Source organism: Bradyrhizobium sp. LHD-71, assembly GCF_031157255.1.
GTDB lineage: Bacteria > Pseudomonadota > Alphaproteobacteria > Rhizobiales > Xanthobacteraceae > P52-10.
This window is the reverse complement of sequence record NZ_JAVIFX010000002.1, coordinates 111,625-225,686: the sequence shown is the minus strand read 5'-3', so window position 1 is coordinate 225,686 and position 114,062 is coordinate 111,625. Positions and strand designations below refer to the sequence as shown.

The window sequence follows — 114,062 nt, the reverse complement described above, 5'->3', positions numbered from 1 at the left end:
CGCGAACCGCCTTGTTGCTCCATCATCCAGCGAACCAAAACGACGCTGCGTTGTTTCTTGTTCTTGCGAGAACATCGACCGCGCGTTCGGGGTAGGGGGACGCGGTCGCCTTGACGTCTTAAGGAGGCGACAATGACCGTTCGTGCGATACTCGATGCCAAGGGCCGTCAGGTCGAGAGCATCGGAGCGGATGCAAAGGTCTCATCCGCGGTGAATATCTTGTCCCAGCGCGGCATTGGCGCGCTGCTGGTGCTGGCCGGCGGAAAGATCGAAGGCATCATCTCCGAGCGCGATATCGTTCGCGAACTGGGCAAACGGGGACCGAGCATTCTCGACGAACCGGTCAGCGCCGTGATGACGCCGAAGGTGATGACCTGTCGGCGCGCCGACACCGTCAGCTGGCTTATGGAAAGGATGACGGAGGGAAAATTCCGGCACCTTCCTGTGGTCGAGGAGGGTGAGTTGATCGGCATCGTGTCGATCGGCGACGTCGTCAAGCATCGCGTCATGGAATACGAGACAGAGCAGGAGGCGATGCGCGACTACATCAAGACCGCGTAGGCTCGGCAGCGTGGCGCGCGCGGCTTGCCGAGCCGCTGTGGACGCTATTGGATGTTCACGCAAGAGCGGTCGCTTGTTTGGCGCAGCCGAGAACGGGGTGACAGAGCTACTCTGCGGCCTTCTCGATCCTGCCGGTCGTCGGATCGCTGCCTTCTTTGTTTTCGAGGGCCGCGTGGCCCGGTGCGAGAATTGCGATCGCTTCCTCGATGGACTCGAGTGCGCGTTCGGCGGCACGCCGGCCATGAGCGATTGTCTCTTCGGCCCGATGAAAGTCGAACCAGCCGATCTTCGTGACACGGGGCGAGATCAGGACATCCGGTGGATCGCCGGCAAGACGTGCGCGCGTAATGCGGTCCTGCATGATGTTGAACGCTTCGACCATGACCGTCGATATGCCAGGCCGGTTGACGCTGCCGAAGAACTCGCGCTTCATCGTTCGTTCCGCGGAAAAGAACTTGCCGATGCCGCTTTTCGGCGGGGGCGCGGGTGAGGCTTGTTCTTCTGGTGCGTCAGGTGGTGTGCCGAACGCCGAAATCGTTCCGCCGTGCCCGAAGTTGTCGGCATTGAGATTGACGGCGATCACAATCTCCGCGCCAAGCGCGCGTGCCGCGGAAACTGGCACGGGATTGACCAGCGCGCCATCCACCAGCCAGCGATCGCCGATTCTGACCGGCGAAAAGATTCCGGGTAGCGCATACGATGCGCGCAGCGCCTCGACCAGACGGCCGTGCGTCAGCCAAATCTCGTGGCCGGTCGACACTTCCGTCGCGATGGCGGCGAATTTGGCCGGCAGTTCCTCGATCAGTCGCCGCCCGATGGATTGGTCGAGTTGGGCTGCGAGCTTGGCGCCGCCGATCAATCCGGACCCGTTCAGCTGGATGTCGAGATAGCCGAGCACGTTGCGCGGCTGCAGGCCGCGCGCCCATTCCTCGAACGTATCCAGGTGTCCGGTCACATAGGCGCCACCGACGGCGGCACCGATCGACGTGCCGACCACTACATCGGGCACGATATTGCGCTCCAGCAAGGCGCGCAGAATGCCGATATGGGCAAAGCCGCGTGCGGCACCGCCGCCCAGCGCAAGCCCGATGAGCGGACGTCGTGACGGACCAAGGCCGACCTTGTCCTTGTCCTTGTCTGATTCGTGTTTCTGGCCTTGGCCTAACCAGTTTTGCAGCACGCGTTCGTTCCGTTGTTTCTCGCGGTCAGTCCTGACGCCAGAACACACAGAAAATAGCGATTGCCACCGCCACTTCCAGTCATTCGAGCAGCCTGGCTTGAATTTGCCGTGTTTTCAGTAAAAAAAGCAGGCAGCATGACGGCGTTAGTGACACGATTTGGCGGGCGTCCTGGGGGAGCCGACCGACCAGCGGGGCCGACCGCTTGGCTGTACGCGCTTGCCATTCTCTCCCTCCTGTCATTCCCCGCGCCGGTATCGGCGCAGATCTTCGGCGACCGGCCCGCACCGGTTCCTCCAAGCGCGGTGCCGATGCCCCAAGGCGTCGGCAATGGCGCCATCAATCTTGCGCCGTCGTCCGGACCGGCGTCAGCACCGTCTCTGCCACCCTCAATTCTCTCACCCTCGACGAGCGCGCAGTCGGCACCGACCGCAGCTACGCCGCCCGCGGCCGTCCCGCCATCGACGAACCAGGCGGTGCTCGCGTTGAGCGCGAAGTTCGGCAAAGACCTTCCGAATGTGACAGGCGGCGTCGTCTGGCGGGTCTATACCGACAGGCCGGACGCCGGCGGAACATTCCGGATGCTGCGCGAAGAGCGATCGCCGACGCCCAACATCGTGCTTCCGCCGGGCAGCTATGTCGTCCATGCGAGCCTCGGCCTTGCGAGCGCAGTTCGGCCGGTGACGTTGCGTCAGGAAACGACGCGAGAGCAATTCGAGATTCCCGCCGGAGGATTACGCATCGAGGGGCGTGTTGGCACCACGCGCATCCCTTCAGGGCAGGTGACGTTCAACATCTACAAAGGCAGCCAGTTCGACGCAATCGAGCGGGCGCCGATCGCGCAGAACGTCCCTTCCGGCGACGTGGCGCTTATCCCTGAAGGTACCTACTACATCATCTCCAATTACGGCGACGGCAATTCGGTCGTGCGGTCCGATATTCGCGTGCAGGCCGGCAAGCTCACCGATGTTACTGTGACACATCGTGCGGCGCTGATCGTTCTGAAGCTCGTCAGCGAGCATGGCGGCGAGGCGCTGGCGAATACATCATGGTCGGTGCTGACGCCCGGCGGCGACATCGTCAAGGAATCAATCGGCGCTTTTCCGCGCGTGGTGCTGGCCGAAGGGCAGTACCGCGCGATCGCCCGATATGAGGGCCGCGTTTACGAGCGCTCGTTCGACGTCGTCAATGGCGTCGACGGCGAGATCGAGGTGTTGTCGCGTTAGCAGCGTAATACCTACCGCGCGCTAACCATGACGTGTCTTAAAATCTTCATAATCGCGCAACCGCGCGCACCTTACCTTGATTTTAAGCGGTTCCAGCCGATTTGGCGTGTCCGACCGAACGTTGAACCGACTTTTGGGAACCGTCGTGACCGAGTTCAGTGCAGCCCGGGCCAGAACGGCCCGTCATGCGATCATTCTCGATGATATCGCGGTGTTGCGACGCATGTGGCATGCGGCGCTGTCGCCGGAAGCGCTATTGCCTCCGTTCGAGGAGATCATGCTGGGCAGCCTTGGCCGGCTCGCCGACAACATCGGCCTGATGCAGACCGAGGTTGGGGTTCCGACGCTGCTGCGCGCGGGGCGCTATGTCCAGAAGTGGCTTGGACAGGAAATCCACGACACGCCGCTCAGCCAGCTTTCGACCGAATGCGCGATGGCGCTGAGGGAAGCGGCGACCGGCGCACTTCGTCTGGGTAAGCCGTACCTCGCCAGCGCCTTCTGTGTGCGCAACAGCATTGTCGAATCCTATGACGTGCTGGCATTGCCGATGTCGTCCCGATGGAGCCGGTCGATCATCGCCGTCTATGTTTGCGAGAAGGGTGAAAGATACAATCTCATCGACACGATTTTCCAGACGACGGATCAAGGGATCGTCTCGCTTGCAACGGTGCGCGACGAGCAGAGCCGGCCGACCGACTTTCGGATCGTCGATCTCAATAACGGCGCAGCGCGGCTGCTCGGCATGCCGCTCGACGAACTGCGCTGGCGGTGCTTGAGCGAAGGCAGTCACGCACTGGCGTCACCTGCCGTTGCCGCACGGCTGCAGGCCATCATCGGGACCGGACGCAGCGAGGAATTCGAAATCGAACTCGACGGCGGGCTTGCGCATATCAAGGTCGGTGTCATCGCTGTCGGCGATCTATTGTCGGCGACGCTGACCGATATCACAAACCTGAAGCGGCGCGAGCAATCGTTCCGGCTGCTGTTCGATAACAATCCGATGCCGATGTGGGTGTTCGACGCGACCACTCGCCGGTTTCTGAGCGTCAACGATGCCGCCGTCGCGCACTACGGCTACAGCCGCGAGATGTTCCTGCAGATGACGATCAGCGACATCTGGCCGCGCGACGAGGTCGACGCGCACAACGAAGCGCTGGACCGGATCAGTGACGTCTATGAGTCACGGTGCTGGCGTCATTTGAGGGCCGACGGTAGCGAGATCGAAGTGCTTTCGTTTGGCCGCAGGGTGGCATTTGGCGAGCAGGATGCGTTTCTCGTGGCCTTGCTGGACGTGACCGAACGACGCCGTGTCGAGCAACGGATCGCGCATATGGCGCATCACGACGCACTGACCAACCTGCCGAACCGCGCGCTGTTCCACGATCGCCTGACCAACACCCTGGCTCGGCGACGCGATCCCAGACAGTCGATCGCCGTGATGTGCGTCGATCTCGATTTGTTCAAGAACGTCAACGATTCGTTCGGCCATCCGGTCGGCGACAAGCTGCTGCAACTCGTCTCCCATCGTTTCATGCAATGCGTTCGCGGCAACGATCTCGTCGCGCGCGTCGGTGGCGATGAGTTCGCCGTGATCCTCGATCAGGTGGCCAGCCCGGCGGAAGCAGGGCACATCGCGTCTCAGGTCATCAAGGCGTTGAGCACCCCCTATGAGATCGACGGCATCGAAGCCGTGATCGGGGCAAGCATCGGTATCGCGCTTTCACCAGGTGACGGCACGTCCGCCGACGAGCTGATCCGCAACGCCGACATGGCGCTCTATCGCGCCAAGGGCGAGCAGCGCGGAACGCACCGGTTCTTCGAGCAGGACATGGATCGCCAGGCGCAACACCGGCGCGCCCTGGAGACCGACCTGCGGCGTGCCTTCGCAAGCGGCGAGTTCGAGCTGCATTTTCAGCCGCTGATCGACATCGCCAGGGATCGCATCACCGGCTTCGAGGCGCTCCTGCGCTGGCGGCATCCGACTAAGGGGATGATACCGCCGGCCGAGTTCATCCCGGTTGCGGAAGACATCGGCCTGATTGTTGCGCTTGGCGAGTGGACCCTGCGCAGGGCCTGCGCCGAGGCGGCGAAATGGCCGGACGATATCAGGATCGCGGTCAATCTCTCGCCGATGCAGTTCCGCAGTCGCGGGCTGGTGCAGGCGGTAATCACGGCGCTGGCCCATTCCGGACTTACACCGCAGCGGCTCGAGCTGGAGATCACCGAGTCGGTCCTGCTGGCGGAGACCGATTCAAATCTCGCGACCCTGCATCAACTGCGCGGCCTCGGCGTGCGCATCTCGATGGACGACTTCGGCACCGGTTATTCGAGCCTCAGCTATCTTCGCGCATTCCCGTTCGACAAGATCAAGATCGACCGTTCGTTCGTGCGTGAACTCGCCGAGCGGCCGGACTGCGTTGCGATCGTCCGGGCGATCTCCGGCCTCGGCCGCAGCCTCGGCATCACCACCACGGCCGAGGGGGTCGAGACCTCCGAGCAACTCGAACGTCTGCGGATGGAGGGCTGCAATGAAGTGCAGGGCTTCCTGTTCAGCCCCGCACGGCCAGCCGAGGAGCTCAGCGCGCTGCTGGTCCGCTTTCGAGAGCAGGCGTCGCGGGCGGCGTAGAGGTCAGAACCGTGTAACGATGCTCGCAAGTTGCGGCCGGTCACGGTCCTCCGGCGGTCGTTTCGCGCGGCCGATATGGATGAAACCAGCCATCTTCTCGTCGGCCGTGAGGCCAAGCGCGTCGAGCACCGCGCGGTCGAACGCAATCCAGCCGGTCAGCCAGTTCGCGACATAGCCGAGGCCGTTCGCCGCGGTGACGATGTTCATCACGCTGGCGCCGGCCGACAGCTCCTGCTCCCAGAGCGGAATCTTCACATGCGGCTTGGCACAGCTGACCACACCGATCACCAGTGGCGCATGCATGAACTTGTTGCGCTCGACCTCGATTTGATCTTCCGTCGCCGCCAGGTGCGTTTCCTTGAATATCGCCGCAAAGATGTCGCCGGCCTTTGCGCGCGCGTCGCCTTCGAACACAATGAAGCGCCAGGGCACAAGCTTGCCATGATCCGGTACGCGCGCACCCAGCGTCAGGATGGTTTCCAGCTCGGCGGGCGAGGGGCCAGGACCGGTCATCTCGATCGGCTTGACCGAACGACGGGTTTTGAGGAGTTCGATGATATCGGGCACGCGTATCCTTTCGCTGATCACCAATGCGAGGTGTCTGCCACCGGCGGCCTTCAACCGATTTCGGCCGTTATGGCGTTCGAGAGTTTGGCTGCCATCTCGCCAACTCAAATCCCTCTAAGATTTAACACGCGCAGACGGCCGCAACGAGGCTGTTGCGGCCGGTTTAGACCGATTGTGAAGAAGGCTCAGGCCGAAACCATCGCCCGCTTTACGTCCGGCGGCGTGGCCTCGTCGACCAGGGCGGCGATCGCCTCCGCCAGCGGCACTACTTGCTGCTTGTCGCTGCCCAGGCGGCGGATCGACACTGTGTTCTGCTCGGCTTCTTTCTTGCCGACGACGAGCAACGCGGGGATCTTCGCCAGCGAATGCTCGCGGACCTTGTAGTTGATCTTCTCATTGCGCAGGTCGATGTCGGCCCGAAGTCCGGCGCGGCGCACGGCGGCAAGCACCTGTTTGGCGTACTCGTCGCCGTCCGAGGTGATCGTGGTGACGACCGCCTGCACCGGCGCAAGCCAGAGCGGAAAGTGGCCGGCGAAATGCTCGATCAAAATACCGGTGAAACGCTCCATCGAGCCGCAGATCGCCCGATGCACCATGACGGGTGTTTTCTTGCTGCCGTCGGCGTCGATGTAGAAGGCGCCGAACCGCTCCGGCAGGTTGAAGTCCACCTGCGTGGTACCGCACTGCCAGTCGCGGCCGATCGCGTCACGCAGCACATATTCGAACTTCGGCCCATAGAATGCACCTTCGCCCGGGTTGATCTCGGTCCGGATGCGGTTGCTGCCCGCCGCGATCTGCTTCAGCACCTCGCCCATGATGTGCTCGGCATGGTCCCACGCCGCATCGGAGCCGACGCGCTTCTCCGGCCGCGTCGAAAGCTTGACCGTGAGTTCGCCCTGGAAGCCGAAATCGGCATAGGTGGACAGAATCAGCTCGTTGATGCGCAAGCACTCGTCGGCCAGCTGATCCTCGGTGCAGAACACGTGCGCGTCGTCCTGCGTGAAACCGCGCACGCGCAAGAGGCCATGCATCGCACCTGATGGTTCATAACGATGAACGACACCGAATTCGGCCAACCGGATCGGGAGATCGCGGTAGCTTTTCAATCCATGCTTGAAAATCTGCACGTGGCCGGGGCAATTCATCGGTTTAATCGCGAACCAGCGCTTGTCCTCGGCTTCGTCGCCAGCTGATTGCGCCGCGAACATGTTCTCGCGATACCAGTCCCAGTGGCCGGACGTCTCCCACAGCGACTTGTCGAGCATCTGCGGCGCGTTGACCTCGTCGTAGGTGCCGGCGAGGCGGCGGCGCATATAGGAGACGATGGCCTGGAACAAGGTCCAGCCTTTCGCGTGCCAGAATACGACGCCCGGGCCTTCCTCTTGGAAGTGGAACAGGTCGAGTTCGCGCCCCAAGCGTCGATGGTCGCGCCTTTCGGCTTCCTCGATCTGCTTCAAATACGCGTCGAGATCCTCCTGCTTGGCGAACGCGGTGCCGTAGATGCGCGTCAGCATCGGGTTGTTCGAATCTCCGCGCCAATATGCGCCGGCAACCTTCATGAGCTTGAAGGCATTGCCGATCTTGCCCGTCGAGGTCATGTGTGGACCGCGGCAGAGATCGAACCAGTCGCCCTGAAAATAAATCTTGATCGGCTCATCGCCCGGAATGGCGTCGACCAGCTCGACCTTGAAGGCTTCGCCCTTGTCGCGGAACACCTGCTTGGTCTTCTCGCGATCCCAGACATCCCTGGTGAACGGCTTGTCGCGCGCGATGATCTCGCGCATCTTCTTCTCGATCGCGGCGAAATCTTCGGGAGTGAACGGTTCGTTGCGGAAGAAGTCGTAATAGAAGCCGTTCTCGATGACAGGACCGATCGTCACCTGCGTGCCGGGCCACAATGATTGAACCGCTTCGGCGAGCACGTGCGCACAGTCGTGACGGATCAGCTCGAGCGCGCGCGGGTCTTCGCGACTGATGAACTCGATCTTCGCATCTCGGGTGATCGGATCGGCAAGATCGGCGAGCTCGCCGTCAAGTGCCATCGCCACCGTGCGCTTTGCGAGCGAAGGCGAAATGCCCTTCGCGATGTCGAGACCCGTGGTGTTCTTGGCGAATTCGCGGCGGGCGCCGTCAGGGAAGGTAACGGTGACCTTGGTGCTCTCGACCGGCTTCAAATTGGTAATGCCGTAGACGAATCCCGATTCCGAACGATGCTCAGCCATTTCGATCTCCTTGCACTCACTCCTGCGAACGGACGCAGGTAAGCGGCAGCGCTGTATAGCAGCGGATTCGGACCGCGCAATCGCTTATCATAGCAAGCGCAAGCACATAGGGGGCGAATGACGCCGACCAAGCCGGCGCCCGGGCGAAGGGAGGGTGCTGGTCGCAAGGTCGCCGCAAGGGGCACCGGGGGGCGCGGCTGCTACGGTTGCGCATTGCGATCGCTTTGCTTGCGCTTCCCGCATCTTCCAGTGCTTCGCGACATGGTTTTGCTATAAATTTCCGGGATTCGTACAGAAATTTCGTAAACTGTACGCTACTGTTGCGCGAACACTTTTTTTCAACGCGGCTAAGTGGCAATCGCGTGCGGCCCGTTGTATAGGCAGTTCCGCTGCCCGCATCGGGGCGGAATTTTCAAGAGATCGGCCAACGGTCCTGAGCTGTTCGACGGGCAACGCTGCGCCGTCGCGCTGCTGGCTGCCCGCATCCCAAAAACCTATTCGAGGAAACGCATTGTCTTACCGATCCGTCCCGACCGCTCTCTTGATCGGCAATTTCGTCATCGGCACCAGCGTGGTCGCACCTGCCGGAATCCTCAACGAGCTGTCGCGCGATCTTCACGTGTCCATACGCGAGGCAAGCTATTTGATCGCTTTCGGCTCAGCAGTGTTGTGCATCGGTTCACCGCTGATGTCCTGGCTGACGAGCAACCTCGATCGCAGGCTTGCGCTGGCAGGGGCCATGCTGGTCATCGCCTTGACGCATATCGCTTCCGCCTTCGTCACGACGTTCACGTCGCTGCTTGCGATCCGGATGGTGATGCTGCTGGCCGCCGCATTCTTCACGCCGCAGGCCGCGAGCCTCGCCGGTGTGATCGCAGCACCCGACAAACGCGCGAGCACCGTCGCCTATGTCTTCATTGGCTGGTCGTTCGCGCTCGCGCTCGGCGTTCCGCTGATCACCGCGATCGCGAGCCGCTATGGCTGGCCTGCCTCCTATTTCGCGATCGGTGCGATCGCTCTCGTCTGCTTCGTCTTCCTGTGCCTCGCGCTGCCGGCGCGTTTCACAACGCCGCCGGTCGATCTCAGGACCTGGGCCGATCTGTTTCGTTCACCCCCGATTCTGACGCTGCTCGCGATCAGTGCGATCTTCGCCTGCGCACAGTTCATGGTGTTGACCTTCATCGCGCCGCTGCTCGTCCTGCTTGGAAAGACCAACGCCGACGGCATCAGCCTGACCATCGCGCTGTATGGCCTTGCCGGTATCATCGGCAGCATCGTCGCCGCGCGCATTGTGGGCCCGATCGGTCCGTTCGCCACGTCGCTGATCTTTGCGGGCTCGGTCGCAATAGGCATGGCGGTCTGGACTGCGGGTTCAGGCGCCTTTCTTGCGATGCTGCCCGGCGTGTTGATCTGGGGTTTTGGTTTCTCGGCCATCAACTCGCTGCAGCAGGCGAGGTTGGTGCTGGCGGCGCCCGAACTGAGCGCGGGCGCCGTGGCGCTGAACACCTCGGTGCTTTATATCGGCCAGGCGGTCGGCTCCGCTATTGGCGGCGTTCTGTTCGAGCGCGGCCAATACCTGCCGATCGGCTATCTCGCCACCGCGATTATGATCGGAGGCCTCGGCGTGCTATTGACGACCAGGCCGCGCAAGGAGGCGCGCGCGGAAACGTGAGATCTCATGCGGTCGGTCGCACAGCGTTTGTTGGCCTTGCTCGTCGCGGTCACGGCGCCCGTGCTCTCCGCATGTACAATGCTGCCGCAAGTGTGCGTGCCGCCGGCCGAAAACATGGTGACGGCCGAACTCACCTTTGGCCGCAAGGTCGGCGACCGCGTCGGCGTCAGTGAGGCGGAGTTCTCCACATTCGTTGCGCGCGAAATCAGCCCGCGGTTTCCGGATGGCCTGACCATCGTCGATGCACGCGGACAATGGCGTGACGCCGAACGCGGTGTCGTTGTGCACGAACCCAGCAAGCTCGTGTTGCTGACATTCCGCGACGACATCGAACGGCGTGCAAGCATCACGGCGATCACGGAAACCTACAAGCGGCAGTTCAAGCAGCAATCAGTGCTGATGTCCCTGCGCACGTCATGCGTGGCCTTTTGACGCCCGATCGTTGACGCCATAGCCGAACTGTCAATTCTCGGAGGATTTCCAGGACCATTTTCCATAGCGCCACGGCAGATACCAGCGTGCGCGCGACGGAAGCTCTACCGGAACGTTGTCGATGCCAGACGTCCCGAAAGGGTGACAGCGCATCAGCCGTGCCAGCGTCATCCACCCGCCGGCCCAAAGCCCGTATCGCGCCAGCGCCTCATCGCCATAGTGCGAGCATGTCGGCAGATGCCGGCAATGATGCCCCACAAGTGCCGACAATGTCAGCTGATAGGCGCGAATAAGCGCCCGCCCAACAATGCGCGGCATTTGGCCGATGAACAACGTGAGGCGGTGACGAACGGTCATGCGGCTCTATCGAGTTCCGTCCCTTTTTGGCAAAAGCGAGTTCCGATGCAGGAACTGAGCTAGGCCCTGCATTAACGCAACAACTGTCAGAAATTTGCAGGGTCTCGACGCATTGCAACAAAGTTTAACTAGACGCTACTCCAGCGGGAGGTTACGGTTTTCCTAACGTGGCTATGACAATTTTTGGTCACGTCTCAGTGCGAAGCACTGGGTGTGCCGTTCGCTGCGTCTGGGCAGGGAAGGAATCCACTTGTTCGGCAAGAGGTCGCTTGGCTTGAGCGGCTGGGCGCTGGCTTGCGCCGCAGTCATCTGTGTCGCTGCACTTGATGCGTCGGTGCACGCGGTGTCTTCGCTTGAAGAGCGCAAGCTGCCGATGAAATTCGCCTGGAATCAGGACGGCCAATCGGGCTGGATTTCCGCAACCGGCATCGTCGCGGCGGATACCTACCGGCAGTTCGAAGAATTCGCGAGGAGCCGCGATGTGCGCGGCGCTACCGTCGTGCTCGACTCCGGCGGCGGCTCGGTACTCGACGCGATCAAGCTTGGACGACGCTGGCGTGAGTTGCGGATGTCGACCACGGTCGGCACCGCGGTTCAGAAGTCCGGCGCGACCAACACGATGAGGCCGTCGATCAAGCCTGACGCTTATTGCGAGTCGATGTGCGTGTTCCTTCTGCTCGCGGGCGTCAACCGCTACGTGCCGCCGACCGCTCACATCCGCGTGCACCAGATCTGGATGGGCGACCGTGCGGACGACGCAAAGTCGGCCACTTATTCGGCAGAGGATGTCTCGATCATCGAGCGCGACGTTGGCCGGCTTGCCAAGTACACGTTCGACATGGGTGGTACCGGTGATCTGCTGGAGATCGCGCTGAGCATTCCGCCGTGGAAGGCGTTGCGCGAGCTGACCATGGACGAGATCCGCAAGAGCAACCTGATCAGCGTCGAGACGCTAGCGGACATTCTCCCGAGCGTCGGCAGCACGCCGATGGTCTCGGTCGGAAAGGCGATTCAGGAGCGGTTCGAGAACGAGCAGCAGAAGACGGCCGAGATCAAGTCGAAGGCGCAGACCGTCAATACCGAGAATAAATAATCGCTTATCGCGCCGCTGTTGCCGACGCGGTCGAAGCGTCGCTGCCATCGCGAGCCTCGATTTTCCCGATCGCATCGACCACGGCGTCGAACGTCAAGAGCGTCGAGGCGTGGCGCGCCTTGTAGTCGCGGACCGGTTCCAGCACGGCGATATCGGCCCATTTGCCCTGCGGCGGTGCGCCGTTTTCCTTCAACATCTTGCGCACGGTTTCGCGCAGCTCGCGCAATTCCGATGCGTTCGAGCCGACGACGTTGCGTGCCATGATGGAGGAGGAGGCCTGGCCCAGCGCGCATGCCTTTACGTCATGAGCGAAGTCGGTCACCACCGACCCGTCCATCTTCAGGTCGACCGTAACCGTCGACCCGCACAGCTTGGAGTGGGCCGTCGCACTCGCATCCGGCGCCTCAAGGCGTCCGAGGCGCGGAATGCTGCCCGCCAACTCGATGATCCGCTTGTTGTAAATGTCGTTTATCATGGCTAACGCATATGACCCGTGCCGGCCCCGCATTGCGGGAAGCTCTCACCGCGTTATATAGTGGTCTTCCCGGAAAGCATCGGTTTCGTCCGCTGTGGGGAATATAATGGCACCTCGGGCGTCTTTGCGGTTGAGAGCCAAGGTGCCGAGAACAATTTTTTTGCGGCGTCCGGCGAACGTAAGGGTCGCTGCGATTGACCGGTGACACTCCGGCCCGTCAGGGCCGGTCGAACGGAGAGTCGTATGGATGCCGTGATCAAGCCGCTTCGCGCGGCTGGTGCTGATGCTGAAGCGTCTTCAAAGAGTGGGTCTTCAAAGGGCGGTTCCGGGACCGCTCGTCCAACGCGGTCCGAAGCGGAAGCCGCGGTGCAGACCCTGTTGCAGTACATAGGCGAGGACAGCTCCCGCGAGGGTCTCGTCGACACGCCTCGACGGGTTGTCGAGGCCTATGACGAGCTTTTCCGCGGCTATCATCAGTCCCCCGACGAGCTGCTCGAGCGCACGTTCGGCGAGACGGCAGGCTACGACGATTTCGTCCTGGTCCGCGACATCGGTTTCACCTCGCATTGCGAGCATCACATGATGCCGTTTTACGGCAAGGCGCACATCGCCTACGCGCCGGTTGACCGGGTGGTCGGACTGTCCAAGCTGGCGCGACTGGTGGACGTGTTTGCAAGCCGTTTGCAGACGCAGGAACATCTCACCGCCCAGATCGTCACTGCGATCGAGAAGACCCTCAAGCCGCGCGGCGTTGCGGTGGTAATCGAGGCGGAGCATACATGCATGTCGGTGCGCGGTGTCGGCAAGGAGGGCGCCTCGACGCTGACAACGAGGTTTACCGGCCTGTTCCGCACTGATCCACAGCTGCAGGGACGTTTTCTGTCCATGGTGCGCGGGCCGGAACGGTAGCCCTCGCGAACCGCGAGAGGTCTTTCGTGTCGAGCGTTTCATCTGCGAAGAATTCCGAGGACCTGGAGGAGGGACTCGCGCTGCGCCCGCGTTTCGACGCGGCCGGACTGATCACCTGCGTCACCAGCGATGCTGTGACCGGCGAGGTGTTGATGGTCGCGCACATGAATGCGGATGCGCTTCAGAAAACGGTTGAGAGTGGCGAGGCCTGGTATTTCAGCCGCTCGCGCAACGCCTTGTGGCGCAAAGGTGAGACCTCAGGTCACGTTCAGCGCGTTGTCGAGATCAGGATCGATTGCGACCAGGATGCGGTCTGGCTGCGTGTCGAGCAGACGGGCGGAGCGGCCTGCCATACGGGGCGGCGCTCGTGCTTCTATCGTGCGGTGATCCCGGACGAGGCCGGCGGCGCTGCCCTGAAATTCGTGGCCGCCGAGCGGGTATTCGATCCGAACACGGTCTACACCAAGCACGATCATACGACTGATTAACCCGCTGTTAACCATAGCTGGTCAGGTTGGAGAAGGTCGAAGAGGTCGGGCGGCAACGTGCGCCTGCCAACAGTCGGCCGTGATCAAGCCGGTCTCAAATGGCGGTCGAAGCGGCCACGACATATCCTGCGATTCAGCCGGCGCGTGCAGCAGCACTGGCCGGCACGATCCGGCAGGCGTCGTCGGCCACCGGCGTGAGCTTCGGTTATCTGGTCGCGGCTGCAAAAATCGAATCCAATCTCAATCCGCAGGCGGCGGCGCCGAACTCGTCGGCACGTGGCCTCTATCAGTTCATCGAACAGACCTGGCTCGGTACGGTAAAAGAGGCGGGCGCACCCTTCGGCTATGGCCGGTACGCGGACGCCATCACGCGATTGCCCTCCGGTCGCTACGAGGTCAGCGATGCAGCGATGCAGCGTGAAATTCTCGAGCTGCGCAAGGATCCGGCTGCCAACGCGGCGATGGCAGGCGTGCTGACGCGCTCCAACTCGTTCAAGCTGACCGGAGCGCTTGGCCGGCGGCCTAGCGACGGCGAGCTTTACATCGCCCACTTCCTTGGTGCCGGCGGGGCAACGCGGCTTATCTCGAGTGTTCAGAACAACCCGCAAGCCGATGCGGCTCAAATGTTTCCGCGCGCAGCGGCCGCCAATCCGGCGATCTTCTACGGTCGTTCGGGTCATGCGCGCACCGTGTCACAGGTGCACGCCGAACTGACCGGTCGCTATTCCATCGCCGCAAACTCATCGGCTGCACGGAGCCTGCTGGCGGCGGGCGGGGCGCCGACGAATTTCGACGCACAGTCTATCGCGCAAGCCGGTCAGACGCAGCGGTTGGCTATGTCGACGGACATCTCCGAAGCCGAGAGCCGGCAACTCGGCATCGCCGAACGCAATTCGCGCTTTCACTCGATGTTCCAGGCGGGCGAGCGCGGCGAGCCGGTCGCCTCCGTTGTGCGTGAGCTCTGGGCGAACGGGAGTTCGTCGTCCACGAACGGAATTGCGTCCGACGTCCGGTCAGTACCCACCACGCCCAACGGGCAGCCGGCTGCCGCGCGCGAGGGCCTCGACCTCTTCAGCGACCGCTACGGCGTATTCGGCAGCTAGAGGTGATCTGCAGACCTCCGGTGCGAGCGCCGCCGCGCGGTCGTTAATGAAACAGCAATAATCCCAAACGTTTATGGTGAACGCTTTATTAAGCCTCGGTCCCTAATGTGCCGGGCGGGGGCGTCGGGGGCGATGCCGTAAATCAATTGCGTAAGGCTGAATGCCTATGATTGTGCGGCATTTTCTCGGTTGGGTGCGGACAGCGCCAGCGGGCGAACGCGCGGAAGCGACGCGCGCCCTGGCCAGGGCCTGGCTCTTCTCGAACATGTCGGCGGACGACGTGGCAGCGACCGAGGGGGCGCTGCTGTTGCTGCTCGACGATCCATCGCCGCTGGTCCGCGAGGCGATGGCCTGCGTTTTCGCGCACACGCCCGACGCGCCGCCGGCGATCGTCCGGGCGCTCGCTACGGACCAGGCTTCGGTCGCCTTGCCGGTGCTGCAACATTCGCCACTTCTGATCGATGCCGATCTGGTCGATATCGTCGCCACAGGCAGCACCGAGATTCAAGGTGCGGTCGCGCGGCGCGTCGGCTTGCCGACGCCGGTCTGCGCGGCAATTGCCGAGGTGGGGTCTGCGGAAGCTTGCCTTGCGCTGATCGACAATCCGGGCGCGCAGCTCGCGCAGATGTCGCTCGACCGCATCGTCGAGCGCTTTGGGCACGTTGCGATTGTTCGCGAGCAGCTGCTGGCGAGGCACGACCTTCCTGCCACCACACGGTTGGCGCTGGTCGGCAAACTGTCCGGTGCGCTGATTGCTTTCGTCACTGCGCGTAACTGGCTCGACACGGAACGTGCGCAGATCGCGGCCGTCGAAGCCTGCGAACGCTCGACGGTGAACATCGCCGCGACCTCCCGGGCGGACGATCTGCGTGCGCTGGTCCGTCATTTGCGAGAAATCGGGCAACTCACGACCGGGCTGATCTTGAGGGCGCTGCTCTCCGGCAACACCGACATGTTCGAGTACGCGCTCGCCGAACTGACCGGCCTGACTGTGGCAAGGGTCGGCGCCATTGTGTACGAGCAGCCCGGCTCGGGACTGACTGCGCTGCTGGTTCGGGCCGGCTTTCCGGCCTCGACTTTCGGTGCGTTCCGCGCGGCGCTTTCGGCGGCCGACGAGATCGGTTTCGTCGGCACGATCGACGGGGCAGCGCGCCTGCGTCGGCGGATGGTCGAGCGCGTGCTGACGAGTTGCGCGCAGGATGAGCAGGCGACCGAGGCGCTGCTGATGCTGTTGCGGCGCTTCGAGACCGAATCGGCGCGCGAGGAAGCGCGTGTGTTCTGCGACGAGCTGATCGCTGCGCAAGCAGTGCAGGCGGCCGAAGGCAACGATCACCTGGTCGCGGCGTAAGCTTTAAATGACCAACAGAGCTATTCGGCCGGAATGATGCTCGGGCCGAGGATCAGCTCCAGATGCTCGGGCCGGTCCTGATTGACAGCCGTGAGGTACTCGTCGGCGACACCGCGCAGCTTTCTCGAAAGTTCGTCGGCGACACTTGCGACCCCGAAACGCCTGTGCTCGCGCACGATCGCCTGAATGGCGTTGACGTGGTGCGCGATCAGCTCGTTCGGCACTGTCGCGAAATCGGGCGCATGCTCCATGATCCGGCACAGGCTGTCGGCGGCAGCCGCCGCCATGGGATAGCCGAAGGTTGCGGCAGCTCCCTTGATGTCATGCGCAGCGCGGAACAGCTCGTCTTGAGCGGTCCGGTTGAGGCCCTTCTTCAAAATGGCCGCGTGCGCCGCAGCTAGCCGCTCGCACTCCTGCCGCATCCAGCCTTCGAACTCGTCCGACAGACCGTCCAGCGCCTTCTCGGCACGCGCGACGGGATCGTCGGCCGGATTTTCGGCGACACGCTTCACCGCACGTCGCAAGGGGTTCGGCTGGCGGATGATCTGGTGGTCAGGGAAGGTCTCAACCTCGATCTTGGCGGCGGTCGTGTCGCGCTCTCGGGCGGTCATGAGAATCCTTCGCGAACTCAGCTTGCCGGTCTGGCTTTGTCCAGCAGCGCCTGCTGCTGGATGATTTCGGCCTTGCCGTTGTTGCGACGTTCAGGACCGATGTAGGCGGTCGTGGTGTTGCGGCGGCGATCGGGGCCGAAGTAGCTCTTGGTCTTGATGAAGGGACGGGGACTGACGACGACGTTGACGATGCGCTGGTAGAGCGCCTTCGCCGAGATCGGCTTGGCGAGAAATTCGGTGACGCCGGCATCGCGCGCCATCATCACGCGTCGCTTGTCCGAGTAGCCGGTCAGCATGATGATCGGCGTGTAGGGATTGCCGTTGCCCTGCGGCTGGCGGATCATCTGCGTGAGCTCGAGCCCGTCGAAGATCGGCATCGACCAGTCGAGGATCATAATGTCAGGTACGTAGTGGATGTACATTTCGAGCGCGGTCGCGCCGTCTTCCGCCTCGTAGGCCTCACGAGCGCCGAACGAATGCAGCAGCGTCCGCAGGATGCGACGCATGTGCGCATTGTCGTCGCAGATCAAGAAACGAAGCTTGTTAAAGTCGATCCCGAACATGACGAGGCCCGCGCGGTCCGGAAATCCGGTACACCTCCTGTTAACCCTATTGAGGTTTGGTTAACGAACAGTTGCCGCCTTCAAGGCGGCAGATCAGGCTCGGAACTGCTCGCGCAGAATGCGTTCCTCGAGGCTGTGGCCGGGATCGAACAGCATCTTGATGGTGATGCTGCGGTCCGTGACGACCTCGACGCGTTTTGCGTCGCGCGCCTCGTCATGATCGGCCACCGCTGCAACCGGCCGCTTATGGCTTTCGAGCACTTCGAACACCACCACCGCCGAGTTCGGCAGCAGCGCGCCGCGCCAGGGACGAGGGCGGAAAGGGCTGATCGGCGTCAGCGCCAGCAGCGGCGCATGGATCGGCAGGATCGGTCCCTGGGCAGACAGGTTGTAGGCCGTGGAGCCGGCCGGCGTCGCGACCATCACGCCGTCGGCGACGAGCTCGGCCATCCGCTCGCTTCCGTCGATCAGGATCCGCAGGCGGGCGGCCTGATGCGTCTGCCGGAACAGGTATACTTCGTTAATAGCGTGGTGCTGATGTTCCTTGCCGTGAATGTCGGTCGCGCGCATCAGCAGCGGATTGATCGGAGTGGTCCGCGCGGCCGCAAGGCGCTGGTGCAGGTCGCGCACGCTGTATTCGTTCATCAGGAAGCCGACGGTGCCGCGATGCATGCCGTAGATCGGCTTGTTCGACCGCATGTGCCGGTGCAGCGTCTGCAGCATCAGGCCGTCACCGCCGAGCGCGACGATGACGTCGGCGGTCTCGGTATCGTGATTGCCGTAGAAGCCCGAGAGCGCCGCAAGCGCTTCTTGCGCCTCGGGGCTCGGGCTCGCAACGAACGCGATCCGGTCGTATCTTTGCTGTGTCATGGCCGGTCGGTTCTGGTCCCGCTGGCAAGGGAAGCAGTCAAATGGATCGCGCAGTGCTCGTCTATACGACGTTTCCGTCGCTTGTCGAGGCGGAAGCCGCCACCAAGGTTATCGTCGAGCAAAGGCTCGCGGCCTGTGCCAACATTCTACCGGGCATGATTTCGCATTACCGGTGGGAGGGCAAGGTCGAGCGGGCCGACGAGGTGGTGGTGATCTTCAAGACCCGGGCCTCGCTTGCCGACGAGGTGCGCAAGGCGGTGCGCGACAACCATTCCTATGAAGTGCCGGCCGTCACCGTCATTGCGCTGGAAAGCGTCGACAGGGACTACTTCGGCTGGATTCTGGATTCGACCAAGTCGGACCAATCCTGAAATTGGCCGCCGAGGTGTCCGCGCTGTCGATCAACAGATGAGGCGGCCGCCCGTCGCTTTGAATCTTGCGAGGATGTTTCCCACCGGACCTATTCTGAACTTTCATCAAATTTCGTGTCCATGCTATGCAGCACCCATGGTTCTGGACCGTTCTCGCCTAGGCCGCTTCGCCGCGATCGTTCTTCTGCTTCTGCCGCTCGGCGCTTGCGCGGGAGGATCCGATGAAGAGCTTTATTTTGCGCGCCCGCGCCATGCGGATGCGGCGCAGCCATTTCCGGCGAACTATCGCGGCGAGCTGCTGGCGTTTCTGCGCACCTATCTGAACGATCCGACCAACATTCGCGAAGCGTCGATTTCCGAACCGACCCAGCGCCACGTTGGCGGGGCTCGCCGCTATTTTCTTTGCGTTCGTTACAGCGCGCGGGATTCCTCCGGCCGCTACACCAGCGTCTCCGATCGTGTCGCATTCTACCTCGACGGCCGTTTCGACCGGCTGATCGAGCGCGCACAGGATTTCTGCCCGGCGCCGGCCTACGCTCCGTTTCCCGAGTTGGAGCGGCTGACACGCTAACGCCTCCGGCTTGACCGCCTCCGCTTTCTCGCGAACATTGGAGCGCTGCCTGCTCACCGAGCGAGGCGGCTGATGGCCCGACAGAAGGCCACGGAACAAGGGAGAGGGTCGATGCGAGCGGTGTTGTGCTGGCTGGTGGCGTTGTCATTGCTGCTGCTGCAGGGCGGACTGAACAATAGCGGTGCGCAAGGATATCCCGACAAGCCGGTACGCGTGATCGTGCCGTTCACGCCGGGAGGCTCAACCGACCATACCGGGCGCATTATTGCCGAGGCCATGTCGGCATCACTCAAGCAGCCGTTCGTGGTGGAGAACCGGCCGGGTGCCGCTGCCACCATTGGCATCGACCTGGTCGCCAAGTCGAAACCGGACGGATACACCGTCGGCGTCAGCGGCGTCGGCGCAACGGCGATCGTGCCGCTGCTCGATCCGAAGCTGCCGTACAACCCTGCGCGTGATCTTGAGATCATTGCTGGTCTCAGCGGCGTCGATTCGGTCTTCATCGCCCGGCCTGAACTCAAGCAGAACAGCATCGCCGAAGTGCTCGCCTTCGCGAAGGACAATCCGGAAAAGATCAGCTACGCGACCGCCGGCGTGACCGGGCCCTCGCATCTTGCCATGGAAGACCTGTCGCAACTGGCGAAGGTGAAGATGCTGCATGTGCCGTTTGCCGGGGATGTTCCGGCGATTACCGGCGTGCTGACTGGCGACGTGAGCATCGGCCTTGTCGCAATCGCGTCGGCGACGCCGTTTCTGACCGATAGAAAGCTGAAGGCGCTCGCCGCCGGCGGGCCGAAGCGCCTCAAGCTGCTGCCAAACCTGCCGACCGTCGCTGAGCAGACCGGCTTCAAGGACTATGCCGCCTATGCCTGGAACGTGCTGGTGTCGGCGAAGGGGACGCCGCCGGATGCGATCGACAAGCTGAACGAGGCGGTCAACGAGGCAGTGGCTCGCGATGATGTCAGGGAGAAGTTGGAGAACCTCGGCCTGAAGGTCATGCCCGGCGACGCGAAATGGGCGCAGAACTTCGTCGCAGCCGAAATCGCCAAGAACAAACGCATCATCGACGCCACCGGCGTCAAGCGCGAATAGGGTGCTATTTCGGAGCTCTTGAGTCGAACAGCTTGCCGCGTTCGGTGATCGCAGCGATGGCGATGACCACGAGGCCGCAGACGGCCATGCCGGCCGTGAGCGGCAGTAGCGTGCCGTCGTAAGCCTGCCCGATCATGTGCGCGATGGAAGCCTGCATCATCGTCGTGACCGACCCGAACAGCGACGATGCCGTGCCGGCGATACGGCCCTGCGGTTCCATCGCCAGCGCGTTGAAGTTCGACGACGCCGCCATGAACAACGGATTGACGGCGCACATGAAGACCGTAAAGGCGATGGGACCGATGGCCTCCGCGCGTGCGAGCAGAAACAAGGCGACGCACAACAGTGTCCCAAGGACGATCTGGCCGTGCGACAAGAGTCTCATGCCGAGATGGCCGACCAGTCGCGAATTCACGAACTGGCCAAGCGACATTGCCGCGGCGGCGATGCCGAAGGCCACGGTGAAATAGTGGCCCATGCCGAGCAACTCACCCATCACCTGCGGTGCGGCATAGAGGGTGGCGAGAAGCAGACCCTGCGTAACGCCGGTCGCCAGCATGTAGCCGAGCGTCCGCCGCGTCGTCAGCGCCTGCCACACTGCGTCCATGATCGCCATCGGCTGCAGCGTCCGCTTGTTTTCCGGAGCGAGTGTTTCGGGCAGGCGCAGGTACATCCAGGCGATCGCGACGATGCCGTAGAGGGTCAGAAACACGAAGATCCAGCGCCAAGGGGCGGCGAGCACGACAATCTGGCCGAGCGTTGGCGCAATCACTGGAATCACCATCAGGATGGTCATCGCCAGGGACATCACGCTCGCCATGCGGCGGCCGCTGTAGCAGTCGCGCACAATCGAGATGGTGATCACGCGCGGTGCCGCCGCGCCGAGCCCTTGCACGAAGCGCGCAACAAGCAGGGTTTCGAGGCTCGGGGCGATCACGCACAGCACCGACGCGGCGAGATAGAGTGCCAGTCCGCCGAGCAGGACCGGGCGGCGGCCGAATCGGTCCGAGACCGGACCGACGACGAATTGCCCGACACTGAAGCCGACAAAGAATGCGGTCAGCACGGATTGGGTGATCGTCACATCGACGCTGAAGGTCTTGCCGATCTCGGCCAGTACGGCGAGCATCATCGACGTCGCGAGGGCCGTCAGCGCCATCAAGCCGGCAATGAGGATGACGAATTCGGCAAACGACATCGGCTGATGCCGCGGTGAGACGTAATCCGCGGCTTCGGTCGGCGGCAGGGAGTTCATTGGCAGGGCTTTCCAGGGAACCCTGTTGTGGATGGCTGACAGCCGGTGCGCAACCCTGCGTTTTGGCTACCCGTCAAACGCCGAGGCATTACTTCACGCGCGCGTGATCAGCGATGTCTGGATTCCGCCCAAATTGGTCCCGGAACCCGGGTGAGGGGCCAGTTTGCCGGGTTCCAGTCGCGCCTTTGAGGCGGTACTGTGACCGGCAGGGCACAGGCGGTAGGCAAAGACCGTCACGGCTTGACCGCCAAGCAACCAAATCGTCGCCATTTTGTTTGCCGATCATCTAAGATGCGGTTGCGTTCCGCATTCTTGGAAGATTCCTGAGGGTGGTTAGTAAATGAAACGTCTCCTTCTCGCGACTGCGGGCGTGCTCGCACTTGCCGGGTCGGCGTTCGCCGCCGACATGCGCCAGCCGGTCTACAAGGCCCCGCCGGCGCCGCCGCCGATTGCCCAGGTCTACAATTGGACGGGCTTTTATATCGGTGGTCACGTGGGCGGCGCGTTCTCAGGCAGCGACGCGTTCTCAGGCAGCGATGGTCGTTTCTTCGGCGGTGCCCAGGTCGGTGCCGATTATCAATTCGCGCCGAATTGGGTCGCAGGTATCGAGGCGCAGTACAGCTGGCTCGGCGGCAACAGCGACGGCGGTCTCGCCTTCTCCCCGGCCGGCGTGGCGACCGTCGACAATAATGCCATCGGTTCGGTCACCGGCCGCCTTGGCTACACCTGGGGACCGGTGCTGGTCTACGCGAAGGGTGGTTATGCATTCGTCGATCGCGATGTGAACGTGACACAATTCGGTGTGCCCGTGCCGTTTGCAACTTCGGGCCGTGGCAAGGATGGCTACACGGTTGGCGCCGGCCTCGAATACATGTTCGCACCGAACTGGTCGGCCAAGGCCGAGTACCAGTACTATGATTTCGGCAAGACCACGTTCAACGCAGGTCCGCCTGCGATTGTAGGAACGAGCTTCAAGAATGACGAGCACTCGGTCAAAGCCGGCTTGAACTACCGCTTCACCTGGGGCGGTCCGCAGGTCCCGCACTATTGAAAAAAGTTTTCAGCGACGACGTTGAGATCGAAAGGCCGGCAGACCGCCGGCCTTTTTGTTTCTGACGCTCGCCGATGAGCGGTCACGAGAATCGCGACTCGATTCCATTGGGACTCGAAGCTCCGCCGAGTCGCAAGCCCCGCACGCAAAAACAAACTGCGTGACCTGTGGAGGGAGAGCCGACCAGAATTGGACATGGAACAGTCGATTCGGAAATTGCGGCCTGGCAGGGGCGTGTCGATGAACTTGATGCTGGCCGTCGCATTGGTCGCGGCATGTTCGGTAAATGCCGTTCTTCTTTTCTCTCATCTTTGAGAGAATCTAGACTCACATCGATTTGCACGCGCGCGAACCGTCACTCGCCAAGCTGTGAAGCTACTGACTCACAACGGTCATGTTGTGCCGCTACCGCTTGCGCCCAACACGGAGCGTGCCATGTCCAAAATTCCACCGACCGAGTTCGGAGCTGAGCTTGTTTCCATGATGCGCGAAGTACTCGATGAAGCCGTCGAGCGCATCCAATGGGAGCACCGGACGCCCGCGACCAAGGCGAAGATGGCGGAACGGATTGTCACAACCGCGTCCAGCGGTGTGACGGCTCCTGATCAATTGCTCTCAGCGGCTGTCGCAGCGGGCAGGGAGCCTGCAGCCTGAGTCATTCGTCGCTGACCTCGCGCGCGCCGACAACATCCAGATTCAACCCAGCAAGAATTTATACGCGACCAGGATCGCCAGCAGGCCAAGGAAGATCAGCAGCGCCGGTATCTTCCTCTCGGATTTGTTGCCGGATCTGTTCTTGGATTTGGCCTGCGCCGCGGCTTGACGCGCGCGTGCCTCGCGCAGCGAAACGACATTGTCGTCTCTGTCGTCCGGCCGTTTCGGTTCGCTCGCCATTCATCTTTCCGGAAAGAACGGATCGGGACCTCAACTTGGACGCGGAGCGTGATTTTTTCAATCCGCACTTCGTCAGGAGTTCGCGCGCAATGAGGTCTTGCCGAGCGTCCGGGTCTCGTGGGCCTGTTGCTGCGAGACCTGCGTACGAACGTCAAATCCAGCCACATCCAGGTGTTGCAAACCTGCCGCTTTCGGGAAGCAGTTGCGACTGCTAGCCTTGACGGGATCGAATTCCTCTCGTGCCGCAGAGCACGGCTGAGTTCGATTGATTCAGATGACAAAATTCAAATCGAGGGAGGACGACATGCGTGGCGCTTCGGTGTTGACGTGTGTGATCGCGTTGCTGGCCGCCGGCACGGCGAGCGCGCAGGAATGGACGAAATCCAAATGGGGTCCCGACGATGAAATCGGCGCAGCCAATTATCTGACGCCCGAGCTCGCCTTGAAGGCGGCGCAGCTGGTCAAGACCGGAAAGACCTACGCACTGGGCATACCGGTCGACGCCTCGACCCCCGCCTATCCGCCGCGTGCCTTCAAGATCACCGTCGTTCAGCCGGGGCAGGCGGGCATCCCGGGCCTCGGACCGAGCAAGACGACCTACAACGACGACCTGCTGGAGGGCTGGGTCGGTGTCGGCAGCCAGCTCGACGGGCTCGGCCACATCGGTGTCGAGCACGTCTACTACAATGGCAACAAGCTCGCCGATTTCGCCGACCCGAAAGGGCTGAAAAAGCTCGGCATCGACAAGGTGCCGCCGATCGTCACCCGCGGCGTCCTGCTCGACATGGCGGCGCATTACGGCACCGACGTGGTGAAGGAGGGCACGGCGTTCAACGCGAAGGAGATCGAAGAGGTCGCCAAGAAGCAGGGCGTGGAAATCCGCCAGGGCGACGTCGTGCTGTTCCACACCGGATGGCTCAGTCTCCTCGGCAAGGATGACAAGCGCTACAATGGCGGCGAGCCGGGTGTCGGCGTGGAGGGAGCTAAATATCTCACCGGCAAGGGTGTCGTCGCTGTGGGCGCCGATACCTGGGGTGTCGAAGCTGTCCCCTTCGAATCGCAGAATGTCTTCGAGGTGCATCAGATCCTGCTCGCGATGAACGGTACCTACATCCTCGAAAACATGAACACCGCGCAGCTCGCAGCCGACCGGGCTTACGAGTTCATGTTCGTGCTCGGCCAGCCGCGCTTCAAGGGCGCGGTGCAGAGCATGATCAATCCGGTCGCGATCAGGTAGCGCTGTCGGTTTCGGGAGCCGCATCGTCATCACGATGCGCTCCCGTGCGCGGGTTCCATCTCGCGGGGCTGTTCACGTCTTGGTCACGAAGGCGTCGCAAATCCTTCGAGCCGGAGTCAAAGACCGCCCGCATCCTCCGTCGTGATTCGGCGGAGGCCAGGGATTGGCGCGAACTCCACTCACACGGCGGCGATTTCTGGCGCGTGGCGTATCGAGCCTCGCGGTCGCAGTACTCGGCAATGTCGCATCGCCCCGACTGAGCCTTGCGGCGTCGCGGCCGGTGCTGACCCACGGCTTGCAGTCGGGCGACGTGATGGCCGATTCCGGCGTCGTGTGGGCGCGGACGGACCGTCCGTCGCGCCTGCTGATCGAGGCTTCAACAACGGAAAGTTTCAAGAGTCTCTGCTGCACGACGGTTGCCGACGCACTGCCGGAAAGTGATCTCACCGCCAAGGTGTTGCTCGACGAGCTGCCCGCCGGACAGCAGATCTTCTATCGCGTGACGCCGTACGATCTGGCGTCGCCCGCAACGCGCGGCGAGGTGCAGACGGGACGTTTTCGGACGGCGCCGAACGATAAGCGATCGGTGTCGTTTGTCTGGTCCGGCGACACCGCAGGGCAGGGCTGGGGCATTGATGAGGCGCGGGGCGGCATGCGCACGTTCCGGACGATGTTGGACAATCGCCCGGATTTCTTCGTCCATTCCGGCGACAGCATTTACGCCGACTGCCCGATCGAACGCGAGCTGAAGCTTCCCGACGGTGGCACCTGGTGCAACGTGGTGACGGAAGAAAAGGCCGAGGTCGCGCAGTCGCTCGCGCAATTCCGCGGCAACTACAAATACAATCTGATGGATGCCAACGTTCGCGGCTTCAATGCGGAAGTGCCAATCTTTGCGCAATGGGACGATCACGAGGTCGCCAACGACTGGTGGCCCAGCCGCACTATCGATGAAGCCGGCTATGTCGACCGAAGCGCGATGCAACTCGCCGCGCGCGCTGGCCGCGCATTCCATGAGTATATGCCGACGCGGCAGACCTTGCTCGAACCGGGTCGCGTCTACCGCAAGATCGGCTACGGGCCGCTGCTCGATGTGTTCCTGATCGATATGCGCAGCTATCGCGGTCCGAACGATGAGGAGGTTCGCGAAGCACCATTGCTCGGTGCCAAGCAGACTGCGTGGCTGAAACGCGAGTTGGCGCTCTCGAAAGCGACGTGGAAGGTGATCGCCGCCGACATGCCGATCGGGCTGGTCAGTTCCGACGCGGTGGCGCGCGGCGACGGCCCGCCTGCGGGCCGCGAGACGGAGATTGCCGGCCTGCTGGCGTTCATCAAGCGCGCCGGTGTGAAGAACATCGTCTGGCTGACCGCGGACATGCATTACACGGCCGCGCATCACTACGATCCGAACCGGGCGATATTTCAGGACTTCGAGCCGTTCTGGGAGTTCGTCTCAGGCCCGCTGCATGCGGGCACGTGGGGACCGGCACCGCTCGACAATACCTTTGGCCCGCAAGTCCTGTTCCAGAAGGGCTGCACGGCGGAGCAGGGCGAGAATCTTGCCCCCTGCTTCGGGCTGCAATTCTTCGGCCATGTCGACATCGAAGGGACGACCGGTGTCATGACGGTGACGCTGAAAGACGTCGGCGATCAGGATCTCTGGTCGGTGCGGATCGAGCCCGCCGTGGAGCCGCGCACAGTCATCAAATTCGCGTAGCGCGATCGCTGATCGTAGCTCGGATGAGCAAAGCGATATCCGGGAATCGGGTCCCGCATGTCGCTGAGCTCATGCGGGCTACACGATCCGACACGCTAGCTCGATCTCAACGCCGCATGCCGGATCACGACGAAGCGGCTGCTGCTCGTTTCCTGCTGCAACAGCGCAATGTGGTCGATCGCGACCGATGCGAGGCTCAGCTTGGCGAACTCGCCTTGCAGGAACGGTAGCACTGCATCGCGCTTTTCGGCGGGCAGGCTTCCGGTCAGCGTCATGTGGAAGCGGAATTCCTCGAAAACGTAGGGGTAGCCCCACTGGTCGAGATGCTCGATTTGTCGCAGCGTCAGCGGGCTCTTCAGGCGCCGCGCCCGGTCGTGGTCGGTGAGCGGTGCACGATACGGCTCGAAGACGGTCACGCAGTCGTTGGCGAGTTGCATCAGTGACGCGACCGGCGTCTCGGGTACGACGGCGATGAAGCTTCCGATCGACCGGACGACGGGCGTCATGACCGGAATTGCGCGTGACGTCTGTGCGAAGCGATCGAACGCGGCCGTGAGGTCAGCTTGGCTATGGCCGTCGGCCAAAAGGAACGGGGCTTTCAGCGTTGCATGAAAGCCGTACTTGCGCGGATCGGCAGTCAGTTCGTACCAGTCGGCGAAAGCTTTCAGCGCTTGCGGTGGCTGCTCGATATCGCCGCCGGAAAACGAATCGTAGCCGAGCAGGGCTGCGCCGAAGCGATAGAGCGCTTCGGTAGCCGCGGGCAGGAAATAGATGGCATAGCGAGAGCTGGGCATCGAACGGTTCAGGCTGCAGCAATCTCAGGCGTGCGGCTCGCCTGCAACGAGAGGCGATCTGCCTCGCCGATATGAACGAGCTTTCCGGCTGCGATCACGGCAACGATCCGCGGACGAAGCGCTTGCGCCGCGTCGACCAGAATGATGTCCGCACGCCGGCCGGTTGCGAGTTGTCCGCGGTCGGTCAGGCCGGCGGCGGCGGCCGGTGCCGCCGAGATCAGCTCCCATGCTTTCGGCAGCGGCAGGACGTTCTCAGCCACGAGGCGGAATGCGGCAAGCAGCATCGCTGGATAGTAATAGTCGGAGGCGAGGATCGTGCAGAGGCCCTTGCGCACCATGTCGGTCGCGCTGATCCATCCGGTATGGCTGCCGCCGCGTACGACATTCGGTGCGCCGAGCACGGTGAATTCGCCGGCGGCGACCGCTTCACGTGCGGTATCTTCGGTCACGGGAAATTCTGCGACGCGTACGCCGAGATCGCGAAAGCCTCGACGCTGCTTTGGCGTCTCGTCGTCGTGCGACAGCATAGGAACGTTGGCGGCATTGCTGATAGCTGCCAGCCGGGCGATCGACGCCGGCACTTCACCGGCGCGGCCCGCCACTTTGTCGACCAGCTGGTTGAACGCCTCCAGCGAAAGCCCGGTGCGCTGCGCCATCTGTGCGCGCTTCTCGGGCTTGGCCGGGTTTAGCACGGTCAATGACATGTGGTCGTTGAAGGCGAGGAGGCTGATCCGCTTCGACTTGATCCAATAGACGATCGTCGCCTCGGCATCGAGATTGAAAGTTTCGTGCCGAAGGTGGACGTGCGTGTCGGCTGCGAGGCGCGGCCGCAAGCCTTCCACTGCATCGACCAGCGCATGCGCATTCTCGGTGCCGCGCAGTCCCGGTTCCCACGACCAGGTGACGCCATGAAACGCCGTGGTGATACCGTTCGCGATCAGCTGGCGGTCGCTGTCGATCAGCGCCACGTCGATCGGAAAGTCGACGCCGGGACGCGGCATCATCTGGCGCTCAAACGCATCGCCATGCAGGTCGACGATACCCGGCAGCGTCAGCAATCCGCGCGCGTCAATTGCGACGGCTGCCCGCTGCCCCGTGCCGCCGCCGACCTCGGCGATCCGGCCATCGACGACCGTGAGAGGGGCTTCGACCAGTTCGCCGCGGAACAGCGATTGGCCGCCTTCAATCAAAATATCAGTCATGCTTTCAAGGCTGCTTGGAATGAGAATCAGGCGGAAACGGTGATGCGGTCATATTTGTCGAGAAACGCGTCCACGCCAAGCTTGCGAAAGTCCGGAAGCGCCTTGCGCAAGGTTTCGTGGCTCCAGTTCCACCAGGCAAGCGCCGCGAGCCGCTCGGACGTGCGTTCATCGAAGCGGCGACGCACGATTCGGGCCGGATTTCCGGCAACGATGGTGTAGGCGGGCACATCCTTGGTCACGATTGCGCCGGCGGCGATCACAGCGCCGGTGCCGATGTTGCGGCCCGGCAGGATGATCGCTCCATGTCCGATCCATACGTCATGGCCGATATGCACGTGATGCGCACGTCGCCAGTCGAAGAACTCGGCGTCGTCGGCTTCGCCCTGAAAATAGGAACTGGAGCGGTAGGTGAAATGCGCCTGCGTCGCCCGATGCATCGGATGGTTGCCGGGATTGATGCGGGTCATCGCCGCAATCGAGCAGAATTTTCCAATCGAGGTGTAAGTGATCTGACTGTCGTTCACGACATAGGAGTAGTCGTCCATCGTGACTTCCGTGAGGATCGTGCGCGCCCCTACTTCCGTGTAGGCGCCCAAACGGCTGTCGTGCAGCGAAGCCGAAGCATGGACCAATGGCGTGAGAGAGAGGGTCTTGACTGTCATGATGTTCCGGAGGTCGGCTTGGAGGAGAGGGTTTTCTTCGACAGCAATAATGACAGTCGAATGACATGCAGATGACGACAGCAAAGTAGCTGTGTCGACAAGCTTGGTGTGCGGCGCACGCCGTATGTCACATAACTGTAGAACTCCGGCGTTAGCCGTTGCACCCAGCGCGGGACACGCGGGGTTACGGAATGCTGGTTGTTGATGGATTGACCTGCCGGTTCGGCAGCAAAACTGCCGTGGACAAGGCCTCGTTCTCTATTGAACGAGGCAGCTTCATTGGAGTGATCGGCCGCTCCGGCGCGGGCAAGTCGACATTGCTACGCATGATCAATCGCCTCGCTGAGCCGAGCCAGGGGCGGATCATGTTTGAGGGCGTCGATGTGACGGCGCTGAAGGGCGCGCCGCTGCGACAGTGGCGCTCGCGTTCGGCGATGATCTTCCAGCAGTTCAATCTGGTCGGCCGGCTCGACGTGCTTACCAACGTCCTGATGGGACGGCTCGCAACTGTCCCAACCTGGCGATCGCTCATTCAGCTCTGGCCTGACGACGACAAGGCCATCGCCATGTCGGCGCTGGAGCAGTTCGACATGGCGCAGGCGGCCTCGCAGCGCGCCGACCAACTCTCCGGCGGTCAGCAGCAGCGCGTCGCCATTGCCCGAGCGCTCGTACAGGAGCCGGACATTATTCTCGCCGACGAGCCGATCGCCTCGCTCGATCCGCGCAACACCCGGATCGTGATGGATGCGCTGCTGCGCATCAACAAGCATTTCGGCATCACCGTGGTCTGCAACCTGCATTCGCTCGACCTCGCGCGCACGTATGCCGACCGCCTGCTCGGCATGTCGGCCGGGCGGATCGTGTTCGACGGCAAACCCGAGGCGCTGACCGACCGGGTTGCGCGCGAGCTCTACGATCTCGAGGCCAATGAAGTGATGGACGGTGCGCCGGAGGGAATCCCTGCGGGTGCAACCGTTCCCGCGCTCAGCGATGCGGCGGCGTAAGCCGGCGCCGTCTCGCATTGAATTGAAAAGAAGCTACAACTCGAACCTGATGAGAGGCGTCATGCTCAATCGTCGTATTGTGATCGCGGGCTTTGCGGCCCTGGCCTTCAATGTCACCGCGGCTCACGCACAGGACTGGAAGGCCAAGTACCCTGAACTCGTGTTCGCCAAGGTGCCGGATGAAAACGCATCCGGCACCAGCGATCGCTGGACACCGCTGATGAACTACCTCTCGCGCGAGCTCGGCACCAAGGTGACGCTGCGCATCGCCAACGATTATGCCGCAGTGATCGAGGGGCAGCGGGCCGGCAATATCCATATCGCGATGTACGGACCGGCATCCTATGCCCGCGCCTACGTCATCGGTGCCAAGGTCGAACCGTTCGCGATCGAAGTCGCCGCCGACGGCACGAAGGGCTACTATTCGGTGCTCTATGTGAAGAAGGATGCGTCGTTCCAGAAGATCGAGGACCTGAAGGGCAAGAACCTGTGTCTGGTCGATCCGAACTCGACCTCCGGCAACAATGTGCCCCGCTTCGCGATGGACAAGCTCGGCATTGACCCGGAGAAGTTCTTCTCCAAGGTGGTCTATTCGGGCAGCCATGAGAACGCAGTGATCGCACTGGGACAGGGCACCTGCGACGCCGCCTTCAACTGGTGGAACGACGAGAATGAATCCAACCTTCTCCGGATGGATCGCAAGGGCATGGCCAAGGCTGCCGACTACCGGATCATCTTCAAGTCGGAGCAGATCGTGAATTCGCCGATGGCTTACCTGACCGACCTGCCGACGGACCTGAAGGCGGCCATCAAAAAGGCCGTTCTCGAGTTGGCGACCAAGGACAAGGCTGCCTTCGACAAGATCTATGAAGGCAAGCAGAAGCCGTTCGAGCCGGTCACGCACAAGGAGTACGAGCCGGTCGTCGACCTGATCAAGTTCGTCGACTCGATTCGCAAGCAGAAGTCCTGACGCTCATCGTGCGGGGCGGCCGGCTCGCGTGCTGTCCGCCCCTTGTCACGAACGCAGATGTCGGTCGCGGTCCCCCATCTCCCCCAGGCGCAGCTTCAACCGCTGATGCGCGCCTACGCGGACGCCGTTGCCGCCAAGCGACGGCGTTTTGTGCTCGGCACCGTCCTCTTCGCGGTGGCGATCGGCTTGTCCGCATGGATGGGAGAGGTCGCACTCGATAAGTTCACCCATAATTTCTGGCGCTTCTTCGCGTATTTCGCGAACACCATTCCGAAAATTTCACTCGAAACGTTCTGGGCGGACATCGCCGAATGGTTCTGGGGTTTGAAGCGCTGGCTGCGATTGCTCGGCGATACAATCTTGATCGCCTATGTGGGGACGCTTACCGGTGCGATCTTCGGCTTCTGCCTGTGTTTCCTCGCATCGGCCAATCTGGTTAAATCGCGAGCAATCGTATTCACGGCCCGCCGCACGCTTGAATTCTGCCGGACCGTTCCCGAGATCGTCTTTGCACTGATCTTCGTGCTGGCTTATGGGCTCGGGCCGCTTCCGGGCGTGCTGGCCCTTACCATTCACACGACCGGCGCGCTCGGCAAGCTGTTCGCCGAGGTGGTTGAGAATATCGATCCGAAACCGGTGGAGGGGGTCGCGGCGTCCGGCGGCAACTGGTTCGAGCGCATCCGGTTTGCGGTGCTGCCGCAGGTGCTTTCCAATTTCGTCAGTTATGGACTGCTTCGTTTCGAGATCAACGTGCGCGGGGCAGCAGTGATGGGGTTCGTCGGTGCCGGCGGCATAGGGCAGGACCTGATCGAGGCCGTTCGCAAGTTTTACTACACCGACGTCAGCGCCATTCTCGTTCTGGTAATCATCACCGTGATGATTATCGACTGGTTTACCGAACGCGTGCGGCACCGGCTGATCGGCATGGAGGCGCGGTCGTGAGCGAAGGTCCCAACCTGTTCGCGAGCCGGGCCGGCATTGAAGCGCGCTTTCCGGGACAGTTCCGGACCGACTGGCAGAGCCGCGGCCTGGCTATCGGCGCGGTCCTGGCAATGGCGGCGCTGTTTGTCGCAGGCCTTGTCCAGCTCGAGATTCCATTCTCGCGGCTGATTCCTGGTACGGCTCAGCTCGGCGATTTCATCTGGACCATGCTGCCGCCCGATCCGGGATCGTGGGAAAAGACGCTGATCTACCTCAAGGCGATGGGTGAGACGCTGTCGATCTCGCTTCTCGGCACCTTCGGTGGCGCGTTGCTCGCTTTCCCGATGGCCTTGCTCGCCGCCCGCAACGTGGTGGCGAATCGCATCGTGCATTTCCTGGCCCGACGCTGGCTCGACACCGTTCGCGGCGTCGACACGCTCATCTGGGCGCTGATCTGGGTCAGCGTCGTCGGGCTCGGTCCGTTTGCTGGAATTCTGGCACTGATGTGCAGCGACTTCGGAAGCTTCGGCAAGCTTTTCTCGGAGGCAATCGAAACAGCCGACAAGCGCCCGGTCGAGGGCGTGCTGTCGACCGGCGGCGATCATGTGCACGGCGTTCGCTTCGGCCTGTTGCCGCAGGTCGTTCCGGTACTCGCGAGCCAGGTCCTCTATTACTTCGAGTCGAACACGCGCTCGGCGACCATCATCGGCATTGTCGGTGCCGGCGGAATCGGCGCGCAGCTCTCCGAGCAGATCCGCGTGCTGGAATGGCAGAAGGTTGCCTTCATCATCCTCCTGATCCTCGTGACGGTCGCGCTGATCGACTGGCTGTCATCGCGATTGCGGTTCGCGATCATCGGCAAGGCCGCCGCGTCTCACTGATTCTCGACCACGAACTGGATGCGTTCCGCGGCGAAGCGTGTCCGGCTGGTCAGGAGCGGCCTGCCGCTCAAATCGGTGTCGGTGCTTTCCGTCAGCAGGATCGGTCGTCCGAGCGCGAGGTCAAGCCGCGCAGCATCCGCTGGCTCGACGATCGCGGCGGTCAGGCGGGTCTCGGCGCGCCGGTAGTCCTTGATGCCATAATGGGCGAGCGTTCGCGTCATTGAGCACTGTCGCTCGTAGACGCGCCCGGCATCGGGGAAGCGCTCAGCGGGCAGCCACGTCGTCGCCGTGCTGATCGGCGTACGGTCGGCAAAGCGCAGGGTCTCGAGCCGCACCAGCGGCGCGCCGGTCTTGAGACCGAGGCGCTTTGCAAGCGTGCGGTCTGCATCCTCCAGGGCATGGCTGATCAGTTGCGCGCGCGCCTCGCGGCCGCCGGCGCCGATGTTCTCTGAAAAGCGCGTGCGCGAGCGAAGCGGGTAGGCGATACGCGGCGCCTCGACATAGGTGCCGCTGCCGCGCTCGGCGCGAACGAGGCCGCGTTCGGCAAGCGCCGCCAGCGCGCGCCGCACCGTGTGGCGGTTGACGCGAAAGGTCTCGGCGATCTCGGTTTCGCTCGGCAACCGCGCGCCCGCCGCATAGCGCCCGTCGGCAATGCCGTGCTCGATCGCGTCGGCGACGCGCCGCCACAGGGCAACGCCAGAGGCTTCGATATCAGGCTTGTTGTTCATCGACGCGCTTTTCGAGCCCGCGGACGCAGCGGGAAGGTGTGATTTGTCATCAAATGGTCATTTGCCTTTGCCGGTCAAGTTGTCTACGATCATAGACAACTTGGCAAGGACGAATTGAGCGATGACTGCAGCTGGCGCGACGAACGATGAGATCACCACGTTGCGCCGCAGAGCGATGGCTGTGCTGGCCGATTCCTGTCTGGACGATATCGCCGAGCACATGTCCGTGCTGACGGTTCCTCCGTATCAGGAGCTGCGCGCACCGGAGAATGGTCTGGTGATGGTGCGCGGTCGGATCGGCGGTGACGGTTCGCCGTTCAATCTCGGCGAAGCGACTGTTACGCGCGCCGCCGTCAAGCTCGCCGGTGGCGAGGTCGGCTTCGCCTACGTGCTCGGCCGCGATCCCCACAAGGCCAAGCTGATAGCAGTCTGCGACGCGATGATTCAGTCCGCTGACTGCGCGCACGTTCTCGACGCGGTCGTGCAGCCGCTGGAGCGGGCGATGGCAGCGCGCCGCCAGCAGCAGGACGCCGAGACTGCGGCGACGCGGGTCAACTTTTTCACCCTGGTCAGAGGCGAGGGATAGTCATGCAATCGGTGCAAGAGGCATCAAGCATTGGAGCTGCGGTGATCGCCGCGCAGTCGACTTTTCGTCGGGTGATGGATGCAACCGCACGGCCCGGCTCGATCGAGGTCATTCCCGAGATCGCCGGTGCACCAGCGCCGCTGTCACAAGCCGCGGCTGCGATCGCGCTGACCCTGTTCGATCATGACACGCCGGTTTGGATGGACGCGCCGCTTGCGTCGTCGGAGGCAGTCGCGGCCTGGCTGCGCTTCAACACCGGCTGTCCCATTGTCGCCGATCAGGCCCAGTGTACGTTCGCGCTGGTCGCAGACGCAAGCGCGGCACCGCCTTTCGAGAGCTTTGCGCTTGGCACGCCGGACTATCCGGATCGTTCGACCACGTTGATCCTGCAGGCCGCGACGTTGACCGGCGGACCTGAACTGGTCCTGAGCGGTCCTGGCATTCGCGGCACGGCAAGCCTTCGCGTCGGAGGATTGCCTGAGGATTTCGTGATGCAGCACGCCGCCAACCGCGCATTGTTTCCGCGCGGCGTGGACTTGCTGCTTGTCGCCGACAATCACGTCGCGGCACTGCCGCGCACCACAATCGTTACGAGGGCCTGACGATGTATGTTGCAGTCAAGGGTGGCGAGCGCGCCATCGAAAACGCGCATCGGCTGCTCGCGCACGAGCGACGAGGCGATGCGTCGGTGCCGGAGCTGTCGCTCAAGCAGATTTCCGAGCAACTGAGTCTGGCGGTCGATCGTGTGATGACCGAGGGGTCGCTCTACGATCGCGAGCTTGCGGCTCTGGCGATCAAGCAAGCGCGCGGTGACCTGATCGAGGCGATTTTTCTCGCACGCGCGTTCCGTGCGACCTTGCCGCGGTTTGGGACATCCGAGCCCGTCGAGACCGGCGCGATGCAGGTCCGCCGCAGGATCTCTGCGACCTTCAAGGATATTCCCGGCGGACAGATCCTTGGTCCGACGTTCGATTACACGCACCGCTTGCTCGATCCGTCGCTCGCCGGCACGTCCGCGCCCGAGGCGCCGGCCGCGGCCGATAGCGACGCGGCAACTGATGCGGCGCCGATGCCGCGCGTCACCGACATCCTCGGACACGACGGATTGATCGAACCGTCGCCGGTCGCAGACGAAGGTGCACCGGTTGGGGATCTCACGCGCGAACCGCTGAATTTCCCCGCGGATCGCGATCTTCGGCTGCAGAACCTGGCGCGCGGCGACGAGGGTTTCCTGCTGGCGCTGGGCTACTCGACCCAGCGCGGCTACGGGCGGACGCACCCGTTCGTAGGCGAAATCCGGCTTGGCGAGGTTGAGGTGGAATTCCTGGCCGAGGAGGTCGGCTTCGCCGTGCCGCTCGGCCGCATCACCGTCACCGAGTGTCAGATGGTCAATCAGTTCAAGGGATCGGCGAGCGAGCCGCCGTGCTTCACCCGCGGTTACGGCCTGGCGTTTGGTCAGTCCGAGCGCAAGTCCATGTCGATGGCGCTCGTCGATCGTGCGTTGCGCGCACGCGAGTTTGGCGACGACGTCAAGGCGCCGGCGCAGGATGAGGAGTTCGTGCTGTCACATTCTGACAACGTGCAGGCGACCGGATTCGTCGAGCATTTGAAGCTGCCGCACTATGTCGACTTCCAGTCGGAGCTCGGCCTGATCCGCAAGCTGCGGCGCGAGTTTGCCGAGGCGCAGGGTGAACGCGACCCGCAACTGCAGGAGGCCGCGGAATGAACGCGCCCGCATACAACTTTGCCTATCTGGATGAGCAGACCAAGCGGATGATCCGCCGCGCGATACTGAAGGCGATCGCGATTCCCGGTTATCAGGTGCCGTTCGCAAGTCGCGAGATGCCGATGCCCTATGGCTGGGGCACGGGTGGCGTGCAGGTCACGGCGGCGATCCTCGGTCCGGACGACACGCTGAAGGTGATCGATCAGGGCTCCGACGATACCACCAACGCGATCTCGATCCGCAAATTCTTCGAGAAGACTGCGGGCGTGGCCACGACCACGACGACATCGGAGGCGACTGTCATCCAGACGCGTCACCGGATTCCGGAGGCGCCGCTTCAGGAGCACCAGGTTCTGGTCTATCAGGTGCCGATCCCGGAACCCCTGCGCTTCCTCGAGCCGCGTGAGACCGAAACGCGCCGCATGCATGCGCTTGCCGAGTACGGTCTGATGCATGTCAAACTCTACGAAGATATCGCCCATCACGGCCACATCGCGACGAGCTATGCCTACCCGGTGAAAGTCAATGCGCGCTATGTGATGGACCCTTCGCCGACGCCGAAGTTCGACAATCCCAAGATGGACGATTGTCCGGCGTTGCAATTGTTCGGTGCGGGCCGCGAAAAGCGCATTTATGCGGTTCCGCCCCATACGACCGTCGTGTCGCTAGACTTCGAGGATCATCCGTTTGAGCGCTATCGGCACGAGGCGCCGTGCGCATTGTGCGGCGCCACCGATTCCTATCTGGACGAGGTCGTGATCGACGACAGGGGCGGACGCATGTTCGTCTGCTCCGATACCGACCATTGCGAGACACGCCGCGCCGACGGCCACCGCGGTGTGCAACCGGAGGCGCTGGCATGAGCATGATGGATCAGCCGCTGCTCATGACCGAAGGTCTTGGCAAGAGCTATGGACGGCAGCTTGGCTGCCGCGACGTCTCGTTCAATCTCTATGAGGGCGAGGTGCTGGCGATCGTCGGCGAGTCGGGTTCGGGCAAGTCCACGTTGCTGCAACTGCTGTCCACGCAGATGGCGCCGACCGCGGGTCGCGTCTGCTATCGCATGCGCGATGGCGTGACGCGGGATCTCGCCACGTTGGGCGAGGCGGAGCGACGCTTTCTGTATCGCACCGACTGGGGTTATGTGCACCAGGATCCGGCGATGGGGCTCCGCATGAAGGTCTCGGCCGGCGCCAACGTCGGCGAGCGGCTGATGGCGGTCGGCTGGGAGCACTACGGCCGTATCCGCAAGTCCGCGCAATCCTGGCTGGAACGCGTCGAGATCGAGGTCGGTCGCATCGACGACTCGCCGCACACCTATTCGGGCGGCATGCGGCAGCGGTTGCAGATCGCCCGCAACCTCGTCACCGAACCGCGGCTGATTTTCATGGACGAGCCGACCGGCGGCCTCGACGTCTCGGTACAGGCGCGGCTGCTCGATCTCCTGCGAAACCTTGTCGCCGAGCTCGGGCTCGCCGTCGTCATCGTCACGCACGACCTCGCGGTGGCGCGGCTGCTTTCGCATCGGATCATGGTGATGAAAGAGGGGCGGGTGATCGAAACCGGTCTGACCGACCAGGTGCTCGACGATCCACGCGAGCCCTATACCCAGTTGCTTGTCTCTTCGATCCTGCCGGCGTGAGGGGCTGATCAGATGGAACGCGCCAACACTGCAATGCTTCAACTCAAAGACGCCGCCAAAACCTTCACGATGCACCTGCAGGGCGGCATCCGCCTGCCTGTGGTCGCGGGCGTCACGTTCGACGCTCATCCGGGCGAGTGCGTGGTGCTCTCCGGCCCATCCGGAGCCGGCAAGTCATCGATCCTGAAGATCATCTTCGGAAACTATCGCTGCGACTCCGGCCGGGTCGCGGTACGCCACCAGGGCAATGTGGTCGACATCGCCGCCGCGGAGCCGCGCCAGATTCTTGATCTGCGGAAGAATACGATTGGCTACGTCAGTCAATTCCTGCGCGCGGTTCCCCGTGTGGCGGCGCTGGACGTGGTGGCCGAACCGTTGATCGTCGCTGGAGTATCTCGCGACGAGGCTCGTGAGCGCGCCGGCGCCCTGCTGCGGCGTCTCAATATTCCGGAGCGGCTTTGGATGCTACCGCCGTCGACCTTCTCCGGTGGCGAGCAGCAGCGCGTCAACATCGCCCGTGGCTTTCTGCCCGACCTGCCGCTGCTCTTGCTGGACGAGCCGACGGCGTCGCTCGATGCCGCCAATCGAGCAGTGGTCGTGGCCTTGATCGAGGAGAAGAAACGGAAGTCTGTCGCGATGGTGGCCATCGTCCATGACGATGACGTGCGCGAGCAGATTGCCGATCGGGTCGTGGATGTCACAAAATTTGCCGCCGTTGCATGAGAAAAGCTGCGTGAGAGAACAGATGAAATCGAGTCGTGCCGACATGATTCTCACCAATGCAAGGATCGTGCTTGACGACCGCGTGATCGAACGCGGTTGGCTCGTCGTCGCCCACCGCGGGATCGTCGAGATCGGCGAGGGCAATGCGCCCGAGCGCGGCGAGGACATGAAGGGCGATCTGGTCATGCCGGGCCTGATCGAGCTGCATACGGACCATATCGAAGCGCACTACGTGCCGCGGCCAAAAGTGTACTGGGACCCGGTTGCCGCAGTTGTCTCCTATGACGGCCAGCTTGCGACCAGCGGGATTACCACCGTGCTGGACTCGCTGCGTGTCTGGCGGGAAGACGGCGCCGAGGAGGTCGACGGCCAGGCACAAGTGCTCGCGGGGGCCATTGACACCGCGCGCAAGGCGGACCTGCTGCGCGCCGATCATTTCCTGCATCTGCGCTGCGAGGTGCCAATGCCGACGGTGGTGGAGGATGCGGCGCAGCTTGCTTCGCGGCCGGACGTGCGGTTGATGTCGCTGATGGACCATACGCCCGGCCAGCGTCAGTTCCGCGACGAGGAAAAGCTGCGCGTGTATTATCGTGGCAAGAAGGGCGGCATGAACGACGCGCAGCTCGACGAGCTGTTCGCACGACGGTTCGAGTACCAGAAGAAATATGCCGAGAACAATATGCGCGAACTCGTGGCGCTGGCGAAGCGCCACGGCGTTCCACTTGCGAGCCATGACGATACGACCGACGAGAACGTCGCCGATGCCGTTCGCGGCAAGGTGGCGGTCGCGGAATTCCCGACCACGCTCGAGGCAGCGCGCGGATTGCACGAGGCCGGCATCAGCATTCTGATGGGCGCGCCGAACGTTGTGCGCGGCGGCTCGCATTCAGGCAACATCGCAGCAGTTGATCTCGCGCAGCAAGGGTATCTCGACATACTGTCGTCCGACTACATTCCATCGAGCCTGCTGATGGCGGCGTTGCAGCTTCCCGAGCGCATCCCTTCGATCACCCTGCCGGAAGCGGTCCGGACCGTGACCAAGGCGCCGGCTAAGGCGGTTGGCCTGAGCGACCGCGGGGAGATCGCCAAGGGCAAGCGCGCCGATCTGATCCGCGTGCACGTTGCGGCCGGCGTGCCGGTCGTGCGCAGCGTCTGGCGGGCAGGTCACCGGGTGGCGTGAACGACCACGCGACGATAGCGCACCCGCGCGACGAGAGGATCGGCCCGGGCGCGCTGGTGTTGGTGGTCGGCCCGAGCGGAGCCGGCAAGGATACGCTGCTTGGAGTCGCGCAAGGCATGCTTGGCGGGTCCGACCGGATCGTGTTCCCACGTCGCATTATCACACGCGCCGCCTCTGCATTCGAGAACAACGAGGCGATCAGCCGCGCGGACTTTGATGGTGCGGTGACGGCGGGTCACTACGCGCTATGGTGGCGTGCGCATGATCAGGGCTACGGCATTGGCCGCGCAATCGAGCAGGATATCGCCGCGAACCGTACGGTCGTCGTCAACACGTCGCGCACGATCATCGGCGAAGCACGGCAGCGATACTTGCGGCTGGCCGTGGTGTTGATCACTGCGCCGGCCGACGTGCTCGCCGAACGGCTTGCGGCGCGTCGGCGCGCCAGTGATGGCGACCTCGGCGGCCGCCTGCAGCGGGCATCGATTGCGGCCGAAATCAAGCCGGATTTGGTGATTTCCAACGTCGGCGCCGTCGAGGACGGCGCCCGGCGGCTGGCGGATTTCATCGCGGAACGATGAAGGACTTCGATCCTATAAGCTCGGATTCCCGGGAAAAATCGGCGAATCGGGTCTGATTCGCGAGGGTACGCAAGCGCGCCGTCAAGAGGCGAGTTTGTTGTGAAAAGTCACGGAAACCCTGCTGCTAAAGCATTTTCCGCAATATGGTGGCCGCTCCAGAATCATTAAGGAGCATACATGGCTGCCCAGATGTCAAAGTCGCAATTGATCGAAAAGATTGCGACCACCACCGAACTCTCCAAGCGTGACGTGAAAGGCGTGATGGAAACGCTGACAGACGTCGGCCATAAAGAACTGAAGAAGAACGGTGTCTTCCTCCTGCCGGGTTTCGCGAAGTTTGTGGTCATCAAGAAGCCCGCCACCAAGGCGCGCAAGGGCACCAACCCCTTCACCGGCGAGGAGATGATGTTCAAGGCGAAGCCCGCTCGAAAGATCGTCCGGGCGCGCCCTGTCAAGGCCGCAAAGGACGCAGTCTGAAACGACGGCGCGTAACGAAGAGAAGAAGGCCCCCTCGTCGGGGCCTTCTTTATTTTAGCGTCTTGTTTCAGACGTTCCTCCTGGCTTCTTTCAGACGTTCCTCCTGGCTTCGGCCGATAATCCGGTGTTGAGCCCATTGCCGAGCAAACGGCGAATTGACTTCTCAGGTCGCATTGAGACCGAACTTCATTTGTGCAAGCTTCAAAAGAGCCGCCGCGAAGAGCAAGGGTGTCGCAGCGGAGCACGGCGGATTGTCGCAGCATGATACGGCTCAGCTGCGCGACAGGGCCGGCCGAGATGGCGTATGAGGGCGCATGCGATACGTTAGTCTGACAGCGTTTCTGTACCTGTTCTGGCTGGTTCTGTCCGGCCACTACACCCCGATGCTCGTTGTCGCCGGACTGGTTTGCTCGGTCCTGTGCCTGCTGGCCGCGATCCGGATGCGGACCGCGGATGAGGAGGGGCATCCGATCGAACTCTTCCGCGGTGCGATAACCTATCTGCCCTGGCTCGCAGTCGAGATCGGCAAGTCGGCGTGGGCCGTGACGAAGATCATCCTGCACCCGCGCCTGCCGATTTCTCCGACCATGACCGTCGTCACGGCCACTCAGCGGACCACGGTCGGCAGGGCCACCTACGCGAACTCGATTACGCTGACGCCCGGCACGATCACGGTTGCCGCAGACGGTGACAAGCTCACCGTGCATGCGCTGGTTACTGAAGGCGCCCTCGATCTCGAAGCGGGCGGCATGGACCGTCGGGTCAGCCGGTTCGAAGGCTCGGCCTGATGTTCGCCGTCGCCGCCGCCGCCATCCTTGTCGCTCTGGCGCTGGCGATCGCGCGCGCCATCCTGGGTCCGACGATCTTTGACCGGGTGCTTGCCGGCAACACCGTCGGCACGCTTGCGATCATGTTGCTCGCCGTGTTCGGCTTCCTGACGGGCCGACCGGAGTTCCTCGACATCGGGCTGACCTACGGCCTGCTCAATCTCATTGGCACGCTCGCGGTTCTGAAGTTCTTCCGACACGGCGATCTTGCGCACCGGGCCGACACGGAGCGCGGCTCATGACGTTCGCCCTGGATCTTGCAAGCTGGGTGTGCATCCTGCTCGGTTCATTCTTCGTGGTCGTCGGGGCTGTCGGCCTCGTCCGCATGCCTGAGGTCTTCACCCGCATGCATGCGGCAAGCGTCATCGACACGCTCGGCGTCGGCTTCCTTGTACTCGGCATGGCGCTGCAGGCTGGCCTCAGCCTCATCACCCTGAAGCTGCTGTTCCTGCTCGCCTTGTTCGTTTTTACCGGACCCGTGGTGACGCACGCGCTTGCGCAGGCCTGTCTCCAGGACGGCATCGCGCCGATGCTTGATGCCGACCGCAGGGCCGATCGCGCGGCCGCCGAGCAAACCGAGGGGAGGCGGTCATAGAAGTCCTCATCAACGCGACGCTGTTGACCATGCTTGCCGTGGTGACTGTCGCGATCGTCTTGCAGCGTCATCTGTTCGGCGTTGTCGTGCTGACGACGATCTACAGCTTCCTGATGGCGAGTGTGCTGATCGTGCTCGACGCGGTCGACGTCGCCATGACCGAAGCCTCGGTCGGCGCGGGCATCTCGACGGTGATCCTGCTTGCGACGCTGCATCTGATCAGCACCACCGAGATGCGCTCGTTTCGCACCAAGGTGCTGCCGCTTGTGGTTGCCATCGGCACCGGAGCCCTGCTGGTGTGGGGCACGCTTGCCTTGCCACCCTTCGGCACGGCGGATGCGATCATTCACAAGCACGTGGGGCCTCGCTACCTTTCCGACACCATCAAGGAAACCGGCGTTCCGAATGCCGTCACGTCAGTGCTGGCCGACTATCGCGGCTACGACACCCTCGGCGAGACGACCGTCATCTTCACGGCGGGCATTGGCGTGATGCTGTTGCTGCGCGGCATGCGCCGCAGGGGGCGGACCGAAGAGGGGGGCGACGGGCAATGAGTCTCGATCTCATTCTCCGGATCGGCACCAAGCTGATCCTGCCATTCATTCTGCTGTTCGCACTCTACGTGCAGTTTCACGGCGACTACGGACCGGGCGGCGGCTTTCAGGCCGGCGTCATCACGTCCGGCGTCGTCGTCCTGCTGACGATCACGTTCGGCCTCGAGGCAGCACAACGCATGGCGCCGCAGGCCGTCGTGCAGCGGATGATCCCCCTTGGCGTGCTGATCTATGCCGGCACCGGCGTCGCAGGACTTCTGCTTGGCAAGAACTTTCTCGATTATTCGGTGCTGGGGCACGACGCCGTGCATGCCCATGAGCTTGGAATTTTTCTGGTGGAAGCAGGCGTCCTGGTAACGGTCGCAGGCACGATGACGGCCATTTTCTATGCGTTCGTCGAGCGGGGCCGCTGATGGCGACGCTGATCGATCTTGCGCAGCACTACAATTACATCGTCACGATCTTCCTGATGATGGCCGGGTTGTACATCGTGATCGCCCGCGGCAACATGGTGAAGAAGTTGATCGGGCTGTCCATCTTCCAGACCTCGGTCTATCTTCTTTACATCGAGCCGGGAAAGATCATCGGCGGTACGGCGCCAATCATCGATCCGGCGTTTTCGGTCTATTCGAATCCACTTCCGCACGTCTTGATCCTGACCGCCATCGTCGTCGGTGTCGCCACGCTGGCGCTCGGACTTGCGCTCGTGGTCCGCATCAACGAGGCCTATGGCACCGTTGAGGAGGAGGAGATTGTCGAGAAGGACCGTGACGTATGAAGGCAGTCTGGCCGCACCTTCCGGCCCTGCAGGTGGTCATTCCCCTTATCGGTGCGCTGCTTGCCGGCTTCATGCGTCGCGGCACGACGGCTTTTGCGCTCGCTTTGGTCGTCAGCTGGTTGATGCCCGTCATCGCCGTCTGCATGCTGTGGCAGGTGCTCTCGAGCGGGACCATCTCCTATCATCTCGGCGGCTGGGAGCCGCCGTGGGGCATTGAGTATCGCGTCGATGCCCTGAACGGCTTCGTGCTGGTGCTCGTCTCGGTCGTCGGCGCAGTGATCATGCCGTTCGCGCGACGTTCCGTCGCGTTCGAGATCGCCGCGCCGCAGCGAGCCTGGTTCTATTGCATGTACCTGCTTTGCCTGACCGGCTTGCTCGGCATTGCGATCACCGGCGACGCCTTCAACGCGTTCGTCTTCCTGGAGATCTCGTCGCTGTCGACCTACGTGCTGATCGCGCTCGGACCTGATCGGCGCGCGCTTGTGGCCGCCTTCCAGTATCTGATCATGGGGACGATCGGTGCGACGTTCTACGTCATTGGCGTAGGCCTGCTCTATCTTCTCACCGGCACCCTCAACATGGCCGATATGGCCGTCCGCCTGGCTGAAGCGTGGCCTGGCCAGTCGCCGGCCGTGATCGCAGCCCTCACTTTCGTGACCGTGGGCGTCAGTCTCAAGCTGGCTTTGTTTCCGCTGCATGCCTGGCTGCCGAACGCCTATGCCTACGCACCCTCCTGGGCGACCGCTTTCCTCGCCGCGACGGCCACCAAGGTTGCCATCTATCTTCTGATCCGGTTTTTGTTCTCCGTCTTCGGCGCCTCGATCGACGTCCGTGCGCTACCGCTGTCGGACATCCTCATGGCGCTTTCGGTCGCGGCGATGTTCATCGCGTCGACGGTTGCGGTTTTCGAGCGCAACGTGAAGCGGATGCTCGCTTACTCGTCGGTTGCACAGATCGGATACATTACGCTTGGCATTGCGCTCGCCAATCAGGCGGGACTGACCGGCGGTCTCGTTCACATCGTCAATCACGCGTTGATGAAGGCGGCACTGTTTCTTGCCGTGGGCGCGGTCTTCTATCGTGCCTGCCCGATGAATCTGACTGACCTTGCAGGCATAGGCCGCAGGATGCCGCTAACCATGACGGCGTTCACGATCGCAGGCTTCGGCCTGGTCGGCACGCCGGGCACCTCCGGATTCATCTCCAAATGGTATCTGGCGATCGGCGCGATCGAGAGGGGGTGGTGGCCGCTCGTGATCGCGATCATGGCGAGCTCACTGCTGGCGTTGCTCTATGTCGGTCGCGTCCTCGAAGTGGCGTGGTTGCGCAAGCCGTCGCCGGCGATCGCGGATGCGAGCGATCCGCCGCTGTCGATGCTGCTGCCGCTGCTGGTGCTGGCTTTGGCCACGATCTATTTCGGCATCGACACTGAATGGACCGCCGGCATGGCGAGCACCGTGGCCAAGGCTTTGCTCGGAGGGGTGCGTTGATGACGGCTCCCTCAGCCGAGACGCTGGTGCTTCTCGCGGTGCTGGTGCCGTTCATCGGCGCTGTGATCATTCCGCTCTGTCACGCCGTGCCCAATCTGCGGGAGGCAGTGACGCTCGCGACCGCAGGCATCTTGTTCGCCATCGTCTGTGCTTTGCTCACCCCCGTGCTCGGTGGTGCGCGGCCGGAAGCGCACATCATCAACGTGACGCCGGGCCTTGCCCTTGCCTTCAAGGCTGAACCGTTGGGGATGCTGTTCGCGCTGGTCGCCTCGTCCCTGTGGATCGTTAATTCGATCTATTCGATCGGATACATGCGCGCCAACGACGAGCCGCGGCAGACCGGTTTCTACGTCTGCTTTGCGGTCGCCATCGGCAGCGCCATCGGCATTGCGCTTTCGAAGAACCTGTTCACCCTGTTCCTGTTCTATGAGGCGCTGACGCTGTCGACCTATCCGTTGGTCATTCACAAGGGCAATGAGGAGGCCATCCGCGCCGGCCGCCTTTACCTCGTGTTGTTGCTCGGCACGTCGCTGGTCCTGTTCCTTCCGGCGCTGATCGGCACGTATGCGCTTGCGGGCACGCTTGATTTTACCCCCGGCGGAATCCTTGGCGGCAAGGTAGGCGCCGGGATCATCGCGCTGCTGCTGGCGATGTTTGTCTTCGGCATTGGCAAGGCCGCCGTCATGCCATTTCACTTCTGGCTGCCGGCGGCGATGGTCGCGCCGACACCGGTCAGTGCGCTGCTGCATGCGGTCGCGGTGGTGAAGGCCGGGGTCTTTTCGATCCTGAAAGTCGTCGTGATGATCTTCGGCGTCGAGGCGCTGAGTGCGGCAGGGCAATCGCTCTGGCTCACGCTGGCCGCCGGAACGACGATCATTGCCGCATCGCTGGTGGCGCTGCGACAGGACAACCTGAAGCGCCGGCTGGCCTATTCCACCGTCTCGCAGCTGTCCTACGTAATTCTGGGGGCGGCGATCCTGGCGCCGATCTCGCTCATCGGCGCTGCGATACACATCGCTGCACACGCGGTCAGCAAAATTACGTTGTTCTTCGCGGCCGGCTCGATTCACACGGCCTCGCATCTGACGGAAGTCAGCCAGCTCGACGGTATCGGCAGGCGGATGCCGTGGACCATGGGCGCCTTTGCAATCGGCGCAATCAGCATGATCGGAATCCCGCCGGCCGTGGGATTCGTCAGCAAGTGGTTCATCCTGAGCGGAGCGATGCAGACCGGTAACTGGATCGCCGTCGCCATCATCATCGTCAGCACGATCCTGAATGCCGGCTACTTCCTGCCGATCGTCTATCGCGCGTTCTTCCGGGAACCGCACGTCGGCAAGCATCATGATGCTCCTGCGCATGGCGAAGCGCCATGGCCGATCGTGCTGGCGCTGACGGTCACCGCCGCAGGGACTATTCTTCTCTTCCTGATGCCGAACGTGCCATACGCGTTGGCAACGATGATGATGGAGCGCTGAGCCATGGATGATCACTGGCTGACGCGGGATAGCACCATCCGCCTGCTTTGGATCGTCTTTGCGATCGCTCTGGCCGGCACGGTGTTGATGGATCTGGTGGTGCATCATCATCCCTATTTCGGGCTCGACGGCACCTTCGGTTTCGGCGCGTGGTTCGGCTTTGCAAGCTGCGTCCTGCTGATCCTCGCGGCAAAGGCGCTTGGCTGGATGCTCAAGCGTCCGGACACCTACTATGACAGCTAGCGCGCTGCCTCCCGCCCTGGTGCTGATTGCGGCCGGGATACTGCTGCCGATGCTGTCCGGACGGCTGCGTCCAACGCTGCTCCTGCTGGCGCCGCTCCTGACGCTCTATCTCATCTGGCAGGTTCCGGACGGAGTCGCGGCTCGGCATGCCTATCTCGGCTACGAGCTCGTGCTCGTGAAGGGCGATGCGCTGTCGCGGTTGTTCGCGACCGTTTTTGCCATCATGGCGTTCGCCGGCGGGCTGTTCGCACTCAACCAGCGCCGCGTGATCGAACTTGCCGCGGCCTTCTGCTACGCCGGTGCTGCTATCGGCGTGACCTTCGCAGGCGACTGGCTGACGGTCTTCATCTTCTGGGAACTGATGGCGATCGCCTCCACCCTGATCATCTGGAGCGTGGGACCGTCCGCTTACGGTGCTGGTTTGCGCTACGCAGCGATCCATCTTCTGGGCGGCGTGCTGTTGATGGCCGGCATCGTCGGCGAAATCGCAAGCACGGGTTCGACCGCATTCGACAAGCTGACGCTCGACAGCGTTCCGCGCGGCTTAATCCTTGCGGCCTTCCTGCTCAACGCGGGCGCCTGGCCGCTCTCTGCCTGGCTGCCGGACGCCTATCCGGAAAGCTCATGGAGCGGGATGGTGTTTCTGTCGGCGTTCACCACGAAGACGGCAGTCTTTGTGCTGCTGCGGACCTTCCCGGGAACGGAGCTGCTGATCTACGTCGGCCTGTTCATGGTGTTTTACGGGATCATCTATGCGATCCTCGAGAACGACATGCGCCGAATACTTGCCTATTCGATCGTCAACCAGGTCGGGTTCATGGTCGTGGGTATCGGCATTGGTACGGAGATGGCGCTCAATGGCGCCGCCGCGCACGCATTCACGCACATCATCTACAAGGCGTTGCTGCTGATGTCGGCGGGCTCGGTTCTCTACATGACCGAGAGGCGCAAATGCACCGATCTTGGAGGGCTTTTCAGAACGATGCCGTTTACGGCCATCTGCGGCATTGTCGGTGCGCTCTCGATCTCGTCCTTCCCGCTCACATCGGGCTTCGTGTCGAAATCGATGATATCGGAGGCTGCAGGAAAGGAGCATCTGGCGGTTGTCTGGTATCTTCTGGCGGCGGCCTCCGCCGGCGTCTTTCTGCACGCGGGCATCAAGTTTCCCTGGTTCGTGTTCTTCCAGAAGGACTCGGGTCTGCGGCCCGCCGAGCCACCGTGGAACATGCGGATGGCGATGGCGTTCTTCGCGGTTCTCTGCATCGGCATCGGCGTGGCACCACAAGCGCTCTACGCACTGCTGCCGTTCGGGGTCGACTACATTCCCTATACGGCGAGCCACGTCGTCTTTTATCTGCAGCTCCTGCTGTTCTCGGGCCTGGCCTTCTTCCTGATGCTGAACCTGCTCAAGCGGACACTGACCATCACGCTTGACGTGGACTGGCTCTACCGGCGGGCAGGGGTCAGCCTTGCGAAAAGCTTTGACCGGCTCGCCGGGCGCGGCTGGAGCGGCATTGCTACTTGGACGACCGGTGGTGCCAGCGCAGTCGGGAGGGCAGCTCGCTACTATCACGGTCCAGAGGGCATTCTTGCTCGAAGCTTGCCGACCGGTGCCATGGCATTCTGGGCCGCAATCATGCTGGTGATCTACCTGGCTCTGTTCTACCTCTGACCGATGGAATCATCATTGTGCGCCTGCACAAGCGCCTTGATGCGCTGCATCACGCGCGCCTGATCCGCCATTGACGCTGAGCCCGGTCCGTATCATCCTCAAGTTGTAAAGACCTCCTGGCCCGATGAGGTGGTGGTCTGATTTTGCGCTCCGTATCCTGCTTTGATCTTGCAGCCGGTGCATACGCGAGATAGGCGCCACGAAGCGACTTGAAATCGGTCATCGGGACAGGCGCAGTTTCCGCCCTTTTGTTCGCTGCCTTCGATGAAGGATGAATGGGGGATGGTGGTAGCGCTCATACTGCTTTTGGTCGCGATCGGCTCGGTGTTGTTTCACCTGCTGAGCCCGTGGTGGTGGACGCCTATTGCGTCGAACTGGGGCTACATTGACGATACCATCTCCCTGACGTTCTGGATCACCGGCGCCGTCTTTGTCGCGGTCGTCGCGTTCATGGCCTATTGCGTCTTCCGCTTTCACCACAAGGAGGGACGCAAGGCCGCTTACGAGCCGGAGAACAAGAGGCTCGAATGGTGGCTGACGGTCGGCACGGCGGTCGGCGTCGCAGCGATGCTGGCGCCGGGTCTGGTCGTCTGGCACCAGTTCGTCACGGTGCCGGCAGATGCGTCGCAGATCGAAGTCATGGGACAGCAATGGCGCTGGAGCTACCGCCTTCCAGGAAAGGACGGCAAGCTCGGCACATCCGATGTCCGTAACGTCAGCTCCGACAACCCGTTGGGATTGAATCCGGGCGATGCGGCAGGACAGGATGACGTCGTGATCGAAAGCGGCGACCTCCACCTGCCGATCGGTAAACCTATCAAGGTGCTGCTGCGCTCCGTCGACGTTCTCCACAATTTCTATGTGCCTGAATTCCGCGCCAAAATGGACATGGTGCCCGGCGCGGTCACCTACTTCTGGTTCACGCCCACGCGGACAGGATCCTTTGACGTGCTCTGCGCGGAGCTTTGCGGCATTGCGCACGCGCAGATGCGAAGCAAGGTCATCGTCCAGGAAGAAGGCGAGTATCAGGCGTGGCTGGAGCAGCAGCAGACGTTTGCGGAGCTGTCCGGCCAGCGTAGGACCTTGAAAGCGACGTACCAGGTGAGTGGCGAATGAGTTGCTGATGCGACAGATCGCGAACGGCGGGAGCGGCCGGCCGCGACGAATCTGAAGAGGGCAGCCGATGGTCGATGTCCTGTCTGACACGAACACGGGGATCACGCCGGCCGAAGTGGTCGACGTCGAGCTTTACCATCCAAAGAGCTGGTGGACGACGTACATCTTTTCGCAGGACGCCAAGGTCATCGCCATCCAGTATGCGCTGACGGCGATGGCCATCGGGATGGTTGCGCTGGTGCTGTCGTGGCTCATGCGACTGCAACTCGGATTTCCTGGGACGTTCTCGTTCATTGATCCGAGCCAGTATCTTCAGTTCATCACCATGCACGGCATGATCATGGTGATTTACCTGCTGACCGCGCTGTTTCTGGGAGGCTTCGGCAACTACCTCATCCCGTTGATGGTCGGCGCCCGGGACATGGTCTTCCCCTACGTCAACATGCTGAGCTACTGGATCTACCTGCTCGCCGTGGTGGTGCTGGTCGCGACCTTCTTCGTGCCGGGTGGCCCGACCGGCGCCGGTTGGACGCTGTATCCACCGCAGGCCATTCTTTCCGGAACTCCCGGTGGGAACGAGTGGGGCATCATCCTGATGCTGGCGTCGCTCATCCTGTTCATCATCGGCTTCACCATGGGCGGATTGAACTACGTGGTGACGGTGCTGCAGGCACGCACCCGCGGCATGACGTTGATGCGGATGCCGCTGACGGTGTGGGGTATTTTCACAGCAACGGTGATGGCGTTGCTGGCGTTTCCGGCGCTGTTCGTCGCCGCGGTGATGATGCTGCTCGACCGGGCGCTCGGCACCAGCTTCTTCATGCCGACGCTCCAGGAGATGGGCCAACTGATGAAGTATGGCGGCGGCAGCCCGCTGCTGTTCCAGCACCTGTTCTGGTTCTTCGGTCATCCTGAAGTTTATATCGTCGCGCTGCCCGCGTTCGGCATCGTCTCCGACCTGATCAGCACGCACGCGCGCAAGAACATCTTCGGCTATCGCATGATGGTGTGGGCGATCGTGGCGATCGGCGCGCTCAGCTTCGTCGTCTGGGCGCACCATATGTATGTCAGCGGCATGCACCCGCAATTCGGGTTCTTCTTCGCAACGACCACGCTGATCATCGCCATCCCGACGGCCATCAAGGTCTACAACTGGGTGCTGACCCTGTGGCGCGGCGATATCCATCTTACCGTGCCGATGCTCTTTGCCCTTGCCTTCATCGTCACGTTCGTGAACGGCGGACTGACAGGGCTGTTCCTCGGCAACGTGGTCGTGGACGTACCGCTGTCCGACACCATGTTCGTCGTCGCGCACTTTCACATGGTGATGGGTGTGGCGCCGATCATGGTCGTGTTTGGCGCGATCTATCACTGGTATCCGAAAATCACCGGCCGAATGCTCAACGATGGGCTCGGGAAATTCCACTTCTGGGTGACCTTCCTCGGCGCCTATGCCGTTTTCTTCCCCATGCATTACGTGGGCCTTCAGGGCATGCCTCGTCGCTATCACGACATTGGCGAAACGTCTTTCATCCCGGCCTCCGCCCATGATCTCAACGCGTTCATCAGCGTGGCGGCGCTGATTGTCGGCGCCGCGCAACTGGTTTTCGTGTTCAACCTCGCCTGGAGCTTGTTCAAGGGGAAGGAAGCCGGCGGCAATCCGTGGGGAGCCACGACGCTGGAGTGGCAAACCCCGCAAACCCCGCCGGCACACGGCAACTGGGGCAAGGAGCTGCCGATCGTTTATCGCTGGGCGTACGACTATAGCGTGCCCGGCGCGCCGCGGGACTTCGTGCCGCAGAATGAGCCTCCGGGCGGGTTCGCGGTGCAGGGAGCCCGTGCATGAGCGCCATTGTGCTGTTCCTGGCGGTGGTCGCGGTCATTGCGGGGTGGTGGCTTTCCCAGCAGCGGCTGGCCAGCAAACCCTGGCTCGAAACGGGCGTGATCGACGATGCTCGCGGCGCTTCATCGCTGCCGCCGGCGAAAATCGGACTGGGCGTGTTTCTCGCGGTCGTCGGCTCGTTGTTCGCGCTTTTTGTCAGCGCCTACACCATGCGGATGGAGCTGGTCGACTGGCGTTCGCTGCCGGTGCCGAAGCTATTGTGGTTCAATACCGCCGTTCTCATCGTGAGCAGTGGCGCACTGCAATGGGCGCGGGCTGCGGTTGGTCGCGACGACGGCGAAGGGGTGTTGATCGGCCTGCTGGCGGGAGGCGCTTCCGCCCTTGTTTTCCTGATTGGCCAGCTGTTGGCGTGGCAGCAGCTCGATGCTGCGGGTTACCTTCCGGCAGCCAATCCAGCTAACGCCTTCTTCTATCTGATCACCGCGACCCATGCTCTGCACGTGGTGGGCGGCCTCGTCGCCCTGGGCAGGACAACGGTCAAGGCGTGGCGTGGCGCCGAACCGGCACAGCTGCGCCTGGGCGTGGAACTATGCACCATGTACTGGCATTTCCTGCTGCTGGTCTGGCTGGTGTTGCTTGCGCTGCTGACGGGCTGGGCGGACGATTTCGTCGCCATCTGTCGCCAGCTGCTGACATGAGGAACGGTTGGCGATGGCCGAGACTGCGCTGACAAACACCGTTGTGCCGCATCCGCGGCCACCAGGCTGGCAAGGCATTGTCGCGGACTGGTCGTCGGACCAGCGGGCGTTCAAGAACGTCCCGTGGGGGAAGGCCATGATGTGGATCTTCCTCCTCAGCGACACCTTCATCTTCGGCTGCTTCCTGCTCGCGTACATGACGGCGCGCATGTCCACGACCGTGCCCTGGCCGAATCCGAGCGAAGTCTTCGCGCTCGAGATTGCGGGGCACCATATCCCGCTGATCCTGATCGCCATCATGACCTTCGTCCTGATCAGCAGTAGCGGGACGATGGCGATGGCTGTCAACTTCGGCTACCGGCGCGATCGCGTCAAAACGGCGATCCTGATGCTGGTGACCGCCGTGTTGGGCGCAGCATTCGTCGGTATGCAGGCTTTCGAATGGACCAAGTTGATCATGGAAGGGGTGCGGCCGTGGGAGAACCCATGGGGCGCTGCGCAGTTCGGCTCGAGCTTCTTCATGATCACCGGCTTCCACGGCACCCACGTGACGTTCGGCGTGATCTTCCTGATCATCATTGCGCGAAAGGTCTGGCGCGGAGACTTCGATCACGGACGACGAGGCTTTTTCACCAGCAGAAGAGGGAACTACGAAGTCGTCGAAATCATGGGCCTGTACTGGCACTTCGTCGATCTCGTGTGGGTTTTCATCTTCGCTTTCTTTTATCTGTGGTGAGGTCGCCGGATGACAGAGGCTACAGCAACTCTCGACGGACAACGTCAGCACGACGCTCATGCACATGAGGCGCCCGCGCCGGCGTCGGCGCACGCGGAGGGCCAGCAGCACCCGATCAAGCTTTATCTCGTGGTCTGGGGATGGTTATTCGTTCTCAGCGCTTGTTCGTATTTCGTCGACTACTTCGCGCTGCAAGGCCATCTCAGATGGTCGCTGATTCTGTTGTTCATGGTGTTGAAGGCCGGCTTGATCGTCGCCGTGTTCATGCATATGGCCTGGGAGCGTCTGGCTTTGACCTATGCCATCCTGCTGCCGCCGGCGCTGATACTGGTTTTTGTTGCGATCATGGCGTTCGAATCCGACTACACGCATCTGACCAGGGTGATATTCTTCGCGTCAGGGACGTAACCATCATCACCATCATCGAGCTTGGGGCGACTGACATATTCGTCAAGGAGACGATCGGATGCGCATTTTCGGTTTCTTTGTCGTCCTTGGAGCTGGGGCGCTCGCGATGCTGCCTGGTTACGCCCAGGATCCGGCTGCGGGCGAGAAGATTTTCAACCAGTGCAAGGCGTGTCATCAGGTCGGCGAGAAGGCCAGGAACGCCGTCGGACCGATGCTCAACGGGCTGTTCGGACGGAAGGCGGGGACGATCGAAGGCTACAGCTATTCGCCGGCGAACAAGAACTCGGGACTTGTCTGGGATGAAGCAACCTTCCGCGACTACATCAAGGATCCCAGGGCCAAGATACCCGGGACCAAGATGATCTTTCCGGGTCTGAAGGATCCGAAGCAGATCGACGACATCGTCGCCTATCTCAAACAGTTCGATGCAACTGGAAAGAAAGCGGCGCGGATTGCTCCTGCCGGAACCGGACTGGCGCAGGTGCAGCGCTAGGGGCGCCGATGGGCCGCCACTATCCTCGGCGCTGCATCAAGGTCAGCGCTCCAACGATCCGCTCTCCGCTTTCCTTCTGAACCGACCAAAGTCGCTCGGTCCGGCGTTTGCGAACATCCGGTCCAGCATTACCTGGGCAATCTCGGGTCGGAAATGGGAGACATCGAGCCAATGGGCGAGATCTTCCGCCAGCCACTCAGGCGCGGTGAAGTCCCATAGGTCGGTGATTTCGTTGATACTGGCGATCGTGTCTTCGAGGCGTCCCGGTTCGTAGGTCGAGCTGTTGACCCGCGTCAGCGGATTGAGAGCGATCGTCAGCTGAATGTCCTTCCGGCGGCACAACTGAACGAACTCATCAAGATCCCTCAGTTGTTCGTTCAGAAACGGCTTGTGCGATTTGCTGATGCGCGAAAGCCGTTCGGGCGTCGGGGCTTCCTCCGCCTGTGCCGGTTGACCACCGGCCGCCACAAGTCCCGTTGGCGGGCCGTCCAGCGAGGCCAGGCGCACGTTGGGGGTGGCGGTCAGGTCGCGCCGTGCCGTCGAGGTGATACTCTCCCGCCATCCCTTGAACTGCACGGCGAAGAGGTAGCGCAGCCAGAATCTCAGCCCGGACTCGCCGCTGACCTCAGGTGGAAGGAAGCTGTCCAGGTTAAGGTTGGTCCAAGGGCGGGTGCCGAAGAAATCTGCGTCCAGCAGCAGCAGCACTTTCTGAATCTTGCCGCCATGCGCGGCCTGATCGCTCAGAATGTATTTCAGGAAAGGCAGATGGTCCGTTATCGCCCCGGCGGACACGGCAAACGAAGCGACGTGTTTGGCTCCGAGCGCCAGGGCGACGGCGTTGGTGTCGAAGGCCTTTCCACGGGAGTTCGAAAACAGCAGTCCATCGGTTTCCACCGCGCGCAGCTTATAGGCCAACAGCCGATGATATCGCTCGTTCGCGGTTGCGCGTCCGTCCGACGCACATGCGCGAAAAACGCATTGCGGATCGATTGCAACGTTGAGGGTGGCGGTGGCCGCGAGCAACGCTGCACAGGCCGCAGCGACGATGATGGAGTATGTCTTCGAGATCATGGCTGCCTAGAACTGATAATAGAGAAACTCCGTGAACTGGTTGAGCCGCGCGAACAGAACCGCGAACAGAACGACTGCTCCAGCGCACCAGGCCGCACTCGGGGTCCAGGTCAAGCCATACGAGCGTCTCCAGTCGGAATGAGGTTCGTTCTCGCGATAGTTCGTCAGCTCCATGGTGTCCGGGACAAGCAGCATGACCGCGAGCGCTGCGGCGGTGAGCAACGTTGCGGATATGCTCCAGTGCGCGCCGAACCAGGTTCGAACGAATTCCTCAGAGACATATCCTTGTCGCAGAAACCAGAAATCGGGCGCCGGATTGAAGTTCACGTCAGAGGCGCCCGGGCCAAAGCCGGCCATTGCCTGCAATAGCGATCCGGCGGTCTCGATGTTCGCGGCCCGAAACATCGTCATGCCCACCGCAAAAGCTGCGAAAGTCAGCAACCACCCCACGCTGCGGCCGATCATCGTCGGTCGAACCGGGCCCCGCAAAAGACGCCAGATGTGGTTGAGCGTAAGCAGCGCGCCATGGAAAGCGCCCCATGCAATGAAGGTCCAGTTCGCTCCGTGCCATAGCCCGCCGATCAGCATCGTCACGAACAGGTTGGCGCACTGTCGCAGGCCTCCCTTCTTTCCGCCGCCGAGCGGAACGTAAATGAAGTCGCGCAAGAATCGGGAAAGGGAGATGTGCCATCGCCGCCAGAGGTCGATAATGCTTGTCGAGCGCAACGGAGCGGCAAAGTTCACGGGCAGCCGAAGATTGAACAGCAGCCCAAGGCCTACGGCCATATCCGAATAGGCGGAGAAGTCGAAGAAGAGCTGCAGGGAGTAGGCGATGGAGGCGCCCCATGCCGCCGCCGCGCCGATCGGCTGGCCGGCGGCGGCCGCATCGAATACCAGCGAGACGTGTGGCGAGAGCTGGTCAGCAAGCAGAATCTTCTTGGCGAGGCCCAGCAGAAAGATGGTCAATCCCAGAGCCACATTGTCCCAGTTGATCCGATAGCGACCCCGATCGTCGAGCTGCGGCCCGAGCTCACTCCAGCGAACGATCGGTCCCGCAATCAGATGCGGAAAGAACGCGACGAACATGGCGTACTTCGCGGGCGCGACCTTTTCCGGGTGCCGCGCGAGCTCAACGAGAAACGCGATCTGTACGAACGTCGTGAAGGACAGGGCGAGCGGCACGTCCGGAACGGATGCGCTGCGCTGTTCAAAGATCGACAGGATGAAGTCGAAGTACTTGAAGTAAGCGAGGACAAGCACGTTTGCGGCGACGCCGGCAAGAACGAGGGGACGGCGCTCGGCAATCGGCGATGCGAGAATTCGACTGGCCAGCCAATAGTTCAAAACGATCGACGCGATGGGGAGCACGACGAAAGGAGGCTTCCACCACGCGTAGAATATCAGCGAAGAGATCGTCGTCGTCGCGACGGCCGCCGAGATGCTCCATCGGGCCGCAAGAAAGTGAGCCGCTAGAGCAAGCGGCAGGAAGAGAATGAATTCGTACGAATTAAAGAGCATCGATGGATCGCTCCCGCAACCGCATGACGAGCCGGTCGCCAATGACGGTCGCTGGCGAGGCGGCTGTCATCGGCTCAGTCGGGGGCGCTTGGTGGCAGCAGGGAGTCGATGGGCAATCGGTCGCCCGAAAGCGGATTGGAATTTTTCGTTGATTCGCGAATTGCGAGTGTCGTCGATTTTGATGTCGAGCATTGCCCACCTGCCCCAGTGAACGAGACGCCTACTATAGACCCGCGGCGGCTTCAGGCGAGTCCGGCGGGCAAGAATCCGTGGGTTCGTGTCGTCCGCTTCGGACAGGAGGCAATGAGGTCGCGTCGGCGATCGGTTGCTTCTGGGATATGAGTGCGGTGTTCAGGCTTCGCAGCCATTTGCTTGGCGCGCCACGCGTAGCCGAAGGCCAGGCGTGGTGCCGGAAGAGGGGATTGAACCCCCGACCTTCGGTTTACAAAACCGCTGCTCTACCGCTGAGCTATTCCGGCTGTGGCCGAACAGCTAGCAGCGCCGCCGCCGTCCGACAAGGTCACAGTTAACGAAATTAAAGCCTGCGCAAAACGCAGTCTTTCTCGCTGAGCGCATGCGCGCGAACTTCCATCTTCGTTAACGGGCTGGTTTACGCGCGCTTGCGAAGTCGAATGATCCCAATGCTTACGCGTTAGGCTTACCGCCACATTTGCGGCCACTTTTTACCCCCGACCGTGTCCATTGAACTACAGTCGCGGCGAGTTCCGGGGCGACAACAGATGCGGATGGCGTTTGGGCTTGCATTTCTGACAGGTATGACGGTCGCAGCCTTGGCCGATACAGGCCCAGTGGTCGTCATTCCGTCTCGGGCTGGTGTGCCGATTGTCATCGACGGCATCGATGCCTCGTTCGCGGTGGTCGAAGGCGACTGGGGCCTCGGCAAGGGAATTCACGTTCAGCCGACGGTCTACGGCGGCTGGCCTGCGGGCATGCCGCGTCCAGCAGGTCATTACTATCCGCGCACTGGACGCCGCCCTGGCTATGGTCGTCACGAGATCAACACACCGCCGCGCGTTCTGCCAGGTGCCGCTCCTTATTACCGGTCGTGGTCGACGGAGTCGCCGCGCGGCTACGAGCCGCCAACACCAGTGCCGGCCGACCCGCCGCAGATCATCTACTCGCCGGAGCTTCGGGCGCGCGGACAGCAGCTCCAACCTCAAATCCCATCCCGGCGCTGATTCATCCGTGATGGGTTCTGGGCGGCAAACAGAAGCGAAGAATTCAAGAAGCGTCAAACGAGAACGAGCAGCGTCAAGAGTTGCGTAACAGGAGAGCACAATGCGTCGATATCTGATTGGTCTTGCAGCCGCGATGGCGGTGGCGGCGGTGTCCGCCCCCGCGATGGCGGGTTGCGGAGGCTGCGGCCCGAGTTTGATTTCGAGTTGCGGGTCGGGAGGCTATGGCTCGTGCGGCGATTGGGGCTACGGCGTCGGCTGGTCCTATTCCCTGTTGCCCCCGCCGGTCACCTACTACTCGGTTCAGCCGCAATACTGGGTTCAGCCGCAGTACTACTATGTCAATCAGGGGCCGACCTATACTGGTCCGGGCATGTTCGCGCCGGCTGTCAGCTATCAGCAGCGCGCGGTCGGCGGCTGGAGCGGCTATTCGCGCGGCTACTACGGCTATGACGGTGGCCCTTACGCGCATCCGACCCATCACCACTATCACGGCATGCCGGCGGTTACGGCACCGACGGTCTACAGCTATCGCCGCGCTTATCGGCACCGGTACCACGGCTATTCGCGCTACTATGGGCCACGGCATCGCGGTTATCACAGCTATCGGCACCACGGGGCGCCGCGTCACTCGCATCACCATCGCTATCACTGACGGCGCTCGCAGCACTTGATCCCGGGGGAGACGCCGTGGCTCCGGGGTCGCATACTGCGTCACAGACCGAGCTGGGGATCAACCCTGCCGGGAATTCCGGCGACATCGTTATGCTGCGGCTCTAAAACCGCCTCATTCCTGGCGTCAGCAGTTTGTGACACAGTACAACTAATCTGTCCCATGTCCGTACTCATCGAATCCAGTGGCGAACAGCTGACTGACAACGACATTGGAGAGTTCGAGCGGGACATCGGTTACGCGATGCCACCTCGCTATCGTGCATTTCTTTTGCGATACAATGCTGCAAAATTTCCTCCACCGCGTCTCGATAGCCCGGATGGGTGGCAACTTGGTCTTTACACTGAGCCGCAACCACCGCTCACGGCTGCCGAGGCTTGGGTAAATCCCGACGGCTTCTGGGACCTGCAGCTCATGCACGGTCTGTTACGCGATCCGCGGCGATATGGAGATCTGCGAAACATTTATCGGGTCATGCGCGAGTGGAATCATCCAGGTGAGCTGCTGCCGATCGCAAGCCAATGCAGCAACGGAAAATACTTCCTGTGCTTGGATGGCCCGCGAAAGAATTCCATTCTGATCGCCGGTGAGCGATATCTTGGGAAATACAACGACGACGAAATCATCACGCCTGACGACTATCATATGATCGCCGAATCTTTCGATGATCTGATTGCGCGGCTGGAGTGGCGCAAAAGCGAATAATTGCGCTGCGGCGGACACAAAAGCACGATTGGGAAATTGAGAAGCGTCGGAATCATTCGAAGCTGGCTATCCGCCTCGATGCCAGCCTACCAGTGCTGCCCCGCTGCAATGATGACTACTTCACGAACCCCAGCTTGCTTGCTGCGATGTAAAGTGCAAGCACGGCTGCGTTCGAGACGTTCAGGCTCTTGATCTCGCCCGGCATGTCGAGCCGGGCGACGACGTCACAGGTTTCGCGGGTGAGCTGGCGCAGGCCCTTGCCTTCGGCGCCCAGCACGAGCGCCAACGGCTCCGTCATGGCGACCGCGCTCAAGGTCTCGCTGCCGGCGCTATCGAGTCCCACTGCCATGAAGCCGCGCTCTTTCAATTCGTTCAGGGCGCGGGCGAGATTCTGGACGGTGATGAACGGCACGAACTCCAGCGCGCCCGACGCCGACTTGGCGAGCACGCCGGTCACCTCCGGCGAGTGCCGGGCCGTCGTGACGATCGCCTTCACGGCGAAGGCTGCCGCCGAGCGGAGGATGGCGCCGACATTGTGCGGGTCGGTGATCTGATCCAGCACCAGCACCATGCCTTGCGTTTCCAGCGTGTCGATCGTCGGTGCGGGCAGGGGATCGGCCTCCGCCAGCAGGCCTTGATGCACCGCGTCCGGCGGCAATTGCGCGGCGATCTGGTCTGGCCGGACGATCTCAGGCTTCACGCGCGGCGCAATGCTCTCCTCGGCGAGCCGACGTGCGGCGTTCTCGGTCGCCAGCAGCTTGCGAATCTTCCGCTTCGGATTGGCCAGTGCCAGCGTCACCGAATGCCAGCCGTACAGAACGACGACATCCGTCGATGCGCGCTGCGACCGGCCGAACGGGCGCGCCGGTTTGCGTGAGCGAAAATCTCCCCCTCGCTTGCGGAAGCGCTCGCCCATGGATCAGTTGTCCTTCTTAGGCAGGCGATGGCCGGTGACGTGCGATCCCGTATGCGGCGACAGCCGGATATACGCAAGCGCTGCCACTGTCACCACTGTGAGCGTGAAGCCGAGACCGACGCGGAAGTCGAACATCGTGAGCGGCGCGTCCGCGGCACCTCGCGCCGCAGCCGACAGCGCCAGCACGAGAGCGGCCAGACCCACGCCGATCCCGGCACAGACCTGGAATGACATGCTGTTCAGCGCCGACGCGCTCGAGATCTGGTCCGGCCGCAGGTCGGCGAAGACGAGGGAGTTCAGCGCCGTGAACTGAATCGAGCGGCTCGCGCCGACCACGACGAGCAGCGGCACGAGGATCCAGAGGGGGGTCTGCGGGTCGATGACGAGCAGCGGGGCGCTCGCAATCGCGACGAACAGGGTGCCGCCAATCAGCGTGTTGCGAAAGCCGAAGGTGCGCACGATCCGGTTCGCGACCACCTTGATGCCAAGGTCGCCAGCGAGGTAGGCCCCGATCAGGAGACCACTTGCAAATGCGGTCATGCCGAAGCCCACCTGGAACATGATCGGCAATATGAACATCGTGCCGTTGGAGGAAAGGCGGAACAGGCCACCGCCCCAGAGTGTGCCGATCGAGAACGATGGTATTTTGAACGGGGCCAGCGACAACAGCGGGGCGGGATGGCGCTGCGCGTGGCGGACGGCCAGAAACCCGAGCACAAGTCCGAGCCCGACGATGCCGAGCGCCACGACCAGCGACTCGTTGCGACTGACGCTCTCAATGCCGAAGATCAGCGCACCGAGCGCGCCGCCGGTGAGCACGAACCCGAGCGCATCGAAGCGGCGCCGCGCACTCGGTCGGTGCCGGTCGAAGAATGTCAGCACCAGGACGATGCCGAGAATGCCGATCGGCACGTTGATGTAGAAGATCCAGCGCCACGACAGATATGTCGTCAGCAGGCCGCCGAGCGGCGGACCGATCACCAGTGCGCTCAAGCCGGGCCAGGTGACGAACGCGATCATGCGCAGGAGCTGCGTCGGGTGGGTACGCCGCATCACCTCGATGCGGCCGACCGGTGACATCATCGCGCCGCCGATGCCCTGCAGCACGCGCGCGGCGGTGAACTGGGTCAGGGTTTCGGCAAGGCCACACAGTACCGACGCGATGGTGAAGACGGCGATCGCACAGGCGAATACGTTGCGTGCGCCGAAACGATCCGAAAGCCAGGCGCTGGCCGGAATGAAGATCGCAACCGTGATGAGATAGGAGGAGATGCCGGTGGAGACCGCGACCGGCGTTGTTCCGAAGCTCGCCGCCATCTGCGGGATGGCAGGCGAGATAATGGTCGCGTCCAGGATCTCCATGAACAGCGCCGCCGCAGCAATCAGCGCAATCAGCGTCGGGTTGTCCGGCGGATGCGGGGCAGGGCTTTGAGCTGATCGCGTGGCCGCTGGGGCGGCCTGGTCGACGGCGCCGGATTGGGCCGGGAGGGTCACTTGCAACTCCGCGGAGATTCTCTTTGAGTTTCGGCGCTGTGTTCTTGAGGGAGGCTATTTCCGGATTCCGTGGCCCGGTCAAGGCATTCGGGCCCGGGTCCGAAAAGCGCTCCCAATCATCTTGGTCTGTGTCGCCGATCCGGCTTAACGATCGATCGCGGCGCTGCCGCTTTGGTCCATCTCGTTAAGGCCCTTTTTCTCCAAATCCTTCGCGGCATCAAGAAAAGCCCGCAATGCCGGCGGTACGGCGCGATGTCCGGGATAGTAGACCGCAACTCGCTCCGGAGCAGGCATCCAGGCCGTCAGGACCTTGAGCAGGCGGCCATCCGACAAGGCCGTTTCGGCGGCCCAATCCGCCACATAGGCGATGCCCAGGCCTTTTATGGCGGCTTCGACCATCAGCTCCTCATCGTCAAGGACGAGGGGGCCGTTCGCATCGATCGTCAGTTCCTGGCCAGCACGCTCGAATTCCCATCGGTAGAGCTTGCCGCTGGGCCTCCGATGGCCGATGCAACGGTGGCGTTGCAATTCCTCCGGCATTGCCGGCTCGCCGAAGCGATCGAGATAGGCCGGCGATACGACACAGATGAACGCCAGGGTGCGCGCAAATGGCACCGCGATCATATCTTTGGGGACCGACGCGAGGAGGCGCACGCCGGCATCAAACCCGCCGGAGACTATGTCGATCAGCCGCCCCTCGACCACGATGTCCACCGTCAAGTCCGGATGGCGCTCCGCCAGCTGAGGAAGAACGTCTCGGACGAGAAGCGCGGCCGGCAATCGTGGTGCGTTGATGCGGACCGTTCCCGCAACAGAGCCCCGGAACGCTGCAACGCTTTCGAGTGCCTCGTCCAGCGACGTGAGCGCGGGCTGAAGGCGGGCGAGCAACTGGAAGCCGGCTTCCGTCGGCGAGACGCTGCGCGTGGTGCGGTTCAGAAGACGCATCCCCATGCGTTCCTCGAGCGCACGCATTGTATGGCTCAGGGTGGAGGGCGCTGTCCCGATCTCGTCCGCTGCGCGGCGGAAGCTGCGGTGCGTGGCAACGGCTATGAAAGCGGCAAGATCGTTGAGCGACGGACGCGGCATTGATGGGTATTTTGCATCAGTCCGTGTCAATTTCAATGTCTAATGTGCGTAATGCCGCCGGTTTATGTCCTGTCAGCGCGGTCGATGTGGCGGCTTGCGGCCGCAAGACACGAGGCGTCTCACCCACAGGAAAGGGCAATACCATGGCCAAACGCGATGCAATCTACCCTGCCGATCGGCATGCGCTTTACGATGCTCACCGTTATTCGGCGGCGATCCGCTCGGGAGACCTTCTGTTCGTGTCAGGCCAGGTGGGTAGCCGCGAGGATGGTTCTCCGGAGCCCGAATTCAAGCGCCAGGTCCAGCTCGCCTTCGACAATTTGAATGCCGTTCTGGCGGTCGCCGGTTGCACCTTCGAGGATGTTGTGGACGTCACCACCTTCCATACCGATCCGGAGCGCCAATTCGAAACCTTCATGGCTGTCCGCGACAAGGCAATCGGCGATCCGCCTTATCCGAACTGGACCGCAGTGGGGGTGAACTGGCTGGCCGGCTTCGACTTCGAGATCAAGGTCATTGCGCGCATCCCTCAACGTTGAGAGGCGCTGCCGGCTTGCCGAGCCGTATCTGGCAAAGCCAGCGAAGGCTGGTGGGGGAGGCAGGACTCGAACCTGCGAAGCCATGAGGCGGCTGATTTACAGTCAGCTCCCTTTGCCACTCGGGACACTCCCCCGGAGCCGCCAAGGTCGGGATTGGCGCGGTCAGGACCGGATTGTGCGCGGATGCGGAACACAAGGCCCTGCGCAGGGCGACCCACGCTATTTGCGGCGGGCGGTTTATGGGCACCCCCCGGCCGGAAGTCAATGGAAACCGGCAGGGGTTGGGGATCCCGCGGACGCCGTCTCGATAGATATGCATGCCGCGCGTGATGTCAGCGCGCGTCATGCAGATCGCCGAGTTCGGCCAGGAGCCAGTGTTTGAACACTTCGAGCGCGCGATTGCGCCGCGCCGGCGGCGGATGCACCAGCCAATAGCTTCCGGCCGAAGACACGATCGGAAACAGACGGCAGATCGCGCCCTGTCGTTCGCGCGCCGCGATGAACGGCTCCATGCCAAGTGCGATGCCCGCGCCTTGCTCAGCTGCCTGAATGGCTGCGACGTAGTTGTCGACGGCAATCGAGCGGGCGGGCTTGAGCTTCGCCACGCCCGCCCGCTTCAGCCATTGCGGCCACGCTCCAGGGAATGGCGTGACATGGATCAGCACCGCGCGGCCGAGATCGCGAGGTTCCCGCAGCTTCAGGCGGCGCGCCAGTGCAGGCGTGGCGACCGGCGTCGCCCTCAAGGGAGCCAGATGCAACGCGTCCAGTCCAGCGAACGAGCCGTTGCTGACGCTGATGCCCGCGTCGAAAGCCTCCACGTTGAAGTCGACGTTGTGCATCGAGGTCTCGATCGCAAGATCGATGTCCGGATGCTTCGCAACGAAGCTGGCCAGGCGCGGGATCAGCCAGGCGGAGGCGAACAGCGGAAACACCTTCAGCTTCAGGCGCTGCCGGCCCGGCGTGCGGCCAGCCGGCAAGTCGACTCGCGCGAGTTCGGCAAACGCTCGCCCGGTCGCTCCGGCAAGCCTGCGGCCCTCGGTGGTCGGCTCGATGGCCCGGTGATTGCGCACGAACAATGCGACGCCCGTCTCTTCTTCAAGGTTGCGGATGCGGTGGCTCACGGCCGATGGGCTGAGGTTGAGCACATCCGCAGCTTCCTTGAAGCTGCCCAGCCGGACCGCGACGTCGAAGGCCTGTAGCGCCAGAAGCTGTGCCGGTCTGAGCGTCGCCGCCGCAATGCGCGGGGTGGCTGTCCTTCGGTTCGGCGGTGCACGCTTCATAGATAGGTCCTAGTCTTTCAATCTACGTCGCCTGGCGGGCGATGGCCAACATTTCGGATGAATGCGGCTCACCTGAGACGGATGCGGTTTCTCTTGCGCCTCGTTCAAGGTCCCGAAATGCTGTCAAACGTGCAGCCAACACTCGTAAGGGGCCTGATGTCGTCACGCCAAGGCCTAATGCTGAAGCCGCGCATGGCCTTCGTCGTGCTCGGCATCTGCTTCGCATTGTCCATGCTGGGGCGAAGCGCCAATGAGATCTTTCCGGTTTTCCTGCTGCCAATCTCGGCGGAGTTCGGTTGGGATCGAGCTGAGGTCGTTTCGATCTATTCGCTTGCGGCCCTGTCGGCAGGGCTGGCGTCGCCGCTGGTCGGCAGGCTCTTCGACCTTTTGGGACCGCGCGCTGTATATGCCTTCGGGCTGTTGCTCGTGGGTGGTGGCTTCTCGGCGGCCGCGTATGCACAGGCGCTGTGGCAACTTCAGCTCTGCGTCGGCCTTGCTGCCGGATTCGGCGCCGCCTGCCTCGGGACGGTCGCAAGCTCGTTGCTGCTCGGCCGCTGGTTTGGCCCGCGGCTGCCAATGGCCATGGCGGTCGTCTTCGCCGCGACCGGCATCGGCACGCTCATCGGGCTTCCGCTGTCGCAGGTGCTGATCGACGCTTATGGATGGCGCGGCGCTTATCGCTTGATCGGCGTTGTCATGCTTGGTCTTGCTGTCCCGCTGCTCGTGCTGCCTTGGCGTCGCCTCGCAGCCGGTGCGAGCGGAGCCATTGCGGCACCGTCGGACCAAGCCGGCGCGGAGTGGAAGCTCAGCTCGGCCATGTGCCATCACGCCTTCTGGGCGCTGTTCAGCACGTATTTCTTCACGGGCGTCGGTATGTACTGCATTGCTGCGCAGGTTGTCGCCTATCTCGTCGAAGCAGGCTTTCCGCCGTTGCAGGCGGCAACCGCGTGGGGTTTCAGCGGTGTAGCGCTTGCGGCTGGGATGGTGAGCGTCAGCTTGCTTGACGGGTTGCTCGGCCGGCGTCGTGCCATCCTGTTCGCCTATGGTCTCTCGGTGACCGGGATCATCATGTTGTGGCTCTTGCGCGCCTATCCAAGCATCTGGTTGCTCGCCGGCTTCATCATCTGCTTCGGCAGCACGATCGGTTCGCGTGGTCCGCTGATTTCAGCAACCGCCATGACGATCTTCCGCGGTGAGCGCGTCGGTACGATCTTCGGCGCGATCTCGCTGGGCAGCGGGCTCGGCGCCGCCTTCGGGTCCTGGAGCGGCGGCCTTATTCACGACTGGACCGGCAACTACGACCTGATGATCGTCTTTGCCCTGGTAAACCTTCTGTTAGGGATGATGCCATTCCTGGTCGTGCCGTCGCTGCGGCAGTGACAACGAGAAGAACACCCCGCTCCGCGATCATCGGGCGGCGCCGACAAGCCGGCCGTGCATCCCGCCATATCGCAGCCCGCCCATCTTACCTCATACCGCGCCCTCGATTAGGATTGCTCCGAGGGCCCCATGAGGTTGACGCGCCGCAAGCTTCTGGTCGTATCTGCCGCCGTATTGGCGTCACCCCGTGTCGCGCGTGCACTGACCATCGCAGACGCGGCCGGGCGGATGATCAACGTGCCGGCCCGCATCGATCGCGTATTCCCGGCCGGTCCACCTGCAGCCATCGCACATTACACATTGCAGCCTCAGACGCTTCTGGGCTGGCCGCGGGCCAACCGACAGGCTGAGCTTGCGTATCTCGATCCTGAGATCGGAGCGCGGCCGGAGCTTGGACGATTGACGGGGCGTGGCAACACCACGAGCCTAGAAGTGCTCCTTCAGCTGAAGCCTGACCTCATTCTCGATATCGGCTCGACCGCGCGCACCTTTGTCGAAACGGCTGATCGTGTGCAGGCACAGACCGGCATTGCCTATGCATTGCTCGATGGTCGATTCGACAAGATTGCCGAGAGTTACCGGCTCCATGGGCAACTCGTCGGCGAGCCGGCGCGTGGGGAGGATCTTGCGCGCTTCTGTGAGGATGTCGTGCGTACGTGTCGATCGCGGATTACGAGTGTTGCGGCCGAACGACGGCCGAGGGTGTACTATGCTCGCGGCCCGCGCGGGCTCGAAACCGGACTTGGTGGTTCCATCAACGTCGAGACCGTCGAGTTCATGGGCGCTGTCAATGTCGCCGGGCAGACACGCGGTGGGCTTGCCACAGTTTCCATCGAACAGGTGCTGGCGTGGGATCCGGAGGTGATCATCACCATCGATCAGAACTTTGCGCGTAACGTCCGCGGCGATCCGTCGTGGGCGAGTGTCAAGGCCGTGCGCGAAGGGAGGGTCCACCTCTCGCCCAAGCTGCCCTTCGGCTGGGTGGATTTTCCGCCGTCGGTCAACCGCGTGCCGGGCCTGATCTGGCTCGGCAAGCTGCTTTACCCGAACCTGTTTCCGGAAGATCTGGCCGAAGTGACGCGCGAGTTCTACGCGCGCTTCTATCATCACACGCCGACCGATGCGCAGATCGGCGCCGTGCTGGAAGGACGCGAATGAGCGATCGTTTCGGGGCGACTGGCGGATTGGTGCTTGGTCTCGGCCTGCTCGTTGTCGGCGTGTCGCTTGCCTTCTCCGTCGGGCGCTTTCCAGTCGGCCTGATGGACCTCGCCAGCGCGCTTTGGTCACGTCTGAGCGGCGAGCCTTCGACGCTGACGCCCGCAGCGGAAGCGGTCATTTTCAACATCCGCGGGCCGCGTGTGCTCGCCGCCATCCTTTGCGGCGCGGCGCTCGCGGTCGCCGGCGGCGCATTCCAGGGCTTGTTCCGTAATCCGCTGGTCTCGCCCGATATTCTGGGCGCATCGTCGGGTGCTGCGCTCGGCGCGATCACAGGCATCTACATCTCGGCCGGCATCGTCGTCATCCAGGGCCTTGCCTTCGCAGGCGGCCTGCTGGCGGTGGCGCTGGTCTATCTGATCGGCACCTCGATTCGCTCCGGCGACATCGCGCTCGTGCTGGTGCTGACGGGCGTGGTGGTTGGTTCGCTGCTCGGTGCAGGTGTCGGGCTCTTGAAGTACGTCGCCGACCCGTACAACCAGCTTCCCGCAATGACCTTCTGGTTGCTTGGCAGCCTCGCGGGCACCGACAAGAACGATCTGCTTCCGTTGTTCGGTCCGATCGCGCTCGGCACGATCATCCTGATTGCGCTGCGCTGGCGGATCAACGTGTTGTCGCTTCCGGAAGACGAGGCGAGGGCGCTTGGCCTCGCCACAGGCGCCTTGCGCATCGCTATCGTGGCGGCCGCCACACTGGTGACGTCCGCGAGTGTTGCGGCGGCCGGCATCATCGGCTGGGTTGGATTGATCGTGCCGCACCTGGCTCGCTTTATCGTCGGTCCCGAGTTCGGCAGGCTCATTCCCACCGCGGCGCTATTCGGCGCAAGCTACTTGCTGTTAATCGATACACTCGCTCGCAGCATGGCGCAGGTCGAGGTTCCACTTGGCATCCTGACCGCCATCATTGGTACGCCCGTGTTCATATGGCTACTGACGTCGGCGCGAAGGAGCTGGTCATGAGGCAGCGATCATGACGCTCGCGGCAGTAAAACTCAGCTACGGCTATCCCGGCCGCACCATCGGTCGCAACCTGTCGCTCGCGGTTGAAGCAGGAGAAGCGGTCGCTCTCCTTGGTCCCAATGGCGGCGGCAAGACGACGTTGCTGAAGACGATGCTCGGCTTGCTGCCACCCCATGCCGGCGCTGTGTCGATCGACGGATATTCGCTTCTGGCAATGACGGTCGGCGAGCGGGCGAGGCGGATCGCTTACGTGCCGCAGGGACATGCACCCGCGTTCGCTTTCAGCGTGCGCGATATTGTGCTGATGGGGCGCACCGCCCACAACGGTCTGTTCGCAAGCCCGACGGCCGTGGATCGCGTCGTCGTTGAGGCAAAGCTCGCCGAATTGGGGGTGAGGCACCTCCTCGACACGCCGTACACCATGATCTCGGGCGGCGAGCGGCAGCTTGTTCTCATCGCCCGAGCGCTAGTGCAGGAGCCGCGATATGTCGTCCTCGACGAACCCACGGCCAGCCTCGACTTCGGCAATCAGGGCAAAGTGATGCGGCAGATCCGCACGCTGACTGCGCAAGGGCTCGGCGTGCTGTTTACGACGCACGATCCGAATCAGGCGATGCGCTACGCCGATCGAGCGGCCTTGCTCGGCGACGGAATCCTGAAGGCTGAAGGTGCGCCCGGCAACGTCATCACAAGGGCGTCGTTGCAGGCGCTGTACGGCGCGCCCGTTACATGTGTCGGGAACGAGGCGGACACCGCATTCCTGCCCGCGTGAACCGCTCAACCGGCGAGAGGGAGAACAAAGCCGGAAATGAGGCCCCCGGAAATTGGCGCGGCCAGCGTCGGCGGCGTTGCAAAGCGGCATAAGGCGTTGCATATCTGGGTTCGCGCGGGTGTAGCTCAATGGTAGAGCAGCAGCCTTCCAAGCTGAATACGAGGGTTCGATTCCCTTCACCCGCTCCAGTTTCTTCGGCCGCTTTTGTCTGTAGCGTGCTGAAATGACAGCAGACTTCCCAATCAACTCGAAATCTTGGGAAGATCGGCGGCCCGCACGAGGGGTGCCATCAGGCAGACAACAAACAGCAAGCCCGACAATGCTATGAAAACCGGGCCAAAGCCTGTCCGCTCGGCGGCGAAGCCGATCGCCGATGGCGCCAGCAGTATGCCCGAGTAGCCCATGGTGGTGACGATCGCCATGCCCGTGCCCGACGCCATTCCTGACTGGTTGCCACCGGCCGAAAACGCGATCGGCACCATATTGGCGATGCCGAGCCCGCAGCAGGCGAAGGCGGCGATCGCCAGCCATGGCCATGGAGAAAGCGCGGCTGCCAACATGCTTGCCGCCGCGATCACGCCTGATATCCGAAACGTCTGGACGGCGCCAAAGCGGCTGCGCACGCCGTCGCCGAGGAAGCGCATGGTTGCCATGGTGCCGGAGAAACCGGCGAAGGCGAAGCCGGCGATGGCGAGATCGCTGCCAAGCTCCTGCTGCAGGTAGAGTGCAGCCCAATCGAGCACTGCGCCCTCCGGAACCATGACGCACAGCGCGATCAGCCCGATCAGATAGACGATTGCGGTGCGCGGCAGCGCGAATTTCGCGTGCTCGTGGGCGACGGGGCGGTCCTCAGCGATCAGATGCGGGAGCGCGCAGGCGACTGCGGCGATCGCGATGACCGTCACCAGCGCGGCGTGCTGCAGATGTCCGAAATTTTGAATGATGATGCCACCCGCACCGCCGCCGGCAAAACCGCCGAGACTCCAGAAGCCGTGCGACGACGACATGATGGCGCGCGTCAGCTTTCGCTCAACCACGACCGCATTGGCGTTCATGGCGACGTCCATGGTGCCGATCATGCCGCCGAACAATCCCAGCGCGACGGCCGCGAGCCAAACGTTCGGCGCCAGCGCTACTGCCAGCAGGCCGAGCGTCGCAATGGAGGCGAAGAAGCGCAGGACGTTCCGCGTGCCATGCTTCGCCATCAGGTAGCCGCTCCATGGCATGGACGACAGTGCCCCAAGGCCGAAGCAGAGGATGAGCAGGCCGAGCGTGGATTCGGTGATCTCAAGTCGAGTCAGGACTGATGGGATCTGCGGCGCCCAGCTCCCGACAAGGAAGCCATTGACCAGGAACATGGTCGCTACGGCCCAGCGGCCGCGCGCCGCAGCCGCGAGGGGATAGAGCATCGGATGTTCAATGACTCTATACCCGTGGGTTGTGAAGCCCTTTTTGCAATCATCAGACGAGGACAGCTTCCGTCGCCGGATTGGCTGAGAATTCCGCAGACGTCGACTCCAGGGCAGGGGCCGGGATTGCGGCATTGCCGCATCTTGCATTGCGATTTGCGCGGGTTGAGGGTTCCTCAAAGCGGCTTGCCCCCACTTGGCCGCGATGTATAGAAATGATCGAAGCCGTAGAAACACAAGCGTGAGGAATCGCCCATGAACTTCGATATGTCGGAACGCCAGCGCCATTGGCTCGATCGGGTCGTGAACTTCATGCAAAAGCATGTCGAACCGGCCGTGCCGACCTATCGGCAGCAAATGAATGAAGGCGATACCCGCTGGAAGGTCGTTCCCGTCCTCGAAGAGCTGAAGAAGAAGGCGCGCGCCGAGGGCCTGTGGAACATGTTCATGCCGCCGAACGACCATGAGGACGACGAGTTTCATGGCGCGGGCCTGACCAACCTCGAATACGCCCTTCTGTCCGAACAGATGGGCCGCATCAGCTGGGCGTCGGAGGTGTTCAACTGCTCGGCGCCTGACACAGGCAACATGGAAGTGTTTTTGCGCTACGGCTCCAAGGAGCAGAAGCGCAAGTGGCTGCGGCCGCTGATGGACGGCGAGATCCGCTCGGCGTTCCTGATGACCGAGCCGGCGGTCGCGTCCTCCGACGCGACCAACATCGAAACCCGTATCGAGCGCGACGGCGACTACTACAAAATCAACGGCCGCAAGTGGTTCTCGTCCGGCGCGGGCGACCCGCGCTGCAAGATCGCGATCCTGATGGGCAAGACCGATCCAAATAATCCGCGTCATCAGCAGCAGTCGCAGATCCTGGTGCCGATGGACACGCCAGGCATCACCATCGAGCGCATGCTGCCGGTGTTCGGCTACGACGACGCACCGCACGGTCACGCCCAGATCTTGCTCAAGGACGTGCGGGTGCCGCGCGAAAACCTTCTGCTCGGCGAGGGGCGGGGCTTCGAGATCGCGCAAGGGCGTCTCGGTCCGGGCCGTATCCATCACTGCATGCGCGCGATCGGCCGCGCCGAGGTCGCGCTGGAGAAGATGGTCAAGCGCCTGTCCGAGCGTGTCGCATTCGGCAAGTACATCGTCCAGCACTCGATCTGGGAGCAGCGCATCGCCGAAGCCCGCACCAACATCGAGATCAATCGGCTGATGGTGTTGAAGGCAGCCGACATGATGGACAAGGTCGGCAACAAGGCGGCGCAGCTCGAGATCGCGATGATCAAGGTCGCCGTGCCGAAGATGCTGTTGAAGATCGTCGATGACGCGATCCAGGCGTTCGGCGGCGCCGGCGTTACCGAAGACCCCGGTCTTGCGCGTATGTATGCTCAGTCGCGGACGCTGCGTCTGGTTGACGGTCCCGACGAGGTGCACAACCGCTCAATCGCGCGCATGGAAATCGCCCGCCACGGCAACTTCACGCCGATGAAGACCCGCTAAGAAGAAGGTTGGGCATCATGGCGCAAGCCGCAAGCCGCGATTCCGAGTTCTCGGGCACCAAGGAGGTCGAAGAGCGCCATCGTTTCAACGAGGCCAACCTCGACAAGTGGATGCGCGAGCATGTGGAGGGCTATTCAGGCCCGTTGAAGGTCAGCCAGTTCAAGGGCGGCCAGTCGAATCCGACGTACCGGCTCGATACGCCGGGGCGTGCCTATGTGATGCGCCGCAAGCCGTTCGGCAAGCTGCTGCCGTCGGCGCACGCCGTCGACCGCGAGTATCGCGTCATCACGGCGCTGCATGCGCAAGGGTTTCCAGCCGCCAGGACCTACGGCCTCTGCGTCGACGACAGCGTGATCGGCGCCGCGTTCTATGTCATGCAGATGGTCGAGGGACGGGTGTTCTGGGATCAGACGCTGCCGGACGTTTCGCGTGAAGATCGCAGGCCGATCTTCGAGGCGGAGATCATGACGCTCGCGAAACTGCACAGCTACGACCCCGCGAAGATCGGACTTGCCGACTACGGCCGCCCCGGCAACTATTTTGCGCGCCAGGTCGACCGCTGGACGAAGCAGTATCGCGCCTCCGAGACCGAAAAGGTCGACGAGGTCGAGCGGTTGATCGAGTGGCTGCCGAAGACGGTGCCGCAGCAGGAACGCGTGTCGGTCGTGCACGGCGACTACCGGCTCGACAACATGATCTTTGCGCCCGACACGTCGCAGGTCGTCGCGGTTCTCGACTGGGAGCTGTCGACGCTGGGCGATCCGCTGGCGGATTTCTCCTACCTGTTGATGCAGTGGATCATGTCCTCTGGCGGTGGCCGTACCGGGCTCGTTGGCGCGGATCTTTCCGCGTTGAACATTCCGACGCTGGAAGAGGCGATCGAGATCTACTGCAAGGCGACTGGGCGTCCCGGCATTCCGGACCTGAACTGGTATTTCTCTTATAATCTGTTCCGTCTCACCTGCATTCTGCAAGGCATCGCCGGTCGCATCCGCGACGGTACCGCTGCGTCGGCGCGCGCATCTGAAAGTGCAGCGCGCGTCGTGCCGCTGGCGAAGTCCTCGTGGGAGTATGCGGTGAAGGCGGGCGCGGCATAAGGGGCGAATCCGTAGCCCGGGCGAGCGAAGCGACCCCGGGGTCTGACTCTCCGCGAAGCAACCTCGGATGTCGCTTGCGCTCATCCGGGCGACAGGTCTTCAGTCATTCGCTATTCTGAGAAGGTGCCCCGGGCTGCGCTTCGCTCTACCCGGGCTACAGTTCGTTGCTGCTCCCTCACGTCCTCAACTTGCCGGCAAACGGCATCGACGCCGTGAGCCCGCCATCGACCGGGAAGGCCTGGCCGTTGACGTAGGACGCCTCGTCACTCGCAAGGAACAGACCCATCGCAGCGATTTCGTGCGGCTTGCCGCCGCGCTGCGTCGGATTGATCTGGCCGATCTTGTTTTCGGTACCACGCTCGCGGGCCCTCTCGAAGGTCGCGCGCGTCATCCCGGTTTCGATCAGTCCGGGGCACACTGCGTTGACGCGAATGCCTGTGCCGGTCAGGGAGTATGACGACGTTTGCACCAGGCTGACGACGCCGGCCTTGCTGGCGCTATAGGGGGTACCGCCGGCGTTGGCTTTCAGGCCTGCCACCGATGCCGTGCAGATGATCGAGCCGCCGTGGCCTTGCTTCATCATCTGCGCGGATGCGTGTTTGATGGCGAGAAACGGGCCGATCAGGTTGACGCGCAAAATTTCCTGCCAATGCTCGACGGTCTGGTCGTGCAGCGGCACCCAGCCGCCGGAAACGCCGGCGTTGGCCCAGATCGCATCGAGCTTGCCATAGGCTGACACGGCCTTGCCAATGAAGCTCGCGACGTCCTGCTCTAGTCCTGCGTCGCCCTTGATCGCCTCGGCCGTGCCGCCGGCCGCGCGCACCAGATTGACGGTCTCGTCGACGGCATCGGTCTTGTCGACGGCGATCAGCTTCGCGCCTTCTTTTGTGAACATCAGCGACGCGGCGCGCCCGATGCCCGAACCTGCGCCCGTGATCACGACCGATTTGCCTTCGAGACGGCCCATTTTTGTCCTCCCATATGTCACGTTTTTCACGTGTCACGTTTTTGGCGTGAGATGCATGCGCCAAAGCACCTTGAGGCTCAAGGCGTCTTGAAGCTCAAGTCACACTGACGTAGCTAATAACACGAAACAATATTGAAGGGCTTGTTCCATGTCCAATGCGTCCAGTGCCCATCCGGAGATCACACGCTGGTGGTGGGTTCGCCACGCGCCGGTGCGCGAAGACGGGGGACGTATTTACGGACAATCCGATCTCGGCTGTGATTGCAGTGATACGGTGGTGTTCCAGGGCTTGGCGCGCACGCTGCCTAAGGGCGCGATCTGGTGTTCGAGCAATCTGAAGCGCACGCATCAGACGGCCGCAGCGATCTGGCAAGCCGGTTTCCCGAAACCCGCATCGATGCAACAAGAGCCCGATTTCGCAGAGCAGAACCTCGGCGATTGGCAGGGCAGGGACCGCACGGCATTTTATGCGAGCCGGCCAGTGCAGCTTGGCAGTCACTGGTTCGGGCCGGCCGATGAAAGGACGCCCAACGGCGAAAGCTTTCTCGATCTCTATGCGCGCGTCGGCAACGGCATCAAGAAATTCAATGAGGCGCATCCGGGCTCCGACATCGTCGCCGTGGCGCATGGGGGCGTCATCAAGGCGGCGATCGCGCTGGCGCTCGGTCTCGGTCCGCAGGGCGGCCTCTCGTTCGCGGTCGAAAACTGCTCGCTGACGCGGCTCGACTATCTGACGCTGAACGGTGACGACGGCTGGCGTATCGGCATGGTCAATCATCAGCCATGGCTCGCCGGCGGCGATCATCCGGCGATGCATCAGCCGGCAGGGCCGGAGATCACGAAACTCGCCTGACGGGCCGCTGCCCGCGCGCCGTTCTTGCCGCAGGTTGCCGGAAACGGGAAAGCCTGCTTAAGCTTCGCGTCATCAAGAACGCGCGGGCGAGCGCGAACCTAGAGTCCAAAGGGAGGGTTGCATGCCAAGTCTGTTCGATATGTCCGGCAAGGTCGCGGTGGTCACCGGCTCGTCGCGCGGCATCGGCCGCGCCATCGCCGAACGCTTTGCCGAACACGGCGCAAAGGTCGTCGTATCGTCGCGCAAGCTGCCGGCCTGCGAAGAGGTAACGAAGGTGATCAACGAGCGCCACGGCGCCGGCACGGCGGTGTCGATCCCGGCCAACATTTCCTCCAAGGACGAATTGAAGAACCTGGTCGACCAAGCGACCAAGACTTTCGGCAAGGTCGACGTGCTGGTCTGCAACGCGGCGTCGAATCCTTACTACGGGCCGCTCGCCGGCATCAGTGACGACCAGTTCCGCAAGATCCTCGAGAACAACATCATCGCCAACAACTGGCTGATCTCCTACGCCGTGCCGCAGATGATCGAGCGCAAGGATGGATCGATCATCATCATTTCCTCGGTCGGTGGCTACAAGGGGTCGGCGACCATCGGCGCCTACGGCATCTCGAAGGCTGCCGACCTGCAGCTCGCACGCAATCTCGCGGTCGAATACGGTCAGCACAACATCCGTGTGAACTGCATCGCGCCCGGCCTGATCAAGACCGACTTCGCCAAGGCGCTGTGGGACAATCCGGAGACGCTGAAGACGACCGAAGCGCGCTCGCCGATGCGGCGCATCGGCCAGCCCGACGAGATCGCCGGCGGCGCGGTGTTTCTCGCCTCGAAGGCCGGCGCATTCGTCAACGGCCAGAGCATCGTCATCGATGGTGGCGGAACGATCAGCTAGTCCAAGCGAAGCAACGCCGTCATTGCGAGCGAAGCGAAGCAATCCAGTCTGAATCTGCTGCAAATGCCGCGCTGGATTGCCTCGTCGCCATAGGCGAGCGAAGCGACGCCGTTCTTACGAACGGCTATAGGCGAGCGAAGCGACGCCGTTCTTACGAACGGCTGTGCCTCGCAATGACGGCCGATCCCCAATTGGCAAGCTGCATGCGGATTGCAGCGACGAGCGCCATTGGCTGGTCGGCCATGATGTGATGGTCGGAATCCGGGATGACGACGAACGGCGCGCCCTTCGGGAGGTACGGCGCAAGCTCGTCCATGCGCCGCTCTGTCACGAAGCCCGAACGCGAGCCGCCGATCACCGCGATCGGACATTGCGCCATCGAGAGATCGTTCGCCGGATATCCGTGCAGGAATCCCGTGAAGCGCGTGGGGTCGAAGCGCCAGGTCCAGCCGATCGTATCGTCGCTACGGCGGACCTTTCGCAGCGACACGCGCGCAATCCAGTCGGCGATAAATAGGTTCTCGCAATCCTGGTCTGGTGAGAAGCGGAAGCGTGCGAGCGCCTGTTCGAGCGTATCGTAGACTCGTTTCGGGCGCGGCGCTCCCCGCATCTCGCGCTGCCGCTTGCGCGCGGCGGATCCGAGAAAAGGGCCGTCGAGCAACATCGCGCCGCCGACACGGGCGCCGGCGCGTCCGACAATTCCAGATGTGATGAAAGCACCGAACGAATGGCCAATGATGACAGGTTTCGCCGGCGATGCGAACAAGCCAGTCACCTCGGCAACGGCGAACGCCTCATCGACATAGAGATCGTAGCTGTACCGGTCGCGCCAGCCGGAGCCCCCCATGCCTGACATGGAGAAAGCAGCGACCCGATGGGTCTCCGCAAAGAACGGCGCAATGAAACTCCACCAGTCGGCGCAAGCGCCGTTGCCATGCACGAACAACAGGCCGGGCTTGCCGCGCTCGCCCCAGGCAAGTGTCTCGATCTGTGCGCCGCGCACATCGGTGAAAGTTCGTTCGGGCGCGTCGGCTATGGCCTCGTCGAACCACTGCGGAGCAGGCGGCCTTTCGCCGTGAAACGGCGCGAGCAGATGCCGCCGGTCGTCGACGATGGTCTCAACCTTGTTCATCCGTGTGTGCACCTGTTCCGTCAGCTCCTGAACGTGAATAGGGGCCGCCAATAGCTCTGTAAAGCTACGGCGGTCCCTGAACCGGAATGGGAGCTAAGCAGGAACGGTGCGTTCAGCCCTCGACCGCTGCATAGACGAGATTGCGAAACAGCACGCGCACGTATTCGCGCTGGCCCGGCGCCTGCACCATCAGCACCGCCCAGAGATTTTCAGCCGGATCCACCCAGAACTGGGTGCCGGCCGCGCCACCCCAGAAGTACTGACCGACCGAGCCGGGATAGGGCGCCATGCCCTTCTCGAGGCGAACGGCGAAGCCAAGACCGAAGCCGTGCCCGGGCGGAATGTGCGTCGTTGCGATCTTCACGTCGCTGCCGAGGTGGTTCGATGTCATCAACTCCAGCGTCTTGCGGCCGATGATGCGTTCGCCGTTCAACGAACCGCCATTAGCGAGCATCTGTGCAAAGCGCGCATAATCCGGCGCGGTTGACACCATGCCGCCGCCGCCGGATTCGGAAATCGGCTTCTGCGTCATCGAGAAATAGACGACCTTGTTGCCGGTCCACGGGTCATTCGCAAACGGCTCGGCAAGCCTGTCGTGTGCGCGCTCCTCCTCGATATGGAAGCCGCTGTCGGTCATCTGCAGCGGCGCGAGGATGTGATCGGTCAGATAGCTGCTGAGCGTCTTGCCGGAGACGACTTCGACCACTCGGCCAAGAATGTCCGTCGAGCGGCTGTAGTTCCACTCGGCGCCCGGCTGGCAGATCAATGGCAGCCCGGCGATGACTTCCGCGTGTTCTTCGTTGCTCATGTTGCGGCGATAGATCTTCGCCTCGGTATAAAGCGACTGGATCGGGCCGGGGCCGGTGATCTCGTAAGAGATGCCGCTGGTGTGGCTCAGAAGATCCTGAATGGTGATCTCGCGCTTCATCGGCACGAGATGAATCTTGCCGTCGCGCACCTCGCCGACCTGGGTTTTGGCAAAGGATGGAATGTACTTCGACAGTGGATCGTTGATGAGAAGCTTGCCGTCTTCGACCAGCTGCATGATGGCCACCGAGACGATCGGCTTCGTCATCGAGAAGATGCGGAACACCGAGTCTGGCCGCATCTTCGCGTCGGACGACGGACCCTGCCGGCCGATGGCGTCGAAATGAGCGACCTTGCCCTTGCGACCCACCATGACGACGGCGCCCGGCAGCGTGCCCTTGTCGACCTCGCGGCGGATCGCATCCGACAGGCCCTTCAACCGTGCGGACGAGAGGCCGAGGCTCTCAGGCTTGCCTTTCGGCAGGGGCGGCGTCTGAAGGCCATTTTTCTTCGGAGCTGCAGCCTTTTTGGCGGTCGCACGCGCAGGCATTGATGTCCTCCCGATCGTTCTTGATTTGCTGTTCCGGAATGCGGTCTGAACCGCGAAAGATCATCGCAGCTTGGCGCAGATTGAGAGTTTTGAACAGGCACGTTTCGCTCTGACAGCGATGCGCACAGACATAAGGCGCCTCCGTCGTCGTCCCGGCCAAGCGTAGCGCCGAGCCGGGACCTATATCCCCTGTCTTCATGAGACGACGTGCGTTTGTGACCTTCTTGCGTAACGCTTGCGTGCCGAGTCGAAGCTGCGTGGTGAACGTGACGAATACAAATCGGCGTCGGTGGTTATGGGTCCCGGCTCGGCGCTACGCTTGGCCGGGACGACATGCGGTGAGAGGCGGAGCTGGCAATCGAAGGGTAACGGAGCGTTCAGCCTCGCGGCGATGGTCGATCAGTATCTGCCGCCGTTGTTGACGCAGAATTCGATCCGACCCGGGCGGGCAATATCGTCATCGCGGGCGCCGCGTGCCACCAGCGCATCGCAACGTGCCCACAGCGATGCGCGATCGAGCCTTGGTGTCGATCTCACCGCCCTTGCTTGCGGCTCAGTCGAACCGGCTCGCCCAATCGGGTTGGGAAGGGATACGGCCTTGGACTGCGCAGCGATCCGCGCTTCTTCCCTGCGCTTCTTGCGTTCGGCGGCGGCGACCCGCGCCTGCTCGCGCTTCTTGGCATTCTCCGCGTCAATCTTGGCCTTCTGCGCAGCCTTGGCGTCGGCAGCGGCCTTCGCCTGTTCGGTGGCTGTCGCACCTTCCTTGGCCAGGCGCGCCGTCTCTTCGGCGGCCTTCTTCGCTTTCTCGGCGGCGCTCGTAGAAGCCTGCTCGGCATTCAGCTTGGAAAGCTGTGCGCGGGCCAGGTCGGCGTAGAAGCCGGCTGTATTCCTCCTCAGGAACGACTCCCATGCTTCCTTGGTGCCGACACGTTCGGCGGACTCGTAGTCGCGCCGGATCTCAGCCGCAGGATTGGCGGCTGCCGCAGGCTGGGCCGCAGCGGGCGTCTCGGGTGCAGCGGTTGTGATGAGCGAGGCCGTCTGCACCAGCGCGACCGTTGCTCCACCCAGCGAGCCATACACGAACGGCTCCTGCTTGTTGTCGGTCGCCTTCATCACATCGTCGCGCACGAGGCCGAACGCCTGGCGCAGGTCCAGGCCCGGAGTCGGCAGGTGCTTCAGCAGCGCCGTGGCGAACGGGCTGTTCTCGCCGTCGCCGTCTTCAGCCACCGATCCGCCCTTTGCCGCATAGGCGATGAGCGTGTTGGCCTTCATCGGTTCGACGGCGATCAGGCCGCGATTGAGCGAGCGCAGCGCCGACACGCGCTTCATTGATCTCGCGAACGGGTTGTCGCGGCAGGCGTCGAGAATGACGAGACGCAGTGTCTTGGCTTCCTCGACCGTCTGCAGGATGCGCTCGAGCGATATCGCTTCATCATAGACATCGCGGTCTCGCTGCAACACGGCGTCGGTCGGGATCAGATAGTTCTGCCCGTCGACCTCGATGCCATGGCCGGCAAAATAGACCACGGCCATGTCCGCGTTCTGCGACTTGTCCGAGAATTCGCGCAAGGCCCGGCGCATATCCTGGTTGTTGGCGTCGCGAATGCTCTCGACCACCTCGAAACTGGCCTTGCGCAGCATGTCGCCGATCGCGGCAGCATCCCTAGACGGATTCGAAAGCCTGGGTGCGTTCTGGTAGGCGGAGTTACCGATCACCAGCGCGATGCGCTTTTCTGCGAGTGCCGCATCATGTCCGAAGGCGAGGGCGAGGAGCGCGGCCAGGACTAGGACGATTGTGCGCATGACGTCACCAGACAGTTGGGCCAGCCGGGCGGCTGGCGTTCTACTACCGGATCGATAGCCCGGGGTCCTCATCCGTTCTGTTACCTGTGGCACACAGGCAAATCGGCCCATCAACCGCCCCGACTTTATTGGTCGGTGAACTCCGGCATGAGGTTCAGGAGCTCAGCTTCGCGGTCCCGGAACTCGGTGGCCGAGCGCGGGGCCGAAATTCGCCCTAAAACAGGACGTGACGCGAGCAAACGGCTTCGCTATAGAGACGATTCAGTAGGAGTGTAGCTCAATTGGTAGAGCACCGGTCTCCAAAACCGGGGGTCGCAGGTTCGAGCCCTGCCACTCCTGCCATTCCACTCCCGCCAATCATTTCAATCGTTTGCGTATCTGAATGACTTTGGATACCCGCATTTGGCAGGGGCGTTATCGCTCTTTCCGCCGCGCCGTGGTCCGTACGTCCGAGGGCGCAACGCCGTAGCGTTGCCGGAACGTCCGATTGAAATGCGAACGATCGCTGAAGCCGACTTCGCCCGCCACGATGTTGATGGGCCGGTTGGCGTTCCGTGGATCCGCCAGCAGGTCGTACGCGCGGGCGAGACGTTGCGCGCGAACGAACGCCGACAATGTAGTGCCCTCCCGCTCGAACAACGTCTGCACGTAACGCGGAGTGACCTGCTGGCGCGCGGCGACGGAGGTGACGGAGAGATCGTGGTTGCTTAGTCGTTCCGTGATGTCGGCCTTGATGGCGTGCAGGCGCGCGGCGCGGATGTCGCCTTCTTTGGCGAGGGACGCCGTATCGCGGGCGGCGCCGAGTGTCGCGGCGACGAGATCGCGAACGTGCGAGGCCGCAAGACGCTGGAGATCGGGTTTCGACAACACGCTGCCTAATAGCGAGTCGACGTGAGTGATCAAGAGCCGCAGGGCCTCGTTGTCTCTCAGTATCAGGTTTGGGCGTGCCAGCTGGTCGTCCAGGTCGGGTATGACGTCGGCCAGCAGTTTGCGTGACACCCGAAGCGCCGTCGCGCGTGTCGGTGCCACCCACACCATCGAGTGCGCCTCCGCGTTCCACGTGGGCACAGCTTCGCCGTTGAGAATGACGGGTTCGTGCCCGAGATGCGCAGGGCTCGAGATATCCGCATTACTGACAATGTGGAGCGCGACCTCGTCGGCGCCGTCAGCCACAACGCACCGCGTGCCTGACGTGAGCACACCAGACAGGATCATGCGTGTGATGTGGACTCCCGACGCTGACCACGTTGATGCTTCGGCATGAAGTCTGTGACGGAGCGGCATGGCGAGGTCGAGCGACGGGAGCATCCGCCTGATGCCCTCTCGCCAGAACTCTTCGTGCGAGGGCCGCCACCTCGCGACGTCGGAAGTCTCCGTCGCCATCGCGAGCGTTCCTCCAGTCCCGCACCTTTAACGCGCAATGATCGAGAAAAGTTTCAGCAGAAAAGTTGAATCGCGCTCGGGGGCGAATCGCAATCGGCGACTTTGTGCAATGGCTAGCGGAAGCCATGCGAGTTCGCTTCTCGCATCATCTGTTCGTTTTTCGCCATTGGCCGCTGCCTCCCGGCGCCACTAGCGTGAGCCAAGCTGGAATTCGAGGTGACGCAAGTTGCAACAAGATGGGAGGTCATACGATCACGCCCGATCCGATGGTCGTAAACACCGGTTTCCGCGAATTCCTTCATCAACAGGATGCGTCGAGCGGCAGATGATCCTGCCGCCGGACGTGATCCGTCGCGTCGAGAACGACCCCTTCTGGACCGATGCCAGGCGCAATCTGCGCGGCGTGCGGGTCATATAGCGGCGTCGGCATGCGTTGTTTCGGCACGGAGGAGGCCCGCATCCCTTTCATGATGCGTGACCACAGGCATCTTGAGAAGATCGAGATCGTCCTTGACGACGACCTCGTGAACAGGTGCGGCGGCGTCCTGGTCGACCACTCTCTGTCCGGCGCTAGCGCCAACGAGACAGATAGCGATTAGCCGAGGTTCAGGATTTCTGGTCAACCGACGGGTCGCAACATCGCGAGATCGATTGCAGCATTGCGCGATGACGTCGACGCGCCGTTATAAAATCGCCTCGTCAATTTTACAACAGTCGGTGGAAAACTCCCGTCGAGTTCGTTTCTCGCTCCACCTGTTCGTTTCTCGCCAATCGTCCCCATGCGCTGACGCCACTAGCGTGAATCAGCTGTGATTCTGGACGACGCCAATCGCAACATTGGGGGGCCAATGACGATTCTACGGAAGCGCCGCCTCGCGCCATCGAACAGCCGAGCCAGGGCAATCGCGCTCACAGCGACAATGATCACCGCACCCGCGAGCGCACAAGTGCAGCCCAGTTGGGTCGGAGCCACACGCCCGATTGACGACGTCGTCCTCGACGACATCACGCCCAATCCGACGGTCGTTGGCGCCCGCCTTCGAGAACTTCCTCACCAATAAGAAGTGGCAAGCATATGCGGCGGACCGTCGACAGGCTCTTTCATCAGGCGCAACGTCATCAGATGCCGCCGGTCAGGCCGGATGCTTTGATCGCCTCCACGCATGGGCGCTTCGACGGCGCCGTTCGGCGGGCGCGGCCGGCAAAAATCTCGCACGATCCTTCCGTTCGCATCCGCCGGCTGAGGCGGGTGCTCATCGGCACGACGGCGCTGGTTGCCGTGGCGCTGGTGGGGACTCTGCTGGTCGCCGCGCCGCCCGTCTTTGCGAGGGGCGGCAATGGCGGCGCCAACGGCGGCAGCGGCACCGGCGGCCAAGGCGCGTCCGACAAGCCCACGGACAAACCCGCCGCCGGTGGTGTAGGCACCACCGGCGGCGGCGGTGGTGGTGGCGGCAGCGGCTTCTACGGCTTCGGCGGCAACGGCGGCAACGACAGCGGCGAAAGCAGCGGTTACGGCAAGGGCGGCTGGGGCGTCTACAGCCCCACCGGCGGCACCGGCGGCACCGGCCTCGACGGCGGCAAGGGCAACGACGGCGGTGGTGGCGGCGGCGGTGGCGGTGGGGGGCACTTTTTTGTGACCGGCCCCTCCGGGTCTACGCTGCCGACCTCTAGCGGGACGGGCGGCAACGGCGGGCGCGGCGGCGACGGCAGCAGCGAGCACTTCCATGACGGCGGTGGCGGCGGTGGTGGCGGCGCCGGTGGCTTTGGCGCAGTCGTCACGGGTTCAGGTTCGCTCGGTACGATCGGCGTCAACCTCCAAGGCGGCACCGGCGGCAACGGCGGCAACGGCGGCGATCCGGCTGTCCCCACCGGGGGCTACGCCGGTGAGGGGGGCACTGGCGGCACCGGCCTCATGCTCACCGGGATCAGCCAAGTGACGGTCGGCGCCTCCTCAACTATTACCGGCGGCAGCGGCGGCTACGGCGGCACGGGGTTCGCCCCGTCCGGCTCGAGTCCCGCAATCGGTGGCACGGGCGGAGGTGGCGGGGCCGGGGTCTACTCGGCTAATGGCGCCAGTATTACCAATTACGGCAAGATCACCGGCGGCACCGGTGGCCCCGGCGGCCCCGGCGGTCGCTACGGCAGCAACAACAAGTTCGGCCCCAGCGGCACCGGCGGCACCGGCGTCTCGCTCTCCGGCAGTAGCACCACTCTGACCAATCACGGCACGATCACCGGCGGCACCGGCGGCTGGGGCGGCGGCACCGGCGGCAACGGCGTCTCGCTCTCCGGCAGTGGCGCCACTCTGACCAATTACGGCACGATCAACGGCGGCAACGGCGGCATCGGCAACGGCGGCGGCGCCGGCGGCGCCGGCGTGTCGCTCAGCAATGGTGCTAGCAAGATCAATCACGGCACGATCAACAACGGCCACGGCGGCGACAGCGGCCCCGCCGGCCCCGCCGTCTTTGTCAATGGTGGCACCCTGATCAACAGCGGCACGATTATCGGCGGCGGCGGTGGCGACGCCATCACCTTCGCCGGCGGCAACAACCGGCTCGAACTGCGGCAGGGCTCCAACATCCAGGGCGCAGTGAACGCCGTTGGCGGCAGCAGCGACACCCTGGCGCTGGGCGGCGAGGTGGATGGTGCCTTCGACATCAGCCAGGTTGGCGACACAGGGCAGCATCGGGGATTCGAGCATTTCGAGAAGAGCGGCGGAAGCACCTGGACGCTGACCGGCACCGCCATCCATACCGGCGACATGACCGTCAACGGCGGCGCGCTGATCGTGAACGGCTCGATTTCTTCGTCGAGTCGTCTCACGGTCAATGGCGGTGGCCTCGTCGGCGGCAGCGGCACTCTGCCCGCGACTACGATCGACGGCGGCACGCTGTCGCCGGGCAATTCAATCGGCACGATCAATGTGCAGGGCAATCTCGCGCTCTCGACCGCGGCGACCTACCTGGTCGAGGTGTCGCCCGCCGCCGCCGACAGCACCAACGTCACCGGCACGGCAACGCTCGGCGGCACCGTGCGGGTCGTGGCCGCGCCCGGTGTCTACACCCCCACCACCTACGCAATTCTCAGAGCTGACGGAGGCGTAAGCGGGACCGAGACGCTGTCGGTGAGTGTCAGCTCCGTTTTCCTCGATCCGACACTCAGCAACGACACCAACAACGTTTTCCTGACGCTGACAGCGCTTCCGTTCAATTCGGCCGCGCGGACGCCCAATCAGCACGCCGTCGCCGATGCGTTGCAGGTCGGCGGCGTTAACAGCACGCTGGGGGCCGCCGTGTTCAATCAAGCCACCGCCGCGGACGCACGGCGCGCCTTCGATGCGCTCTCAGGCGAGGTGCATGCGAGCGTAGGCGGCGTGCTCGTCAACGACAGCCGCTATGTGCGCAGCGCCGTGCTCGGCCGGCTGCGGCAAGCGCCCTATGCGGGCGCAGGCGGACCACTGGCGGCGCTCGGGATCGGCGGGCCGGCGCTGGCCTATCAGCCCTCGCCGCAGGAGGCGTACGCGGCGGACTTGCCGGCGAAGGCGCCGCCACCCGGTGCACCGCCGCCGCGTTCGTCCGGCCTCACATTCTGGACGCAGGGTTTTGGCGCCTGGGGTACTTTCGACGGCGACGGCAATGCCGCGAGCGTCAAGCGCAGCCTCGGCGGCGCGCTGGTCGGACTCGATGGCGATCTGGCGGGCAACGGTCTGGCGGATCGCTGGCGCGTCGGCTTTGCGGCCGGCTATTCGCAATCCGACGTCAACATCGGTGATCGCGCCAGCCGCGCCACGGTCGACAGCGGCCACGTCGCACTCTACGGCGGCGGCAGCTTCGGCGCCTGGAATTTGCGCGGCGGCGCGGCCTATGCGCATCACGAGATCGACACCCGTCGCCGGATCATGTTCCCGGGCTTTGTCGATCGTGCCACCGCCGACTACAGCGGCGGCACCGGACAGGTGTTCGGCGAGCTTGGCTACGGGGTCAACCTCGGACGGCTTGCGGTCGAACCGTTCGCGGGGCTGGCCTGGGTGCATGTGAAGACCAACAGCTTCACCGAGGGTGATGGCGTCGCCGCGCTCAGGGGCTCAAGCATTACCGAGGAGGTCGGCTACTCGACGCTGGGCGCACGGTTTGCGACGACGTTTGCGCTGGTGAACGGCGCGGCGCTGACGCCGCGGGCGTCGTTTGCCTGGCAGCATGCGTTCAACGACGTGACGCCGGAGGCGGTGCTGGCGTTTTTGCAGAACCCGGGCGTGGGCTTCAGCATCAGCGGCGTGCCGCTGGCGCGCGACAGCGCGCTGGTCGAAGCCGGGCTCGACCTAAACATCACGCCACAGATGACGCTCGGCGTCTCCTATCTCGGCCAGCTCGCCAGCAGCACCGAGGACCACGCCATCAAGGGACAGTTCACCTGGAGGTTCTGAGAAGCGGGGAGCGACGGGCAAGCCCATTCAAACAAGCCTTGTTCAATTGTTCTTTGCTCGCCGGATTTCGGCGCCAAGCAGCGCAACTCGTCATTGCGAGCCGCGAAGCAGCGCGGCGATTGCCGCAACCGCAGACTGGATTGCTTCGCTCCGCTCGCAATGACGAGTGAGACGATCTGCACAGGATGTTCACAGCGAATTCTCTTTTTTCCGAAATTGTTCTTGCCTTCATTCCTATCCGCAATATCCTCCTCCCGTCCCGCTCCAACGGAAGGGCGCGTCGCGGTCGTCTTATCGATGCGGAGCGGGATGCGGTGGCCGTTACGATGCCGGGCCTTTGGAAAGCGCCGGAGAAATCCGTGTGATGCCTGAAGGAAAGACGCCGGTACGACGGACGGACGGTCCAAGTGCATGCCCGGGCGACAGTTCGCACGAACCGGGCGAAGCCAGCGAAAGTGGCGAGGCCCGGGGGCATGCAGCAAGCCGTGAAAAGAACCATCGCGTGCGGAGCGCAGGCGTTGAGCCTCCTCCGTGGCTTGCCGTGTGCCCCAAAAGGCATACGGCCGCCGTGTGCTTCCCAAAGGCACACGGCTGCCATGTGCTTGCCAAGAGCACATGGCGCCGCGGGCGCGGTGAAACGCCCTTGCGTTCCGCACAGCCCTTTCGGGCCGAAGGAAAGCACAAGACGACCGGCAAGCCTCAGGCCGGACAAGAACAGGGGGGCGATGATGCACGCGTGCCCGGCGTAGCCTGTAGGGCGAAGCCGGGTCCGTAGCCCGGGTGAGCGAAGCGACACCCGGGAGCTGACTCTGCGACAGATATCACCCGGATGTCGCTTCGCTCATCCGGGCTACAGGCCGCATGCTGTTTGACAATTGAATAAGGGGCGCTGCCCGAGCTTGCCGCACCGTAGCCCAGGGGCGAAAGCGGGGCGTTGATTTTGCTTGCGGTGAGTTCCACTCGGTTATCTGATCGGCAAGCCTGCCAAGGCAGCCTTTTTGGCGGCCGCAGGTCCCGTCTGCCGGGCATCCTCTGGTTCTGCCGGCCGGGAACGAAAGAGGAAGCATCACCATGGCAAATGATCACTCAGCCAGGCTGCGTGGCCGCAGCCTGTTGATCGCAGGCGCGATTGCCGCGCTGCTGGCTGCATTGCCCGTTGCAGTCTGGCTGGACCTGACCCATCTGGCCGAGACCTCTCTCAGACGCCAAGCCGCTGACCTCAACTCCGTGATCTCCAGCGTTCGCGGCTACTACTCGACGAATGTCGTCGGCCGCGTGCTGGCAAATCCGGGCTCGACCCAGGTAGTCCACAACTACGAAGCGGTTCTCGGCGCCATTCCGATCCCCGCCACGCTTTCGCTCGAACTTGGGCAAGTCATCAGCGAGCAGCAGCAGAACATCCAATACCGCTTCGTGTCCGATGTTCCGTTCGCCAACCGCACGCCGCACGTGCTGGACGACTTCGAGAAGCGTGCGCTGGCGAGCCTGCGCGAGAATTCCGACCAGCGGCTGGTCGAGTCGTCATGGTCGTTGTTGAGCGACAGTGTTCGGCTGGTTGCGCCGGTGATCATGGGAGCGGCGTGCGTGTCCTGCCACAACAGCCATCCCGAAAGCCAAAAACGCGACTGGAAAGTCGGCGACGTGCGCGGAATCCAGGAGGTCACGATCACCCAGCCGATCGCCGCCAATCTTTTCTCGTTCAAGTTTCTGCTCGCCTACTTCGCCATTGCGACGATCTGCGGGGTGTCGTTCCTCCTGTTGCAGCAGCGGCAGGGGCGTGTGATCCGGCGGATGAACCAGGAGCTCGAATCGGCGAATGATTTCCTCGCCAGCCTTTCCATGAAGATCTCGCGATACATTTCCCCGCAGGTCTACAAGAGCATCTTCAGCGGCCAGAAGGATGTTGCGATCCACACCGAGCGCAAGAAGCTGACGATCTTCTTCTCCGACATCCAGAACTTCACTGCGACAACGGAGCGTTTGCAACCCGAACAGGTGACGCTTCTGCTCAATGAGTATTTCACCGAAATGTCGGCGATCGCGACGAAGCATGGTGGAACGATCGACAAGTTCATTGGCGATGCCATGCTGATCTTCTTTGGCGATCCCGAGAGTCGCGGCGAGGTCGGCGATGCCGAAGCGTGCCTGCGTATGGCATGGGAGATGCAGCAGCGCTTGCGTGAGCTGAACGTCAACTGGCGCAATCACGGCATCGAGCAGCCGTTCCAGGCCCGCATGGGCATCAATTCGGGCTACTGCAATGTCGGAAATTTCGGCAGCGCCGACCGCATGGACTATACGATCATCGGTGCCGAAGCGAACCTTGCCGCGCGGCTGCAGTCGGTAGCGGAAGCCGGTCGCATCGTCTTGAGCTACGAGACCTATGCCTTGGTGAAAAGGCTCATCACCGCGCGTCCATTGGCATCGATCACGATGAAGGGCATCAGCCGGGAGGTGATTCCTTATGTGGTGGAGCGCCTGTTCGAGGCCGAGGGCGGGGAGTCGCAGGTCTTGAGCGAGGAAACGGCCGGCCTCAGCTTCTACCTCGATCCGGCCGCGATCAATGTGAACGAGATCGACCGGATCAAGGTGATGCTCAGCCAGGCGATGGCGGTGCTCGAGCAGAGACCGGCAAAACCGGCCTGACGTGCTGGCTGCAGGGGTGGGAATGGATCACCGTCCCCGGGGGGACGGTCCGGGAACGGTTCAGGAACTTGACGTTTCGCCTGCGGCGCAGTACGAAGCGGCACCCGTGATCGGCCCGGCTGACGGACTTCCGAAACGGCACTGAATTTCCCAAATCAGGCCCGCTTGCCGGCCTCATCCTCAAATCCTGGGGTTGGGCACGAGGGGGCTTATCCGGATTCCTGCTTGTCCAGCGAATTCGTCCAAGGAACGTATCAAGAGCGATGGCGAACCCGTTCAAATTCCTGCAGGAAGTGCGGGCCGAGGCCTCCAAGGTCACTTGGCCTACACGCAAGGAAACCATGATCACCACGGTGATGGTCTTCATCATGGTGGCCGTGTCGTCGATCTTCTTCCTTGCGGCCGATCAGGTCATCCGGCTCGTCGTTACCTTCATCCTCGGCATCAAAGCGTAGGCTATCGGATCTCTTAATCATGAGCATGCGCTGGTACATCGTTCACGCCTATTCGAACTTCGAGAAGAAGGTCGCCGAATCCATCCGCGAGCAGGCCAAGCAACGTGGCGTGGAGGAGCTGTTCGAACAGATCCTGGTTCCGACTGAAAAGGTCACGGAAGTCCGCCGGGGCCGCAAGGTCGATACCGAGCGGAAGTTCTTTCCCGGCTATGTGCTGGTGAAGATGAACCTGACCGACGAGGCGTTTCACCTGATCAAGAACACGCCGAAGGTGACGGGTTTCCTTGGCGCCGATAACAAGCCGATGCCGATTTCAGAGGCTGAGGCGATGCGCATCCTGCACCAGGTGCAGGAGGGCGTGGAGCGGCCAAAGCCGTCGGTTTCGTTCGAGATCGGCGAGAACGTGCGGGTGGCCGACGGTCCGTTCGCGTCGTTCTCCGGCGTCGTGGAGGAAATCGACGAAGCCCGCTCGCGCGTGAAGGTCGCAGTGTCGATTTTCGGCCGCGCAACGCCTGTCGAACTCGAGTTCGGTCAGGTCGAGAAGGTTTAAGAGGTCTCGTCACGGTCGAGGGAAGGCCTCGGCTATGACGTGCGGAGAGAAATCTCCGAAGAAGCCGTGGAAGGTGAGGGGGTGGTCGCCAGCCGCTCTTGAGCCGCACCACGGTCCTTGGAAGGCACGGAATGGTCCGCGCCCACTTGAGGAAGAGACAGCATGGCAAAAAAAGTAACCGGATACCTGAAGCTTCAGGTGCCGGCGGGCGCGGCGAATCCGTCGCCCCCGATCGGCCCCGCGCTCGGTCAGCGCGGCCTCAACATCATGGAATTCTGCAAGGCGTTCAACGCGCAGACGCAGAAGGAAGAGAAGAACACGCCGATCCCGGTGGTCATCACCATCTACCAGGATCGCTCCTTCACCTTCGAGATGCGTACGCCGCCGATGTCCTACTTCTTGAAGCAGGCGGCGAAGATCCAGTCCGGCTCGAAGACGCCGGGCCGCGACAAGGCCGGCCAGGTGACGAAAGCGCAGGTGCGCGAGATCGCCGAAAAGAAGATGAAGGACCTGAATTGCGACACCATCGAAGCGGCCATGAAGATGGTCGAGGGCTCGGCCCGCTCGATGGGTCTGGACGTTGCGGGGTAACGGATCATGGCAACGGGTAAGCGTTTGACGAAGGCCTATGACGGCGTGAACCGCGAAAAGCTCTATCCGATCGCGGAAGCGATCAAGCTGATCAAGGAGCGCGCCAAGGCGAAGTTCGACGAGACCATCGAGGTGTCGATGAATCTCGGCGTCGATCCGCGCCATGCGGACCAGATGGTGCGCGGCGTGGTCACCTTGCCGAACGGCACGGGCCGCACCCTGCGGGTCGGCGTGTTCGCGCGCGGCGCGAAGGCGGATGAGGCGAAGGCCGCCGGCGCCGACGTGGTCGGCGCGGAAGACCTGGTCGAGAAGGTGCAGGGCGGCACGATCGAGTTCGATCGCTGCATTGCCACCCCCGACATGATGCCGCTGGTCGGTCGCCTCGGTAAGGTGCTCGGCCCGCGCGGCATGATGCCGAACCCGAAGATCGGCACGGTGACGATGGACGTCACCAACGCCGTCAAGGGCGCCAAGGGCGGTTCGGTCGAGTTCCGGGTCGAGAAGGCCGGTATTGTGCAGGCCGGCATCGGTAAGGCGTCATTCGACGAAGACAAGCTGGTGGAGAACGTGAAGGCGCTCGCTGATGCGGTGATCAAGGCGAAGCCGGCGGGATCGAAGGGCACCTACGTGCAGCGCGTGGCGGTCTCCTCGACCCAGGGGCCGGGCGTGAAGATCGATCCGTCCAGCCTGACGAGCTGATCCAGACCGGCATTCGTCATTTGAGCAATCAGAGCGGAGCGGGGAAACCCGCTCCGCCTTTCTTTGTGGGGCTATCGTCGGGCATCGGTCTCGCTTCGGGGTGAGGGCTTTTCCTGAACTTTCCCCTTGGCAACTCGGCCGCGAGCGACTAAACACCCGCCACCGGGCGTACCGGCCTCTGGCCAGTGCGCCCTTGCGCTTTCGGACAATTTTGAACTGGAGGCCATTCCTCGGCGAAAATCCGCTTGGATTGATCGGGGAGGCAGCCAATCTGTTGACCGGAACCGCTGGGATCGTCTGGTTCGCCAGGCGGTTCCATCCTGTCCGAGACTGCAGGCGCCCGCGGCTGAACGCAAGTTCTGACAACGGCTTAATCGCATGGCCTGCACAGACGGGTGAAGACCGGATTTCTGGTTCGCACATGCGGGCCGCATTGATGGTTCGAACCTCGACATCCCGCAGCGACCTTCGCTGGCGGAAGGGCAGGCTTCCTGAAAAGGCCGCCGGACCATCCCAGGGCAACCTGGATCATGGCAGGGCGGCGGGTGAAACCCGGTGATCGAGCGTATCCCGCAAGATCGCCAACCGGAGAGAGCTTGCTGTGGAACGAGCGGCAAAAAAACAGGCGATCGAAGATCTGAACGTTGTCTTCAAGGACACCGGCGTCGCGATCGTTGCTCACTATTCGGGCCTGAGCGTCGCCCAAATGCAGAAGCTGCGCATGCAGATGAAGCAGGCGGGTGCCGCGGTGAAGGTCTCGAAGAACCGTCTCGCCAAAATTGCTCTTGAAGGCACGGACGTCGTTGCCATCGGTTCCCTTCTGAAGGGGCCGACCGTGATCGCCACTTCGAAAGATCCGGTAGCGGCGCCGAAGGTTGCCGTCGAATTCGCCAAGACGAACGAGCAGTTCGTCATTCTCGGCGGTTCGATGGGTAAAACCGTCCTGGACACGAACGGTGTGAAGGCGCTTGCCTCGCTGCCGTCGCTGGACGAACTGCGCGGCAAGCTCGTCGGCCTGATCGTGGCGCCGGCAACCAAGCTCGCTCAGCTCACCAATGCGCCTGCGGGCAAGCTCGCACGCGTCATCCAGGCTCATGCCTCAAAGGGCGAAGCGGCGTAACGCGCTCTTCGCTTAACTCAACTGGTTCGAACTATCCAAGGAACGAAGACAAATGGCTGACTTGCAGAAGATTGTTGATGATCTGTCGAGCCTCACGGTGCTCGAGGCGGCAGAGCTCGCGAAGCTCCTCGAGGAGAAGTGGGGCGTTTCGGCCGCCGCGGCGGTTGCGGTTGCTGCGGCTCCGGGTGCCGGCGGTGGCGCCGCCGCTCCGGCTGAGGAGAAGACCGAGTTCACGGTCGTGCTTGCCGCCGCCGGCGACAAGAAGATCGAGGTCATCAAGGAGGTCCGTGCGATCACTGGTCTCGGCCTGAAGGAGGCCAAGGATCTGGTCGAGGGCGCGCCGAAGCCCGTCAAGGAAGGCGTTGCCAAGGACGAGGCCGAGAAGCTCAAGGCCCAGCTCGAGAAGGCTGGCGCCAAGGTCGAGCTGAAGTAAACACAGGCCGTTTCGGCAGATCTCGGGGGCCGGCGCATGGCTCCCCGGGAGCGCCGCAACTCAAGACGCGACTGGCCGGGCTGAGTTCCGGCCACGACGCGGCAGGTGTGGGACCCCGGGCGGTGGCTGGCGGGGTCTGGTTATGGGAACTGCGATTTCCCGGCGATCGATCGGCGGCCGGGGCCGTCGGACAGCCCGAACGGGCTTGTCCGGGACACAGAAATGTGTGGAGATTTATGGGCTTGCCCCTCGAATCGCCACGATCGCCGTCCTATATCAGGGCGGCAGCAGACAGAACGGTTCGCGACACGAGAATCAGCTAGATTTCGCGCGGGTCGTTGGGAGACAGGTCATTTCGGGCTTTTTTAGTCCGTGAAGGCAGATTTGGAACGTGCGGGGCGCAGGGTCGCGCCCAGCGCGTTCTTTTGCGTTCTGGATTTGGAACCGGTGAGGTCAGGAAAAATTTCCTGAGGGCGCGGATTTCGGGGCTCGGAACCACTTCGATTTTTTGACCCGGAGGCGGCGTGAGCCGCGCTTCGGACGGGCCGCTCCGGCAGGCGGCGATGATGAGAGGACACAATGGCGCAACAAACGTTCACCGGTCGCAAGCGTGTTCGCAAGTTCTTCGGACAAATCAAGGAAGTCGCTGAGATGCCGAACCTCATCGAGGTTCAGAAGGCATCGTACGACCAGTTCTTGATGGTCCAAGAGCCGGCGGGCGGGCGACTGGATGAGGGCCTCCAGGCCGTCTTCAAGTCGGTCTTTCCGATTTCGGATTTCTCAAACACCTCGATGCTCGAATTCGTTCGCTACGAATTCGAGGCGCCGAAGTATGACGTCGACGAGTGCCGCCAGCGCGGGATGAATTTCGCTGCGCCGCTGAAGGTGACGCTGCGGCTGATCGTGTTCGATATCGATGAGGAGACGGGCGCCCGCTCCGTCAAGGACATCAAGGAGCAGGACGTGTACATGGGCGATATCCCGCTCATGACCATGAACGGCACCTTCATCGTCAACGGCACCGAGCGCGTGATCGTCTCGCAGATGCATCGTTCGCCGGGCGTGTTCTTCGATCACGATAAGGGCAAGACCCATTCGTCGGGCAAGCTGCTGTTTGCCGCGCGGGTGATCCCGTATCGCGGCTCGTGGCTCGACATCGAGTTCGACGCCAAGGACATCGTGTTTGCGCGTATCGACCGCCGGCGCAAGATTCCTGTGACGTCGCTGATGTTTGCGCTCGGCCTCGACGCCGAGGACATCCTGTCGACCTTCTACAAGAAGATCATTCACAAGCGCGCCAAGGACGGCTGGCGCGTGCCGTTCGACGCGACCCGTTTCCGCGGCTATTCGACCATCAACGATCTGGTCGACGCCGACACCGGCAAGGTCGTGCTCGAGGCCGGCAAGAAGCTCACCGTGCGCGCGGCGCGCCAGCTGCAGGAGAAGGGCCTGAAGGCGCTGCGGCTGTCGGATGCCGAGCTCGTCGGCATGTATCTCGCCGAGGACCTCGTGAATCCGAAGACCGGTGAAATCCACGCCGAAGCCGGCGAGGAGCTCACCGAGAAGTCGATCAAGGCGCTCGTCGAGCTGGGCTACAAGGATCTGCCGCTGCTCGACATCGATCACGTCAACATCGGCCCGTACATCCGCAACACGCTTTCGGCGGACAAGAACATGACGCGCGAAGACGCGCTGTTCGACATCTACCGCGTGATGCGCCCGGGCGAGCCGCCGACGCTGGAGTCGGCGCAGAACATGTTCCAGTCGCTGTTCTTCGACCCGGAGCGGTACGACCTGTCCGCGGTCGGTCGCGTCAAGATGAACATGCGTCTCGACCTGGACGCTCCGGATACGCACCGTACGCTGCGCAAGGAAGACATCCTGGCCGTCATCAAGACGCTGGTCGACCTGCGCGACGGCAAGGGCGAGATCGACGACATCGACCACCTCGGCAACCGTCGGGTGCGCTCGGTCGGCGAGCTGATGGAGAACCAGTACCGCATCGGCCTGCTGCGCATGGAGCGCGCGATCAAGGAGCGCATGTCGTCGGTCGATATCGACACGGTGATGCCGCAGGACCTGATCAACGCGAAGCCGGCGGCTGCCGCAGTGCGCGAGTTCTTCGGCTCCTCGCAGCTGTCGCAGTTCATGGACCAGACCAATCCGTTGTCGGAGATCACCCACAAGCGCCGTCTCTCGGCACTTGGACCGGGCGGCCTGACGCGCGAGCGGGCGGGCTTCGAGGTACGCGACGTGCATCCGACGCACTACGGCCGCATCTGCCCGATCGAGACGCCGGAAGGTCCGAACATCGGCCTGATCAACTCGCTCGCGACCTATGCGCGCGTGAACAAGTACGGCTTCGTCGAGACCCCGTACCGCAAGGTGAAGGACGGTAAGGTGACCGACGAGGTGGTCTACCTCTCGGCGATGGAAGAGGGCCGTTACTATGTCGCGCAGGCGAACGTGCCGCTCGACAGCCGCGGCCGCTTCACCGACGAGCTTGTCGTCGCGCGTCATGCCGGCGACGTGCTGCAGGTGACGCCGGACAAGGTCGACTACATGGACGTGTCGCCGAAGCAGCTCGTTTCGGTCGCCGCGGCCTTGATCCCGTTCCTCGAGAACGACGACGCGAACCGCGCGCTGATGGGCTCGAACATGCAGCGCCAGGCGGTACCGCTGGTGCGTGCGGAAGCGCCGTTCGTCGGGACCGGCATGGAAGGCGTGGTCGCTCGCGACTCGGGTGCTGCGATCGCTGCGCGTCGCTCGGGCGTTGTCGATCAGATCGATGCGACCCGCGTCGTCATCCGCGCCACCGACGACCTCGATCCGACCAAGTCGGGCGTCGATATCTATCGGCTGATGAAGTACCAGCGCTCGAACCAGTCGACCTGTATCAACCAGCGTCCGCTGGTGAAGGTCGGTGACGTCGTCAAGAAGGGCGACATCATCGCCGATGGTCCGTCGACCGATCTCGGCGAACTCGCGCTCGGCCGCAACGTGCTGGTCGCGTTCATGCCGTGGAACGGCTACAACTTCGAGGACTCGATCCTGTTGTCCGAGCGCATCGTCAAGGACGACGTGTTCACGTCCATCCACATCGAGGAATTCGAGGTGATGGCACGCGACACCAAGCTCGGGCCTGAGGAAATCACGCGCGACATTCCGAACGTGTCGGAAGAAGCGCTGAAGAACCTCGACGAGGCGGGCATCGTCTACATCGGCGCCGAAGTGCGCGCCGGCGACATCCTCTGCGGCAAGATCACGCCGAAGGGCGAGAGCCCGATGACGCCGGAAGAGAAGCTGCTGCGCGCGATCTTCGGCGAAAAGGCCTCCGACGTGCGCGACACCTCGTTGCGCGTGCCGCCGGGCGTGCAGGGCACGATCGTCGAAGTGCGCGTATTCAATCGCCACGGCGTCGACAAGGACGAGCGTGCGCTGGCGATCGAGCGCGAGGAGATCGAGCGTCTCGCCAAGGACCGTGACGACGAGCAGGCGATCCTCGACCGCAACGTGTACAACCGTCTCGGCGAACTGCTCGACGGCCGTCAGGGTATTGCCGGTCCGAAGGGTTTCAAGAAGGACACCAAGATCACCCGCGCGGTGCTCGACGAGTATCCGAAGTCGCAGTGGTGGATGTTCGCCTCGCCGAACGACAAGCTGATGGCCGAGATCGAGGCCATGCGGAAACAGTACGACGAGTCGAAGAAGGGGCTTGAGCAGCGCTTCCTCGACAAGGTCGAGAAGCTGCAGCGCGGCGACGAGCTGCCGCCTGGCGTGATGAAGATGGTCAAGGTCTTCGTCGCGGTGAAGCGCAAGATCCAGCCAGGCGACAAGATGGCTGGCCGCCATGGCAACAAGGGTGTCGTGTCGAAGATCGTGCCGGTGGAAGACATGCCGTTCCTCGAGGACGGAACGCATGCCGACATCGTGCTCAATCCGCTCGGCGTGCCGAGCCGAATGAACGTCGGCCAGATTCTGGAGACGCATCTCGGGTGGGCATGCGCGGGCCTCGGCCGGCGCATCGCGCAGGCGGTTGACGCTTACTACTCCAAGCAGGACGTCAAGCCGCTGAAGGAAACGCTGAAGAAGGTCTATGGCGAAGACGAGACGATCAAGTCGCTCGGCGAGGGTGAACTGGTCGAGCTCGGCCGTAACCTCAGCCACGGCGTGCCGATCGCAACCCCCGTGTTCGACGGCGCCAAGGAGGGCGACATCGAGGAGATGCTGAAGATGGCCGGCCTCGACGCCTCGGGTCAGTCGGTGGTGTATGACGGCCGCACCGGCGATCCGTTCGATCGCAACGTGACGGTCGGCTACATCTACATGCTGAAGCTGCACCATCTCGTCGACGACAAGATCCATGCGCGCTCGATCGGTCCGTACTCGCTGGTCACCCAGCAGCCATTGGGCGGCAAGGCGCAGTTCGGCGGCCAGCGCTTCGGCGAAATGGAGGTCTGGGCGCTCGAGGCGTACGGCGCAGCCTACACCTTGCAGGAAATGCTGACGGTGAAGTCGGACGACGTCGCCGGCCGCACCAAGGTGTATGAGGCAATCGTGCGCGGCGACGACACGTTCGAGGCCGGTATTCCGGAATCGTTCAACGTGCTGGTCAAGGAAATGCGCTCGCTCGGTCTCAACGTCGACCTGCACAATTCGAAGCAGGGCCCGACGCAGGAGGCGGCGGAATAAATTTGTCGTACGCGGGCCCGTCCCGCGTACCCCGCTTTGGGAGCTGATGCTCCTCCAAGCAGGATGGCCGGGGTAGCCCGGCCATGGCGGCGATCAAGGATGAATTCGACAGCGGCCGACGATGGTCGGCAAGCGGAGAAGACGATGAATCAAGAGATCATGAATCTTTTCAGCCCGACGACCCCGGCTCAGGTCTTCGACCAGATCCGGATTTCGATCGCGAGCCCAGAGAAGATCCTGTCGTGGTCCTACGGCGAGATCAAGAAGCCGGAAACGATCAACTACCGGACGTTCAAGCCGGAACGTGACGGCCTGTTCTGCGCGCGCATTTTCGGGCCGATCAAGGATTACGAGTGCTTGTGCGGCAAGTACAAGCGGATGAAGTACAAGGGCATCATCTGCGAGAAGTGCTCGGTCGAGGTGACGCTGTCCCGCGTCCGGCGCGAGCGGATGGGCCACATCGAGCTTGCGGCTCCCGTGGCGCACATCTGGTTCCTGAAGTCGCTGCCGAGCCGTATCGGCCTTCTGCTCGACATGACGCTGAAGGATCTCGAGCGGATTCTGTACTTCGAATACTACGTCGTGCTCGAGCCGGGCCTGACCGCGCTGAAGGACCGTCAGCTGCTCTCGGAAGAGGAGTATCTGCGGGCGCAGGACGAGTACGGCCAGGACAACTTCACCGCCAAGATCGGCGCGGAAGCGATCCGCGACATGCTGGCCGGTCTTGACCTCGAGAAGCTCGAGGCGGACCTGCGCGCGGAGATGAACGCGACCGACAGCGACATCAAGCGCAAGAAGCTCGCCAAGCGCATGAAGATCGTCGAGGCCTTCCGCATTTCCGGCAACAAGCCGGAATGGATGGTGCTGACGGTCGTGCCGGTGATCCCGCCGGATCTGCGTCCGCTGGTGCCGCTCGACGGCGGCCGCTTCGCGACGTCGGACCTGAACGACCTGTATCGCCGCGTCATCAACCGCAACAATCGCTTGAAGCGGCTGATGGAGCTGCGCGCGCCGGACATCATCATCCGTAACGAAAAGCGCATGCTGCAGGAAGCGGTCGACGCGCTGTTCGACAACGGCCGCCGCGGCCGCGTCATCACCGGCGCCAACAAGCGTCCGCTGAAGTCGCTCGCCGACATGCTGAAGGGCAAGCAGGGCCGGTTCCGGCAGAACCTGCTCGGCAAGCGCGTCGACTACTCCGGCCGGTCTGTGATCGTGGTCGGCCCCGAGCTGAAGCTGCACCAGTGCGGCCTGCCGAAGAAGATGGCGCTCGAGCTGTTCAAGCCGTTCATCTATTCGCGGCTCGACGCCAAGGGCCTTTCGACAACCGTCAAGCAGGCGAAGAAGCTCGTCGAGAAGGAGCGTCCCGAGGTCTGGGATATCCTTGACGAGGTCATTCGCGAGCATCCGGTGCTGTTGAACCGTGCGCCGACGCTGCATCGCCTCGGCATTCAGGCCTTCGAGCCGGTGCTGATCGAGGGCAAGGCGATCCAGCTGCATCCGCTGGTCTGCGCCGCATTCAACGCCGACTTCGACGGCGACCAGATGGCCGTGCACGTCCCGCTGTCGCTGGAAGCGCAGCTGGAAGCGCGCGTGCTGATGATGTCGACCAACAACATCCTGCACCCGGCGAATGGTCAGCCGATCATCGTGCCGTCGCAGGACATCGTGCTTGGTCTTTACTATGTGACGCTGCTGCGTGAGGGGCTGCCGGGCGAGGGCAAGGCGTTCGGCGACATGTCCGAGCTCGAGCACGCGCTGCACTCGAAGGTCATCCACCTGCACACCAAGATCAAGTACCGGTGGGACGGCCTCGATGAGGACGGCAAGCCGGTCCGCAAGTGGTACGACACTACTGCGGGGCGGGTGATGCTCGGCCAGCTGCTGCCGAAGTCGCCGAAGGTGACCTACGACGCGGTCAACAAGCTGATGACCAAGCGCGAGATCTCCGGCCTGATCGATCTCGTCTATCGCCACTGTGGCCAGAAGGACACCGTGATCTTCTGCGACCGCATCATGGCGCTCGGCTTCTACAACGCGTTCAAGGCGGGCATTTCGTTCGGCAAGGACGACATGGTCGTTCCGCACTCGAAGTGGAAGATCGTCGACGAGACCCGCACTTACGCCAAGGAGTTCGAGCAGCAGTACAACGACGGCCTGATCACTCAGGGCGAGAAGTACAACAAGGTGGTCGACGCTTGGTCGAAGGCGACCGAAAAGATCGCCGAGGAGATGATGAAGGAGATCTCCGCCGTCAAGAAGAACCCGAAGGGCGGCGAGGCGCAGGTCAACTCGATCTACATGATGGCACATTCCGGTGCGCGCGGCTCGCCGGCGCAGATGCGTCAGCTTGCCGGCATGCGCGGCCTGATGGCCAAGCCGTCGGGTGAGATCATCGAGACGCCGATCATCTCGAACTTCAAGGAAGGCCTCACCGTGCTCGAGTACTTCAACTCGACCCACGGCGCGCGCAAGGGCCTTGCCGACACGGCGCTCAAGACTGCCAACTCCGGTTACCTGACGCGGCGTCTGGTCGACGTGGCGCAGGACTGCATCATCACATCCGATGACTGCGGAACCGACCATGGCATCAAGATGCGCGCGATCATCGACGCGGGTACCGTGGTGGCCTCGCTGGCGTCGCGTATTCTCGGCCGGACCACCGCCGAGGACCTGAAGGATGCGACCTCCGGCGACGTGATCGTCAAGAAGGGCACGTTGCTCGAAGAGCAGCACCTGGATGCGATCCAGCAGGCCGGCATCCAGGAGGTGAAGATCCGTTCGGTCTTGACCTGCGAACTGGAGAACGGCGTGTGCGGCAAGTGCTACGGGCGCGATCTCGCTCGCGGTACGCCGGTCAACCACGGCGAGGCGGTCGGTGTCATCGCTGCGCAGTCGATCGGTGAGCCGGGCACCCAGCTCACCATGCGCACCTTCCACATCGGCGGTGCGGCGCAGATCAACGAGCAGTCGTTCGTCGAATCCAACTTCGACGGCAAGGTGCGGATCAAGAACAAGTCGATCGCCCGCAACTCGGACGGCGACCTGATCGCGATGGTCCGCAACATGGTGGTCGCGGTGGTCGACGCCGACGGCACCGAGCGCGCAACGCATCGCATCCAGTACGGCTCGCGCATGCGGGTCGACGAGGGCGACACGATCAAGCGCGGCCAGCGGATCGCGGAGTGGGATCCTTACACCCGCCCCGTGCTCACCGAAGTGGACGGCACCGTCGGCTTCGAGGACCTGGTCGAAGGTCAGTCGATGTCCGAGACGGTCGACGAGTCGACCGGCATCGCCAAGCGCGTCGTCACCGACTGGCGGTCGAGCCGCGGCGTTGACCTGCGTCCGGCAATCGTGATCAAGGGCAAGGATGGCAAGGTGCTGAAGGTGCCGCGTGGCGGTGACGCCCGCTACATGCTCGCGGTCGACGCGATCCTGTCGGTGGACGTCGGTGCAAAGGTGAAGGCGGGCGATGTGATCGCGCGTATCTCCACCGAAAGCGCCAAGACGCGCGACATCACCGGCGGTCTGCCGCGGGTGGCCGAACTGTTCGAGGCGCGCAAGCCGAAGGATGCGGCAATCATTGCCGAAATCGCCGGTACGGTGCGCTTTGGCCGCGATTACAAGAACAAGCGCCGCATCTCGATCGAGCCTGCCGACAAGAGCGAGGAGGCGCGTGAGTATCTGATCGCGAAGAGCAAGACCGTGCATCTGCAGGATGGCGACATCGTCGAGAAGGGCGACTTCATCGTCGAGGGCAATCCTGCGCCGCACGACATCCTTGCGATCCGCGGTATCGAGGAACTGGCAGCCTATCTGGTCAACGAGATCCAGGAGGTCTACCGGCTGCAAGGCGTGTTGATCAACGACAAGCACATCGAGGTGATCGTTCGCCAGATGCTGCAGAAAGTCGAGATCACCGAGCCGGGTGAAACCGATCTGATCCAGGGCGAGCAGATGGATCGCATCGAGTTCGAACACGTCAACGTCAGGGCAAGGGAAGAGGGCAAGAAGATCGCCTCCGCCGTGCCGGTGCTGCTCGGCATCACCAAGGCAAGCCTGCAGACGAAGTCGTTCATCTCGGCGGCATCGTTCCAGGAGACCACGCGCGTGCTCACCGAAGCCGCCGTCAACGGCAAGGCGGATGCGCTCGAGGGCCTGAAGGAGAACGTCATCGTCGGCCGGTTGATTCCGGCGGGCACCGGCGCCTCCATGACGAAGATCCGCGAAGTCGCCGCCAAGCGCGACAAGCTGATCCTCGACGAGCGCGAGAAGCAGGCGGCAGCAGCTGCTGCCATCGTGCCGGATGCGCCGCAGCCCGAACCGGTCGCTCTGCCGCCAGCGGAGTAGCCGCTCCTCCAATCGATCGATCGAAAGGCCGCCTTCGGGCGGCCTTTCTTTTGTCCGGCGATTGCCACCGCGGAACAAGCGCCGCCGGGTGCAGCTGGTTTTTCTTCGCGCGCAATCGCGTTTTTTGTTTAGCACCCCCGGTTTGTTCATCTTCCTTTCAGGTGAAAAACACTCTTCCTTACGAGGCTCGTGGCCGACTGCGCGCGGGCAAAGACGGCGTCGCGGTCGCGTCCGGGGAAGGGGCGAATGTTGGATCTGGCGATCGTTGGGGGAGGGCCGGGCGGCCTGATGACCGCCTGGTACTTGCGCAAGAAGCTTGGACCACTGTGCAAGGTGACCATCTTCGAGGCGACGGAACGCCTTGGCGGCAAGATCCTGTCAAAGACATTCGACAAGGCGCCGGCGCTGTACGAGGCCGGCGTCGCTGAAATCTACGATTACTCGATGCTCGGTCCGGACCCGCTACGGGACCTTGTCCAGCATCTCGGTCTGCAAACCATTCCGATCGATGCCGAGCAGGTGCAACTTGACGGCGAGTTGCTGGACGACTTGCGCGGCATGCGCCGCAAGTACGGAGACAAGACCGCAGACGCCATCGAGACGTTTCGAAAGCGCTGTACGCAGATGATGTCGCCTCAGGAATATTATGAGGGCGTTGGCGCACACGATAACGAGCACCCCTGGGCCTTCATCAATTGCGAAGAACTGCTCGACCGTGAAGTGAAGGATCCGATCGCCAAGCGATTCCTGAAGGTGATGGCGCGTTCCGACATCGCCACCGAAAGCCACAATACCAACGGGCTGAATGCGCTGAAGAACTTCGTGATGGATATCGACGGCTATATCGGCCTCTACTCCATCCAGAACGGCAACGAGCAGATCATCGAGCGCCTGCGTGAGGAGATCGACGCCGATGTCCAGTTCAATCATCGCGTGTTGAAGGTCGGCAAGAGCGAGAGCGGCCGCTATCAGCTCAACATGATGAACGGTAAAGGTCCGGAGACGCGCGACTTCGACCTCGTGGTGATGTGCTTGCCGCACAGCTGGCTCTCCACGGTGGGCTGGGACAACGAGCGACTGCGATCGTCGATGGTCAGACACGTGGCCTATTTCGACCGGCCGGCGCACTATTTGCGTGTGGCGCTGCTGTTCGATGAGCCGTTCTGGGGGGACAAGGTCGCCGGTGCATGGTGGATGTCAGAAGCTTTTGGCGGCTGCTGCGTCTACGTCGAGGGCGCGCGGCATAATGTCGGCCGCCACGGCGTGCTGAACTTCCTGATCGCGGGCTCCGACGCGCTGGCCTACGTCAACCTGGGTGACCAGCAATTGGTGGATGCAGCGATCAAGTCGCTGCCAGCCTCGTTCGGCGATGCGCGCGCGCACTTCTTGGAAGGCAAGGTCCATCGATGGCTGTCGTCGGTGAACGCGGTTCCGGGCGGATTTCCGGTGCGCGACGTTCTGACCAACCATCGGCCGGAGCCGAACGATCACGCTGGCCTCGTGCTGGTCGGTGACTACCTGTTCGACTCGACGCTGAACGGTCTGCTCGACTCCTCGGACGCGGCGACGGACCTCATCCTCACGGAGACGATCAAGCTGCGCTATGCCAAGGGGCAGGGTGCGCAGCCGGTGTCGGATAAGATCGACCGCGATTACTTCGACAATTACCGCGGGGTCGGCTCCTATAGTGATGTCTGGAGCCAGTTCACGGATCCCGATTATCTGATGAGCCTCATCAAGCTCACTTGGAACAGAGCGAAGGGGTACAAACTGCTGGTCGCAGGATCGGCGAGCGGTGAACTCGTCGGCGCGCTGCGTGAGCGCGGCGTCGATGCATGGGGTATCGAGCGCAATCGGGCGATCCATGCCCGTACGCGCAAGGACCTGAAAAAGTACAACGTGGCGGGATCGATCACCGATCTTCCGTTCGCGGACGGGGAGTTTGACTTCGTCTACGAGACGAGTCTCTGCCACCTCACCGACAGGCAGGCGGTCAAGGCAATCGGCGAATTCAACCGCGTGGTTCGCAGGGGGCTGGTTTTCGGTTCGGTGACCAGCGACCTTCCGGCCGCACTGATCGACAGATACAACCTGTTGCGTGGCGTGAAGAAGCTCGGCACGTGGTGGGAATGGTCGGAACTGTTCTTCTCCAACGGCTTCGATCTGTCGATGAACCGGCGCGACGTCACCGATGTGCTGTGGCAGGCGACACTCGCGGCGAATAAAGGCCCCGGGCACTGGTACGCCGACGCCGAGTCGCTGCGCTACTCGTTTTTCGACAAGACCTCCGACGATTGATTGCGGGCGGCGAACCGGCGGCTATTGAGCCGCTGCCGTGGTCCGTGTCATCCTGCAATCAACTTCCATCGGTAGTCCTGTTGCATGGCGTCGCCGCCACAATCTCCGTCCGACGCGAACGCGGCCCCCGACGACCAGGCGGCGCAGGCTGCATCCCTTGAGTCCGATGACAAAGACGGACCGCAGGACAATCCGGCTGCTTTGGCAAAAGTTGCGAATGTCGGGACCAACTCCCCGGCCGCCGTGATCGATGACGAAGACGACGAGGATTTGCTCGTATTTACCGCGCGCGAGGCGGCCGGCGCATTCTCGACAGTTTACCGGTTCACGCGGCCGTTTCTGAAGAATTACAAGAAGGGGCTTGCGATCGTCGGCTTCGGCCTTCTGGTCGAGACGCTCTTCAACGTCATCATGCCGTTGAGCCTGAAGTTTCTGATCGACGATGCGTTGAATGAAGAGGATCTGCAGACCCTCTACCGTATCCTGATCGTGCTTGCGGTTGCGGGCGTCTTCACCTCCATCGTCGCCATCTGGTATGAACTATGGGATGCGCGTACGGCCTCCGGCGTCATCTCAGATGTCCGTGCCAGACTGTTCGACCATGTGCAGAACCTGCCGTCGGCATTCTTTGCAAAGACCCGGCGCGGCGAAGTTCTGGCGCGCTTCTCCGTGGACATGGCCGCCTACGAAGGTTCGGTGAAGCACTTCGCCAACGGCGCGCTGCTGCCGCTCATGGAACTGATCGCAGGCATCGGGTTGATGCTTTATCTGAACTGGCAGCTTGCCGTGGTGGCTCTCCTGATCTTCCCGATCACGCTGATCGGCCCGCGCATTCTGACGCCCAAGGCCGTGCAGGCCAACTACGAGCAGAAGGTCAACGAGTCGGCCATTCTCGGCGTCGTGCAGGAGACCGTCGCCGCGCAAGCCGTGGTGAAGGCGTTCAGCCTGCAGCGTCGTGCACTCGGCTGGTTTTCGTTGCGCAACCATGCCGCGCGGTTCAGCATGATCCGCGCCACGTTTCTCTCGACCATGGTCGAGCGCACGGTGACGATCGCGGTACTGCTGTTGCACCTCGTCGTGCTGGCGATCGGCGCCTACCTCGCAACGACGGGTCAGATTTCCATCGGCACGTTCGTCACGTTCGAAAGCGCCTTTTGGGAGATCTCCTACAACATCGCTCACCTGATGCACTTCATTCCGGTCGCAATTCAGGCTGCGGCGGCGACGCGGCACATGCAGGAATTGCTCGACGAACGGGCGACGGGGGCAGACCGTCCCGCCGCGCCGGTTATGCCGCGTATCACCAACGACATCACCTTCGATCACGTGAGCTTCGCTTACGAAGGCGCGGAAAAGCCGGTGATCGAAGAACTGTCGTTGAAAATTCCGGTCGGCCGCAGCATTGCCGTGGTAGGGCCGAGCGGTTCGGGCAAGAGCACGCTGCTCAACCTGATTTTGCGGCTCTACACGCCGACCAGCGGCCGCGTGACCATTGATGGCGTCGACATCCGGCGGGTCACGCGGGATTCGCTTCGCTCCAGCATGGCTGTCGTGTTCCAGGAGAACATGCTGTTCAACATGTCGTTGCGCGAGAACATTCGCCTCGGCAAGGAGGGCGCCACCGACGAGGAGGTGGAGGAGGCCGCACGCAACGCCGAGATCCACAACTTCATTATGAGCCTGCCGGAAGGCTACGACACGATCGTCGGCGAGCGCGGCGAGACGCTTTCCGGCGGACAGCGCCAACGCATCGCCATTGCCCGCGCGATCGCCCGCAATCCGTCGGTGCTGCTGCTCGACGAGGCGACCTCGGCGCTCGACCAGACCACCGAGGCTGCGATCAATCGCACGTTGCTGAAACTCGCGAAGGGCCGGACGATGATCTTTTCCACCCACCGCCTGACGTCGGTGGTCGAAATGGACGAAATTATTGTCCTGGCCGGCGGCCGCGTGGTTGAGCGCGGCTCGCATGACCAGCTTTTGGCGGACGGCGGAGCGTACGCGAAGCTTTGGGAAGACCAGTTGCATCGGGCTCCTGAGCCCACCGATCAGGATGTCGATGACGAAGACGCGGATGATGATGACGACTAAATTACCCGGGTAGTATTGACTGCTATATTTTATCCGGCTAAAAATGCGGGTCGGAGGTCGTCATGCCAGATATCGATCCAGCGTCCTGTACTGCCTTTGCGGGTAATTCCCGAATCGCGGCCGGCTCACTCGCCGACGTTGCGCTTGCTGTGAAGGCAGTGGTCGATCGAGGCGATCAGTCGCCGGTGCTGATTTTTGACGACGCGACGTCACAGCAGATCGAGGTCGATCTGCGTGGAACTCCGCAGGACGTTGCTGCCCGCCTGGCAGGGCGCCCCCCGGCTTCCGTGGCTTCCACAGGGCAGCCACGCCGGGCAGGGCGGCCGAAGCTCGGCGTTGTCGGACGAGAAGTGACGCTCCTGCCGCGCCATTGGGATTGGCTTGCAGAACAGCCAGGAGGGGCGTCAGTCGCCCTTCGCCGGTTGATTGATGCGGAGAGAAAATCAAGTGAATTCAATAATTTGGGACGAAAAGCTCAGGAGGTGACTTACCGCTTCATGCACGCTGTCGCTGGCAATTTTTCGCATTTCGAGGAGGCCTCGCGCGCGCTGTTTGCCGGCGATCGGGAGACCTTTGTGCGGCTTACGGAAGCCTGGCCCGTGGACGTACGTGACCATGCGCGTTGGTTGATGACCGGTGGTGCGGCGGCGCGCGACGCAACTGGCAACGGATGAAGAACTTCCGCGAGCAGATTCGCCGTACGTCAGAAGTGCTTGTTTGACGCTGGTTTTACCTTGACTTGCCGACTCGCGATGGTTAGAAACCGCGCACTTTACGACAGGCGGTGAGCTTCCAAGACGTCGGAACGGATCACCCCCTTCGCCATTGTGGTGAACAGATCATCGTCGTGATCAGATCATTCTTGGCGAGGAGCGGGCACCAACCTCGACCAATGTCGCTCAGACGCTGTTGATCAAAGCCAGGCAATGCCAGGACGATCTTCGGTCTCTTGAGAGAAACTCCTGAGATCGATTTCGAGTGCATGATCTTGATGGGCCATCAACGGCTTGTTGAGGTCCTCTGTGGCGACGAACGCTTTCCGCTCGGGTGACGAGTGGTTGGCGTTGTTTCGTTTTGCGCATCGAAGCGAGTTTCGGCCCGTGAGGGCATGTGGATTTGCGAGGCCCAGTCGGGCTTCGCGCGAATGAAGGATGAAGGCTGCCAATGCCGACGATCAACCAGCTGATCGCAAATCCGCGCGTCGTTCAGAAGTCGCGCAAGAAGGTGCCGGCGCTGAAACAGTCGCCGCAGAAGCGCGGCGTCTGTACGCGCGTCTATACGACCACGCCGAAGAAGCCGAACTCGGCGCTTCGCAAGGTTGCCAAGGTGCGCCTGACCACCGGCTTTGAGGTCATTGGTTACATCCCCGGCGAGGGCCATAACCTGCAGGAGCACTCGGTCGTCATGATCCGTGGCGGCCGCGTGAAGGACCTTCCGGGCGTGCGCTACCACATCCTGCGCGGCGTTCTCGATACGCAGGGCGTCAAGAACCGCAAACAGCGCCGTTCGAAGTACGGCGCCAAGCGTCCGAAGTAAGCGGGAGGGGATCCATGTCGCGCCGTCACGCCGCAGAAAAACGCGAAGTGCTTCCCGATCCGAAGTTCGGGAACATCGTCATCACCAAATTCATGAACTCCGTGATGCATCACGGCAAGAAGTCGGTCGCCGAAGGCATCGTCTACGGCGCGCTCGGCATCATCGAGAACAAGACCAAGCAGAACCCGCTCGGCGTGTTCGAGCAGGCGCTCGACAATGTCATGCCGTCGATCGAAGTGCGCTCCCGCCGCGTCGGCGGTGCGACCTACCAGGTGCCGGTCGAAGTGCGCTCGAGCCGCCGTCAGGCGCTGGGCATTCGCTGGATCATCTCGGCGGCGCGCGGTCGCAACGAGAAGACCATGACCGAGCGACTTTCTGCAGAGTTGCTGGATGCGTCGAACAATCGTGGAAACGCCGTCAAGAAGCGTGAAGACGTGCACAAGATGGCGGAAGCCAACCGCGCGTTCTCGCATTATCGCTGGTAACGGCGAAACGAACGGACACGAAGGACAGTCTCATGCCCCGTCAACATGCCATCGAGAATTATCGAAACTTCGGCATCATGGCGCATATCGACGCCGGTAAGACCACGACGACCGAGCGCATCCTTTATTACACCGGCAAGAGCCACAAGATCGGCGAGGTGCACGAAGGCGCCGCGACGATGGACTGGATGGAGCAGGAGCAGGAGCGCGGCATCACCATTACGTCGGCTGCGACGACCGCGTTCTGGAACGGCAAGCGGCTGAACATCATCGACACCCCCGGCCACGTCGACTTCACCATCGAAGTCGAGCGCTCGTTGCGTGTGCTCGACGGCGCGGTGTGCGTGCTCGATTCGAACCAGGGCGTCGAGCCGCAGACGGAGACCGTCTGGCGCCAGGGCGATAAGTACCGCGTGCCGCGCATCGTCTTCGCCAACAAGATGGATAAGACCGGCGCCGACTTCTACAAGTGTCTCGACGATATCGTCGACCGCCTGGGCGCGAAGCCTGTCGCGATCCAGCTGCCGATTGGTTCGGAAAGCAACTTCAAGGGCATCATCGATCTGGTGCGCATGAAGGCTGTCGTCTGGGAAGACGAAGGTCTCGGCGCAAAGTTCCATGACGAGGACATCCCGGCCGACCTCGCCGACAAGGCGAAGGAGTATCGCGAGAAGATGGTGGAAGCCGCCGTCGAGCTCGATGACGACGCGATGGCCGCCTACCTCGACGGCAAGGAGCCGGACGAGTCGACGCTGAAGCGCTTGCTCCGCAAGGCCGTACTTACCGGCGCGTTCTATCCCGTGCTCTGCGGCTCGGCATTCAAGAACAAGGGCGTGCAGCCGCTGCTCGACGCCGTCGTCGACTATCTGCCGTCGCCGATCGACGTGCCTGCGATCAAGGGCGTTGACGAGGCGGGCAACGAGGTCGTCCGCAGCGCCGACGACAAAGAGCCGATGGCGCTGCTCGCATTCAAGATCATGGACGATCCGTTCGTCGGCACCATCACGTTCTGCCGCATCTATTCCGGCACGCTGCAGTCGGGGACCGGTGTCATCAATTCGACGCGTGAGCGCAAAGAGCGTATCGGCCGCATGCTGCTGATGCATGCGAACAACCGGGAAGACATCAAGGAGGCTTATGCGGGCGATATCGTCGCGCTGGCTGGTTTGAAGGAAGCGCGCACCGGCGACACGCTGTGCGACGCTGCAAAGCCCGTGATTCTGGAAAAGATGGAGTTTCCGGATCCGGTCATCGAGATCGCGATCGAGCCGAAGTCGAAGGCCGACCAGGAGAAGCTCGGTGTCGCGCTGGCGAAGCTTGCAGCCGAGGATCCGTCATTCCGCGTGTCGACCGATCAGGAGTCCGGTCAGACGATCCTGAAGGGAATGGGCGAGCTGCATCTCGACATCAAGGTCGATATCCTGCGGCGCACCTACAAGGTTGACGCCAACATCGGTGCGCCGCAGGTGGCGTTCCGGGAACGCATCACCAAGCGCGCGGACGTCGATTACACGCACAAGAAGCAGACCGGCGGTACCGGTCAGTTCGCGGCCGTGTCGCTCATCGTCGAGCCGAACGAGCCCGGCAAGGGCTATGAGTTCGAATCCAAGATCGTGGGCGGCGCGGTACCGAAGGAGTACATCCCGGGCGTCGAAAAGGGCATCGAGAGCGTGCTGGGCGCAGGTGTGGTCGCCGGCTTCCCGGTGGTCGATGTCAAGGTGCAGCTCGTGGACGGCAAGTACCACGACGTCGACTCGTCGGCGCTGGCCTTCGAAATCGCATCGCGTGCGGCATTCCGGGAGGCGTTGCAGAAGGGCAAGTCGATCCTGCTCGAGCCGATCATGAAGGTCGAGGTGGTGACGCCGGAAGACTACACCGGTTCGGTGATCGGCGACCTGAACTCGCGACGCGGCCAGATTCAAGGCCAGGACATGCGCGGCAACGCCAACGTCATCAACGCGATGGTGCCGCTGATGAACATGTTCGGTTACGTGAACAACCTGCGCTCGATGAGCCAGGGCCGCGCGACCTTCACGATGCAGTTCGATCACTACGCAGAAGCGCCGGCCAACGTGTCGGCAGAAGTCCAGAAGAAGTTCGCTTAAAGCTGTCTTTGACGAGAAGTCGAAGCCTGAACGGAGAGTGTCATGGCCAAAGAGAAGTTTGAACGTAACAAGCCCCACTGCAACATCGGCACCATCGGTCACGTCGACCATGGCAAGACGTCGTTGACGGCGGCGATCACCAAGGTGCTCGCTGAGACGGGTGGCGCGACGTTCACGGCATACGACCAGATCGACAAGGCGCCGGAAGAGAAGGCGCGCGGCATCACGATCTCGACCGCTCACGTCGAGTACGAGACCAAGAACCGTCACTACGCGCACGTCGACTGCCCAGGCCATGCCGACTACGTGAAGAACATGATCACCGGCGCTGCCCAGATGGATGGCGCGATCCTTGTCGTGTCGGCTGCCGACGGCCCGATGCCGCAGACCCGTGAGCACATCCTGCTCGCCCGCCAGGTCGGCGTGCCGGCGATCGTCGTGTTCCTCAACAAGTGCGACATGGTCGATGATCCGGAGCTGCTCGAGCTCGTCGAGCTCGAGGTCCGTGAGCTGCTGTCGAAGTACAACTTCCCCGGCGACAAGATCCCGATCATCAAGGGCTCGGCACTTGCCGCGCTCGAGAACAAGGATCCGAAGCTCGGCCACGACGCCGTTCTCGAGCTGATGAAGGCGGTCGACGAGTACATCCCGCAGCCGGAGCGTCCGATCGACCAGCCGTTCCTGATGCCGGTGGAAGACGTGTTCTCGATCTCGGGCCGAGGCACCGTGGTGACCGGTCGCGTCGAGCGCGGCATCATCAAGGTCGGCGAGGAAATCGAGATCGTCGGCCTGAAGCCGACGCAGAAGACGACCGTCACCGGCGTCGAGATGTTCCGCAAGCTGCTCGATCAGGGACAGGCGGGCGACAACATCGGCGCGCTGCTGCGCGGCACCAAGCGCGAGGAAGTCGAGCGCGGCCAGGTGCTCTGCAAGCCCGGCTCGGTCAAGCCGCACACGAAGTTCAAGGCCGAGGCCTACATCCTCACCAAGGAAGAGGGTGGCCGCCACACGCCGTTCTTCACCAACTACCGTCCGCAGTTCTATTTCCGCACCACCGACGTGACCGGTGTGGTGCACCTGCCGCAGGGCACGGAAATGGTTATGCCGGGCGACAACATCGCAATGGAAGTGCACCTGATCGTGCCGATCGCGATGGAAGAGAAGCTGCGCTTCGCGATCCGCGAGGGCGGCCGCACGGTCGGCGCCGGCGTCGTCGCCAGCATCATCGAGTAAGCGGCGAACAAGGAGTAGTGAATAGCGGGTGGTGTGAATTCCATTCGCTGTTCGCAATTCGCCACTCGCGATGTCCGCGACCAAGTGGTGACGATCTGAGAAAGAGACAACGGCAATGAACGGCCAGAATATCCGCATCCGTCTCAAGGCGTTCGACCATCGTATCCTCGATACGTCGACCCGTGAGATCGTGAACACGGCGAAACGGACTGGCGCGCAGGTGCGTGGACCCATCCCGTTGCCGACGCGCATCGAGAAGTTCACCGTTAACCGTTCGCCGCACGTCGACAAGAAGAGCCGCGAACAGTTCGAGATGCGCACGCACAAGCGTCTGCTCGACATCGTCGATCCGACGCCGCAGACCGTGGACGCGCTCATGAAGCTCGACCTCGCCGCGGGCGTCGACGTCGAGATCAAGCTCTAGCGCACGGCCTTGCTGCCGCGCGCAACTGATTAAAGGTAATCACGTCCTTTGGGACAGAACGGACAGGAAGCACGAAGATGCGTTCCGGTGTGATCGCACAGAAGGTGGGAATGACGCGGGTGTTCACGGACGCCGGCGAGCATATCCCTGTGACTGTGTTGAAGTTGAGCAATTGCCAGGTCCTGGCCCACCGCACGAAGGACAAGAACGGCTACGTCGCGCTGCAGCTCGGTTCGGGCTCGCGCCGCGCTGTGTATATGCCGAAGGCGGAGCGCGGCCAGTTCGCCGTCGCCAAGGTCGAACCCAAGCGCGAGGTGGCGGAGTTTCGCGTGAGCGAGGACGCGATCCTTCCCGTGGGCGCCGAGATCACCGCCGACCATTTCGTCGCGGGCCAGTTCGTCGATGTGACCGGCACTTCGATCGGTAAGGGTTTTGCCGGCGGCATGAAGCGCTGGAACTTCGGCGGCTTGCGCGCGACGCACGGCGTCTCGGTATCGCACCGTTCGATCGGTTCGACCGGTGGCCGCCAGGATCCCGGCAAAACGTTCAAGAACAAGAAGATGCCCGGTCATATGGGCGTCGATCGCATCACCACGCTCAATCTTCGGGTCGTGCAGACCGACGTGGAACGCGGCCTCGTGCTCGTTGAGGGCGCGGTGCCCGGCTCCAAGGGTGGCTGGATCATGGTGCGCGATGCGGTGAAGAAGCCGCTGCCGAAGGAAGCGCCGAAGCCCGGCAAATTCCGCGTCGCCGGTGGCGAAGCGGCGGCTGCCGAAGCGCCGGCCGAGAACGAGAAGGAGGGGGCGTGACATGGAACTGAAAGTCACAACCCTTGAAGGCAAGGAGTCGGGTTCGGTGCAGCTGCCGGACGCGATCTTCGGTCTGGAGCCGCGCAAGGACATCATCCAGCGCTGCATCCAGTGGCAGCTCAACAAGCGACAGGCCGGCACGCACAAGACCAAGGGTCGTGCGGAGATCTGGCGCACGGGCAAGAAGATGTACCGGCAGAAGGGCACCGGCGGCGCTCGTCACGGCTCGGCACGCGTGCCGCAGTTCCGCGGCGGTGGTCGTGCATTCGGTCCGGTCGTGCGCAGCCATGCGACCGACCTGCCGAAGAAAGTCCGTGCCCTTGCGCTCAAGCACGCCTTGTCGGCGCGCGCGAAGGATGGCGGCCTGATCGTGCTCGACAGTGCGCAGCTCGCCGGCGCCAAGACGAAGGCACTTGCCGCACAGTTCTCGGGCCTCGGCCTGACCAATGCGTTGATCATCGATGGCGCCCAGGTCGACACCGGTTTCGCCAATGCCGCGCGCAACATCCCGAACGTCGATGTGCTGCCGGTGCAGGGCATCAACGTCTACGATATCGTGCGCCGTCAGAAGCTCGTGCTGACCAAGGCTGCGGTCGAAGCGCTGGAGGCGCGTTTCAAATGAGCATCGACCCGCGTTACTACGACATCATCGTCGCGCCGGTGATCACCGAAAAGGCGACGGTTGCCTCCGAGCACAACAAGGTTGTGTTCAAGGTCGCGCGCACCGCGACCAAGCCGCAGATCAAGGAAGCGGTCGAGAAGCTCTTCGACGTGAAGGTGAAGAGCGTGAACACGCTGAACCGTCCCGGCAAGATGAAGGTCTTCCGTGGCCGCTTCGGCATGCAGCAAGATTCGAAGCGTGCGATCGTGACCCTCGAAGAAGGTCACCGGATCGACGTGACGACCGGGCTGTAAGGGCGGATTAGTCAGATGGCACTGAGAACTTACAACCCGAAGACGCCTGGCACGCGCCAGCTCGTGCTCGTGGATCGATCGGCCCTTTACAAGGGCAAGCCTGTCAAGGCTCTGACCGAGGGCTTGAACCAGAGCGGTGGCCGCAACGCCACCGGTCGCATCACTGTGCGGTTCCGCGGCGGCGGCCATAAGCAGTCGTACCGCACGATCGACTTCAAGCGCGCAAAACGCGACGTGCCGGCGACCGTCGAGCGGATCGAATACGATCCGAACCGCACGTCGTTCATCGCGCTGATCAAGTACAAGGACGGCGAGCTCGCCTATATCCTTGCGCCGCAGCGCCTGGCCGTCGGCGACACCGTGATTGCCGGCAGCCACGCCGACGTGAAGCCGGGCAATGCGATGCCGCTCGGCAACATGCCGGTCGGCACCATTGTCCACAACGTCGAACTGAAGATCGGTAAGGGCGGTCAGCTTGCGCGATCGGCCGGTACCTACGCGCAGATCGTCGGTCGTGATCAGGAGTACGTCATCCTCCGCCTGAACTCCGGCGAGCAGCGTCTGGTACACGGCCGCTGCACCGGCACTATCGGCGCGGTGTCGAACCCCGATCACATGAACATCTCGATCGGCAAGGCCGGCCGCAATCGCTGGCTCGGCAAGAAGCCGCATAACCGCGGCGTCGCGATGAACCCGATCGACCACCCGCACGGCGGCGGCGAGGGACGCACCTCAGGCGGACGCCATCCGGTGACCCCGTGGGGCAAGCCGACCAAGGGCAAGAAGACTCGCGTCAACAAGTCGACCACGAAATTCATTCTGCTCAGCCGCCACAAGCGGAAGAAGAAGTAAGGGATAGCGACGCCATGGTTCGCTCGGTATGGAAGGGCCCGTTTGTCGAGGCCTCGATTTTGAAGAAGGCGGACGCCGCGCGCGCGTCGGGCCGGCATGACGTGATCAAGATCTGGAGTCGGCGCTCGACGATCTTACCGCAGTTCGTCGGTCTGACCTTCGGCGTCTACAACGGCCAGAAGCATGTGCCGGTTTCGGTGAACGAGGAAATGGTCGGTCACAAGTTCGGCGAGTTCTCGCCGACCAGGACCTTCCACGGTCACTCCGGCGACAAGAAGGCCAAGAAGGCGTGACGCCGGCTATTGAGTTTTGTGAGCCTGAAGAAACAAGCAGGCTTGAGGATTGAGGCTATGAGCAAAGAGAAACGAGCGAGAGCCCTTGCCGACAACGAGGCGAAGGCCATTGCCAAGATGCTGCGCATCAGCCCGCAGAAGCTGAATCTCGTCGCCGGGCTGATCCGCGGCAAGAAGGTGTCGTCTGCGCTCGCCGACCTGCAGTTCTCGCGCAAGCGGGTCGCGGTCGACGTGAAGAAGTGCCTGGAGTCGGCGATCGCCAATGCCGAGAACAACCATGACCTCGATGTCGACGATCTGGTCGTCGCCGAGGCCTTCGTCGGCAAGGCGATCGTCATGAAGCGTTTTCATGCCCGTGG

Annotated in this window: 108 protein-coding genes and 4 tRNA genes (1 of these 112 running past the window's edge); 84 read left to right on the top strand and 28 right to left on the bottom strand. The window is 62.7% G+C overall.

Annotation, left to right across the window (positions count from 1 at the left end):
• Positions 1-132 precede the first annotated feature (132 nt).
• Positions 133-561, top strand: coding sequence for a CBS domain-containing protein (locus tag RCO31_RS02465; RefSeq protein ID WP_308966605.1), 429 nt, complete (start codon positions 133-135; stop codon positions 559-561).
• 106 nt (positions 562-667) lie between these two features.
• Here the strand turns inward: RCO31_RS02465 and RCO31_RS02460 are convergent, their stop codons facing one another.
• Entirely contained in the window at positions 668-1,741 is a 1,074-nt protein-coding gene (locus tag RCO31_RS02460) for a patatin-like phospholipase family protein (RefSeq protein WP_308966604.1), read from the bottom strand.
• 135 nt (positions 1,742-1,876) lie between these two features.
• Between RCO31_RS02460 and RCO31_RS02455 the strand changes: the two genes are divergently transcribed.
• Positions 1,877-2,965, top strand: a complete 1,089-nt coding sequence (locus RCO31_RS02455) for a hypothetical protein (protein WP_308966603.1) — start codon at positions 1,877-1,879, stop codon at positions 2,963-2,965.
• Positions 2,966-3,188: 223 nt separating this feature from the next.
• Positions 3,189-5,591 (top strand): EAL domain-containing protein, encoded by a 2,403-nt coding sequence (locus tag RCO31_RS02450; RefSeq protein WP_308966682.1) that lies wholly within the window; start codon positions 3,189-3,191, stop codon positions 5,589-5,591.
• Positions 5,592-5,594: 3 nt separating this feature from the next.
• Here the strand turns inward: RCO31_RS02450 and RCO31_RS02445 are convergent, their stop codons facing one another.
• Together RCO31_RS02445 and thrS are read right to left on the bottom strand one after the other, a co-directional pair.
• On the bottom strand, positions 5,595-6,158 hold the full coding sequence (locus tag RCO31_RS02445) for a nitroreductase (protein WP_308966601.1): 564 nt from the start codon (positions 6,156-6,158) through the stop codon (positions 5,595-5,597).
• Between the two features lie 185 nt (positions 6,159-6,343).
• The gene (thrS, locus tag RCO31_RS02440; protein WP_308966600.1) at positions 6,344-8,380 is read right to left on the bottom strand and encodes a threonine--tRNA ligase; all 2,037 of its coding nucleotides are present in this window, start codon (positions 8,378-8,380) and stop codon (positions 6,344-6,346) included.
• Positions 8,381-8,891: 511 nt separating this feature from the next.
• On the opposite strand from thrS, the gene RCO31_RS02435 reads away from it, so the two are divergent.
• Both RCO31_RS02435 and RCO31_RS02430 read left to right on the top strand, forming a co-directional pair.
• Positions 8,892-10,052, top strand: a complete 1,161-nt coding sequence (locus tag RCO31_RS02435; protein ID WP_308966599.1) for an MFS transporter — start codon at positions 8,892-8,894, stop codon at positions 10,050-10,052.
• A gap of 6 nt (positions 10,053-10,058) precedes the next feature.
• Positions 10,059-10,484 (top strand): DUF3574 domain-containing protein, encoded by a 426-nt coding sequence (locus RCO31_RS02430; protein WP_308966598.1) that lies wholly within the window; start codon positions 10,059-10,061, stop codon positions 10,482-10,484.
• 30 nt (positions 10,485-10,514) lie between these two features.
• On the opposite strand, the gene yidD is transcribed toward RCO31_RS02430, so the two are convergent.
• The gene (yidD, locus tag RCO31_RS02425; RefSeq protein WP_308966597.1) at positions 10,515-10,841 is read right to left on the bottom strand and encodes a membrane protein insertion efficiency factor YidD; all 327 of its coding nucleotides are present in this window, start codon (positions 10,839-10,841) and stop codon (positions 10,515-10,517) included.
• 250 nt (positions 10,842-11,091) lie between these two features.
• On the opposite strand from yidD, the gene RCO31_RS02420 reads away from it, so the two are divergent.
• The gene (locus RCO31_RS02420) at positions 11,092-11,934 is read left to right on the top strand and encodes a hypothetical protein (protein WP_374991409.1); all 843 of its coding nucleotides are present in this window, start codon (positions 11,092-11,094) and stop codon (positions 11,932-11,934) included.
• Positions 11,935-11,938: 4 nt separating this feature from the next.
• Here the strand turns inward: RCO31_RS02420 and RCO31_RS02415 are convergent, their stop codons facing one another.
• On the bottom strand, positions 11,939-12,409 hold the full coding sequence (locus RCO31_RS02415) for an iron-sulfur cluster assembly scaffold protein (protein WP_308966596.1): 471 nt from the start codon (positions 12,407-12,409) through the stop codon (positions 11,939-11,941).
• A gap of 243 nt (positions 12,410-12,652) precedes the next feature.
• Between RCO31_RS02415 and folE the strand changes: the two genes are divergently transcribed.
• The 4 genes from folE (at position 12,653) to RCO31_RS02395 (ending at position 16,257) form a co-directional block, all read left to right on the top strand.
• Positions 12,653-13,318 carry a GTP cyclohydrolase I FolE gene (gene folE / locus RCO31_RS02410; RefSeq protein ID WP_308966595.1) on the top strand — a complete coding sequence of 222 codons (666 nt, stop codon included), beginning with the start codon at positions 12,653-12,655 and terminating at the stop codon, positions 13,316-13,318.
• A gap of 26 nt (positions 13,319-13,344) precedes the next feature.
• A complete protein-coding gene (gene hisI / locus RCO31_RS02405; protein ID WP_308966594.1) occupies positions 13,345-13,806 on the top strand; it encodes a phosphoribosyl-AMP cyclohydrolase in 462 nt (153 codons plus the stop codon).
• 98 nt (positions 13,807-13,904) lie between these two features.
• The gene (locus RCO31_RS02400) at positions 13,905-14,909 is read left to right on the top strand and encodes a transglycosylase SLT domain-containing protein (RefSeq protein ID WP_308966593.1); all 1,005 of its coding nucleotides are present in this window, start codon (positions 13,905-13,907) and stop codon (positions 14,907-14,909) included.
• A gap of 166 nt (positions 14,910-15,075) precedes the next feature.
• Positions 15,076-16,257 carry a DUF2336 domain-containing protein gene (locus tag RCO31_RS02395; protein WP_308966680.1) on the top strand — a complete coding sequence of 394 codons (1,182 nt, stop codon included), beginning with the start codon at positions 15,076-15,078 and terminating at the stop codon, positions 16,255-16,257.
• 20 nt (positions 16,258-16,277) lie between these two features.
• On the opposite strand, the gene RCO31_RS02390 is transcribed toward RCO31_RS02395, so the two are convergent.
• From RCO31_RS02390 to RCO31_RS02380, 3 genes are all read right to left on the bottom strand, one after another.
• A complete protein-coding gene (locus tag RCO31_RS02390) occupies positions 16,278-16,868 on the bottom strand; it encodes an Hpt domain-containing protein (protein ID WP_308966592.1) in 591 nt (196 codons plus the stop codon).
• Between the two features lie 17 nt (positions 16,869-16,885).
• Positions 16,886-17,431: a response regulator gene (locus tag RCO31_RS02385; RefSeq protein ID WP_308966591.1), complete on the bottom strand. Its 546-nt coding sequence runs from the start codon at positions 17,429-17,431 to the stop codon at positions 16,886-16,888.
• 93 nt (positions 17,432-17,524) lie between these two features.
• The gene (locus RCO31_RS02380; protein WP_308966590.1) at positions 17,525-18,301 is read right to left on the bottom strand and encodes an NAD kinase; all 777 of its coding nucleotides are present in this window, start codon (positions 18,299-18,301) and stop codon (positions 17,525-17,527) included.
• Between the two features lie 41 nt (positions 18,302-18,342).
• Here RCO31_RS02380 and cutA point away from each other — a divergent pair, with 41 nt between their 5' ends.
• The 3 genes from cutA to RCO31_RS02365 all read left to right on the top strand — a co-directional run bounded on the left by cutA (position 18,343) and on the right by RCO31_RS02365 (position 20,335).
• Positions 18,343-18,672, top strand: coding sequence for a divalent-cation tolerance protein CutA (gene cutA / locus RCO31_RS02375; RefSeq protein ID WP_308966589.1), 330 nt, complete (start codon positions 18,343-18,345; stop codon positions 18,670-18,672).
• A gap of 136 nt (positions 18,673-18,808) precedes the next feature.
• Positions 18,809-19,243: a hypothetical protein gene (locus RCO31_RS02370; protein ID WP_308966588.1), complete on the top strand. Its 435-nt coding sequence runs from the start codon at positions 18,809-18,811 to the stop codon at positions 19,241-19,243.
• 111 nt (positions 19,244-19,354) lie between these two features.
• Positions 19,355-20,335, top strand: coding sequence for a tripartite tricarboxylate transporter substrate binding protein (locus RCO31_RS02365; RefSeq protein ID WP_308966587.1), 981 nt, complete (start codon positions 19,355-19,357; stop codon positions 20,333-20,335).
• A gap of 4 nt (positions 20,336-20,339) precedes the next feature.
• Here RCO31_RS02365 and RCO31_RS02360 read toward each other — a convergent pair whose 3' ends face one another.
• A complete protein-coding gene (locus RCO31_RS02360) occupies positions 20,340-21,590 on the bottom strand; it encodes a multidrug effflux MFS transporter (protein ID WP_308966586.1) in 1,251 nt (416 codons plus the stop codon).
• A gap of 340 nt (positions 21,591-21,930) precedes the next feature.
• Here RCO31_RS02360 and RCO31_RS02355 point away from each other — a divergent pair, with 340 nt between their 5' ends.
• Positions 21,931-22,641, top strand: a complete 711-nt coding sequence (locus tag RCO31_RS02355; RefSeq protein WP_308966585.1) for a porin family protein — start codon at positions 21,931-21,933, stop codon at positions 22,639-22,641.
• 435 nt (positions 22,642-23,076) lie between these two features.
• Entirely contained in the window at positions 23,077-23,295 is a 219-nt protein-coding gene (locus tag RCO31_RS02350; RefSeq protein ID WP_308966584.1) for a hypothetical protein, read from the top strand.
• A gap of 42 nt (positions 23,296-23,337) precedes the next feature.
• Here RCO31_RS02350 and RCO31_RS02345 read toward each other — a convergent pair whose 3' ends face one another.
• Entirely contained in the window at positions 23,338-23,535 is a 198-nt protein-coding gene (locus RCO31_RS02345) for a hypothetical protein (RefSeq protein ID WP_308966583.1), read from the bottom strand.
• Positions 23,536-23,839: 304 nt separating this feature from the next.
• Here RCO31_RS02345 and RCO31_RS02340 point away from each other — a divergent pair, with 304 nt between their 5' ends.
• Positions 23,840-24,772, top strand: coding sequence for a cyclase family protein (locus tag RCO31_RS02340; protein ID WP_308966582.1), 933 nt, complete (start codon positions 23,840-23,842; stop codon positions 24,770-24,772).
• Positions 24,773-24,935: 163 nt separating this feature from the next.
• Positions 24,936-26,489 carry an alkaline phosphatase D family protein gene (locus tag RCO31_RS02335; RefSeq protein ID WP_308966581.1) on the top strand — a complete coding sequence of 518 codons (1,554 nt, stop codon included), beginning with the start codon at positions 24,936-24,938 and terminating at the stop codon, positions 26,487-26,489.
• 95 nt (positions 26,490-26,584) lie between these two features.
• Here RCO31_RS02335 and RCO31_RS02330 read toward each other — a convergent pair whose 3' ends face one another.
• Genes RCO31_RS02330 through RCO31_RS02320 form a run of 3 tightly spaced genes read right to left on the bottom strand, consistent with a single transcriptional unit; the run spans position 26,585 to position 29,147 of the window.
• Positions 26,585-27,283, bottom strand: a complete 699-nt coding sequence (locus tag RCO31_RS02330; protein ID WP_308966579.1) for a DUF1045 domain-containing protein — start codon at positions 27,281-27,283, stop codon at positions 26,585-26,587.
• 8 nt (positions 27,284-27,291) lie between these two features.
• Positions 27,292-28,485, bottom strand: coding sequence for an alpha-D-ribose 1-methylphosphonate 5-triphosphate diphosphatase (locus tag RCO31_RS02325; protein ID WP_308966578.1), 1,194 nt, complete (start codon positions 28,483-28,485; stop codon positions 27,292-27,294).
• Positions 28,486-28,511: 26 nt separating this feature from the next.
• Complete coding sequence (locus RCO31_RS02320) at positions 28,512-29,147, bottom strand: chloramphenicol acetyltransferase (protein ID WP_308966577.1); 636 nt, start codon at positions 29,145-29,147, stop codon at positions 28,512-28,514.
• A gap of 191 nt (positions 29,148-29,338) precedes the next feature.
• Between RCO31_RS02320 and phnC the strand changes: the two genes are divergently transcribed.
• From phnC to phnE (RCO31_RS02300), 4 genes are all read left to right on the top strand, one after another.
• Positions 29,339-30,151 (top strand): phosphonate ABC transporter ATP-binding protein, encoded by an 813-nt coding sequence (gene phnC, locus RCO31_RS02315; protein WP_308966576.1) that lies wholly within the window; start codon positions 29,339-29,341, stop codon positions 30,149-30,151.
• 61 nt (positions 30,152-30,212) lie between these two features.
• Positions 30,213-31,121: a phosphonate ABC transporter substrate-binding protein gene (phnD, locus tag RCO31_RS02310; protein ID WP_308966575.1), complete on the top strand. Its 909-nt coding sequence runs from the start codon at positions 30,213-30,215 to the stop codon at positions 31,119-31,121.
• Positions 31,122-31,178: 57 nt separating this feature from the next.
• A complete protein-coding gene (gene phnE / locus RCO31_RS02305; RefSeq protein ID WP_308966574.1) occupies positions 31,179-32,063 on the top strand; it encodes a phosphonate ABC transporter, permease protein PhnE in 885 nt (294 codons plus the stop codon).
• Entirely contained in the window at positions 32,060-32,923 is an 864-nt protein-coding gene (gene phnE, locus RCO31_RS02300; RefSeq protein WP_308966573.1) for a phosphonate ABC transporter, permease protein PhnE, read from the top strand. The genes phnE (RCO31_RS02305) and phnE (RCO31_RS02300) overlap by 4 nt, the downstream gene beginning before the upstream one ends.
• Here the strand turns inward: phnE (RCO31_RS02300) and phnF are convergent.
• A complete protein-coding gene (gene phnF / locus RCO31_RS02295; protein WP_308966572.1) occupies positions 32,917-33,651 on the bottom strand; it encodes a phosphonate metabolism transcriptional regulator PhnF in 735 nt (244 codons plus the stop codon). The genes phnE (RCO31_RS02300) and phnF overlap by 7 nt on opposite strands.
• A 121-nt stretch (positions 33,652-33,772) precedes the next feature.
• On the opposite strand from phnF, the gene phnG reads away from it, so the two are divergent.
• The 25 genes from phnG (at position 33,773) to RCO31_RS02170 (ending at position 53,497) form a co-directional block, all read left to right on the top strand.
• Positions 33,773-34,237: a phosphonate C-P lyase system protein PhnG gene (phnG, locus tag RCO31_RS02290; RefSeq protein ID WP_308966570.1), complete on the top strand. Its 465-nt coding sequence runs from the start codon at positions 33,773-33,775 to the stop codon at positions 34,235-34,237.
• Between the two features lie 2 nt (positions 34,238-34,239).
• Complete coding sequence (gene phnH, locus RCO31_RS02285; protein ID WP_308966568.1) at positions 34,240-34,839, top strand: phosphonate C-P lyase system protein PhnH; 600 nt, start codon at positions 34,240-34,242, stop codon at positions 34,837-34,839.
• A gap of 2 nt (positions 34,840-34,841) precedes the next feature.
• Positions 34,842-35,963: a carbon-phosphorus lyase complex subunit PhnI gene (locus tag RCO31_RS02280; RefSeq protein ID WP_308966567.1), complete on the top strand. Its 1,122-nt coding sequence runs from the start codon at positions 34,842-34,844 to the stop codon at positions 35,961-35,963.
• Positions 35,960-36,826 (top strand): alpha-D-ribose 1-methylphosphonate 5-phosphate C-P-lyase PhnJ, encoded by an 867-nt coding sequence (locus RCO31_RS02275; protein ID WP_308966566.1) that lies wholly within the window; start codon positions 35,960-35,962, stop codon positions 36,824-36,826. Before RCO31_RS02280 ends, RCO31_RS02275 begins: the two co-directional genes overlap by 4 nt.
• Complete coding sequence (phnK, locus tag RCO31_RS02270; protein ID WP_308966565.1) at positions 36,823-37,605, top strand: phosphonate C-P lyase system protein PhnK; 783 nt, start codon at positions 36,823-36,825, stop codon at positions 37,603-37,605. Before RCO31_RS02275 ends, phnK begins: the two co-directional genes overlap by 4 nt.
• 12 nt (positions 37,606-37,617) lie before the next feature.
• On the top strand, positions 37,618-38,328 hold the full coding sequence (gene phnL, locus RCO31_RS02265; protein WP_308966564.1) for a phosphonate C-P lyase system protein PhnL: 711 nt from the start codon (positions 37,618-37,620) through the stop codon (positions 38,326-38,328).
• A gap of 22 nt (positions 38,329-38,350) precedes the next feature.
• Positions 38,351-39,508 carry an alpha-D-ribose 1-methylphosphonate 5-triphosphate diphosphatase gene (locus RCO31_RS02260; protein WP_308966563.1) on the top strand — a complete coding sequence of 386 codons (1,158 nt, stop codon included), beginning with the start codon at positions 38,351-38,353 and terminating at the stop codon, positions 39,506-39,508.
• Complete coding sequence (gene phnN, locus RCO31_RS02255; protein WP_308966562.1) at positions 39,505-40,089, top strand: phosphonate metabolism protein/1,5-bisphosphokinase (PRPP-forming) PhnN; 585 nt, start codon at positions 39,505-39,507, stop codon at positions 40,087-40,089. Before RCO31_RS02260 ends, phnN begins: the two co-directional genes overlap by 4 nt.
• Before the next feature lie 177 nt (positions 40,090-40,266).
• Positions 40,267-40,566, top strand: coding sequence for an HU family DNA-binding protein (locus RCO31_RS02250; protein ID WP_308966561.1), 300 nt, complete (start codon positions 40,267-40,269; stop codon positions 40,564-40,566).
• A 314-nt stretch (positions 40,567-40,880) separates the two neighbouring features.
• The gene (locus RCO31_RS02245; protein ID WP_308966560.1) at positions 40,881-41,354 is read left to right on the top strand and encodes a Na+/H+ antiporter subunit E; all 474 of its coding nucleotides are present in this window, start codon (positions 40,881-40,883) and stop codon (positions 41,352-41,354) included.
• Positions 41,354-41,635, top strand: coding sequence for a monovalent cation/H+ antiporter complex subunit F (locus RCO31_RS02240; RefSeq protein ID WP_308966559.1), 282 nt, complete (start codon positions 41,354-41,356; stop codon positions 41,633-41,635). The genes RCO31_RS02245 and RCO31_RS02240 overlap by 1 nt, the downstream gene beginning before the upstream one ends.
• Positions 41,632-41,988: a monovalent cation/H(+) antiporter subunit G gene (gene mnhG / locus RCO31_RS02235; protein WP_308966558.1), complete on the top strand. Its 357-nt coding sequence runs from the start codon at positions 41,632-41,634 to the stop codon at positions 41,986-41,988. Before RCO31_RS02240 ends, mnhG begins: the two co-directional genes overlap by 4 nt.
• A complete protein-coding gene (locus RCO31_RS02230; RefSeq protein ID WP_308966678.1) occupies positions 41,985-42,542 on the top strand; it encodes a DUF4040 domain-containing protein in 558 nt (185 codons plus the stop codon). The genes mnhG and RCO31_RS02230 overlap by 4 nt, the downstream gene beginning before the upstream one ends.
• On the top strand, positions 42,539-42,955 hold the full coding sequence (locus RCO31_RS02225) for a Na(+)/H(+) antiporter subunit B (protein WP_308966557.1): 417 nt from the start codon (positions 42,539-42,541) through the stop codon (positions 42,953-42,955). The genes RCO31_RS02230 and RCO31_RS02225 overlap by 4 nt, the downstream gene beginning before the upstream one ends.
• Positions 42,955-43,320, top strand: a complete 366-nt coding sequence (locus tag RCO31_RS02220; protein WP_308966556.1) for a cation:proton antiporter subunit C — start codon at positions 42,955-42,957, stop codon at positions 43,318-43,320. The genes RCO31_RS02225 and RCO31_RS02220 overlap by 1 nt, the downstream gene beginning before the upstream one ends.
• Positions 43,317-44,810, top strand: coding sequence for a monovalent cation/H+ antiporter subunit D family protein (locus RCO31_RS02215; RefSeq protein ID WP_308966555.1), 1,494 nt, complete (start codon positions 43,317-43,319; stop codon positions 44,808-44,810). Before RCO31_RS02220 ends, RCO31_RS02215 begins: the two co-directional genes overlap by 4 nt.
• Positions 44,810-46,288: a monovalent cation/H+ antiporter subunit D family protein gene (locus tag RCO31_RS02210; RefSeq protein WP_308966554.1), complete on the top strand. Its 1,479-nt coding sequence runs from the start codon at positions 44,810-44,812 to the stop codon at positions 46,286-46,288. The genes RCO31_RS02215 and RCO31_RS02210 overlap by 1 nt, the downstream gene beginning before the upstream one ends.
• A 3-nt stretch (positions 46,289-46,291) precedes the next feature.
• On the top strand, positions 46,292-46,531 hold the full coding sequence (locus tag RCO31_RS02205) for a hypothetical protein (RefSeq protein WP_308966553.1): 240 nt from the start codon (positions 46,292-46,294) through the stop codon (positions 46,529-46,531).
• Positions 46,521-48,203 carry a Na(+)/H(+) antiporter subunit D gene (locus RCO31_RS02200; RefSeq protein ID WP_308966552.1) on the top strand — a complete coding sequence of 561 codons (1,683 nt, stop codon included), beginning with the start codon at positions 46,521-46,523 and terminating at the stop codon, positions 48,201-48,203. Before RCO31_RS02205 ends, RCO31_RS02200 begins: the two co-directional genes overlap by 11 nt.
• A 282-nt stretch (positions 48,204-48,485) precedes the next feature.
• Entirely contained in the window at positions 48,486-49,319 is an 834-nt protein-coding gene (gene coxB, locus RCO31_RS02195) for a cytochrome c oxidase subunit II (RefSeq protein WP_308966551.1), read from the top strand.
• 67 nt (positions 49,320-49,386) lie between these two features.
• Complete coding sequence (ctaD, locus tag RCO31_RS02190) at positions 49,387-51,165, top strand: cytochrome c oxidase subunit I (protein WP_308966550.1); 1,779 nt, start codon at positions 49,387-49,389, stop codon at positions 51,163-51,165.
• Positions 51,162-51,860, top strand: coding sequence for a cytochrome c oxidase subunit 3 (locus RCO31_RS02185; RefSeq protein ID WP_308966549.1), 699 nt, complete (start codon positions 51,162-51,164; stop codon positions 51,858-51,860). The genes ctaD and RCO31_RS02185 overlap by 4 nt, the downstream gene beginning before the upstream one ends.
• 13 nt (positions 51,861-51,873) lie before the next feature.
• Positions 51,874-52,596: a heme-copper oxidase subunit III family protein gene (locus RCO31_RS02180; protein WP_308966548.1), complete on the top strand. Its 723-nt coding sequence runs from the start codon at positions 51,874-51,876 to the stop codon at positions 52,594-52,596.
• Between the two features lie 9 nt (positions 52,597-52,605).
• On the top strand, positions 52,606-53,004 hold the full coding sequence (locus tag RCO31_RS02175; protein WP_308966547.1) for a cytochrome C oxidase subunit IV family protein: 399 nt from the start codon (positions 52,606-52,608) through the stop codon (positions 53,002-53,004).
• A gap of 58 nt (positions 53,005-53,062) precedes the next feature.
• The gene (locus RCO31_RS02170; RefSeq protein WP_374991408.1) at positions 53,063-53,497 is read left to right on the top strand and encodes a c-type cytochrome; all 435 of its coding nucleotides are present in this window, start codon (positions 53,063-53,065) and stop codon (positions 53,495-53,497) included.
• A 42-nt stretch (positions 53,498-53,539) separates the two neighbouring features.
• On the opposite strand, the gene RCO31_RS02165 is transcribed toward RCO31_RS02170, so the two are convergent.
• The 3 genes from RCO31_RS02165 to RCO31_RS02155 form a co-directional block, all read right to left on the bottom strand.
• Positions 53,540-54,412, bottom strand: coding sequence for a hypothetical protein (locus RCO31_RS02165; protein WP_308966546.1), 873 nt, complete (start codon positions 54,410-54,412; stop codon positions 53,540-53,542).
• A gap of 162 nt (positions 54,413-54,574) precedes the next feature.
• The gene (locus RCO31_RS02160; protein WP_308966545.1) at positions 54,575-56,086 is read right to left on the bottom strand and encodes an MBOAT family O-acyltransferase; all 1,512 of its coding nucleotides are present in this window, start codon (positions 56,084-56,086) and stop codon (positions 54,575-54,577) included.
• Between the two features lie 404 nt (positions 56,087-56,490).
• Positions 56,491-56,565 (bottom strand) — tRNA-Thr (locus RCO31_RS02155).
• 261 nt (positions 56,566-56,826) lie between these two features.
• On the opposite strand from RCO31_RS02155, the gene RCO31_RS02150 reads away from it, so the two are divergent.
• The 3 genes from RCO31_RS02150 (at position 56,827) to RCO31_RS02140 (ending at position 58,660) form a co-directional block, all read left to right on the top strand.
• Positions 56,827-57,285, top strand: a complete 459-nt coding sequence (locus RCO31_RS02150; RefSeq protein ID WP_308966544.1) for a hypothetical protein — start codon at positions 56,827-56,829, stop codon at positions 57,283-57,285.
• Positions 57,286-57,385: 100 nt separating this feature from the next.
• Complete coding sequence (locus RCO31_RS02145) at positions 57,386-57,937, top strand: hypothetical protein (RefSeq protein WP_308966543.1); 552 nt, start codon at positions 57,386-57,388, stop codon at positions 57,935-57,937.
• A 180-nt stretch (positions 57,938-58,117) separates the two neighbouring features.
• Positions 58,118-58,660 carry an SMI1/KNR4 family protein gene (locus RCO31_RS02140; protein ID WP_308966542.1) on the top strand — a complete coding sequence of 181 codons (543 nt, stop codon included), beginning with the start codon at positions 58,118-58,120 and terminating at the stop codon, positions 58,658-58,660.
• 115 nt (positions 58,661-58,775) lie between these two features.
• Here the strand turns inward: RCO31_RS02140 and rlmB are convergent, their stop codons facing one another.
• The 3 genes from rlmB to RCO31_RS02125 all read right to left on the bottom strand — a co-directional run bounded on the left by rlmB (position 58,776) and on the right by RCO31_RS02125 (position 62,156).
• Positions 58,776-59,576 carry a 23S rRNA (guanosine(2251)-2'-O)-methyltransferase RlmB gene (gene rlmB / locus RCO31_RS02135; protein ID WP_308966541.1) on the bottom strand — a complete coding sequence of 267 codons (801 nt, stop codon included), beginning with the start codon at positions 59,574-59,576 and terminating at the stop codon, positions 58,776-58,778.
• Positions 59,577-59,579: 3 nt separating this feature from the next.
• Positions 59,580-61,070, bottom strand: coding sequence for an MFS transporter (locus RCO31_RS02130; RefSeq protein WP_308966540.1), 1,491 nt, complete (start codon positions 61,068-61,070; stop codon positions 59,580-59,582).
• Positions 61,071-61,214: 144 nt separating this feature from the next.
• Positions 61,215-62,156 (bottom strand): LysR family transcriptional regulator, encoded by a 942-nt coding sequence (locus tag RCO31_RS02125; RefSeq protein ID WP_308966539.1) that lies wholly within the window; start codon positions 62,154-62,156, stop codon positions 61,215-61,217.
• A gap of 143 nt (positions 62,157-62,299) precedes the next feature.
• Here RCO31_RS02125 and RCO31_RS02120 point away from each other — a divergent pair, with 143 nt between their 5' ends.
• On the top strand, positions 62,300-62,695 hold the full coding sequence (locus RCO31_RS02120) for a RidA family protein (protein WP_308966674.1): 396 nt from the start codon (positions 62,300-62,302) through the stop codon (positions 62,693-62,695).
• 48 nt (positions 62,696-62,743) lie between these two features.
• On the opposite strand, the gene RCO31_RS02115 is transcribed toward RCO31_RS02120, so the two are convergent.
• Together RCO31_RS02115 and RCO31_RS02110 are read right to left on the bottom strand one after the other, a co-directional pair.
• Positions 62,744-62,829, bottom strand: a tRNA-Tyr gene (locus RCO31_RS02115).
• Between the two features lie 198 nt (positions 62,830-63,027).
• The gene (locus RCO31_RS02110) at positions 63,028-63,975 is read right to left on the bottom strand and encodes a LysR substrate-binding domain-containing protein (protein ID WP_308966538.1); all 948 of its coding nucleotides are present in this window, start codon (positions 63,973-63,975) and stop codon (positions 63,028-63,030) included.
• Positions 63,976-64,131: 156 nt separating this feature from the next.
• Here RCO31_RS02110 and RCO31_RS02105 point away from each other — a divergent pair, with 156 nt between their 5' ends.
• The 5 genes from RCO31_RS02105 (at position 64,132) to RCO31_RS02085 (ending at position 68,489) form a co-directional block, all read left to right on the top strand.
• Positions 64,132-65,355 (top strand): MFS transporter, encoded by a 1,224-nt coding sequence (locus RCO31_RS02105; protein WP_308966537.1) that lies wholly within the window; start codon positions 64,132-64,134, stop codon positions 65,353-65,355.
• A gap of 129 nt (positions 65,356-65,484) precedes the next feature.
• Complete coding sequence (locus tag RCO31_RS02100; protein ID WP_308966536.1) at positions 65,485-66,513, top strand: iron ABC transporter substrate-binding protein; 1,029 nt, start codon at positions 65,485-65,487, stop codon at positions 66,511-66,513.
• Positions 66,510-67,529, top strand: a complete 1,020-nt coding sequence (locus RCO31_RS02095) for an iron ABC transporter permease (RefSeq protein ID WP_308966535.1) — start codon at positions 66,510-66,512, stop codon at positions 67,527-67,529. The genes RCO31_RS02100 and RCO31_RS02095 overlap by 4 nt, the downstream gene beginning before the upstream one ends.
• A gap of 10 nt (positions 67,530-67,539) precedes the next feature.
• Positions 67,540-68,301: an ABC transporter ATP-binding protein gene (locus tag RCO31_RS02090; protein ID WP_308966534.1), complete on the top strand. Its 762-nt coding sequence runs from the start codon at positions 67,540-67,542 to the stop codon at positions 68,299-68,301.
• A gap of 114 nt (positions 68,302-68,415) precedes the next feature.
• A tRNA-Gly gene (locus RCO31_RS02085) sits at positions 68,416-68,489 on the top strand.
• Positions 68,490-68,543: 54 nt separating this feature from the next.
• Here RCO31_RS02085 and RCO31_RS02080 read toward each other — a convergent pair.
• The gene (locus RCO31_RS02080; RefSeq protein ID WP_308966533.1) at positions 68,544-69,710 is read right to left on the bottom strand and encodes an MFS transporter; all 1,167 of its coding nucleotides are present in this window, start codon (positions 69,708-69,710) and stop codon (positions 68,544-68,546) included.
• Positions 69,711-69,965: 255 nt separating this feature from the next.
• On the opposite strand from RCO31_RS02080, the gene RCO31_RS02075 reads away from it, so the two are divergent.
• Positions 69,966-71,213 carry an acyl-CoA dehydrogenase family protein gene (locus tag RCO31_RS02075; RefSeq protein ID WP_308966532.1) on the top strand — a complete coding sequence of 416 codons (1,248 nt, stop codon included), beginning with the start codon at positions 69,966-69,968 and terminating at the stop codon, positions 71,211-71,213.
• Between the two features lie 17 nt (positions 71,214-71,230).
• On the top strand, positions 71,231-72,310 hold the full coding sequence (locus RCO31_RS02070; protein ID WP_308966531.1) for a phosphotransferase family protein: 1,080 nt from the start codon (positions 71,231-71,233) through the stop codon (positions 72,308-72,310).
• Between the two features lie 175 nt (positions 72,311-72,485).
• On the opposite strand, the gene RCO31_RS02065 is transcribed toward RCO31_RS02070, so the two are convergent.
• Positions 72,486-73,277 carry an SDR family oxidoreductase gene (locus RCO31_RS02065; protein ID WP_308966529.1) on the bottom strand — a complete coding sequence of 264 codons (792 nt, stop codon included), beginning with the start codon at positions 73,275-73,277 and terminating at the stop codon, positions 72,486-72,488.
• 148 nt (positions 73,278-73,425) lie between these two features.
• Here RCO31_RS02065 and RCO31_RS02060 point away from each other — a divergent pair, with 148 nt between their 5' ends.
• Entirely contained in the window at positions 73,426-74,130 is a 705-nt protein-coding gene (locus RCO31_RS02060) for a histidine phosphatase family protein (RefSeq protein ID WP_308966528.1), read from the top strand.
• Positions 74,131-74,251: 121 nt separating this feature from the next.
• The gene (locus tag RCO31_RS02055; RefSeq protein ID WP_308966526.1) at positions 74,252-75,022 is read left to right on the top strand and encodes an SDR family oxidoreductase; all 771 of its coding nucleotides are present in this window, start codon (positions 74,252-74,254) and stop codon (positions 75,020-75,022) included.
• A 151-nt stretch (positions 75,023-75,173) separates the two neighbouring features.
• On the opposite strand, the gene RCO31_RS02050 is transcribed toward RCO31_RS02055, so the two are convergent.
• From RCO31_RS02050 to RCO31_RS02040, 3 genes are all read right to left on the bottom strand, one after another.
• The gene (locus RCO31_RS02050; RefSeq protein ID WP_308966525.1) at positions 75,174-76,154 is read right to left on the bottom strand and encodes an alpha/beta hydrolase; all 981 of its coding nucleotides are present in this window, start codon (positions 76,152-76,154) and stop codon (positions 75,174-75,176) included.
• A gap of 112 nt (positions 76,155-76,266) precedes the next feature.
• Positions 76,267-77,511: a serine hydrolase domain-containing protein gene (locus RCO31_RS02045; RefSeq protein WP_308966524.1), complete on the bottom strand. Its 1,245-nt coding sequence runs from the start codon at positions 77,509-77,511 to the stop codon at positions 76,267-76,269.
• 399 nt (positions 77,512-77,910) lie between these two features.
• Positions 77,911-79,386: a caspase family protein gene (locus tag RCO31_RS02040; RefSeq protein ID WP_308966523.1), complete on the bottom strand. Its 1,476-nt coding sequence runs from the start codon at positions 79,384-79,386 to the stop codon at positions 77,911-77,913.
• Between the two features lie 194 nt (positions 79,387-79,580).
• Here RCO31_RS02040 and RCO31_RS02035 point away from each other — a divergent pair.
• Positions 79,581-79,656: transfer RNA gene (locus RCO31_RS02035), tRNA-Trp, on the top strand.
• A 72-nt stretch (positions 79,657-79,728) separates the two neighbouring features.
• Here RCO31_RS02035 and RCO31_RS02030 read toward each other — a convergent pair.
• A complete protein-coding gene (locus RCO31_RS02030) occupies positions 79,729-80,697 on the bottom strand; it encodes a helix-turn-helix transcriptional regulator (protein ID WP_308966522.1) in 969 nt (322 codons plus the stop codon).
• A 1,075-nt stretch (positions 80,698-81,772) separates the two neighbouring features.
• Between RCO31_RS02030 and RCO31_RS02025 the strand changes: the two genes are divergently transcribed.
• The 24 genes from RCO31_RS02025 to rplV form a co-directional block, all read left to right on the top strand.
• Complete coding sequence (locus RCO31_RS02025) at positions 81,773-85,123, top strand: autotransporter domain-containing protein (RefSeq protein ID WP_308966521.1); 3,351 nt, start codon at positions 81,773-81,775, stop codon at positions 85,121-85,123.
• A 1,071-nt stretch (positions 85,124-86,194) separates the two neighbouring features.
• On the top strand, positions 86,195-87,769 hold the full coding sequence (locus RCO31_RS02020) for an adenylate/guanylate cyclase domain-containing protein (protein ID WP_308966520.1): 1,575 nt from the start codon (positions 86,195-86,197) through the stop codon (positions 87,767-87,769).
• A 263-nt stretch (positions 87,770-88,032) separates the two neighbouring features.
• On the top strand, positions 88,033-88,224 hold the full coding sequence (secE, locus tag RCO31_RS02015) for a preprotein translocase subunit SecE (protein WP_308966518.1): 192 nt from the start codon (positions 88,033-88,035) through the stop codon (positions 88,222-88,224).
• 19 nt (positions 88,225-88,243) lie between these two features.
• Positions 88,244-88,774 (top strand): transcription termination/antitermination protein NusG, encoded by a 531-nt coding sequence (gene nusG, locus RCO31_RS02010; RefSeq protein ID WP_308966517.1) that lies wholly within the window; start codon positions 88,244-88,246, stop codon positions 88,772-88,774.
• 162 nt (positions 88,775-88,936) lie between these two features.
• Positions 88,937-89,365: a 50S ribosomal protein L11 gene (rplK, locus tag RCO31_RS02005; protein ID WP_308966516.1), complete on the top strand. Its 429-nt coding sequence runs from the start codon at positions 88,937-88,939 to the stop codon at positions 89,363-89,365.
• A gap of 6 nt (positions 89,366-89,371) precedes the next feature.
• Positions 89,372-90,064, top strand: a complete 693-nt coding sequence (gene rplA, locus RCO31_RS02000) for a 50S ribosomal protein L1 (RefSeq protein ID WP_308966515.1) — start codon at positions 89,372-89,374, stop codon at positions 90,062-90,064.
• 601 nt (positions 90,065-90,665) lie between these two features.
• Complete coding sequence (gene rplJ / locus RCO31_RS01995; protein WP_308966513.1) at positions 90,666-91,184, top strand: 50S ribosomal protein L10; 519 nt, start codon at positions 90,666-90,668, stop codon at positions 91,182-91,184.
• 52 nt (positions 91,185-91,236) lie between these two features.
• Complete coding sequence (gene rplL, locus RCO31_RS01990; protein ID WP_308966512.1) at positions 91,237-91,617, top strand: 50S ribosomal protein L7/L12; 381 nt, start codon at positions 91,237-91,239, stop codon at positions 91,615-91,617.
• A gap of 579 nt (positions 91,618-92,196) precedes the next feature.
• Positions 92,197-96,309 carry a DNA-directed RNA polymerase subunit beta gene (rpoB, locus tag RCO31_RS01985; RefSeq protein ID WP_308966511.1) on the top strand — a complete coding sequence of 1,371 codons (4,113 nt, stop codon included), beginning with the start codon at positions 92,197-92,199 and terminating at the stop codon, positions 96,307-96,309.
• A gap of 144 nt (positions 96,310-96,453) precedes the next feature.
• Entirely contained in the window at positions 96,454-100,662 is a 4,209-nt protein-coding gene (gene rpoC / locus RCO31_RS01980; protein WP_308966510.1) for a DNA-directed RNA polymerase subunit beta', read from the top strand.
• 246 nt (positions 100,663-100,908) lie between these two features.
• Positions 100,909-102,960 carry an FAD-dependent oxidoreductase gene (locus RCO31_RS01975; protein WP_308966509.1) on the top strand — a complete coding sequence of 684 codons (2,052 nt, stop codon included), beginning with the start codon at positions 100,909-100,911 and terminating at the stop codon, positions 102,958-102,960.
• 84 nt (positions 102,961-103,044) lie between these two features.
• On the top strand, positions 103,045-105,051 hold the full coding sequence (locus RCO31_RS01970) for an ABC transporter ATP-binding protein (RefSeq protein ID WP_308966508.1): 2,007 nt from the start codon (positions 103,045-103,047) through the stop codon (positions 105,049-105,051).
• A 62-nt stretch (positions 105,052-105,113) separates the two neighbouring features.
• A complete protein-coding gene (locus RCO31_RS01965) occupies positions 105,114-105,725 on the top strand; it encodes a DUF2239 family protein (RefSeq protein ID WP_308966507.1) in 612 nt (203 codons plus the stop codon).
• A gap of 490 nt (positions 105,726-106,215) precedes the next feature.
• Positions 106,216-106,587 carry a 30S ribosomal protein S12 gene (rpsL, locus tag RCO31_RS01960; RefSeq protein WP_034471708.1) on the top strand — a complete coding sequence of 124 codons (372 nt, stop codon included), beginning with the start codon at positions 106,216-106,218 and terminating at the stop codon, positions 106,585-106,587.
• Positions 106,588-106,601: 14 nt separating this feature from the next.
• The gene (gene rpsG, locus RCO31_RS01955) at positions 106,602-107,072 is read left to right on the top strand and encodes a 30S ribosomal protein S7 (RefSeq protein WP_308966506.1); all 471 of its coding nucleotides are present in this window, start codon (positions 106,602-106,604) and stop codon (positions 107,070-107,072) included.
• Between the two features lie 32 nt (positions 107,073-107,104).
• Complete coding sequence (gene fusA / locus RCO31_RS01950; RefSeq protein WP_308966505.1) at positions 107,105-109,177, top strand: elongation factor G; 2,073 nt, start codon at positions 107,105-107,107, stop codon at positions 109,175-109,177.
• Between the two features lie 42 nt (positions 109,178-109,219).
• The gene (gene tuf, locus RCO31_RS01945; RefSeq protein ID WP_308966504.1) at positions 109,220-110,410 is read left to right on the top strand and encodes an elongation factor Tu; all 1,191 of its coding nucleotides are present in this window, start codon (positions 109,220-109,222) and stop codon (positions 110,408-110,410) included.
• A 115-nt stretch (positions 110,411-110,525) separates the two neighbouring features.
• Entirely contained in the window at positions 110,526-110,834 is a 309-nt protein-coding gene (gene rpsJ, locus RCO31_RS01940; protein ID WP_002712302.1) for a 30S ribosomal protein S10, read from the top strand.
• A 77-nt stretch (positions 110,835-110,911) separates the two neighbouring features.
• Entirely contained in the window at positions 110,912-111,643 is a 732-nt protein-coding gene (rplC, locus tag RCO31_RS01935) for a 50S ribosomal protein L3 (protein WP_308966503.1), read from the top strand.
• A gap of 1 nt (position 111,644) precedes the next feature.
• Entirely contained in the window at positions 111,645-112,265 is a 621-nt protein-coding gene (gene rplD, locus RCO31_RS01930) for a 50S ribosomal protein L4 (protein ID WP_308966502.1), read from the top strand.
• Positions 112,262-112,558: a 50S ribosomal protein L23 gene (locus tag RCO31_RS01925; protein ID WP_034471692.1), complete on the top strand. Its 297-nt coding sequence runs from the start codon at positions 112,262-112,264 to the stop codon at positions 112,556-112,558. Before rplD ends, RCO31_RS01925 begins: the two co-directional genes overlap by 4 nt.
• Before the next feature lie 15 nt (positions 112,559-112,573).
• Positions 112,574-113,410 (top strand): 50S ribosomal protein L2, encoded by an 837-nt coding sequence (rplB, locus tag RCO31_RS01920; RefSeq protein WP_308966501.1) that lies wholly within the window; start codon positions 112,574-112,576, stop codon positions 113,408-113,410.
• 14 nt (positions 113,411-113,424) lie between these two features.
• Positions 113,425-113,703: a 30S ribosomal protein S19 gene (rpsS, locus tag RCO31_RS01915; RefSeq protein WP_308966500.1), complete on the top strand. Its 279-nt coding sequence runs from the start codon at positions 113,425-113,427 to the stop codon at positions 113,701-113,703.
• 57 nt (positions 113,704-113,760) lie between these two features.
• Positions 113,761-114,062, top strand: the 5' portion of a protein-coding gene (rplV, locus tag RCO31_RS01910; RefSeq protein WP_308966499.1) for a 50S ribosomal protein L22. 79 nt of this gene lie beyond the right edge of the window; only the first 302 of its 381 coding nucleotides appear in the window; it begins with the start codon at positions 113,761-113,763; the stop codon falls past the right edge of the window.

Coding starts and splice junctions, on each gene's coding strand:
- RCO31_RS02465 (WP_308966605.1), top strand. CDS start 133: ATGACCGTTCGTGCGATACTCGATGCCAAGGGCCGTCAGGTCGAGAGC.
- RCO31_RS02455 (WP_308966603.1), top strand. CDS start 1,877: ATGACGGCGTTAGTGACACGATTTGGCGGGCGTCCTGGGGGAGCCGAC.
- RCO31_RS02450 (WP_308966682.1), top strand. CDS start 3,189: ATGTGGCATGCGGCGCTGTCGCCGGAAGCGCTATTGCCTCCGTTCGAG.
- thrS (WP_308966600.1), bottom strand. CDS start 8,380: ATGGCTGAGCATCGTTCGGAATCGGGATTCGTCTACGGCATTACCAAT.
- RCO31_RS02430 (WP_308966598.1), top strand. CDS start 10,059: ATGCGGTCGGTCGCACAGCGTTTGTTGGCCTTGCTCGTCGCGGTCACG.
- yidD (WP_308966597.1), bottom strand. CDS start 10,841: ATGACCGTTCGTCACCGCCTCACGTTGTTCATCGGCCAAATGCCGCGC.
- RCO31_RS02415 (WP_308966596.1), bottom strand. CDS start 12,409: ATGATAAACGACATTTACAACAAGCGGATCATCGAGTTGGCGGGCAGC.
- folE (WP_308966595.1), top strand. CDS start 12,653: ATGGATGCCGTGATCAAGCCGCTTCGCGCGGCTGGTGCTGATGCTGAA.
- RCO31_RS02400 (WP_308966593.1), top strand. CDS start 13,905: ATGGCGGTCGAAGCGGCCACGACATATCCTGCGATTCAGCCGGCGCGT.
- RCO31_RS02395 (WP_308966680.1), top strand. CDS start 15,076: ATGATTGTGCGGCATTTTCTCGGTTGGGTGCGGACAGCGCCAGCGGGC.
- RCO31_RS02390 (WP_308966592.1), bottom strand. CDS start 16,868: ATGACCGCCCGAGAGCGCGACACGACCGCCGCCAAGATCGAGGTTGAG.
- RCO31_RS02385 (WP_308966591.1), bottom strand. CDS start 17,431: ATGTTCGGGATCGACTTTAACAAGCTTCGTTTCTTGATCTGCGACGAC.
- RCO31_RS02380 (WP_308966590.1), bottom strand. CDS start 18,301: ATGACACAGCAAAGATACGACCGGATCGCGTTCGTTGCGAGCCCGAGC.
- cutA (WP_308966589.1), top strand. CDS start 18,343: ATGGATCGCGCAGTGCTCGTCTATACGACGTTTCCGTCGCTTGTCGAG.
- RCO31_RS02370 (WP_308966588.1), top strand. CDS start 18,809: ATGGTTCTGGACCGTTCTCGCCTAGGCCGCTTCGCCGCGATCGTTCTT.
- RCO31_RS02365 (WP_308966587.1), top strand. CDS start 19,355: ATGCGAGCGGTGTTGTGCTGGCTGGTGGCGTTGTCATTGCTGCTGCTG.
- RCO31_RS02360 (WP_308966586.1), bottom strand. CDS start 21,590: ATGAACTCCCTGCCGCCGACCGAAGCCGCGGATTACGTCTCACCGCGG.
- RCO31_RS02355 (WP_308966585.1), top strand. CDS start 21,931: ATGAAACGTCTCCTTCTCGCGACTGCGGGCGTGCTCGCACTTGCCGGG.
- RCO31_RS02350 (WP_308966584.1), top strand. CDS start 23,077: ATGTCCAAAATTCCACCGACCGAGTTCGGAGCTGAGCTTGTTTCCATG.
- RCO31_RS02345 (WP_308966583.1), bottom strand. CDS start 23,535: ATGGCGAGCGAACCGAAACGGCCGGACGACAGAGACGACAATGTCGTT.
- RCO31_RS02340 (WP_308966582.1), top strand. CDS start 23,840: ATGCGTGGCGCTTCGGTGTTGACGTGTGTGATCGCGTTGCTGGCCGCC.
- RCO31_RS02330 (WP_308966579.1), bottom strand. CDS start 27,283: ATGCCCAGCTCTCGCTATGCCATCTATTTCCTGCCCGCGGCTACCGAA.
- RCO31_RS02325 (WP_308966578.1), bottom strand. CDS start 28,485: ATGACTGATATTTTGATTGAAGGCGGCCAATCGCTGTTCCGCGGCGAA.
- RCO31_RS02320 (WP_308966577.1), bottom strand. CDS start 29,147: ATGACAGTCAAGACCCTCTCTCTCACGCCATTGGTCCATGCTTCGGCT.
- phnC (WP_308966576.1), top strand. CDS start 29,339: ATGCTGGTTGTTGATGGATTGACCTGCCGGTTCGGCAGCAAAACTGCC.
- phnD (WP_308966575.1), top strand. CDS start 30,213: ATGCTCAATCGTCGTATTGTGATCGCGGGCTTTGCGGCCCTGGCCTTC.
- phnE (WP_308966574.1), top strand. CDS start 31,179: ATGTCGGTCGCGGTCCCCCATCTCCCCCAGGCGCAGCTTCAACCGCTG.
- phnF (WP_308966572.1), bottom strand. CDS start 33,651: ATGAACAACAAGCCTGATATCGAAGCCTCTGGCGTTGCCCTGTGGCGG.
- phnG (WP_308966570.1), top strand. CDS start 33,773: ATGACTGCAGCTGGCGCGACGAACGATGAGATCACCACGTTGCGCCGC.
- phnH (WP_308966568.1), top strand. CDS start 34,240: ATGCAATCGGTGCAAGAGGCATCAAGCATTGGAGCTGCGGTGATCGCC.
- RCO31_RS02280 (WP_308966567.1), top strand. CDS start 34,842: ATGTATGTTGCAGTCAAGGGTGGCGAGCGCGCCATCGAAAACGCGCAT.
- RCO31_RS02275 (WP_308966566.1), top strand. CDS start 35,960: ATGAACGCGCCCGCATACAACTTTGCCTATCTGGATGAGCAGACCAAG.
- phnK (WP_308966565.1), top strand. CDS start 36,823: ATGAGCATGATGGATCAGCCGCTGCTCATGACCGAAGGTCTTGGCAAG.
- phnL (WP_308966564.1), top strand. CDS start 37,618: ATGGAACGCGCCAACACTGCAATGCTTCAACTCAAAGACGCCGCCAAA.
- RCO31_RS02260 (WP_308966563.1), top strand. CDS start 38,351: ATGAAATCGAGTCGTGCCGACATGATTCTCACCAATGCAAGGATCGTG.
- RCO31_RS02250 (WP_308966561.1), top strand. CDS start 40,267: ATGGCTGCCCAGATGTCAAAGTCGCAATTGATCGAAAAGATTGCGACC.
- RCO31_RS02245 (WP_308966560.1), top strand. CDS start 40,881: ATGCGATACGTTAGTCTGACAGCGTTTCTGTACCTGTTCTGGCTGGTT.
- RCO31_RS02240 (WP_308966559.1), top strand. CDS start 41,354: ATGTTCGCCGTCGCCGCCGCCGCCATCCTTGTCGCTCTGGCGCTGGCG.
- mnhG (WP_308966558.1), top strand. CDS start 41,632: ATGACGTTCGCCCTGGATCTTGCAAGCTGGGTGTGCATCCTGCTCGGT.
- RCO31_RS02225 (WP_308966557.1), top strand. CDS start 42,539: ATGAGTCTCGATCTCATTCTCCGGATCGGCACCAAGCTGATCCTGCCA.
- RCO31_RS02220 (WP_308966556.1), top strand. CDS start 42,955: ATGGCGACGCTGATCGATCTTGCGCAGCACTACAATTACATCGTCACG.
- RCO31_RS02215 (WP_308966555.1), top strand. CDS start 43,317: ATGAAGGCAGTCTGGCCGCACCTTCCGGCCCTGCAGGTGGTCATTCCC.
- RCO31_RS02210 (WP_308966554.1), top strand. CDS start 44,810: ATGACGGCTCCCTCAGCCGAGACGCTGGTGCTTCTCGCGGTGCTGGTG.
- RCO31_RS02205 (WP_308966553.1), top strand. CDS start 46,292: ATGGATGATCACTGGCTGACGCGGGATAGCACCATCCGCCTGCTTTGG.
- RCO31_RS02200 (WP_308966552.1), top strand. CDS start 46,521: ATGACAGCTAGCGCGCTGCCTCCCGCCCTGGTGCTGATTGCGGCCGGG.
- coxB (WP_308966551.1), top strand. CDS start 48,486: ATGGTGGTAGCGCTCATACTGCTTTTGGTCGCGATCGGCTCGGTGTTG.
- ctaD (WP_308966550.1), top strand. CDS start 49,387: ATGGTCGATGTCCTGTCTGACACGAACACGGGGATCACGCCGGCCGAA.
- RCO31_RS02185 (WP_308966549.1), top strand. CDS start 51,162: ATGAGCGCCATTGTGCTGTTCCTGGCGGTGGTCGCGGTCATTGCGGGG.
- RCO31_RS02180 (WP_308966548.1), top strand. CDS start 51,874: ATGGCCGAGACTGCGCTGACAAACACCGTTGTGCCGCATCCGCGGCCA.
- RCO31_RS02175 (WP_308966547.1), top strand. CDS start 52,606: ATGACAGAGGCTACAGCAACTCTCGACGGACAACGTCAGCACGACGCT.
- RCO31_RS02170 (WP_374991408.1), top strand. CDS start 53,063: ATGCGCATTTTCGGTTTCTTTGTCGTCCTTGGAGCTGGGGCGCTCGCG.
- RCO31_RS02160 (WP_308966545.1), bottom strand. CDS start 56,086: ATGCTCTTTAATTCGTACGAATTCATTCTCTTCCTGCCGCTTGCTCTA.
- RCO31_RS02150 (WP_308966544.1), top strand. CDS start 56,827: ATGCGGATGGCGTTTGGGCTTGCATTTCTGACAGGTATGACGGTCGCA.
- RCO31_RS02145 (WP_308966543.1), top strand. CDS start 57,386: ATGCGTCGATATCTGATTGGTCTTGCAGCCGCGATGGCGGTGGCGGCG.
- RCO31_RS02140 (WP_308966542.1), top strand. CDS start 58,118: ATGTCCGTACTCATCGAATCCAGTGGCGAACAGCTGACTGACAACGAC.
- rlmB (WP_308966541.1), bottom strand. CDS start 59,576: ATGGGCGAGCGCTTCCGCAAGCGAGGGGGAGATTTTCGCTCACGCAAA.
- RCO31_RS02125 (WP_308966539.1), bottom strand. CDS start 62,156: ATGCCGCGTCCGTCGCTCAACGATCTTGCCGCTTTCATAGCCGTTGCC.
- RCO31_RS02120 (WP_308966674.1), top strand. CDS start 62,300: ATGGCCAAACGCGATGCAATCTACCCTGCCGATCGGCATGCGCTTTAC.
- RCO31_RS02110 (WP_308966538.1), bottom strand. CDS start 63,975: ATGAAGCGTGCACCGCCGAACCGAAGGACAGCCACCCCGCGCATTGCG.
- RCO31_RS02105 (WP_308966537.1), top strand. CDS start 64,132: ATGTCGTCACGCCAAGGCCTAATGCTGAAGCCGCGCATGGCCTTCGTC.
- RCO31_RS02100 (WP_308966536.1), top strand. CDS start 65,485: ATGAGGTTGACGCGCCGCAAGCTTCTGGTCGTATCTGCCGCCGTATTG.
- RCO31_RS02095 (WP_308966535.1), top strand. CDS start 66,510: ATGAGCGATCGTTTCGGGGCGACTGGCGGATTGGTGCTTGGTCTCGGC.
- RCO31_RS02090 (WP_308966534.1), top strand. CDS start 67,540: ATGACGCTCGCGGCAGTAAAACTCAGCTACGGCTATCCCGGCCGCACC.
- RCO31_RS02080 (WP_308966533.1), bottom strand. CDS start 69,710: ATGCTCTATCCCCTCGCGGCTGCGGCGCGCGGCCGCTGGGCCGTAGCG.
- RCO31_RS02075 (WP_308966532.1), top strand. CDS start 69,966: ATGAACTTCGATATGTCGGAACGCCAGCGCCATTGGCTCGATCGGGTC.
- RCO31_RS02070 (WP_308966531.1), top strand. CDS start 71,231: ATGGCGCAAGCCGCAAGCCGCGATTCCGAGTTCTCGGGCACCAAGGAG.
- RCO31_RS02065 (WP_308966529.1), bottom strand. CDS start 73,277: ATGGGCCGTCTCGAAGGCAAATCGGTCGTGATCACGGGCGCAGGTTCG.
- RCO31_RS02060 (WP_308966528.1), top strand. CDS start 73,426: ATGTCCAATGCGTCCAGTGCCCATCCGGAGATCACACGCTGGTGGTGG.
- RCO31_RS02055 (WP_308966526.1), top strand. CDS start 74,252: ATGCCAAGTCTGTTCGATATGTCCGGCAAGGTCGCGGTGGTCACCGGC.
- RCO31_RS02050 (WP_308966525.1), bottom strand. CDS start 76,154: ATGAACAAGGTTGAGACCATCGTCGACGACCGGCGGCATCTGCTCGCG.
- RCO31_RS02045 (WP_308966524.1), bottom strand. CDS start 77,511: ATGCCTGCGCGTGCGACCGCCAAAAAGGCTGCAGCTCCGAAGAAAAAT.
- RCO31_RS02040 (WP_308966523.1), bottom strand. CDS start 79,386: ATGAGGACCCCGGGCTATCGATCCGGTAGTAGAACGCCAGCCGCCCGG.
- RCO31_RS02030 (WP_308966522.1), bottom strand. CDS start 80,697: ATGGCGACGGAGACTTCCGACGTCGCGAGGTGGCGGCCCTCGCACGAA.
- RCO31_RS02025 (WP_308966521.1), top strand. CDS start 81,773: ATGCGGCGGACCGTCGACAGGCTCTTTCATCAGGCGCAACGTCATCAG.
- RCO31_RS02020 (WP_308966520.1), top strand. CDS start 86,195: ATGGCAAATGATCACTCAGCCAGGCTGCGTGGCCGCAGCCTGTTGATC.
- secE (WP_308966518.1), top strand. CDS start 88,033: ATGGCGAACCCGTTCAAATTCCTGCAGGAAGTGCGGGCCGAGGCCTCC.
- nusG (WP_308966517.1), top strand. CDS start 88,244: ATGAGCATGCGCTGGTACATCGTTCACGCCTATTCGAACTTCGAGAAG.
- rplK (WP_308966516.1), top strand. CDS start 88,937: ATGGCAAAAAAAGTAACCGGATACCTGAAGCTTCAGGTGCCGGCGGGC.
- rplA (WP_308966515.1), top strand. CDS start 89,372: ATGGCAACGGGTAAGCGTTTGACGAAGGCCTATGACGGCGTGAACCGC.
- rplL (WP_308966512.1), top strand. CDS start 91,237: ATGGCTGACTTGCAGAAGATTGTTGATGATCTGTCGAGCCTCACGGTG.
- rpoB (WP_308966511.1), top strand. CDS start 92,197: ATGGCGCAACAAACGTTCACCGGTCGCAAGCGTGTTCGCAAGTTCTTC.
- rpoC (WP_308966510.1), top strand. CDS start 96,454: ATGAATCAAGAGATCATGAATCTTTTCAGCCCGACGACCCCGGCTCAG.
- RCO31_RS01975 (WP_308966509.1), top strand. CDS start 100,909: ATGTTGGATCTGGCGATCGTTGGGGGAGGGCCGGGCGGCCTGATGACC.
- RCO31_RS01970 (WP_308966508.1), top strand. CDS start 103,045: ATGGCGTCGCCGCCACAATCTCCGTCCGACGCGAACGCGGCCCCCGAC.
- RCO31_RS01965 (WP_308966507.1), top strand. CDS start 105,114: ATGCCAGATATCGATCCAGCGTCCTGTACTGCCTTTGCGGGTAATTCC.
- rpsL (WP_034471708.1), top strand. CDS start 106,216: ATGCCGACGATCAACCAGCTGATCGCAAATCCGCGCGTCGTTCAGAAG.
- rpsG (WP_308966506.1), top strand. CDS start 106,602: ATGTCGCGCCGTCACGCCGCAGAAAAACGCGAAGTGCTTCCCGATCCG.
- fusA (WP_308966505.1), top strand. CDS start 107,105: ATGCCCCGTCAACATGCCATCGAGAATTATCGAAACTTCGGCATCATG.
- tuf (WP_308966504.1), top strand. CDS start 109,220: ATGGCCAAAGAGAAGTTTGAACGTAACAAGCCCCACTGCAACATCGGC.
- rpsJ (WP_002712302.1), top strand. CDS start 110,526: ATGAACGGCCAGAATATCCGCATCCGTCTCAAGGCGTTCGACCATCGT.
- rplC (WP_308966503.1), top strand. CDS start 110,912: ATGCGTTCCGGTGTGATCGCACAGAAGGTGGGAATGACGCGGGTGTTC.
- rplD (WP_308966502.1), top strand. CDS start 111,645: ATGGAACTGAAAGTCACAACCCTTGAAGGCAAGGAGTCGGGTTCGGTG.
- RCO31_RS01925 (WP_034471692.1), top strand. CDS start 112,262: ATGAGCATCGACCCGCGTTACTACGACATCATCGTCGCGCCGGTGATC.
- rplB (WP_308966501.1), top strand. CDS start 112,574: ATGGCACTGAGAACTTACAACCCGAAGACGCCTGGCACGCGCCAGCTC.
- rpsS (WP_308966500.1), top strand. CDS start 113,425: ATGGTTCGCTCGGTATGGAAGGGCCCGTTTGTCGAGGCCTCGATTTTG.